Source organism: Luteipulveratus mongoliensis (genome assembly GCF_001190945.1).
Taxonomy (GTDB): domain Bacteria; phylum Actinomycetota; class Actinomycetes; order Actinomycetales; family Dermatophilaceae; genus Luteipulveratus; species Luteipulveratus mongoliensis.
Map to the genome: position 1 here is coordinate 4651061 of NZ_CP011112.1, position 111805 is coordinate 4762865.

The 111805-nt window shown below is 68.7% G+C and carries 116 protein-coding genes and 1 riboswitch (2 of these 117 cut by a window edge); of the genes, 45 read left to right on the forward strand and 71 right to left on the reverse strand.

What is annotated here, in order from left to right:
* Positions 1 to 599, forward strand: partial view of an N-acetylglucosamine-6-phosphate deacetylase gene (nagA, locus tag VV02_RS22085; protein WP_052595133.1) — the 3' portion only. It extends 559 nt beyond the left edge of the window; only the last 599 of its 1158 coding nucleotides appear in the window; its start codon lies off the left edge, out of view; its stop codon occupies positions 597 to 599.
* Between the two features lie 252 nt (positions 600 to 851).
* Positions 852 to 1409: a MarR family winged helix-turn-helix transcriptional regulator gene (locus tag VV02_RS22090; protein ID WP_052595135.1), complete on the forward strand. Its 558-nt coding sequence runs from the start codon at positions 852 to 854 to the stop codon at positions 1407 to 1409.
* Positions 1410 to 1419: 10 nt separating this feature from the next.
* Here the strand turns inward: VV02_RS22090 and VV02_RS22095 are convergent, their stop codons facing one another.
* The 9 genes from VV02_RS22095 to VV02_RS22135 form a co-directional block, all read right to left on the reverse strand.
* The gene (locus tag VV02_RS22095; protein WP_052595137.1) at positions 1420 to 2175 is read right to left on the reverse strand and encodes an ABC transporter permease; all 756 of its coding nucleotides are present in this window, start codon (positions 2173 to 2175) and stop codon (positions 1420 to 1422) included.
* A complete protein-coding gene (locus VV02_RS22100; RefSeq protein WP_052595139.1) occupies positions 2172 to 3218 on the reverse strand; it encodes an ATP-binding cassette domain-containing protein in 1047 nt (348 codons plus the stop codon). The genes VV02_RS22095 and VV02_RS22100 overlap by 4 nt, the downstream gene beginning before the upstream one ends.
* A 101-nt stretch (positions 3219 to 3319) precedes the next feature.
* Positions 3320 to 3961: a PadR family transcriptional regulator gene (locus VV02_RS22105; RefSeq protein ID WP_052595141.1), complete on the reverse strand. Its 642-nt coding sequence runs from the start codon at positions 3959 to 3961 to the stop codon at positions 3320 to 3322.
* Positions 3962 to 3970: 9 nt separating this feature from the next.
* Complete coding sequence (locus tag VV02_RS22110) at positions 3971 to 4990, reverse strand: aldose 1-epimerase family protein (RefSeq protein WP_052595142.1); 1020 nt, start codon at positions 4988 to 4990, stop codon at positions 3971 to 3973.
* A 21-nt stretch (positions 4991 to 5011) separates the two neighbouring features.
* Positions 5012 to 6652 (reverse strand): AMP-binding protein, encoded by a 1641-nt coding sequence (locus VV02_RS22115; RefSeq protein WP_052595143.1) that lies wholly within the window; start codon positions 6650 to 6652, stop codon positions 5012 to 5014.
* A gap of 42 nt (positions 6653 to 6694) precedes the next feature.
* Positions 6695 to 8023, reverse strand: coding sequence for a hypothetical protein (locus VV02_RS22120; RefSeq protein ID WP_157063503.1), 1329 nt, complete (start codon positions 8021 to 8023; stop codon positions 6695 to 6697).
* A gap of 74 nt (positions 8024 to 8097) precedes the next feature.
* A complete protein-coding gene (locus VV02_RS22125; protein WP_052597411.1) occupies positions 8098 to 8598 on the reverse strand; it encodes a DinB family protein in 501 nt (166 codons plus the stop codon).
* 63 nt (positions 8599 to 8661) lie between these two features.
* Positions 8662 to 9936 carry an MFS transporter gene (locus VV02_RS22130; protein ID WP_052595147.1) on the reverse strand — a complete coding sequence of 425 codons (1275 nt, stop codon included), beginning with the start codon at positions 9934 to 9936 and terminating at the stop codon, positions 8662 to 8664.
* Positions 9933 to 10541 carry an ArsR/SmtB family transcription factor gene (locus VV02_RS22135; protein ID WP_052595149.1) on the reverse strand — a complete coding sequence of 203 codons (609 nt, stop codon included), beginning with the start codon at positions 10539 to 10541 and terminating at the stop codon, positions 9933 to 9935. The genes VV02_RS22130 and VV02_RS22135 overlap by 4 nt, the downstream gene beginning before the upstream one ends.
* An 80-nt stretch (positions 10542 to 10621) precedes the next feature.
* On the opposite strand from VV02_RS22135, the gene VV02_RS22140 reads away from it, so the two are divergent.
* Entirely contained in the window at positions 10622 to 12835 is a 2214-nt protein-coding gene (locus tag VV02_RS22140; protein ID WP_052595151.1) for a helicase-associated domain-containing protein, read from the forward strand.
* Positions 12836 to 12851: 16 nt separating this feature from the next.
* Here VV02_RS22140 and VV02_RS22145 read toward each other — a convergent pair whose 3' ends face one another.
* The 3 genes from VV02_RS22145 to VV02_RS22155 all read right to left on the reverse strand — a co-directional run bounded on the left by VV02_RS22145 (position 12852) and on the right by VV02_RS22155 (position 16532).
* Positions 12852 to 13433, reverse strand: coding sequence for a DinB family protein (locus VV02_RS22145; protein ID WP_052595155.1), 582 nt, complete (start codon positions 13431 to 13433; stop codon positions 12852 to 12854).
* A 202-nt stretch (positions 13434 to 13635) separates the two neighbouring features.
* On the reverse strand, positions 13636 to 15585 hold the full coding sequence (locus VV02_RS22150; RefSeq protein WP_052595157.1) for a M13 family metallopeptidase: 1950 nt from the start codon (positions 15583 to 15585) through the stop codon (positions 13636 to 13638).
* Entirely contained in the window at positions 15582 to 16532 is a 951-nt protein-coding gene (locus VV02_RS22155; protein WP_052595161.1) for a hydroxymethylglutaryl-CoA lyase, read from the reverse strand. The genes VV02_RS22150 and VV02_RS22155 overlap by 4 nt, the downstream gene beginning before the upstream one ends.
* Positions 16533 to 16656: 124 nt before the next feature.
* Here VV02_RS22155 and VV02_RS22160 point away from each other — a divergent pair, with 124 nt between their 5' ends.
* Entirely contained in the window at positions 16657 to 18300 is a 1644-nt protein-coding gene (locus VV02_RS22160; RefSeq protein WP_052595163.1) for a DNA repair helicase XPB, read from the forward strand.
* A gap of 4 nt (positions 18301 to 18304) precedes the next feature.
* Here VV02_RS22160 and VV02_RS22165 read toward each other — a convergent pair whose 3' ends face one another.
* Entirely contained in the window at positions 18305 to 19762 is a 1458-nt protein-coding gene (locus VV02_RS22165; protein ID WP_052597413.1) for an MFS transporter, read from the reverse strand.
* 71 nt (positions 19763 to 19833) lie between these two features.
* On the opposite strand from VV02_RS22165, the gene VV02_RS22170 reads away from it, so the two are divergent.
* The 3 genes from VV02_RS22170 to VV02_RS22180 all read left to right on the forward strand — a co-directional run bounded on the left by VV02_RS22170 (position 19834) and on the right by VV02_RS22180 (position 20818).
* Positions 19834 to 20187 carry an ArsR/SmtB family transcription factor gene (locus tag VV02_RS22170; protein WP_245633164.1) on the forward strand — a complete coding sequence of 118 codons (354 nt, stop codon included), beginning with the start codon at positions 19834 to 19836 and terminating at the stop codon, positions 20185 to 20187.
* A 69-nt stretch (positions 20188 to 20256) separates the two neighbouring features.
* Positions 20257 to 20484 (forward strand): ribbon-helix-helix domain-containing protein, encoded by a 228-nt coding sequence (locus VV02_RS22175; protein ID WP_052595166.1) that lies wholly within the window; start codon positions 20257 to 20259, stop codon positions 20482 to 20484.
* A complete protein-coding gene (locus VV02_RS22180; RefSeq protein WP_052595168.1) occupies positions 20468 to 20818 on the forward strand; it encodes a type II toxin-antitoxin system PemK/MazF family toxin in 351 nt (116 codons plus the stop codon). The genes VV02_RS22175 and VV02_RS22180 overlap by 17 nt, the downstream gene beginning before the upstream one ends.
* An 11-nt stretch (positions 20819 to 20829) precedes the next feature.
* Here the strand turns inward: VV02_RS22180 and VV02_RS22185 are convergent, their stop codons facing one another.
* From VV02_RS22185 to VV02_RS22210, 6 genes are all read right to left on the reverse strand, one after another.
* Positions 20830 to 21474, reverse strand: coding sequence for a response regulator (locus VV02_RS22185; protein ID WP_052595170.1), 645 nt, complete (start codon positions 21472 to 21474; stop codon positions 20830 to 20832).
* A gap of 31 nt (positions 21475 to 21505) precedes the next feature.
* The gene (locus VV02_RS22190) at positions 21506 to 22858 is read right to left on the reverse strand and encodes a sensor histidine kinase (protein ID WP_169787736.1); all 1353 of its coding nucleotides are present in this window, start codon (positions 22856 to 22858) and stop codon (positions 21506 to 21508) included.
* A gap of 80 nt (positions 22859 to 22938) precedes the next feature.
* Positions 22939 to 23502: a dihydrofolate reductase family protein gene (locus tag VV02_RS22195; protein ID WP_052595175.1), complete on the reverse strand. Its 564-nt coding sequence runs from the start codon at positions 23500 to 23502 to the stop codon at positions 22939 to 22941.
* Positions 23499 to 23861 (reverse strand): hypothetical protein, encoded by a 363-nt coding sequence (locus VV02_RS22200; RefSeq protein ID WP_052595178.1) that lies wholly within the window; start codon positions 23859 to 23861, stop codon positions 23499 to 23501. Before VV02_RS22200 ends, VV02_RS22195 begins: the two co-directional genes overlap by 4 nt.
* A gap of 61 nt (positions 23862 to 23922) precedes the next feature.
* Positions 23923 to 24318 (reverse strand): response regulator transcription factor, encoded by a 396-nt coding sequence (locus VV02_RS22205; protein ID WP_425412285.1) that lies wholly within the window; start codon positions 24316 to 24318, stop codon positions 23923 to 23925.
* Between the two features lie 137 nt (positions 24319 to 24455).
* Positions 24456 to 24926, reverse strand: a complete 471-nt coding sequence (locus VV02_RS22210; RefSeq protein ID WP_052595182.1) for a hypothetical protein — start codon at positions 24924 to 24926, stop codon at positions 24456 to 24458.
* 124 nt (positions 24927 to 25050) lie between these two features.
* On the opposite strand from VV02_RS22210, the gene VV02_RS22215 reads away from it, so the two are divergent.
* Positions 25051 to 26280 (forward strand): NsdA family TPR-like regulatory protein, encoded by a 1230-nt coding sequence (locus VV02_RS22215; RefSeq protein ID WP_483807002.1) that lies wholly within the window; start codon positions 25051 to 25053, stop codon positions 26278 to 26280.
* A gap of 55 nt (positions 26281 to 26335) precedes the next feature.
* Complete coding sequence (locus VV02_RS22220) at positions 26336 to 26935, forward strand: NUDIX hydrolase (RefSeq protein WP_083450357.1); 600 nt, start codon at positions 26336 to 26338, stop codon at positions 26933 to 26935.
* An 82-nt stretch (positions 26936 to 27017) separates the two neighbouring features.
* Here VV02_RS22220 and VV02_RS22225 read toward each other — a convergent pair whose 3' ends face one another.
* Together VV02_RS22225 and VV02_RS22230 are read right to left on the reverse strand one after the other, a co-directional pair.
* Positions 27018 to 27779, reverse strand: coding sequence for a hypothetical protein (locus tag VV02_RS22225; RefSeq protein ID WP_052595186.1), 762 nt, complete (start codon positions 27777 to 27779; stop codon positions 27018 to 27020).
* 147 nt (positions 27780 to 27926) lie between these two features.
* Positions 27927 to 29402: an NCS2 family permease gene (locus VV02_RS22230; RefSeq protein WP_052595187.1), complete on the reverse strand. Its 1476-nt coding sequence runs from the start codon at positions 29400 to 29402 to the stop codon at positions 27927 to 27929.
* 52 nt (positions 29403 to 29454) lie between these two features.
* Between VV02_RS22230 and VV02_RS22235 the strand changes: the two genes are divergently transcribed.
* A complete protein-coding gene (locus VV02_RS22235) occupies positions 29455 to 29703 on the forward strand; it encodes a DUF2530 domain-containing protein (RefSeq protein ID WP_052595189.1) in 249 nt (82 codons plus the stop codon).
* Positions 29704 to 29822: 119 nt separating this feature from the next.
* Here VV02_RS22235 and VV02_RS22240 read toward each other — a convergent pair whose 3' ends face one another.
* The 5 genes from VV02_RS22240 to VV02_RS22260 form a co-directional block, all read right to left on the reverse strand.
* Positions 29823 to 30254 carry a hypothetical protein gene (locus VV02_RS22240; protein WP_052595191.1) on the reverse strand — a complete coding sequence of 144 codons (432 nt, stop codon included), beginning with the start codon at positions 30252 to 30254 and terminating at the stop codon, positions 29823 to 29825.
* 55 nt (positions 30255 to 30309) lie between these two features.
* Complete coding sequence (locus tag VV02_RS22245) at positions 30310 to 30963, reverse strand: hypothetical protein (RefSeq protein ID WP_052595193.1); 654 nt, start codon at positions 30961 to 30963, stop codon at positions 30310 to 30312.
* Between the two features lie 122 nt (positions 30964 to 31085).
* Complete coding sequence (locus tag VV02_RS22250; RefSeq protein ID WP_052595195.1) at positions 31086 to 31337, reverse strand: hypothetical protein; 252 nt, start codon at positions 31335 to 31337, stop codon at positions 31086 to 31088.
* Positions 31337 to 32089 carry a DUF3027 domain-containing protein gene (locus tag VV02_RS22255; RefSeq protein ID WP_052595197.1) on the reverse strand — a complete coding sequence of 251 codons (753 nt, stop codon included), beginning with the start codon at positions 32087 to 32089 and terminating at the stop codon, positions 31337 to 31339. The genes VV02_RS22250 and VV02_RS22255 overlap by 1 nt, the downstream gene beginning before the upstream one ends.
* Positions 32090 to 32096: 7 nt before the next feature.
* A complete protein-coding gene (locus VV02_RS22260; RefSeq protein ID WP_052595199.1) occupies positions 32097 to 32480 on the reverse strand; it encodes a cold-shock protein in 384 nt (127 codons plus the stop codon).
* A 183-nt stretch (positions 32481 to 32663) separates the two neighbouring features.
* On the opposite strand from VV02_RS22260, the gene VV02_RS22265 reads away from it, so the two are divergent.
* A complete protein-coding gene (locus VV02_RS22265; protein ID WP_052595201.1) occupies positions 32664 to 33476 on the forward strand; it encodes a metallophosphoesterase in 813 nt (270 codons plus the stop codon).
* An 11-nt stretch (positions 33477 to 33487) separates the two neighbouring features.
* On the opposite strand, the gene VV02_RS22270 is transcribed toward VV02_RS22265, so the two are convergent.
* The 5 genes from VV02_RS22270 to VV02_RS22290 are packed head-to-tail and all read right to left on the reverse strand — an operon-like array spanning position 33488 to position 37505.
* On the reverse strand, positions 33488 to 34090 hold the full coding sequence (locus VV02_RS22270; RefSeq protein WP_052595203.1) for an HAD family hydrolase: 603 nt from the start codon (positions 34088 to 34090) through the stop codon (positions 33488 to 33490).
* A complete protein-coding gene (locus VV02_RS22275; protein ID WP_052595205.1) occupies positions 34083 to 34763 on the reverse strand; it encodes a hypothetical protein in 681 nt (226 codons plus the stop codon). Before VV02_RS22275 ends, VV02_RS22270 begins: the two co-directional genes overlap by 8 nt.
* A 12-nt stretch (positions 34764 to 34775) precedes the next feature.
* On the reverse strand, positions 34776 to 35390 hold the full coding sequence (locus tag VV02_RS22280; protein WP_052595207.1) for a histidine phosphatase family protein: 615 nt from the start codon (positions 35388 to 35390) through the stop codon (positions 34776 to 34778).
* Between the two features lie 4 nt (positions 35391 to 35394).
* Positions 35395 to 36537, reverse strand: coding sequence for a DNA glycosylase AlkZ-like family protein (locus VV02_RS22285; RefSeq protein WP_052595209.1), 1143 nt, complete (start codon positions 36535 to 36537; stop codon positions 35395 to 35397).
* A 32-nt stretch (positions 36538 to 36569) separates the two neighbouring features.
* Entirely contained in the window at positions 36570 to 37505 is a 936-nt protein-coding gene (locus VV02_RS22290; RefSeq protein ID WP_052595211.1) for a helix-turn-helix transcriptional regulator, read from the reverse strand.
* A 102-nt stretch (positions 37506 to 37607) separates the two neighbouring features.
* Here VV02_RS22290 and VV02_RS22295 point away from each other — a divergent pair, with 102 nt between their 5' ends.
* The 5 genes from VV02_RS22295 to VV02_RS22315 all read left to right on the forward strand — a co-directional run bounded on the left by VV02_RS22295 (position 37608) and on the right by VV02_RS22315 (position 42949).
* Entirely contained in the window at positions 37608 to 39071 is a 1464-nt protein-coding gene (locus VV02_RS22295; protein ID WP_083450358.1) for an MFS transporter, read from the forward strand.
* A gap of 93 nt (positions 39072 to 39164) precedes the next feature.
* Positions 39165 to 40652, forward strand: coding sequence for a carotenoid oxygenase family protein (locus VV02_RS22300; RefSeq protein WP_052595213.1), 1488 nt, complete (start codon positions 39165 to 39167; stop codon positions 40650 to 40652).
* 10 nt (positions 40653 to 40662) lie between these two features.
* Positions 40663 to 41844, forward strand: a complete 1182-nt coding sequence (locus VV02_RS22305; RefSeq protein ID WP_052595216.1) for a sensor histidine kinase — start codon at positions 40663 to 40665, stop codon at positions 41842 to 41844.
* Complete coding sequence (locus VV02_RS22310; protein WP_052595219.1) at positions 41841 to 42461, forward strand: response regulator; 621 nt, start codon at positions 41841 to 41843, stop codon at positions 42459 to 42461. Before VV02_RS22305 ends, VV02_RS22310 begins: the two co-directional genes overlap by 4 nt.
* A gap of 53 nt (positions 42462 to 42514) precedes the next feature.
* Positions 42515 to 42949, forward strand: a complete 435-nt coding sequence (locus VV02_RS22315) for a VOC family protein (protein ID WP_052595221.1) — start codon at positions 42515 to 42517, stop codon at positions 42947 to 42949.
* On the opposite strand, the gene VV02_RS22320 is transcribed toward VV02_RS22315, so the two are convergent.
* The gene (locus tag VV02_RS22320) at positions 42942 to 44819 is read right to left on the reverse strand and encodes an ABC transporter ATP-binding protein (protein WP_083450360.1); all 1878 of its coding nucleotides are present in this window, start codon (positions 44817 to 44819) and stop codon (positions 42942 to 42944) included. The two genes, VV02_RS22315 and VV02_RS22320, sit on opposite strands and share 8 nt — an antisense overlap.
* A gap of 80 nt (positions 44820 to 44899) precedes the next feature.
* On the opposite strand from VV02_RS22320, the gene VV02_RS22325 reads away from it, so the two are divergent.
* From VV02_RS22325 to VV02_RS22335, 3 genes are read left to right on the forward strand one after another with little or no spacing between them, the layout of a single operon-like run.
* Complete coding sequence (locus VV02_RS22325) at positions 44900 to 45361, forward strand: MarR family winged helix-turn-helix transcriptional regulator (protein WP_052595223.1); 462 nt, start codon at positions 44900 to 44902, stop codon at positions 45359 to 45361.
* A 25-nt stretch (positions 45362 to 45386) separates the two neighbouring features.
* Complete coding sequence (locus VV02_RS22330) at positions 45387 to 46568, forward strand: thiolase family protein (protein ID WP_052595224.1); 1182 nt, start codon at positions 45387 to 45389, stop codon at positions 46566 to 46568.
* A gap of 49 nt (positions 46569 to 46617) precedes the next feature.
* Entirely contained in the window at positions 46618 to 47385 is a 768-nt protein-coding gene (locus tag VV02_RS22335) for an inositol monophosphatase family protein (RefSeq protein ID WP_052595226.1), read from the forward strand.
* Between the two features lie 10 nt (positions 47386 to 47395).
* Here the strand turns inward: VV02_RS22335 and VV02_RS22340 are convergent, their stop codons facing one another.
* Both VV02_RS22340 and VV02_RS22345 read right to left on the reverse strand, forming a co-directional pair.
* Entirely contained in the window at positions 47396 to 48382 is a 987-nt protein-coding gene (locus VV02_RS22340; protein ID WP_052595228.1) for an o-succinylbenzoate synthase, read from the reverse strand.
* Complete coding sequence (locus VV02_RS22345) at positions 48379 to 48873, reverse strand: NUDIX hydrolase (protein ID WP_052595230.1); 495 nt, start codon at positions 48871 to 48873, stop codon at positions 48379 to 48381. Before VV02_RS22345 ends, VV02_RS22340 begins: the two co-directional genes overlap by 4 nt.
* 771 nt (positions 48874 to 49644) lie before the next feature.
* On the opposite strand from VV02_RS22345, the gene VV02_RS22355 reads away from it, so the two are divergent.
* Complete coding sequence (locus tag VV02_RS22355; protein ID WP_157063504.1) at positions 49645 to 50079, forward strand: hypothetical protein; 435 nt, start codon at positions 49645 to 49647, stop codon at positions 50077 to 50079.
* A gap of 56 nt (positions 50080 to 50135) precedes the next feature.
* A complete protein-coding gene (locus VV02_RS22360; RefSeq protein WP_052595235.1) occupies positions 50136 to 51074 on the forward strand; it encodes a 1,4-dihydroxy-2-naphthoyl-CoA synthase in 939 nt (312 codons plus the stop codon).
* Here VV02_RS22360 and VV02_RS22365 read toward each other — a convergent pair.
* Complete coding sequence (locus tag VV02_RS22365; protein ID WP_083450361.1) at positions 51071 to 53854, reverse strand: family 20 glycosylhydrolase; 2784 nt, start codon at positions 53852 to 53854, stop codon at positions 51071 to 51073. The genes VV02_RS22360 and VV02_RS22365 overlap by 4 nt on opposite strands.
* Positions 53855 to 54003: 149 nt before the next feature.
* On the opposite strand from VV02_RS22365, the gene VV02_RS22370 reads away from it, so the two are divergent.
* Positions 54004 to 55035 (forward strand): LacI family DNA-binding transcriptional regulator, encoded by a 1032-nt coding sequence (locus tag VV02_RS22370; RefSeq protein WP_052595240.1) that lies wholly within the window; start codon positions 54004 to 54006, stop codon positions 55033 to 55035.
* A gap of 9 nt (positions 55036 to 55044) precedes the next feature.
* Here VV02_RS22370 and VV02_RS22375 read toward each other — a convergent pair whose 3' ends face one another.
* Together VV02_RS22375 and VV02_RS22380 are read right to left on the reverse strand one after the other, a co-directional pair.
* A complete protein-coding gene (locus VV02_RS22375) occupies positions 55045 to 55995 on the reverse strand; it encodes an ArsR/SmtB family transcription factor (protein WP_157063505.1) in 951 nt (316 codons plus the stop codon).
* 223 nt (positions 55996 to 56218) lie between these two features.
* Complete coding sequence (locus VV02_RS22380; protein WP_052597420.1) at positions 56219 to 56956, reverse strand: SDR family NAD(P)-dependent oxidoreductase; 738 nt, start codon at positions 56954 to 56956, stop codon at positions 56219 to 56221.
* A 59-nt stretch (positions 56957 to 57015) separates the two neighbouring features.
* Between VV02_RS22380 and menE the strand changes: the two genes are divergently transcribed.
* From menE to VV02_RS22395, 3 genes are read left to right on the forward strand one after another with little or no spacing between them, the layout of a single operon-like run.
* Positions 57016 to 58203, forward strand: a complete 1188-nt coding sequence (gene menE, locus VV02_RS22385; RefSeq protein ID WP_052595244.1) for an o-succinylbenzoate--CoA ligase — start codon at positions 57016 to 57018, stop codon at positions 58201 to 58203.
* Positions 58203 to 58454 (forward strand): PLDc N-terminal domain-containing protein, encoded by a 252-nt coding sequence (locus tag VV02_RS22390; protein WP_052597422.1) that lies wholly within the window; start codon positions 58203 to 58205, stop codon positions 58452 to 58454. The genes menE and VV02_RS22390 overlap by 1 nt, the downstream gene beginning before the upstream one ends.
* Positions 58455 to 58499: 45 nt before the next feature.
* Positions 58500 to 59384, forward strand: coding sequence for a 1,4-dihydroxy-2-naphthoate polyprenyltransferase (locus VV02_RS22395; protein WP_052595246.1), 885 nt, complete (start codon positions 58500 to 58502; stop codon positions 59382 to 59384).
* 174 nt (positions 59385 to 59558) lie between these two features.
* On the opposite strand, the gene VV02_RS22400 is transcribed toward VV02_RS22395, so the two are convergent.
* The 8 genes from VV02_RS22400 to VV02_RS22435 are packed head-to-tail and all read right to left on the reverse strand — an operon-like array spanning position 59559 to position 66473.
* Entirely contained in the window at positions 59559 to 59801 is a 243-nt protein-coding gene (locus VV02_RS22400; protein ID WP_052595247.1) for a DUF4229 domain-containing protein, read from the reverse strand.
* Positions 59801 to 60805 (reverse strand): c-type cytochrome biogenesis protein CcsB, encoded by a 1005-nt coding sequence (ccsB, locus tag VV02_RS22405; RefSeq protein ID WP_052595249.1) that lies wholly within the window; start codon positions 60803 to 60805, stop codon positions 59801 to 59803. Before ccsB ends, VV02_RS22400 begins: the two co-directional genes overlap by 1 nt.
* A complete protein-coding gene (gene resB, locus VV02_RS22410; protein ID WP_245633165.1) occupies positions 60802 to 62481 on the reverse strand; it encodes a cytochrome c biogenesis protein ResB in 1680 nt (559 codons plus the stop codon). The genes ccsB and resB overlap by 4 nt, the downstream gene beginning before the upstream one ends.
* Positions 62482 to 62499: 18 nt before the next feature.
* A complete protein-coding gene (locus VV02_RS22415; protein ID WP_052595251.1) occupies positions 62500 to 63249 on the reverse strand; it encodes a cytochrome c biogenesis CcdA family protein in 750 nt (249 codons plus the stop codon).
* Between the two features lie 3 nt (positions 63250 to 63252).
* A complete protein-coding gene (locus VV02_RS22420; protein WP_342667856.1) occupies positions 63253 to 63936 on the reverse strand; it encodes a TlpA family protein disulfide reductase in 684 nt (227 codons plus the stop codon).
* Positions 63933 to 64574: a histidine phosphatase family protein gene (locus VV02_RS22425; protein WP_052595253.1), complete on the reverse strand. Its 642-nt coding sequence runs from the start codon at positions 64572 to 64574 to the stop codon at positions 63933 to 63935. The genes VV02_RS22420 and VV02_RS22425 overlap by 4 nt, the downstream gene beginning before the upstream one ends.
* 2 nt (positions 64575 to 64576) lie before the next feature.
* A complete protein-coding gene (hemL, locus tag VV02_RS22430) occupies positions 64577 to 65938 on the reverse strand; it encodes a glutamate-1-semialdehyde 2,1-aminomutase (protein WP_052597429.1) in 1362 nt (453 codons plus the stop codon).
* Positions 65939 to 65972: 34 nt separating this feature from the next.
* Entirely contained in the window at positions 65973 to 66473 is a 501-nt protein-coding gene (locus VV02_RS22435) for a MarR family winged helix-turn-helix transcriptional regulator (protein ID WP_052595254.1), read from the reverse strand.
* A 106-nt stretch (positions 66474 to 66579) separates the two neighbouring features.
* Here VV02_RS22435 and VV02_RS22440 point away from each other — a divergent pair, with 106 nt between their 5' ends.
* Entirely contained in the window at positions 66580 to 67110 is a 531-nt protein-coding gene (locus VV02_RS22440; RefSeq protein ID WP_052595256.1) for a YceI family protein, read from the forward strand.
* Between the two features lie 101 nt (positions 67111 to 67211).
* On the opposite strand, the gene VV02_RS22445 is transcribed toward VV02_RS22440, so the two are convergent.
* The 18 genes from VV02_RS22445 to VV02_RS22525 all read right to left on the reverse strand — a co-directional run bounded on the left by VV02_RS22445 (position 67212) and on the right by VV02_RS22525 (position 84828).
* Complete coding sequence (locus VV02_RS22445; RefSeq protein ID WP_052595258.1) at positions 67212 to 68144, reverse strand: M15 family metallopeptidase; 933 nt, start codon at positions 68142 to 68144, stop codon at positions 67212 to 67214.
* A gap of 162 nt (positions 68145 to 68306) precedes the next feature.
* Positions 68307 to 69326, reverse strand: a complete 1020-nt coding sequence (hemB, locus tag VV02_RS22450) for a porphobilinogen synthase (RefSeq protein ID WP_281177319.1) — start codon at positions 69324 to 69326, stop codon at positions 68307 to 68309.
* A complete protein-coding gene (locus tag VV02_RS22455; RefSeq protein ID WP_245633229.1) occupies positions 69323 to 70873 on the reverse strand; it encodes a bifunctional uroporphyrinogen-III C-methyltransferase/uroporphyrinogen-III synthase in 1551 nt (516 codons plus the stop codon). The genes hemB and VV02_RS22455 overlap by 4 nt, the downstream gene beginning before the upstream one ends.
* Before the next feature lie 89 nt (positions 70874 to 70962).
* A complete protein-coding gene (hemC, locus tag VV02_RS22460; RefSeq protein ID WP_083450362.1) occupies positions 70963 to 72027 on the reverse strand; it encodes a hydroxymethylbilane synthase in 1065 nt (354 codons plus the stop codon).
* Positions 72024 to 73316, reverse strand: a complete 1293-nt coding sequence (locus tag VV02_RS22465) for a glutamyl-tRNA reductase (RefSeq protein WP_052595261.1) — start codon at positions 73314 to 73316, stop codon at positions 72024 to 72026. Before VV02_RS22465 ends, hemC begins: the two co-directional genes overlap by 4 nt.
* Complete coding sequence (locus VV02_RS22470) at positions 73313 to 73996, reverse strand: redox-sensing transcriptional repressor Rex (protein WP_052595262.1); 684 nt, start codon at positions 73994 to 73996, stop codon at positions 73313 to 73315. Before VV02_RS22470 ends, VV02_RS22465 begins: the two co-directional genes overlap by 4 nt.
* A 181-nt stretch (positions 73997 to 74177) precedes the next feature.
* Entirely contained in the window at positions 74178 to 74432 is a 255-nt protein-coding gene (locus VV02_RS22475; RefSeq protein WP_052595264.1) for a glutaredoxin family protein, read from the reverse strand.
* Entirely contained in the window at positions 74429 to 75649 is a 1221-nt protein-coding gene (locus VV02_RS22480) for a lysophospholipid acyltransferase family protein (protein WP_245633166.1), read from the reverse strand. The genes VV02_RS22475 and VV02_RS22480 overlap by 4 nt, the downstream gene beginning before the upstream one ends.
* Positions 75646 to 76647 carry an NAD-dependent epimerase/dehydratase family protein gene (locus VV02_RS22485; RefSeq protein ID WP_052595266.1) on the reverse strand — a complete coding sequence of 334 codons (1002 nt, stop codon included), beginning with the start codon at positions 76645 to 76647 and terminating at the stop codon, positions 75646 to 75648. Before VV02_RS22485 ends, VV02_RS22480 begins: the two co-directional genes overlap by 4 nt.
* A 163-nt stretch (positions 76648 to 76810) precedes the next feature.
* Complete coding sequence (locus tag VV02_RS26165) at positions 76811 to 76909, reverse strand: 30S ribosomal protein bS22 (protein WP_003792170.1); 99 nt, start codon at positions 76907 to 76909, stop codon at positions 76811 to 76813.
* Between the two features lie 136 nt (positions 76910 to 77045).
* Positions 77046 to 77246: a helix-turn-helix domain-containing protein gene (locus VV02_RS22490; RefSeq protein ID WP_052595268.1), complete on the reverse strand. Its 201-nt coding sequence runs from the start codon at positions 77244 to 77246 to the stop codon at positions 77046 to 77048.
* A 171-nt stretch (positions 77247 to 77417) separates the two neighbouring features.
* Positions 77418 to 78638 carry an acetoin utilization protein AcuC gene (locus VV02_RS22495; protein ID WP_052595269.1) on the reverse strand — a complete coding sequence of 407 codons (1221 nt, stop codon included), beginning with the start codon at positions 78636 to 78638 and terminating at the stop codon, positions 77418 to 77420.
* Positions 78639 to 78717: 79 nt separating this feature from the next.
* Positions 78718 to 79293: a GNAT family N-acetyltransferase gene (locus VV02_RS22500; RefSeq protein ID WP_052595271.1), complete on the reverse strand. Its 576-nt coding sequence runs from the start codon at positions 79291 to 79293 to the stop codon at positions 78718 to 78720.
* A 230-nt stretch (positions 79294 to 79523) separates the two neighbouring features.
* Positions 79524 to 80366, reverse strand: coding sequence for a pyrroline-5-carboxylate reductase (proC, locus tag VV02_RS22505; protein WP_052595273.1), 843 nt, complete (start codon positions 80364 to 80366; stop codon positions 79524 to 79526).
* A gap of 3 nt (positions 80367 to 80369) precedes the next feature.
* Positions 80370 to 81323, reverse strand: a complete 954-nt coding sequence (locus VV02_RS22510) for a proline dehydrogenase family protein (protein ID WP_218917458.1) — start codon at positions 81321 to 81323, stop codon at positions 80370 to 80372.
* A gap of 141 nt (positions 81324 to 81464) precedes the next feature.
* The gene (locus VV02_RS22515) at positions 81465 to 82304 is read right to left on the reverse strand and encodes a transglutaminase family protein (protein WP_052595275.1); all 840 of its coding nucleotides are present in this window, start codon (positions 82302 to 82304) and stop codon (positions 81465 to 81467) included.
* 2 nt (positions 82305 to 82306) lie between these two features.
* Positions 82307 to 83233, reverse strand: a complete 927-nt coding sequence (locus VV02_RS22520) for an alpha-E domain-containing protein (protein WP_052595277.1) — start codon at positions 83231 to 83233, stop codon at positions 82307 to 82309.
* On the reverse strand, positions 83227 to 84828 hold the full coding sequence (locus tag VV02_RS22525; protein ID WP_425412286.1) for a circularly permuted type 2 ATP-grasp protein: 1602 nt from the start codon (positions 84826 to 84828) through the stop codon (positions 83227 to 83229). The genes VV02_RS22520 and VV02_RS22525 overlap by 7 nt, the downstream gene beginning before the upstream one ends.
* A 64-nt stretch (positions 84829 to 84892) precedes the next feature.
* Here VV02_RS22525 and VV02_RS22530 point away from each other — a divergent pair, with 64 nt between their 5' ends.
* From VV02_RS22530 to VV02_RS26735, 5 genes are all read left to right on the forward strand, one after another.
* Positions 84893 to 85894 (forward strand): sigma-70 family RNA polymerase sigma factor, encoded by a 1002-nt coding sequence (locus tag VV02_RS22530; RefSeq protein WP_052595279.1) that lies wholly within the window; start codon positions 84893 to 84895, stop codon positions 85892 to 85894.
* Positions 85895 to 85964: 70 nt separating this feature from the next.
* Positions 85965 to 86582, forward strand: a complete 618-nt coding sequence (locus VV02_RS22535) for a dihydrofolate reductase family protein (RefSeq protein WP_052595281.1) — start codon at positions 85965 to 85967, stop codon at positions 86580 to 86582.
* Positions 86583 to 86743: 161 nt separating this feature from the next.
* The gene (locus VV02_RS22540) at positions 86744 to 87109 is read left to right on the forward strand and encodes an ArsR/SmtB family transcription factor (protein WP_052595283.1); all 366 of its coding nucleotides are present in this window, start codon (positions 86744 to 86746) and stop codon (positions 87107 to 87109) included.
* Positions 87106 to 87597, forward strand: coding sequence for an SRPBCC family protein (locus tag VV02_RS26730; RefSeq protein WP_052595286.1), 492 nt, complete (start codon positions 87106 to 87108; stop codon positions 87595 to 87597). The genes VV02_RS22540 and VV02_RS26730 overlap by 4 nt, the downstream gene beginning before the upstream one ends.
* Positions 87594 to 88154 carry a TIGR03086 family metal-binding protein gene (locus VV02_RS26735; RefSeq protein WP_052595288.1) on the forward strand — a complete coding sequence of 187 codons (561 nt, stop codon included), beginning with the start codon at positions 87594 to 87596 and terminating at the stop codon, positions 88152 to 88154. The genes VV02_RS26730 and VV02_RS26735 overlap by 4 nt, the downstream gene beginning before the upstream one ends.
* Positions 88155 to 88254: 100 nt before the next feature.
* Here VV02_RS26735 and VV02_RS22555 read toward each other — a convergent pair whose 3' ends face one another.
* The 3 genes from VV02_RS22555 to VV02_RS22565 all read right to left on the reverse strand — a co-directional run bounded on the left by VV02_RS22555 (position 88255) and on the right by VV02_RS22565 (position 91075).
* Positions 88255 to 89034, reverse strand: a complete 780-nt coding sequence (locus tag VV02_RS22555) for a chitosanase (RefSeq protein ID WP_281177320.1) — start codon at positions 89032 to 89034, stop codon at positions 88255 to 88257.
* 140 nt (positions 89035 to 89174) lie between these two features.
* Positions 89175 to 90152 carry a TIM barrel protein gene (locus VV02_RS22560; RefSeq protein WP_083450363.1) on the reverse strand — a complete coding sequence of 326 codons (978 nt, stop codon included), beginning with the start codon at positions 90150 to 90152 and terminating at the stop codon, positions 89175 to 89177.
* On the reverse strand, positions 90149 to 91075 hold the full coding sequence (locus VV02_RS22565; RefSeq protein ID WP_052595292.1) for a Ppx/GppA phosphatase family protein: 927 nt from the start codon (positions 91073 to 91075) through the stop codon (positions 90149 to 90151). The genes VV02_RS22560 and VV02_RS22565 overlap by 4 nt, the downstream gene beginning before the upstream one ends.
* Positions 91076 to 91153: 78 nt before the next feature.
* Here VV02_RS22565 and VV02_RS22570 point away from each other — a divergent pair, with 78 nt between their 5' ends.
* From VV02_RS22570 to VV02_RS22590, 5 genes are all read left to right on the forward strand, one after another.
* Positions 91154 to 91945: a DUF3109 family protein gene (locus tag VV02_RS22570; RefSeq protein ID WP_052595294.1), complete on the forward strand. Its 792-nt coding sequence runs from the start codon at positions 91154 to 91156 to the stop codon at positions 91943 to 91945.
* The gene (locus VV02_RS22575; protein WP_245633167.1) at positions 91945 to 92715 is read left to right on the forward strand and encodes a class I SAM-dependent methyltransferase; all 771 of its coding nucleotides are present in this window, start codon (positions 91945 to 91947) and stop codon (positions 92713 to 92715) included. The genes VV02_RS22570 and VV02_RS22575 overlap by 1 nt, the downstream gene beginning before the upstream one ends.
* Positions 92716 to 92775: 60 nt before the next feature.
* Positions 92776 to 93273: a SigE family RNA polymerase sigma factor gene (locus VV02_RS22580; RefSeq protein ID WP_052595297.1), complete on the forward strand. Its 498-nt coding sequence runs from the start codon at positions 92776 to 92778 to the stop codon at positions 93271 to 93273.
* Positions 93273 to 94040, forward strand: coding sequence for a hypothetical protein (locus VV02_RS22585; protein ID WP_052595299.1), 768 nt, complete (start codon positions 93273 to 93275; stop codon positions 94038 to 94040). Before VV02_RS22580 ends, VV02_RS22585 begins: the two co-directional genes overlap by 1 nt.
* 92 nt (positions 94041 to 94132) lie before the next feature.
* Positions 94133 to 94852 (forward strand): hypothetical protein, encoded by a 720-nt coding sequence (locus VV02_RS22590; RefSeq protein ID WP_052595301.1) that lies wholly within the window; start codon positions 94133 to 94135, stop codon positions 94850 to 94852.
* A gap of 93 nt (positions 94853 to 94945) precedes the next feature.
* On the opposite strand, the gene VV02_RS22595 is transcribed toward VV02_RS22590, so the two are convergent.
* The gene (locus tag VV02_RS22595) at positions 94946 to 96592 is read right to left on the reverse strand and encodes an HNH endonuclease signature motif containing protein (protein ID WP_052595303.1); all 1647 of its coding nucleotides are present in this window, start codon (positions 96590 to 96592) and stop codon (positions 94946 to 94948) included.
* Positions 96593 to 96889: 297 nt separating this feature from the next.
* A riboswitch (SAM riboswitch) is annotated at positions 96890 to 97001 on the forward strand.
* A gap of 29 nt (positions 97002 to 97030) precedes the next feature.
* Between VV02_RS22595 and VV02_RS22600 the strand changes: the two genes are divergently transcribed.
* Together VV02_RS22600 and VV02_RS22605 are read left to right on the forward strand one after the other, a co-directional pair.
* On the forward strand, positions 97031 to 98212 hold the full coding sequence (locus tag VV02_RS22600) for an LLM class flavin-dependent oxidoreductase (protein WP_052595305.1): 1182 nt from the start codon (positions 97031 to 97033) through the stop codon (positions 98210 to 98212).
* A 21-nt stretch (positions 98213 to 98233) separates the two neighbouring features.
* The gene (locus tag VV02_RS22605; protein ID WP_052595307.1) at positions 98234 to 99607 is read left to right on the forward strand and encodes an NtaA/DmoA family FMN-dependent monooxygenase; all 1374 of its coding nucleotides are present in this window, start codon (positions 98234 to 98236) and stop codon (positions 99605 to 99607) included.
* A 9-nt stretch (positions 99608 to 99616) separates the two neighbouring features.
* Here VV02_RS22605 and VV02_RS22610 read toward each other — a convergent pair whose 3' ends face one another.
* The 3 genes from VV02_RS22610 to VV02_RS22620 are packed head-to-tail and all read right to left on the reverse strand — an operon-like array spanning position 99617 to position 102222.
* Positions 99617 to 100252, reverse strand: a complete 636-nt coding sequence (locus VV02_RS22610) for a LysE family translocator (protein WP_052595308.1) — start codon at positions 100250 to 100252, stop codon at positions 99617 to 99619.
* A gap of 54 nt (positions 100253 to 100306) precedes the next feature.
* Positions 100307 to 100954: a response regulator transcription factor gene (locus tag VV02_RS22615; RefSeq protein ID WP_052595310.1), complete on the reverse strand. Its 648-nt coding sequence runs from the start codon at positions 100952 to 100954 to the stop codon at positions 100307 to 100309.
* Positions 100942 to 102222 carry a sensor histidine kinase gene (locus tag VV02_RS22620; RefSeq protein WP_218917459.1) on the reverse strand — a complete coding sequence of 427 codons (1281 nt, stop codon included), beginning with the start codon at positions 102220 to 102222 and terminating at the stop codon, positions 100942 to 100944. Before VV02_RS22620 ends, VV02_RS22615 begins: the two co-directional genes overlap by 13 nt.
* A gap of 196 nt (positions 102223 to 102418) precedes the next feature.
* Here VV02_RS22620 and VV02_RS22625 point away from each other — a divergent pair, with 196 nt between their 5' ends.
* Genes VV02_RS22625 through VV02_RS22635 form a run of 3 tightly spaced genes read left to right on the forward strand, consistent with a single transcriptional unit; the run spans position 102419 to position 105938 of the window.
* On the forward strand, positions 102419 to 102673 hold the full coding sequence (locus tag VV02_RS22625) for a hypothetical protein (RefSeq protein ID WP_083450364.1): 255 nt from the start codon (positions 102419 to 102421) through the stop codon (positions 102671 to 102673).
* Complete coding sequence (locus VV02_RS22630) at positions 102670 to 103455, forward strand: ABC transporter ATP-binding protein (protein ID WP_052595314.1); 786 nt, start codon at positions 102670 to 102672, stop codon at positions 103453 to 103455. The genes VV02_RS22625 and VV02_RS22630 overlap by 4 nt, the downstream gene beginning before the upstream one ends.
* The gene (locus tag VV02_RS22635) at positions 103452 to 105938 is read left to right on the forward strand and encodes an FtsX-like permease family protein (RefSeq protein ID WP_052595316.1); all 2487 of its coding nucleotides are present in this window, start codon (positions 103452 to 103454) and stop codon (positions 105936 to 105938) included. The genes VV02_RS22630 and VV02_RS22635 overlap by 4 nt, the downstream gene beginning before the upstream one ends.
* A 4-nt stretch (positions 105939 to 105942) precedes the next feature.
* On the opposite strand, the gene VV02_RS22640 is transcribed toward VV02_RS22635, so the two are convergent.
* Positions 105943 to 106581: a flavin reductase family protein gene (locus VV02_RS22640; RefSeq protein ID WP_052595318.1), complete on the reverse strand. Its 639-nt coding sequence runs from the start codon at positions 106579 to 106581 to the stop codon at positions 105943 to 105945.
* Between the two features lie 141 nt (positions 106582 to 106722).
* On the opposite strand from VV02_RS22640, the gene radA reads away from it, so the two are divergent.
* The 4 genes from radA to mmsB form a co-directional block, all read left to right on the forward strand.
* Positions 106723 to 108249: a DNA repair protein RadA gene (radA, locus tag VV02_RS22645; RefSeq protein WP_083450365.1), complete on the forward strand. Its 1527-nt coding sequence runs from the start codon at positions 106723 to 106725 to the stop codon at positions 108247 to 108249.
* A gap of 115 nt (positions 108250 to 108364) precedes the next feature.
* Complete coding sequence (locus VV02_RS22650) at positions 108365 to 109603, forward strand: ROK family transcriptional regulator (RefSeq protein WP_052595320.1); 1239 nt, start codon at positions 108365 to 108367, stop codon at positions 109601 to 109603.
* A gap of 77 nt (positions 109604 to 109680) precedes the next feature.
* Positions 109681 to 111249 (forward strand): multiple monosaccharide ABC transporter ATP-binding protein, encoded by a 1569-nt coding sequence (gene mmsA, locus VV02_RS22655; protein WP_052595323.1) that lies wholly within the window; start codon positions 109681 to 109683, stop codon positions 111247 to 111249.
* A 26-nt stretch (positions 111250 to 111275) separates the two neighbouring features.
* Positions 111276 to 111805: the 5' end (the start) of a multiple monosaccharide ABC transporter permease gene (gene mmsB, locus VV02_RS22660; protein WP_281177321.1), read on the forward strand. The gene runs 796 nt beyond the window's last position; only the first 530 of its 1326 coding nucleotides appear in the window; its start codon is at positions 111276 to 111278; its stop codon lies off the right edge, out of view.

Sequence of the window (111805 nt, forward strand, 5' to 3'; positions counted from 1 at the left end):
CAGCAGCCCTGATCGACGCGGCGCAGGCGGCCGGCGTCACCGTCGCCGTGGGCCACACCGACGGCACGTACGACGAGTGCTCGGCTGCCTTCGCCGCCGGCGCCTCGGTCGCAACGCACCTCTTCAACGGGATGCGTCCGCTGCACCACCGCGAGCCGGGACCCATCGGCGCCAGCCTCGATGCGGGCGCCTGGGTCGAGCTGATCAACGACGGCATCCACCTGCACCCCGCGACACTGCGCGTCGTGCTGGAAGCCCGGCCGGAGCGTGCCGTGCTGATCACCGACGCCATCGCTGCTGCCGGTCTGCCCGACGGCGAGCACCGGCTCGGTGGGCTCGCCGTCACCGTGAAGGACGGCGCGGCACGGCTGACCGAGGGCGGCTCGCTCGCTGGGAGCACGCTCACCATGGACGACGCCGTACGCCGCGCCGTCGCCGCCGACGTGCCGCTCCCCCTCGCCGTCGCTGCCGCCACCTCGCACCCGGCCGCCGCAGTCGGCCTCACGGGCCGCGGGTCGATCGCCATCGGCCAGCCCGCCGATCTGCTCCAGCTGAGCGACGACCTCGCTGCCGCGCCCGTGCCCACGCCCGCGGACTGAGCCTCGCGAGCTGTCACGATGCCGCTCGGCGTGTCGCCGCGGAGGGGCGATGGGGGTTCGTAGAGAAGCTCAACTTGGTTGTACATCTGTACAACCAAGTTGAGCTTCTCTACGAACCCCTCCTGCCAGCCGAGCCCGACACGCCCGACACGCAGCCCCTGGCCCTCCACAGCCCCACGTGGATGACGGCCCAGATACACACGCCACACCATTTGGCTGTAGCCATGAGCCAGGGTCGAGCACGGTCGTGCCATGTCAGTCCCTGAGTCGCTGCGGCCGGTGCCGCAATACGAACTGCCCGAAGCACTTCGCCACCTCGATCCGATGCGTCGATACTTCCTCGACCTTCATGAGGTTCCCCCGTCGACCAACCTCGTGCTCCTCCTCAGGCGCGCACTGACGACACTCGAAGAGGCTGTCGTGAACTTTGTCCGGCTCCGAGGTGAGGAGGATGTCTCCAAGGGAGACATTGAGCTCGTTCGCTGCCTCAGCGCAGGCTCCATGCCAGTGGCCGCGGTCGCCGAACATCTGCGCCTCTCTCATCAGGCGGCAGCGCGACGTGTGTCAGATCTGGCAGACCGCGGCATCGTGATGAAGAACGCCAGCTACCACGATGCGCGAGTCGCGCTCATCTGCCTGACACGCGACGGACGTGCCCTGCACGAATCGGCCTCGAAGGCCCTCGAGGACGTGCTCGAGATCCTGTGCGCTGATCTGTTGCCCGAACATGTCGACAGCCTCCTGGTTGCGCTCGCCGTCCTCGGTCAGATCCGGCCGGATCTGACCGAGGGCGACGCAGCCAAGGGCTGACGGGTCAGGGTCAGGCGTCTTCCTTGCGGAACGTGGACGTGCCCCACCAGACCGCGAGGCCGCACAGCAGTACCGACCAGAAGGTGCCCGCCAGCAGTGTCGAGCCCGCGACGTCTCCGACGAAGGAGCCGCGCACCGCATCGACGATGTGCCTGATCGGCATGAAGTCACTGGCGTGGAGCAGCCACTTCGGGCCGAGCGTCATCGGCAGCAGGATCCCCGAGAGCAAGAGCACCGGCATCATCACCATGTTGATGACCGGCGCCATGACGTCCTCGCTCTTGGTCGCCATGGCCAGCGCGTTGGACGCCGCCGCGCACGCGCCACCGATCAGCAACGTCAGCAGCAGCCCGACGACGATGCCACCGAACGGCGCACGCATCCCCATGAAGTAGCCGAGCACCACCAGGATCAGCGCCTGCACGAACAGCTGCAGCAGATCCCTCCACAGGCGGCCCATCAGCAGGGCGGTACGGCTGGCCGGCGTGACCCGCTCAGCCTCGATGACGCCCTCACGCCACTCACCGATCAGGCTGAATCCGGCGAAGAATGCACCGAAGACACCGAGCTGGACGAGCAGGCCTGGCACCAAGAACGTGAACTCGTTGTCGTAGCCGAACTGCTTGGCCAGCGGCTTGAGCAGCGGACCGAACAGCAGCAGGTAGAGGATCGGTTGGAGCAGCCCGATGATGACCCACGCCGGGTTGCGCAGGTTCATCCGCAGCTGTCGCCAGAAGACGATGTAGCTCTCGCGCAAGAACCTCATGCCCGCGCTCCTTCCGTGGGACGACCGGCTTCCTCAGCGGCGTCCTCCCCCTCGGGTGGTGCCCCGGATGCGTCCGCATCTCGAAGCGACCGGCCGGTGAGGGTGAGGAACACATCATCGAGCGTGGGCCGGTGAACTTCGATGGACTCCAACGTGATTGACGATCCGTCGAGACTGCGCAGCAGCCCCGGCACCGCTCGTCCGGCTCGCTGCACCCGACCGCGGACGTGATTGCCCTCGACCTGGACGGCGTCCCGAGAACCTGAACCCGCGATGCTCGCGAGGTGCTCAGCCGCGCGCTGCAGGTCAGCCGGGTCGGACACCTCCAGGTCGACCAGGTCACCGGAGACCTGCGCTTTGAGGTTGTCGGCGGTGTCCGCCGCGACGATGCGCCCCTGGTCGATGATGAGGATCCGGTCGCTGAGCGCGTCCGCCTCGTCCAGGTAGTGGGTGGTGAGGAAGACCGTCGCGCCGCGTCGGGTGCGCAGGTCGGCGATGTGCTCCCACAGGTTGGCTCGCGCCTGCGGGTCCAGCCCGGTCGTCGGCTCGTCGAGGAAGACCAGCGTCGGCTCGTGGATGAGGCCCATCACGATGTCGAGGCGACGCTTCTGCCCGCCCGACATGTTCTTGGGCATCCGCTCCCACAGGCCATCGAGCTGGAGCTGGTCGAACAGCTCATGGCCACGCTTCTGCACCTCGGCCTTGGATCGGCCGTAGAGCATCCCGTGGTCCATGACCTCCTCCCCGGCGCGCGCACCGCTGAAGGTGCCACCAGCCTGGGAGACGTAGCCGATGCTGCGGCGCACCTGCTCGGACTCCTTGACGACGTCGTACCCAGCGACGGTGGCCGTGCCCGCGGTGGGCTTCAGCAGCGTCGTCAGCATCCGCAGGGTCGTGGTCTTGCCGGCTCCGTTGGGGCCGAGGAAGCCCACGACCTCGCCCTCCGCGATGTCGAGGTCGACGCCGTCAACCGCGCGGACCTCCTTCTTGTCCTTGCCCCGTCCGGTCTGGAACGTCTGCACCAGGCCGCGTGCGTGAATCATCGGGCTCTCCCTTGGCTCGTTGTCGTCGCAGAGTATTCAAATTTGAATACTCTGGTCAAGCCCATTCTCGGAACAGCACACCATGGGGTACCGACGCCCGGTCAGCGACCGAGCAGGCCGCGATAGCGCTTGCGGTCAGCGTCCATCTGCCAGCCCGGGTCGTCGGCCGGCGGCGCCCACGACGTCGGTGGGTCACCCTGCAGACCCAGCTCTCCGTCACGGGCCCGAGTGATGAGTCGGCCGATCCAGGCCAGCTCGCCCTCCGCCATGACCTGCCAGAGCTCGACCAGCTCGCCCACGTGCGGCGGCGCGGTGTCTCGCGCCGCGAGGGTCTGCTCGCCGTCCTGGATCTGGTCCTCGAGCATCTTGGTCCGGGCCATGAGACTGTCGAGCACTGCCTCACGTGGCATCAGCGGCATCAGACTCATCGCGGTGTAGAAGCCGAGCCGCGAGCCCGGGACCACTGTCTCGACCGCCACGACGAACAGACGTTGCAGCTCGGCCCGGCCGTCGTCGGTGATCGTGTAGACCGCGACGTCGCGGCCGTTGTCGACCAGATCGTGACGCTCCAGCCGGTGCTGTCCGGTCAGGGTCGACAGCGCCGAGTAGATCGAGCCTGGCTTGATGTTCGCCCAGTCCTCGACCCGCCAGGACAACAGCTCGCGGCGGATCTGGTAGCCGTTGACCGGCTCGAAAAGGGATACCGCGCCCAGCACCATCAGGCGGATCTCGGTCGCGGCCATGCGGTGAGTCTAGGAAGCCGTCGCCGGACTCACGCCCCACGACGCGCTCCAGGTGTGTCCCGGGTCAAGGCGTACGAGCGACTCGCCGGTCGCGAGCGCGTTGGCCGGGCAGGTCATCGGCTCCACGGCGACGCCGGTACGCCGGGCGCTTGCGTCCGGCAACGAGTCGCCGGTGAAGACCTGGACAAAGGGGTACGCCTCCGCGTCGGCCCACAAGGTCGTCGTCGCCCCTCCCTGGCTCACCGAGATCCGCCACACATCCCGCTGGTCGAGCCCGTCACCCCGCTGGTCGAGCCCGTCACCCCGCTGGTCGAGCCCGTCACCCCGCTGGTCGAGTAGGTCCGGAGCGCTAGCGGAGGACCGTATCGAGACCGAGGCGAGATCCGTGAACGCGTGGTCCAGCTGCGTCGCGCCCACCTGCCGCGGCTGGCGGAAGTCGAGAGCCTCCGGGACCGGCGACGTCCCCGTCGGGATCAGGTGGTCGTCCACGTCCAGCACGGTCGCGGCCGGCAGGGTCAGCGTGAGGTCGTCCACGTGCTCCTCACCCGTCGTGACGTAAGGGTGCGCGCCGAAGCCGAAGGGGGCGACGGTCGTACCGACATTGGTGGCCGAAGGGGTGACGGTGAGGCCGTCGTCCGCGAGGGCGTACGTCACCCGTAGCTCGAGTGGCCAGTCCCAACCCTGTTGGGGCAGAAGGGAGTACGAGACCGTGAGTGAGCTCTCGGACTGCTCGGCCAACGACCAGAGCGCCCATCGGACCAGGCCGTGCGACGCGTTGGACCGGGCCGGCTCAGAGAGCGCGAGCTGCTCGTCCCGGCCGTCGAAGGTGAACTTGCCGTCACGGACCCGGTTGGGCCACGGCATCAGCAGCTGGCCCCGGCCACCGTCGGCCTTGGCGTCCTCGGCATAACCGCGCAGCACCGGCCGCCCGGAGACGGTGTAGCAGCGGATGCCACCGCCGACCTGCACGATCACGGCCTCGTGGTCGCCATGCCGGATCGTCCACTGCTCACCACTGGGAAGGGTCACGGGGCAACGCTACGACGCCGCCTACTCGGCCGGCGGGCCGGCGAGGATCTCTGCGGCACGTTCGCGCATCTCGACCTTGCGGACCTTGCCGGTGACGGTCATCGGGAAGGTGTCGGTGACGTGCACGTAGCGCGGGATCTTGTAGTGCGCCAGGCGACCCGAGGCGAACTCGCGGACCGCCTCCGCGGTGAGTGGCTCGGCCTCGGGCTTCATGACGACCCAGGCCATCAGCTCCTCGCCGTACTTCTCGTCCGGCACCCCGATCACCTGGACGTCCGCGATCGCCGGGTGCGTGTAGAGGAACTCCTCGACCTCGCGCGGGTAGACGTTCTCGCCGCCGCGGATCACGAGATCCTTGATGCGGCCGACGACGTTGAGGTAGCCGTCGTCGTCCATCGTGGCCAGGTCGCCGGTGTGCATCCAACGCGCCCGGTCGATCGCCTCGGCCGTCTTGTCCGGCTGCTCCCAGTAACCGAGCATCACGCTGTAGCCGCGGGTGCACAGCTCACCGGTCTCGCCGCGGCCGACGGGCAGCCCGCTGACCGGGTCGACCACCTTGATCTCGATGTGCGGCATCGCGCGGCCGGTCGTCTCCGTACGCCGCGCGAGGTCGTCATCGACGCGCGTCATTGTGGACACGGGCGAGGTCTCGGTCATGCCGTAGCAGATCGCCACCTCGGTCATGTTCATCTCCGCAACGACCCGCTTCATCACCTCGACCGGGCACGGGGAGCCGGCCATGATCCCCGTCCGGAGGCTGCCGAGGTCGTACGCCTTGAAGTCGTCGAGACCGAGCTCGGCGATGAACATCGTCGGGACACCGTAGAGAGACGTACAGCGTTCTGCTGCAACGGTTTTCAGTGTCGCCACCGGATCGAACGACGGTGCCGGAATCACCATGCAGGCACCGTGCGAGGTGGCCGCGAGGTTGCCCATCACCATGCCGAAGCAGTGGTAGAACGGCACCGGGATGCAGATCCGGTCCCGCTCCGTGTAGTCAACGAGCTCGCCCACGAAGTAGCCGTTGTTGAGGATGTTGTGGTGGCTGAGCGTCGCGCCCTTGGGGAAACCCGTGGTGCCCGAGGTGTACTGGATGTTGATCGGCTCATCGGGTGCCAGCTCGGTTGTACGCCGACTGAGCTCGTCGTCGGACGTGCGTCCTCCGGCCGCGACCAGGTCGTCCCACGAGCGCTCGCCGATGTAGACGACGTCGCGCAGATCGGGGCAGTCGCCGCGCACTTCCTCGACCATCGCGCGGTAGTCGGAGCCCTTGTGCTCGACCGCGCTCACCAGCAGCCGCATCCCCGACTGCTTCACGACGTAGGACAGCTCGTGCGACCGGTACGCGGGGTTGACGCAGACCAGCACCGCACCGACGCGCGCCGTGGCGTACTGCAGCAGCGACCACTCCGCGCAGTTGGGTGACCAGATGCCGACGCGATCACCCTTCGAGATCCCTTGCGCTACAAGGCCTTTGGCGAGCGTGTCCACGTCAGCCAGCAGCTCGGCGTACGTCCAGCGCCGGCCGGTCGGTACGTCAACGAGGGCTTCACGGTCGGCGTACCGCTCGACCGTGCGCGCGAGGTTGGCGCCGATGGTGTCGCCGAGAAGAGGCTTGTCCGAGACACCCGAGGCGTACGACGGCTGGCTGGGCTGGTTCATCGGGACCTCCTGCGAGAGCGCTGCGTTGCGTCCATGGTCAGACTAAGCGTCGCGGAACTCAGGACCCCTAGGACTCTTCGGACCGCGTGCGACCCACAACGAGATCAGGAAGATCACCGCGCAGATGACGGCCAGCGCTGGGCCGCTGCCCAGGTAGTCGATCTGCAGGAAAGTGAAGATCGCCAGGAGGATCCCCGTCGTGAACGCCCCGCCGAGCGCGATCGCGAGCCCACCGGCGCCACGCCACGGCTGCCGGCGCATGATCCCGATGACGAGCGGCACCAGTGAGAGCACAGCGAGCGCGAATGGGGCTGCCTGCAGGTAGATCAGTTGGCTCGGCCCGGTCAGCGATGTCGGCCGGCAACCCAGGACCGCTCGCCTGTGCCACTCCCCGGACGGGGTGCGCTCAAGGGCGCCCTCCGACCCCGCCGCGACGACGACGTGCTCGCCATCGGGTCTCGGCACGATGAGCAGCGTCCTTAGGTCGATCTGGACCGACTGGCCACTGCACACTCCGTGGTCCCGAGCCTTGAGCCGACGCTTCTGCTCGCGGGTGAAGGCGAACGCCGTAGACCACGCCGAGCTGGTCGGATCGCGGTGCTCGACTCGGTCGCGTCCCACGAGTCGGAAGCAGCCGAGCGCGTCTGAGCAGGCTGACCGCCCCGCGTCGGAACTCGTAGAGGGCTCACCGTTGGCGGACGTCCAGGTCCGTCCCCCGTCGATGCTTCGCGCCCATCTGGGACGGACCGCGAGCGTCGAGCTCGCCGAGCCGGCCGTCGAGTTGTGCACTGCAGAGGACACCTGGTGATCAAGGTCGCCATCAGTGCTGCCCACCTGCGCCCATACCGATCCCCCGTCGACGCGCACGTTGCTGACCTCCTGCTGCTCAGCGCAGCTGGTGGCTCCCACAGCGAGCGCGGCCAGCCCACACGTCACACCAGCGACGACGACTCGCGCGACCCGCGACCGAGACGCCCGCACCGCCGGTCGAGTAGCCCGGAGCGCTCGCGGAGGGCGTATCGAGACCCGCTGCAGATATACGACAACAGGTCCCAGCGCGACGAGCGCCACCAGGTCGGTCGGGTCGCGAAGGGTCACGCCGCCGAGGATCGGCGCTGCCGCCTCGGCCACTCCCGGCACGACTTTGAGAGCCACGAAGGCAAGGGCGACCATCAAAGCCGAGCGACCGGCGTACCCCGTGACGACGGCGAGCACCCAGGTGACCAGTACGACACCGGCGACATCGCTCAGCTTTCCGGTCCACCAGGTGCCGTACGCCGGTTTGAGGACTTGATCGTTGACTGCGAGCAGCGCGACCGCACCGGTGAGCACCGGATGCGCCAGCAGCATCCATCGGCTCCCGCTGTCCATGGCAGCAGTCTGTGGGGCAACGCGTCAGGACACAGGCCCTCACAGCGCATCGAAGCCGTCTTGGTACCGAGCCGTCATCGTCCGGTTTGCCCGTCGATCAGCTCGCGAAGGATGTCGGCGTGCCCGGCGTGGCGGCCGGTCTCCTCGATCATGTGGGTCAACGCCCACCGCAGCGTCGGGGCCTTGTCGCTCGCCTTCGGCCGCCAGGACGTGCCGCCGAGATCGGTCGCAGCGGCGATCACCGCGTTGGCCTCCTCGACCGCCTCGCGATAGCCGGCGACCACGACGTCGACGGAATCGGCGTCGACGGCCCGAAAGGTCGCCGGCCAGCTGCGGACGTGCTCGCCCAGGAACAGGGACCGTTCGACGTGGGTGAGGTGGTTGACCAGCCCGAGCAGGTTGGTCCCTGACGGGACGCCGGCCCGACGCACCTGCGGCTCCGGCACGCCGTCGACCTTCGCCGCCACCGAGGCGCGGAGGTAGTCGAGGAACCCGAGCAGCACGTCCTGCTCGGAGCTCCCCGTCCTCGGCGGAGGCTGGTCGCGTCGTCGAGTGGAGGTCGTTGGTCGGGTCATGTGCTGACCCTGACTCGAGGCGACCACCGAACGCACGCCCGCTTGCGGGTTCGGCAACATGCGTCAGGCGCCGACCGGCTCCAGGTCGTCGATCGTCCGGGTGCTGATGTTGGGTGAGCCGAGGAGCCACAGGAACGACAGCGAGCCGCCGATCCCTGCCGCGATCATGGTCGGGCCGATGCCGAGCAGCTCGCCGCCGAGGCCGCCGACGACCGCGCCGAGTGGCCGGATCCCGTAGTTGACCGTGGAGTACGCGCCGGACACCCGGCTGCGCATGAAGTCCGGCGTGACTGCAGCCTGGAGCGCGTTGTTGTTGATGTCGTAGAGCATCACGCCGCCCGCGCTGATGAACTCGACAAGGGCCAGCGTGCCGGCCCTGGCCCACACCGGTCCGCCCGCGATCGGCACGAGCGCGAACGGCGCACAGAAGAGCACCGCACCGAGCGCGATCGTCGGACCGACGCCGAGCCGCCGCGCCACACGAGCCGCGAGCAGGGCGCCCAGCAGACCACCGGTGGCGCCGATTCCGAACGCCAGGCCGATCACGCCGGCTGACAGGTGCAGGTTCCGGCTGGCGAACAGGATGATCAGCGCGCTCGCGACGAAGCTGAAGAAGTTGATCGTGGTCGAGCAGCGCAGGGAGGCCTTGAGGTAGGGGTGCCTGAGGACGAACCGCATCCCTTCGCGCGACTTGTGCAGCAAGCTCTCATCCGAGGTCTCGCGCTCGCGCATGCTCTCGTCGACCTTGACGCGTCGCGTCAGGAAGGCCGCGACGAAGAACGACACGGCGTCCACGAGGATCGCGATCGGTGCGGTCAGTAGTTGGATCAGCCCACCGGCGAGTGCCGGTCCAACGATGAAGGAACCCGAACGCGTCGTACTGACAAGGGAATTCGCCTCGAGGTACTGGTCACGCCGCACCAGGGAGACGAAGAACGAGGAGTACGACGTCTGGTAGAAGACACTCGCCGCGCCCGCAATCAGAGCCACCGCGAACAGCTGCCCGAGCGTGATCGCTCCCACGTAGTGGGCGATGGGCAGGCTGAGCATGGTCAGACCCTGGAGGGCATCGGCCCACACCATGACGCGCTGCTTGCGCGCCTGACTGTCGACCCAGGCCCCGACGAACAGCGACATCAGGTTGGGCAACCAAACCGCCGCAGTCAGGAGGCCGACCGCGGTCGGGCCGGCGTGCAGCATCGTCACGGCGATCAGCGGGAGCGCCAGCTCGGTGACGCGGTCGCCCACCTCGGAGATGGTCTGCCCGCCCCAGTAGGTCGCGAACTGACGGTTGCGCCAGAGCGCGACCTTGGGCTTCGCGGCTGTGGTGTCAGTCATGGCGTTGTTCCTTCGGGATCGGACTCGGACTCCTCCGGAGCCGTGGGAAGGACGTGCCGGATGAGCCGTACGATGCGCGCGCCCTCCGGGACCGCGCTGGCCTCGGCGTCCTTGCGCAGGACGTACGGCGTCAGCAGCTGCTCGATGGCCGACTCGATGCCCTTGAGCTCTTCGAGGGTGACGAGAACGGTCGTGTTGGCTCGCCCGGCGACGGCGCCCCAGTCGGGCTCGAGCAGCGGCTCGACGTCCCGCGTCCAGTCGCCGACCATGTCGCCCTCGACCTGCCGCATCACGGCCGACAGCGCCCGGTGGGCCTCCCGGCCTTCCTCATCGGTCGCCACGAACCGGAGGCCACGCGAAGCCGCCTCCCACCAGCGCTCTCGGCCGGTCCCCTCTCTCTGGGAGTCGCGGACCAGGCCGTGCTTGGCGAGGTGCCGGAGGTGCCAGCTGGTCACCGATGGGGAAGCCCCGACCTCCTCGGACAGGCCGGTCGCGGTGTTGGGGCCGTGCCGTTGCAGACGGGTCAGGATCGCGAGGCGCACCGGATGGGCGAGCGCCCGCATGCCCTGAGCGTCCAGCTCGATGTCGCCGTACGGATTCGCCATCAGATGTCCAAACGTGAGAGAACTGTATCGAGAGGACTCTCTCATAATTCGAGTGGCCCGACAACGTCTAGGCTGATCCGGTGCCTGAGCCTGTACGCAGCTACGCGGATGACCTCCGCGGCCGCGCTGACCACCAGCTGCAAGAGCTGGTCCGTCGGCGCCCTGACCTGGCTCGTCCGGCTCCCGTCGACCTGACCGCCCTGGCCGCCCGGGCGGCGACTCGTCCCAGCACCCAGCGCGCGCTCGAGCAGATCGACGCGGATCTGCTGCACGTCATCGAGGCCGTCCTGGTGGCCGGCCACTCCGGTCCGGCCGCAGCCGCACTCCTGTCCGTCGACGAGTCCGCGCTCGCCGAGCCACTCCATGAGCTGTGGCGCCTCGGCATCCTGTGGCAGTCGGCCGAAGGCATGCGCCCCGCACGCGCCATCGGCGAGATCCTCACTCACCCGGCGCATCTCGGCCCACCGGCCGCGGAGCTCGGGGTGCGGCCTCCTGCCGACGTGACGGCGGTCGTACGCACTCTCGGTGAGCCCGCGACCAAGGTCCTGGACCGCCTGCGCTGGAGCGCGCCGCGAGCCACCTTCGAAGGTCCGGCCCTGACGGCCGCGCGCGACGAGCTGGTGGCAGCCGGCCTGATGGTTCAGGTGGACGACACCGATGGCGTACTCCCCCGCGAGGTACAGCTCGCGCTGCGGGACGGGCGGCTCTACGAGCATGGCCTTCAGGCCCCGACCGGCTCGGTCGCCACGCGTCCGATGCCGGACGTCGACGCCGCTGCGGGCGCTGAAGTGCTCGAGCTGCTCTGGCGCGTCGAGGAGCTCGCCCGCGCCTGGGAAATCAACCCACCGCGGGTGCTCCGCGCCGGCGGCCTGTCCGTACGCGACCACAAGACTGCGTCCCAGGTCATGGAGACCACGCTCGAGCAGTCCGCGTTCATCATCGAAATGGCTTGCGCTGCAGGGCTTTTCGCGCAGGACAACGGACTCGAACCCGCCTGGGCACCGACGTCGGCGTACGACGAGTGGTCCCTTCGCGAGGCATCGCGCCGTTGGGCTCTGCTCGCCCAGACGTGGTGGCAGACCACGCGCGCTCCGTCGGTGATCACGCAGGGCAGCGCAGGCGGGCCGGTCAACGTGCTGAGCGACATCGTCACCTGGCCGCTCATGCGAGGTCGCCGACACGACGTCCTGCGGGTCCTCGCTGACCTGCCCGAGGGCTCGGCCCCCGAGCTGCACGACGTGGACGCCTACCTGCACTGGCGTCGCCCGCTGCGGCTCCCGGAGGGCGCACCGACGCGCGCGGACGTGGTGCTCCAGGAGGCCGCGTGGCTCGGTGTCACTGGTCGCGGGGCGCTCTCCTCGGCCGGTCACGCCCTCATCGCCGGTGACGAGGTCGCCGCAGTGATGGCCAAGCACCTGCCGACTCCGGTTGACCACATCCTGCTCCAGGCCGACCTGACGGCCATCGCTCCCGGACCGCTCGAGGACGACCTCGGACGCTTCATGCGAGTCGCCGCAGACGTCGAGTCACGTGGTGGCGCAACGGTTTTCCGCTTCACCCCGTCGAGTGTGCGGCGCGCGCTCGACACCGGGTTGTCGGCCGCGGACGTGATCGCGCACATCACCGCTGCCAGTCGTACGCCGGTGCCTCAGCCGCTGGACTATCTCGTCGGTGACGTCGCTCGCCGTCACGGCCAGGCGCGCGTCGGGTCAGTCGGGTCCTACGTCCGCAGCGACGACGAGACCGCGCTGGGCGCGATGCTGGCCGACCGTGAGCTCGCTCCGCTTCAGCTGCGACGGATCGCCCCGACGGTGCTCGTCTCGCCCGTGCCGGCCGGCACGGTGCTGGACCTGTTGCGCGATCACGAGCACACCCCCGTCGCCGAGACGTCCGACGGCGGACTGGTGCTCACCGCACGCGAGGCGCGCAGGGCGCCCGCCCGGCGTACGAATGCCCGGCCCGTCGCCGTCGAGCAGGTGGACGAGCAGGCGGCCGAGACCTTGATCGCGGCCCTGCGACGACGGGAGGCCAGTGAGGCGGAGCGGACCCTCACCCAGCAAGGGCCGCGCATTCCCGAGACCGATCCGACCTCGACCGTGACGATGCTGCAGGACGCCTCGGCCGAGCACGTCGCCGTCTGGATCGGCTACGTCGACGAGACGGGTGCGACGCGGCGCGCGCTGTTCCGGCCCGAGCGGGTCGACGGCGGACGCGCCGTGGGCACGATCGACGGCTCACCGGCGCGGCGGACCTTCGTGGTCCACCGCATCACCGGCGTCGCGCCGGCCGTCTGACCTCATCGACTCCGCGTCAGCTGCGTGCGCGGTAGAGGTCGCGCAGCACGCTGATCTCCGCGCCGTGGGCGATCAGCTCGCGGTTCATGTGCAGCACCAGGTGGCCGAACGGCGCGGCCTGGTCGATCTCGGTCGCCTGCGACAGCCCGACCGTGAACACCTGCTCCTCGTCGAGGTCCGCGATCGCCTGCTGCCACGCGTCGATCTGTCGGGTCAGCGCGGCGACCGCGTCCTGCGCGTTGCTGGCGAAGTCGACGCTGTCGCGACGCTTCTCGTGGCCACCGAAGGTGTGCTCGTAGCGCTCGAAGAACGCCTCGGTCAGGTGCGCGATGAGCCAAGCGATGGTGCGCGTACGACCGTCCGAGCCGTCGTCCGGCGGCCACTCCATGACCCACTCGCCCGCTCCGACCAGATGGTCAGCGGGCTGGGCCCCGTCACGCCGGCGCACGCTCCAGGCCCCGGGCGCCGGCTCCCAGGCCCATTCCTCGTCGGACAGGTCGTCCAGGGCGCCGCTCAGCACCAGCCACGAGAAGCCGAGCTGACTGCGCACCATGGCCATCGCAGTCGGCCGCTGCAGCATCGTCCAGTCGAAGTCCATGCGCTCACCCTGGCAGGAAGGACGGACACTGGGCCGGCGATCGCCCCACCCAGTGGGGCCCGTCGATCAGAAGAGGGCTTTCGCGCACTGTGCACTGCCCCGTCAGGTGGGGCAGTGCACAGTGCGCGAATAGGGGCCCTCGTCGAGCTCCGCCCCACGTGATGAGGCGCATGTCTCGACGAGCGCGGCGACAAAGGGCCGGCTAGAAGATGCGGACCTGGTCGGCCTCGGCGAGGTGCATCGCGTCGCCGGGCTGCACATCGAACGTCTCGTGGAACTCGGTCAGGTTGCGGGCGACGTTGGCGCGCTGGTCGGTCGGGCTGTGCGGGTCGATCGTCAGCAGCCGCTTGGCCTCGGCCTCGCGCGCCTTGCCGCACCACACCTGCGCCCAGCCCATGAAGAACCGCTGGTTGCCGGTGAAGCCGTCCAGCTCGGGCGACGGCGTCTGCTCCTGGGCGATCTGGAACGCCTTGTAGCCGATCGTCAGGCCGCCGAGGTCGCCGATGTTCTCGCCGACGGTCAGCTCGCCGTTGACCTTGTTGCCCGGCGCGTCCAGCGGCTCCAGCTCGTTGAACTGCTCGATGAGCTTCTGGGCGAGCGCGTCGAAGGCGGAGCGGTCGTCTTCGGTCCACCAGTCCGTCAGGCTGCCGTCGCCGTCGTAGCGCGAGCCCTGGTCGTCGAACCCGTGGCCCACCTCGTGGCCGATGACCGCGCCGATCCCGCCGTAGTTGACCGCGTCGTCGGCGTCGACGTCGAAGAACGGCGGCTGCAGGATCGCGGCCGGGAAGACGATCTCGTTCATGACGGGCATGTAGTACGCGTTGACCGTCTGCGGCGTCATGAACCACTCCTGAGAGTCGACCTCCTCGCCGACACGGTTGAGCATCCGGTCGACCTCCCAGGCGGCCGCGCGAGCAACGTTGCCGACCAGGTCGTCGGCGCGAATCTCGATGGCGGAGTAGTCCTTCCACTCATCGGGGTAGCCGATCTTGGGCGTGAACTTCGACAGCTTGTCCAGCGCCTTCGCCTGGGTCTGCTCGCCCATCCAGGGCAGCCCGCCCTCGAAGTCGCGTCGGAACGCCTCGAGCAGGTTGGCGACCAGCGTCACCATCCGCTCCTTGGCGTGTGGCGGGAAGTGCTTCTCGACGTAGAGCTGGCCGGCCGCCTCGCCAATGAGCGACTCGACGAGCTCGACGCCGCGCTTCCACCGCTCCTTGAGCTCGGGGATGCCGGACAGGGTGCGGCCGGCGAAGTCGAACTGCTCCTCGACCATCGCCTTCGTCAGGTAGGACGCACGGTCCGAGACCAGGCGCCAGGTCAGCCACGCGCGCCAGGTCTCGATCGGCTCGTCGCGCAGCGCCTCGGCGAAACCCGTGAGGTACGAGGGCTGCTCGACGTTGGCGGGGTCCAGCACTGTGGCGTCCGCACCGATGCCGTCGAGCCAAGCGTCCCAGTCGACACCCGGGGTGAGCGCCTCGATCTCGGCGCGCGACAGCTTGTTGTACGTCTTCACCGCGTCCCGGGACTTCACCCGGTCCCAGTGCGACTTCGCGAGCCGGGTCTCGAGTGCCATCACGGTGTCTGCGAGGCCGGCGTCCAGACCCGCGAGCCCGAGCAGCCGACCGATGTGCGCGACGTACTGCTCACGCACCTCGGCGTGGGCGTCCTCGCGGTAGTAGGACTCGTCGGGCAGGCCGATGCCGTCCTGCACGACGTAGAGGACGTTGCGCTGCGGGTCCTTGGCGTCAGCGATCGAGTAGAACCCGACGAAGCCGGACACCCCGGTGCGCTGCCACTGCCCGATCAGCCGGAGCACGTCGCTCGACGACTGCGCGGCCTCGACCTTGGCGAGGTCGTCGGCCAGCGGCTGGACACCCAGCTCCTCGGCGCGCGCCTCGTCCATGAAGGAGGTGTAGAGGTCACCGACCTTGCGGCGGGGCGTCCCCGCCTCGGCGTCGGACTGGGCAGCGTCCTGGATGATCTCGCGCATGGCGGCCTCGGAGGCCTCGCGGAGTCGGTCGAACGAGCCGAATCGTGCACGGTCAGAAGGGATCTCGGTCTGCTCACGCCACGTGCCGTTGACGAACCCGAACAGGTTGTCCTGCGGCCGCACCGAGCGGTCGAAGTTCTCGAGTGCGAGTCCGGACTTCATGCGTTCTCCTTGGAATCTGTCTGTGCCAGCGCACGTACGACGCGTGATGGCGATGGTCGCCCGAGCTGGGTGGCCATCCAGGTGCTCGTCTCCACGAGTGTGCTCAGGTTGACACCTGTCTCGATGCCTAGTCCTTCACAAGCCCATACGAGGTCCTCGGTCGCGAGGTTCCCCGTTGCGCTCTTGGCATAGGGGCAGCCGCCGAGGCCACCCGTCGAGGCGTCGACGACGGTGATGCCCTGCTGGAGCGCGGCGATCGTGTTAGAGAGGGCTTGACCGTAGGTGTCATGGAAGTGGACGGCAGTCGACTCCACACCAATTCCCTTGTCCTGCAACGCATCCAGCAGGCGCACGACGTGGCCGGCTGTGCCGACACCGATCGTGTCGCCGATGCTGAGCTGGTCACAACCCAGGTCCATCAGCCGCTTGCTCACGTCCACCACCTGCTCCACCGGGACTTCCCCCTCCCAGGGGTCACCGAAGCACATCGACACGTACGCCCGCACCCACATTCCGGCCTCGCGCGCACGCTCGACCACCGGCGTGAACATCGCGATGGACTCCTCGACGGACCGGTTGAGGTTCTTGCGCGCGAACGTCTCCGTCGCGGAGCCGAAGATCGCGATGGCACCGACCCCTGCAGCCAAGGCGTTGTCCAGCCCGCGCTCGTTGGGCACCAGAACCGGGCGGCGTACGCCGGTGCCCGCCTCTCCCAGCTGCTCCAGCAGGGCGGGCGCGTCGGCCAGCTGCGGGATCCAGGACGGTGGGACGAAGGAGGTGGTCTCGACGGTCTCCAGACCAGAGGCGAGGAGCCGGCGTACGAACTCGGCCTTGACCTCAGTGGGCACCACCGCCTTCTCGTTCTGCAGGCCGTCGCGCGCACCGACCTCGTAGATCGTGATGCGTTCGGGCAGACCATCCATCGACACCGTTGTCGGCAAGCTCATGCCGCCCATCGTCGCACCGTGCCCTCGGGCCGATGCCGCTGGTCGAGTAGGCGAGGGCCGTGCGGGAAGAGAAGGAGGGCGCTGGCGGTTACGCTCCTTGGCGTCGAGACCACAGGGAGCGTGCATGCCGGACGGACCACTGATCGTCCAGAGCGACAAGACGGTGCTGCTGGAGGTCGATCACCCGCAGGCTGAGGAAGCCCGTCGCGCGATCGCGCCGTTCGCCGAGCTGGAGCGTGCGCCCGAGCACGTGCACACCTACCGCGTCACTCCCCTGGGCCTGTGGAACGCCCGCGCCGCCGGCCATGACGCCGAGCAGTGTGTCGACGCGCTGATCCGCTACTCCCGCTACCCGGTGCCGCATGCGCTGCTGGTCGACGTGGCCGAGACGATGGACCGCTACGGCCGACTGCGCCTGGAGAAGGACGGCGACCGACTCACCCTCGTGACCACCGATAAGCCGGTGCTCGAGGAGATCCTGCGGCACAAGAAGATCCAGCCCCTCGTCGGCGACCGCCTGGACGACTACACGGTCGTCGTGCACAACTCCGAGCGCGGCGCCATCAAGCAGCAGCTCATCAAGGTCGGCTGGCCGGCCGAGGACATGGCCGGATACGTCGACGGCGAGGCGCACGAGATCGAGCTCGCCCAGGACAACTGGTCGCTGCGGCCCTACCAGCAGCAGGCCGTCGACGGCTTCTGGCACGGCGGCTCGGGCGTCGTCGTCCTCCCCTGCGGCGCGGGCAAGACACTCGTTGGCGCGGCCGCGATGGCCAAGGCGAGCGCCACCACGCTCATCCTCGTCACCAACACGGTCAGCGCCCGGCAGTGGCGCGACGAGCTCCTGGCGCGGACGAGCCTGACGGAGGAGGAGATCGGCGAGTACAGCGGTGCCCGCAAGGAGATCCGCCCGGTCACGATCGCGACCTACCAGGTGCTCACCGTGAAGCGGAAAGGCATCTATCCGCACCTCGACCTGCTCGATGCGCGCGACTGGGGTCTGGTCGTGTACGACGAGGTGCACCTGCTCCCCGCGCCAATCTTTCGCATGACGGCCGACCTCCAGGCGCGGCGTCGCCTGGGTCTCACCGCGACGCTGGTCCGCGAGGACGGCCGGGAGTCGGACGTCTTCAGCCTCATCGGGCCGAAGCGGTTCGACGCGCCGTGGAAGGACATCGAGGCGCAGGGTTACATCGCGCCCGCCGACTGTGTCGAGGTGCGCGTGACTCTCAACGAGACTGACCGAATGGCTTATGCCACAACGGAACCCGAGGAGCGCTACCGCTTCGCGTCCTGCGCGACGGTCAAGGATCCGGTCGTCGAGCAGCTCGTCGCCAAGCACCGCGGTGAGCCGACGCTCGTCATCGGTCAGTACCTCGATCAGCTGGAGACGTTGGCCAACCGCCTTGACGCCGACATCATCACGGGCGAGACATCCGTGACCGTGCGACAGAAGCTGTACCAGCAGTTCCGCGAGGGCGAGATCTCCACGCTCGTGGTGTCCAAGGTCGCGAACTTCTCGATCGACCTGCCCGAGGCGTCGGTCGCGATCCAGGTGTCCGGCACGTTCGGCTCACGCCAGGAAGAGGCTCAGCGTCTCGGTCGGGTGCTGCGGCCCAAGGGCGACGGACGGACCGCGCACTTCTACACCGTCGTCGCGCGCGACACCGTCGATGCGGACTTCGCCGCGCACCGGCAGCGCTTCCTCGCCGAGCAGGGTTACGCGTACCGCATCGTCGACGCGGACGATCTCCCGACGCTCGCCTGAACGTTCATCGCCTCGTCGAAAGGGCGGTCTCTCTAGCCGCAGCCGGAGCGCTCGGGTGGGAACCACGAGCCAGTACGCCCGTGAGTGCAGCCATCGCGATCACAAGGGCGACGCTGATCCAGGCTGCGATCTCGGCGGCCGACGCGTAGTCGGTGGCGCCCGACGGATGGTCGCCGAGCACGCTGAAGAACACGGATCCGACGACAGCCAGTCCCGCTGAGCCGGCGAACTGCTGAGTGGTGTTCAGCGTCCCGGAGGCGATCCCGGCCTGTCGGGGCTGCACACCTGAAAGAGTCGCGCCGATGAGCGCCGGAAGGATCAGGGTGTTGCCCAGCCCCATGAGCGCAAGTGCCGCAGCAAGCCACGGGACGCCGATGTCTCCGCCCTGCACCTGGAGCATCGCAGCCAGCAGAACGGTCGCGACGAGATCGACGGCGCAACCGAGCAGAATGACCCTCGTCGCGCCGTAGGAGACGATCAGACGCTTTCCGACGAGTGGTGCCACGACTCCCGCGAGCGCCATCGGCGCAAACGTCAGCCCAGCCCGCAGCGGCGTGAGCCCGAGTCCGTTCTGGAGCAGCAGACTGACCACGAAGATGCTGCTGGTGAAGTACGCCATGAAGGCGACGCTGATGGCCAGGCCCGCGCTGAACGTACGGACCCCGAACAGCGAGAGGTCCAGCAGCGGCGCACCACCACGCGCGAGCAACCGGCGCTCGTACGACAACGTGAGCAGGGCCGCAGGGACTGAGGCCACCAGCATGATCCAGCACCAGGTCGGCCAGCCTTCCCCACGGCCGAGCACGAGCGGTACCAGGGCGAGCGCCAGCGAGCCCGAGACACCCACGACACCGACAGGGTCCAAGGTGGCGTCCCGGACGATCGCCGCCGGCGGTAGCACCCGTGCGGCCAAGGACAGGACCGCAAGCCCGACCGGGAGGTTGAGCAGGAAGATCACCCGCCAGCCCAGGCCGAGCACATCAGCGTCCAGCAACAGCCCACCGAGGACTTGCCCGAACACGCCACTGACTGCGGCCGTGACCCCGAACCAGGCCAACGCCTTGGGTCGCTCCGCCGCCGTGAAGCTGCTCATGATGAGAGCCAAGATCTGCGGCACCATCATCGCCGCAGCCAGCCCTTGAACGAGCCGTGCGGCGACCAGCTCACTCGGAGTCTGCGCAATGCCGCACAAGACCGAGGCGGCCGTGAAGGCCGTCATGCCGAGCAGGAACATCCGGCGGTGGCTGAACAGGTCGCCCAGACGTCCCCCGGTGACCAGGCCAGCGGCATAGGCGAACGCATATCCACCGACAACCAGCTCCAGCGCCACCTGTCCGGCTCGCAGGTCGTGCTGCAGCGACGGGATGGCGACATTGACCACGTTGAGATCGAAGCCGTACATGAACATCGCAGCGAGGACGACCGGCAGCAGCAGCCGATGGCGGGTTTCCGAGGGCGACATGGATCTCTCCTGAAGTAGTTCGATGATCTTCGACATGTCGAAGATCATCGAACAATACAAGAAAGTTCGACATGGCGGAAGACTCGATCTACGATCGATCCGTGACAGTGATGACGGATGGGCTCCATCCCGACGTGAGCGAGCTGCAGCTGGCGAGGGTGCTGGCGGCACTCGGCGACCAAGGACGTTTGACGACTGTGCAAGCCCTGGCGCGGCTCGGAGAGTCCGACTGCACCAGGCTCCAGGCCGATGCCGGCCTCGACATGAGCCGGTCGACTTTCTCTCACCACCAGAAGGTGTTGCGCGAAGCAGGCATTCTGCATGCGCGGATTCATGGCTCTCAGCGAATGCTGACGCTGCGCCGTGACGACCTCAACGCCCGGTTCCCGGGCCTGCTCGACGCCGTGCTCGCCACCCCCGCCTGAGCCGGAGCCCTGCGTGGCGCCGTCGGGACAGCGGTAGGAAAGTGGTAGCACCGCCGGTAGCATGACGGTATGAAGCTGAGCGTGAGCCTCCCGGACCCTGACGTCGAGTTCCTCGACGCGTTCGCGCGAGAACGCGCTGAGACTCGCTCTGCCGCGCTACTCCAGGCCGTGCGCCTCCTGCGCGCCCGCGAGCTCGAGGGGGCGTACGAAGAGGCGTTCGGCGAGTGGCACGACTCGGGTGAGCGCGAGCTGTGGGCCGCAGCGACGGAGGACGGCCTGGATGATCCTGCGCGGTGAGGTCTGGCTCGCGGATCTGGATCCACACCGAGGATCTGACGCAGCCAAGCAGCGCCCCGTCGTGATCGTGAGCAACGACGGCGCGAATGCCGCCGCGAGCCGTCTTGAGACCGGGGTTGTCACGGTCGTACCAGTGACCTCCAACGTGGCCCGCGTCCTGCCCTTTCAGGTCGCGCTGACACCGCCGGACTCGGGTCTACGGCGCGAGTCCAAGGCGCAGGCCGAGCAGGTTCGCTCGATCGACGTCGGGCGACTCGGCAGTCGGCTCGGACGGCTCAGCCCCACAGCGCTGTGGCAGGTGGACGAGGCGTTGCGCCTCCACCTCGCGCTCTGATCAGCGAGGGCTCAGCCGCGCAGGAACGCCAGCACGGCGACCACGCGGCGGTGCTGGCTGCTGTCGCCGCCGAGGCCGAGCTTGGCGAAGATCCGCTGCGTGTGCTTCTCGACGGCGCCCTCGGTGACCACCAGCTGCGCCGCCACGGCCTGGTTGGTCAGCCCCTGCGCCATCAGCTCCATGACCTCTCGCTCGCGCGGCGTCAGCGTCGCCACGGGGTCAGGGCTGCGGCGACGGGTCATCAGCTGCGCCACGACCTGAGGGTCGAGCACGGTCCCGCCGGATGCGACGGACTCGACATTGGCGAGGAAGGCGTCGATCTCAGCGACGCGGTCCTTGAGGAGGTAGCCGACGCCACCGTTGCCGCTGGCCAGGAGCTCATCGGCGTAGGACTCCACGACGTACTGCGACAGCACCAGGATCGGTGCCTCCGGCCACGCCTTGCGGATCTCCACACAAGCGCGGAGCCCCTCGTCGGTCTGCGACGGCGGCATCCGCACGTCCGCGATGACGATGTCCGGCCGCTCACGCAGCGCGGCCTCGACCAGCGACGGACCGTCAGCGACGCCGGCCACGACCTCGTGACCGGCATCGCCCAGGATCAGCTGAAGGCCTTCACGCAGGAGGAGCGAGTCATCGGCGACCACCACGCGCATCGCCCTCGTGTCTCCCCACTGCGGCCGGCGATCACCCCGAGGCGGCTGCTCCAGGGCTCGCCGGGATCGTAGCCCCGAGCACGGTGGGACCACCGTCCGGGGAGTCGAGCGTCAACGTGCCATCGACCGAGCGCAGCCGCTGCTCCAGGCCGATGAGACCGTGCCCCTTCGCGAGGTGAGCGCCGCCGGTGCCGTCGTCGGTCACCAGGATCATCAGGTCGCCGTCCCGCTCGGTCAGCTCGACCGACGCGCTGGTCGCCCCGCTGTGCTTCGCGACGTTGGCGAGGGCCTCGCTGATGACGTAGTAGGCCGCCTGCTCGATGTGCGGCTCGTAGACACTCGCCCGCTCCGGGATACCCGCCCCCACGGTCACCGGCACCAGTCCCCGGGCGGCCGACTCGCGTACGGCCGCGACGAGCCCGCGGTCCACCAGGATCGGTGGCGCGATGCCACGGGACAGCGAGCGCAGCTCGTTGAGCGCCTCCTGCGTCTGCTCGACGGCGATCCGCAGCTGGGCGGCCTCCTCCGACCCGCCGTCGGTCTTCGCGATGCGGCGCTCCATACGGGCCAGGTCCATCTTGAGGCGTACGAGCCGCTGCTGCGGGCCGTCGTGGATGTCGCGCTCGAGCCGGCCCAGCTGCTGCGCCTCCGCGCTCCGCCCGGCCGTACGCCCCTGCTCGAGCTCGTCGATCTCCCGCTCGAGGTAGGCGCGGCCGGACAGCAGCGACTGCGAGATCCCGGCCTGCAGCTGGCTCAGCAGGGCGGTCACGAGCGGCAGCAGCAGGAGCGCGAGTACGCCGATGATGAGATAGAGGGTCACGGCGCCGGAGTAGGACTCGATCCCGATGATCTCGGGGAAGTCTTTGTTGTTGGGGATGTCGTAGAGGTAGTGACCCCACACCGGATAGCTGAGCCCGCCGAGGACCAGCGCCCACCAGCCGAGTGTGATCGCGAAGGTCGCGGTCGACACCGGGAAGATGACCACCGCCCACACCACGTTGAGCCAGCCCTGGGGGTCGCGCAGCGCCGAGATCGCCCGCCGCAGACCGGACTCGCCCTCGCGCCGCTCGATCGGGCGCGGCAGCGGCGCTTCCACGCCCATCCAGTGCCGCAGCGTGCGTCGCTCGGTGTGCGCAAGGCCGCGAGCGAGCGCCAGCACGCCGACGAGCACGAACAGGCCGCCCACGAGGATCAGCAGCGACACCCCGAGGGCCACGCCGATCACGACCAGCACGAAACCGATCAGGTGGGTGGGCCACGAGAACAGGAGGTACGCGCTCGAGGACAGAGTCCGGCGTACGACTGATCGCCCGGGCGTCCGACGGGAGGGCTCGGGCACGGCTGACGGCGGGAGAGTCTGCTGCATGGCGGGTGTCGTGGACATGTTCATGACGCTAGGCATCGGTCCACAGCGAACCTATCCCGCGAGCAGGCCACGTCGCTGTCGGGTTAGCCCGACAGTGCTCATCGCGCGTGGTCGACCTCGAGCACGATGCGGATCCGCTGCCCGATCTGCTCTGCCTGACGAAACCGCATGCGCGAGGACGTGATTCGCCGCGGCAGCAGGGGCGCTCCCGCACCCAGCGTCACCGGTGTCATGCCCAGGATGATCTCGTCGAGCAGGCCCGCGTCGTCGAGCTGACCGACGAGGTCTCCACCGCCGAGCACCCAGATGTTCTTGTCACCGGCCGCCGCCGCGATCTGGTCGTACGCCTCCCGCACGTCTCCCTCGACGAACGTCACGTCGACACCTGGGATTGCCGGCAGCTCGCGATGGGTGAAGACCCACGCAGGGCGGTCGTCGTAGAACTCGTGCCACTGCGCCGGATTGGCCACCATGTCGTGCCGGTCGAGCATCCACTCGTACGTCGTCGCACCCATCACGAGCGGCCCGACGTCGGCGATGAAGACGTCCCAGTAGCCGTCGTCGACGTCGTGCGGGACCTCGAAAAGCCAGTCGAGAGAGTTGTTTTCGTCGGCGATGAAGCCGTCGAGCGTGCACGCCGTGAAGTATTGGACCTTCGTCATGACAGCAACGCCTCCGTATCGACCGCGGCCAGGCGGCGCGCGCCGCCTCGACATCCGTAGGACTCCAGGATCAACTCGGTCAGCTCGCGGCTGTCCAGCTCGCCGAGGACTGCCCACAGCGACACCCGAAAGCGAAACGTGTGCACGACCGGGAACGTGTCACGCCGTCCGGACAGCACCTGCGCCGTGTCCATCTCACCGGTCCAGAGCTGCACCAGCTCGCGATCCTGCTCGTCCCACCGCAGCCGCGCGAACTGGTGGCGACCGGCGTACCAGGCGGGTGAGCCCTCGTGCGCCTGTCCCAGGACCGCGTCGGGCAGTCGCCTGCACAGCGCGTCGACATCGTTCCAGCTGGCCATGACCCGACGTTAGAACGCGGGTCCGACACCCCACTTGATCGATCTTGCGGTGCTCTCAGACTCAGTCGTGATGAACGTGCTTGCAGCGACGCAACAGCGCCCGCACCCGAGCCATGAGCTCGGGAAGCCGGAACGGCTTGGTCACGTAGTCGTCGGCTCCAGCATCGAGCCCGACGACGACGTCCATGCGGCCCGACCGAGCGGACAGGATCAGGATCGGCATCCGATGGCCCGCACGGCGCAGCTGTCGACAGAGGTCCAGTCCATCAGCATCGGGAAGCTTCAGGTCGAGGATGACCATGTGCGGGCCTTCATCGACCGCCTCCATCGCGGCGATGCCCGTATCAGCGACCCGAACAACAAGGCCCTCCCGGCGCAGCGCTCGCGACAGCGGCTCCGCGACCGACGGGTCGTCGTCCACCAGCAAGACATGCGTCCTGCTGTCGTCCTCCACCACGCCAGTTCCCCTGCGCTCCAATGTCATTGCGACGGACCCAACGCGGTCACCCATCACTGCCCCTCTTGAGCCCAACCAATGCGCAGACAGATCGCTGAGGTCTTCCAAGCCACCCGAGCCAACCTCGCAGAGCGTGCTCATCGCGCTTCGGCTAGAGCGAGATCGGAAGTGACCTGGCGGATCACGTCCGTCAGACGTCGACCGGCGACCTGCCGCATACTCAGCCTGCGCAGTCCGACTCGCTCTCGCACGTCATTGACGGCCTCGGTCAGTCGCAGTCCCAACGGGGAGTGGCTTCCCGATGGATGTGGGGTAGTCCGTTCGAGGTCTTGCCAGACCTGGACCTGGAACGCATCCAGGCAGAGGTAGGTCCGCACCTGCTCGACCAGCGCGGGGTCGTCGGCCACGGCGACCATGTCTCCCCGATGAGCGATCAGCAGACGCAGGAGAACGGGCTCATCGAACTCGTGAGCCCACGGCTCGTACTCCTCGATGATCGCCCTCGCCCGTCGGTACCGCTCTCTGTTCGCACCCAACGACGTCCCCTCGACACCAAGGCCGATCATGTCGCTCGGTGACCAGTCCGCAACCTGCTCAAACGTGCTCACGCCGCCGTCCCTCCCGGAGTTCGCTGCCTTGAAGTCCTTTCGCTTCAGAGTCGCGCCGGTCGTCTACGTTGTGGAGTAGGTACGCGTTGGCTGACAACGTTGGCTGACAGCGTCGAGCGAATGGATCGGGTCTGTGGACTTCGGACGTGAGTTGCGCCGGCTGCGTGAGGAACGCGGCTTGTCCTTGCGCGCGCTGGGCGCTCGAACGCACTACTCGTACGGCTATTTGCACGACGTTGAGCACGGCCGGAAACGGGCAACATTCGAGCTGGCCGCTCGGCTAGATGAAGCCCTCGCCGCAGAAGGGCGGCTAGTGGCATGCGCGACGTCTTCGAGTCCAATCGGAGAACTCGCCTCTGGTGCGCCACCGGTCAGCGACCTGCAGGTCATCGCCTCTGTCTGGGAGTGGGAGTTCCTCCCCGAGAACCCCGACGCGAGCCGAAGCCGTGGCCGACGCATCGGCGCGGCAGACGTTGAGATGCTTCGATCGGCCCGCACACGCTACGAGAACATGTACCGGCAGGTCGGCGGCGTAGCCACTATCGGCCGCGTCTCTAGCTTCCTCGATCAGCACGCGACCCCACTACTGCATGGCACCTTCACCGATAAGACGGGGCGCGGGCTGCATCAAGCCGCGGCGAGTCTTGCTGCCGTGGCTGGAATCTGCGCCTTCGATGCCGCCGACCACGATCTGGCGCGGCGCTACTTGCACGATGCCCTTGGGCTCGCCCGCACTGGCGGAGATCGCGGCCTCGGTTGCTACGTCATTGCTCTGCTCGCAAACCAGTCGTTTCTTCTTGGCGACTACCCGCAGAGCCTGGCGTTCGCCGGAGCGGGGCTGCGCGCGACTGGACCGCAGATCTCGCAGGCGCTACGAGCAGACCTCTCGCTCACGCTGGCGAAGGCGTACGCACGCTTGGGTGCCGCGACGGACTCTCATCAACAGATGACCGCCGCCGAGCGTGCTGCCTCAAACATTCGTCCCGAGAATGAGCCTCCCGAGACCAGTTATATCCAGCCCGGCTTGGTCGAACTCCAGCTAGCCGAGGCTCTTACCCACCTCAATGACTTGAAGCCAGCACGCCGATTTGCTGAGCAAGCAGCGCGGATGCCAGCTCACCCCCGTGGACGCGTTCAACGCCTCGCCACTCTCGCCAGGGTTGAGTTGAGCGAGGGCGACGCGGACAGCGCTTCGGCCCTTGCCCACACGATGGTCGATGCGGCGACCGGCATGGAGTCCCACCAGCTCAAGAAGAGATTCGCCGAGTTGCGAGACCGGCTCTCACGTGTCGACTCTCCCGCAGTCGAAGGCGCAGTACAGCGGATCGAGCAGTTCCTCGCCGTCCCTCTCTAGCCGTCCCTGTAGCGTGGCCCGCAGATCTGGGGGCGTAGCGGATGGAGACCCGACCATGCAGTGGATCAACCACGGTGAGACAACGGTCTACGAGAACCCGTGGCTGACCGTCAACATGGCCGACGTCGAGCTCCCTGACGGCCGCCACCTGAGCCACACGGTTCTCCGCGAGAAGCCGGTCGCTCTCTGTGCTGCCCTCAACGAACGTCGCGAAGTCCTGATGCTGTACCGCCACCGATTCATTCCCGACACCTGGGGCTGGGAGGTGCCGGGTGGAGGTGTTGACGACGGCGAGAGCCTCGACGAGGCCGCTGCGCGAGAGCTGTTGGAAGAGACGGGCTGGAAGGCGACCGGCACCCTGAAACACCTCCTCAGTGTGGAGCCCGCCAACGGCATCTCGGATGCGACTTACCACCTGTACTGGACGGACCAGGTCGAGCATGTCGGCGAACCTGAGGATGACTTCGAGTCCGCGCGCCGTGAATGGATTCCGCTCGTCAAGGTCCCCGAGATGATCGCAGCAGGAGAGATTCGAGGCGCTGACACCGTCGCCGGGCTCCTGCTCCTTCACCACCGAATGGTCGGGGCCAGCGAGCAGGCGGTCGACATGGCGAATCGCTTACCGAGCGGCCGCGGATCGCGGCCCCACATCTGACGAACAGTCCCGCGCTAGGCGGACTCATGCGAAAACGAATTGCGAACAACGATGTTCGCAATTCGCCAGATTCTCACCCTGCTTACCGGCCCGGAGTCCTTCCGCCCGACGAGGCGCGATTGAGACGCATCTTGCGACGCCGGGTGACGTTGTACCACCACGCACGTTTGAACCGGGCCGGAATCCAGATGCGCGCTCGCTGCGGAAACCACTCTGGATCGGTCAAAGGGTCGCCGCCGATCCTGTCCGGATGGCCGTCCGTGGACCACCGCGGATTGCGGCCGAGCCACAAAGGTCCACGGTTATCACTGTGATGCGGGTACACCGTGTAACCAAGTAGCGCCTGCACTCGACCATGCTTGCCAACATTCCAGCTCGAGGAGCTGTCCCACGTGCCGTTGCGCCATCGCTTTTCAAAGTTCCTTGGGTCCTCCCGCCAGTCGCGAATCTCGGTCAGTAGCCAGGCATAGTGATCTACCAACCACGTGCCGTCCGTACGTTCTTCGATCGTGCGGACGAGATGCTGGACGACACGTGCCAGCGCTGGTTCGTCGCGCGCCGACAAAGCGCGCACCCGGGTCAATGCCGACATGACGTCTGCCTTGTCGCCCAGATAGGCAGGCACATCTTCACCCTGGTATGCGCGCATGATGGGCGGCCAGAGCAAGTCCTCAAGCACGGTCACAGCAGCGCTCAAGTCCTTAGCACGGTCGTGCTTCTCGTTCGACTTGATGGCGCTACGTGCGACTGCGAAGGAGACCAATCCACCCGTGAGTGTGCCGAACGCTGCAAGCACAAACGGGTCAGCCATCGTCGCCACCGCCGCCGTGCCTGCATCGAACACCCGCACGCATCATCGACGGCTCCTATTCCGGGGCGCTAGAAGGCCGATGCTAGGCGAACCGACTCCGCGAGGACGCGAAAAGTCAGTCCACCGGCCCGCCCATCTGCCTGCACCCTGCCTCAGGGCCGAGGCACGCTTCTCGGCGAATCAGTCGACGCCGAAGATCTGCTTCAACGGGTCGATAGCGAAGTAGAGGACGAACAGCACTGCGATCAACCACATCAGCGGGTGCACCTGCGACGTCTTGCCGCGCACGACCTTGATCAGGACGTATGCGATGAAGCCGGCGCCGATGCCCGCGGTGATGGAGTACGAGAACGGCATCAGCACGATCGTCAGGAACGCCGGCAGCGCGATCTCGATGTCGGCCCAGTCGATGTCCTTCGCCTGCTGCATCATCAGGAACCCGACGATGACCAGGGCAGGCGTGGCGGCCTCGTACGGCACGATGTCGACCAGTGGTGCGAGGAACGTCGCGAGCAGGAACAGGACGCCGGTCACGATCGAGGCGAGGCCGGTGCGCGCGCCGTCGCCGACACCTGCGGCCGACTCGATGTACGACGTGTTGCTGCTGACCGAGGCCGCGCCACCGGCCGCCGCGGCGACCGAGTCGACGACCAGGATCTTCTGCGCGTTGGGCGGATTGCCTTCAGTATCAAGGAGTTTGCCCTCGGCGCCGACCGCGACCATCGTGCCCATCGTGTCGAAGAAGTCAGCCAGCAGCAGCGTGAAGATCGTCAGCAGCGCCGCGACCGCACCGAGCGACGAGAACGACCCGAGCAGTGAGAAGTCACCCAGCAGATCGAAATGCGGCGTGGCCACGACCTCGTCGGGCAGCTTCGGGACGTTGAGGCCCCACGCGCTGGGATTGACGACCTTGCCGGTGGCATCCGTCTGGCTGCCGATGTCGGCGATCGCCTCGACAATGATCGCGAGCACGGTGGCGCCGACGATCCCGTAGAGGATCGCGCCCTTCACCTTCTTGACCAGCAGTACGACCATCGCGATCAGCCCGAGGCAGAAGACCAGGGTCGGCCAGCCGCGCAGGTTGCCGCCCACACCGAGCTCCAGCGGTACGCCCGCAGCCGGCTTGCGGACGAATCCCGCGTCCACGAACGCGATCAGCGTCAAGAACATCCCGATACCGATGGTGATCGCCGTCTTGAGCGACGCCGGGATGGCGTAGAAGACGGCTTTCCGGAAACCGGTCAGCACCAGGACCAGGATGATGATGCCCTCGAGCACCACCAGACCCATCGCGTCCTGCCACGACACCTTGGGCTGCGCGGCGATGCTGAACGCGACGAAAGCATTGAGGCCGAGGCCGGTCGCGAGCGCCAACGGGTAGTTGGCGTACGCCCCCATCAGGATCGTCATCACGCCGGCGACCAACGCCGTACACGCAGCAACGAGAGCGAGATTGGGCGACGTACCGCCGCCGAGGTAGTGGCCGGTCCCGTCCTTGACGGTGCCGATGATGAGCGGGTTGAGCACCACGATGTAGGCCATCGTGAAGAACGTGACGAAGCCGCCACGGACCTCTCGGGTCAGCGTCGAGCCGCGCTCGCTGATGCGGAAGTACTTGTCCAGGCCGTTGCTCACCTGCGGCGTTGTCGTACTCATGCGCGCAGACTAGGGGGATCGGTGGGTGCGATGCGGCCTTACGCTTGGCCTTGTGACCAATCCGGCAACGCCTCCGCACTACGACTCGGAGCACCCGACCGCGCTGCCCTTCGACACCCTGCGGGTGGTCGAGATCGGGATCGCGCTGTGGGCGATCGCTCTGGTGGCCGCGCTGGCCATCCCCGCACTGCACGAAGGTGACCGCGACTGGTGGCCCTGGGTGCCTGTCGCCGGCATGGCCTTGGGCGCGCTCGGCTGGGTCTACCTGCGCCGCGGCCGCGGCAACGCCGCCGAAGCCTGATTGCGCACCGTCAGAAGAGGCTGGCCCGAGAGCTCGTCTACCTCGCCGGTGTCAACAGCCGCCTGCAGCGCCAGAAATGAGACCTGTCTTGGTCGCACGATCGTGCCAGTCGGGTCGGCTCAGGGCTCGTGTGTGCCGGCCAGGATCCGTAGCGAGATCTCTGCACGCGGCCGTAGGTTCGAGGGGATCGCGCCCCAGGCCGCGTGGGAGTCTGGCAGGTTGCGCGACAGTGCCGCGATCCTGCTGGTGTCCGAACCTGTCCACTGTGCGTCGTCGTCTCTGATCGCATCGGCGTCCTCGACGGTGGCTGCCAGCATCGCAGCGTCCTCGAGATGGCGGTCCTTGTCGCGCGAGTCTTGAAGGTACGCACCGCCTTTCAGCGTCATCGCGCCTAGGACGTTCGGCACGCTGATCGTGACCGGTGGGTCGGCGGTGATGGTGCAGTCGACGGTCTTGCGCAGTGCGCTGGTCCCGCCGGGTGCCCGAGTCCGCCGATGAGCGTCCAGGACGTTGCCGGCATTGCTCGAGCCAGCTCGAATGCCTGGGGCCAAGGTCGCCCGAACCCGCCGGGTGGCGGCTGGACCTCCCACTGGGTCCGGGCGCTGGTCACAGCACTGACTCGAGGTACCTCGTCGCGGCTGCCTTCTCACGCGTCAACCCGCGCTCGATCAGGTCCAGTGCGGTGGTCACCGATCCGATGACGAAGGGCACCTCCGTGGCGTGTACGAGTACGTCACCCTCGGCGTCGCCGATCAGCCCGAACCGCTGCTCGAGCTCGTTCACGGCCAGCGTGTACCCCTCGACCCGATCCCCCTCTGCTCTGGTCAGGTCCAGGTCCACCCCGAGCTCGTCCTCCCCCAGCCTCGACACACCGCTCAGCGCGAGCTCGGTGGCCAGCGCCGCTCGAGTGCGACGTGTCTGGGTGTACCGCCGCGTGAGCGCCCGGTCACTCGCCAGCCGCACGAGCTCCTCGACCGAGACTTCGCCCAGTCGCCGCTTCAGACGAGATCGGGCACTTCCGACCAGCCGTGTGGTCTCCCCCTGCTGGAGCAGCTCGATCGCGGCCCAGGCTGTGTTCGCGGTCCATCGCCGGCCGCGGCTGTGCTGCCCTCGAAGGATGGACGTGACGCTTTCGTCGTCCACCAGCACTGACCGCCCGACCCGCCGTACGACCTGCAGCCGGCCGGTCTGGGCAAGCCGCTGCGCCTGGCGCTGATTCACGCCAAGTCGGGTTGCCGCATCATCCAGCGTGATCTCCATAACTGAAATAGTCGCTTAACCGTCTATATCAGTCAATCCTTCCACTTTGGCGACCCAACTGGGCACACCAACGGCTCGTTCCAACAGGCCATGACTGGGACCTCGGCGTGGCGTCCTGATCGTCAGGTGGTCGAGTCTTCGTCGGACTCGTCGTAGACCGTCCGGTGGATCTCGTGGCCTTCGTCGTCCTCGTCGTACGTCTCGGTCACGGTGGTACGACGGCGGTGGCGGCCGTAGTAGTTGACCGCGATCACGGCACTGCCTGCGAGCATCAGGATCACGCCGGTCGTCTGGATGTCGAAGCCCTTAGGCTCCCACCTGACCGCGAAGGTCAGGATGGATCCGAAGACGAGCATGCCGATCCCGCCGCCCATTACTGCACCAGGTCTATGGCGAACTCGTCGAGCACCGGTGGGTCGATGTGCTCGGGCTTCGGCGGTGCCGCGTCGGCCTCGGAGTGCGCACCGCACCCGTGATCGAGCGAGACGACGGTGCCATCGGATGGTGACCAGGCGCTGGCGCAGACGCCGAACACCTGACGGAGCACACCGGACATCGGCACGAAGTAGCCACACGTGGAGCACGGAGCCGGGGCCTGCTCGGCCAGCTCGGTGTGCGGACCGTGGTCACCGTCGTACCAGCGCTGCGCGGCGTCGTCGCGACCCTCGCCCGACAGCACGCGCGGGCGGCCGAGGCCCAGCTCGAAGAACGCCATCTCGTCGACGTCCTCCTCGCCCGTGGCCTCGAAACCTGCCTCGAGCAGCGGGTCGGCCTCGACGAAGGCGGTGATGTCGCCAGGGCCGATGTCGCCGGGAGCCAGGCGATCGGCGTACGGGAGCCACTCGGGCGACAGCATCGCGGCGTCGCCCGGGACGAGGTTGGTCTCGCTGACCGTCGCGAACTTCTGGCGGGGCACCCGCGCGACGGTGACGGCCCAGAGCCAGCCCGGATAGGCGCGGCTGGTGCACTCGAAGTAGTGCGTCGCGACGCGCTCCCCGTCCATGGTGACGCGGACGTGCTCGCCGACGGTGCCGGGCGTGGCGATGCTCTCGGCCGCCTCGCGTGCCAGGTCCACGGCAGCAGCCAGGACCTTGTCCTGCTTGACGGTGCCGTTCTTGGGAGCCATCAGAAGATCACGCCTCGATGTCGTCGGCAACGGCGCGCAGCACCGCTGCCACCTTGGCGGCTTGCGCCTTGTCGGGGTAGCGCCCCTTGTGCAGGGAGGATGACACGCCATCGAGCAGCTTGATGACGTCTTCGACAATCACGCTCATGTCGTCGGCGGGCTTGCGGTGCCGCTCAGAGAGCGATGGAGCCGGGTCGAGCACCTTGACGCTGAGCGCCTGGGCACCGCGACGGCCGTCGGCCACGCTGTACTCCACACGGGTCCCGCCCTTGAGGGTCTCCACGCCGGCCGGGAGCGCGTTCACGTGCAGGAACACGTCCTGACCGTCATCGCCGGAAACGAAACCGAAACCCTTGTCGGCATCGAAGAACTTCACCTTGCCGGATGGCACTGTCCACCTACTTGATCGTTGTCGGGTGCTGCCCGGCCAGTCGCACCATGACTTCAACGAAGCAATTCGCGATCGTCAGCGGTGGCGGCAGCACGGCAGCCTCTCAAGGTTATCCGCTGGAGCGCTACCTCTGAAATCCATAACCGCAGGTAGGCGCCCCGGCGGCACGCCTAAGGTCATCGGGTGCGTGAACGACAGGATCGGCCCTTGTACGCCGTCGGAGACATCCATGGCCACCGCGACGAGCTCGTGGCGGCCCTGCGCGAGACCGGTCTCGTCGACGACGCCGGCGACTGGACGGGTCAGGACGTCGACCTGTGGTTCATGGGTGACTTCGTGGACCGCGGCCCGGACGGGATCGGTGTGATCGACCTCGTGATGCGGCTTGCGGAGCAGGCGCGCGAGTCCGCCGGGACCGTGGACTCCGTACTGGGCAACCACGAGGTCCTGATGCTGGGCTACCACCGCTTCGGCGACACCTCTGATGCCACCGGGCTGCACAGCTTCGGGCTGAGCTGGCTGCGCAACGGCGGCCAGGAGTCGGACCAGGCGGGCCTCACCGACGAGCACATCGAGTGGCTGCGCACCCGGCCGGCCGTCACGCGGCAGGGCGAGCACCTGCTGATGCATGCCGACACCACCGGCTATCTCGACTGGGGCGCCACGATCGATGAGATCAACGCGACCGTGGCCGGCCAGCTGACGGGCGACGACCTCGATCAGTGGTTCACGGTCTGGCGCACCATGACCGCCCGCCACGCCTTCCGCGACAACCACGGCCAGGCCGAGGCCGAGCGGATGCTCGGGGTGCTCGGCGGCGAGCAGATCGTGCACGGCCACAGCATCATCGCCGAGTGGCTGGGCGTGGATCCCAAGGCCATCACCGGACCGATGCCGTACGCCGGCGACCGGGTTCTCGGGATCGACGGCGGCCTGTACGACGGCGGGCCCTGCCTCGTGGTCGAGCTCCCCTACGCCGATCCCGCCGCGAGCTAGATCAGCGCGAGCTAGACCAGGGCGAGCACGTCGGCCAGGCCGTCGACAACGTACGTCGCGCCGGCCTCGCGCAACGTCGCCGCGTCGTGCGGACCGGTCGTGACGCCGATGCCGGGGACCTGAGCGGTGCGCGCGGCGCGCATGTCGCCCGCGTGATCACCGACGTACGCCGTCGCTCCGTGCTCCTGCAGGCCGCGCGCCTTCGCCTCGGCGAACAGGTCACCGACGACCTCGTCGGGTGACAGGCCGACGTGGTCGAGCACGGCGGTGATGGCGGTCTGGACCTTGGCGCTCACGACCACGACTCGGCCGCCACGCTCGTGGATGGCGGCGAGCAGGTCGTGCGAGCCCGGCATCGCGGTGGTCATGTCGACGGCGTCGATCAGGTAGGCGGCGCGGTAGTCCTGCGCTGCGGCCTCGACCTTCTCCTCCGGCAGGAAGAGCGCCAGGTTGTCGTAGAGCGGTGCGCCGATCAGGGGCCACAGCTCCTCGTCGGTGGCGCTGCCGCCGTGCTTGCCGAGTGCGTGGTGCATGCACGCGACGATGCCGGCGCGCGAGTCGACGAGCGTCATGTCCAGGTCGAAGCCGACGACCAGCTCCGCGGTGTCAGTCATCGTGAGGTCCTTCTCGGTGCTCGATCGGCGGCTGCGTCGGCTGCTGGGGCGGGTAGTAGCCGGACGGCGGCGGGTAGCCGCCCGTGGCATAGCCCGGCTGCACGGGCGGCGGCTTGTTGGAGGTGTATTTCACGATGCCCCAGATGAAGAGCCCGAGTCCGGTCATACCGACCAGGAAGGGCAGCACGATGGCCAGCAGCAGCGTGCCGCCGACCTTGGTGGCGAGGTTCTTGACGAAGTCGCTGTCCAGGACGAGCACCTCGGACGTGCCGCAGGTGACGCGGTAAGCACCAGCGGGACCAGCGGTGAGCTCATAGCTCTCCTGCCAGCGCTGCCCGTCGTTGGAGACCGACTTGCCCGAGGACGTACGCAGATCGACCGGCTGGCCGTCCGGCCCGGTTGCGGTGCACTGGACCGGTGACGGCGTCTGATCGGAGCCGGCGGTCGCTCCGTCGCCGCCCGTCGTGATGCCGTCAAAGATGAACAGCTTGACCTGCTCGCCGGCGTCGAGCTGGACCGACTCCCCAGGCTTCAGCCGTTGGGCGTCGTCGATCGTGTCCACGGTCCGGCTGATCCCGAACCACAGCGCCCCCACGAAGATCGCGGGCGCGAGCAGGAAGAACAGCAGCGCCCCGACCACCATCCGCTTGACGCCTTCGCGCTTTGTCGGCATGTCTCCCCCTCGTCAGACTGCGGACTTGTCAGTGCTGCCCGGCCACGAGATGACCTGCCAGCGGTCGCGCGCCACGTCCACCTCGGCGGGCACGCAGTTGGGCAGGAAACGCTTGGCGGCCAGATCGTTGCGGACGTTGTCCGACAGGCGCGGGATCACCAGTGACATCACGCCGCCGTGGCTCACCACGAGGACGGTCTCACCGGGATGCGCATCGGCGATGTCGTCCAGTGCGTCCCTGACGCGGTCCACCACCTCGTGCCCGGTCTCCCCGCCAGGGATGCCGACGTCCAGGTCATCGGCCAGCCAGGCGTTGAAGACCCGCTGGGCCCGCGGATCGTTGTAGGGCACGCCGGCCAGGTCACCCACGGCGTACTCCTGCAGACCGGCGATGACCCGCTCGCCCACACCGAGGACCCCAGCCGCGACCTGTCCGGTCTGCACCGCGCGGTCCATGCGGCTGGTGTAAACCGCCGTCACGCCTCGGTCCCGCAGAGTCGTGGCGAGCTCGGCGGCCTGCGAACGTCCCTTGTCGGTCAGCCAGCCGCCGTCGTCGGACAAGACTCCGTGGACGGCGTACTCGGCATCGCCGTGGCGGGCGACGAGGAGCCTGGTGGGTGTACGCACGCACTCACCCTATGAGGCGGTCCGGGCGCGTGGGCCGGGCCGCCGAGGACGGCAGCGAGACCTCGAGTCCGAGACACCCAGCGAGGTCCTTGATCTCACGTCGTACGGCGGCTCCGAGAGCCTTCGAGAACGTCACGTCCTCGTGGATCGCGTTGACCCGCAGCACTCCCTTTGCATGGTCCGCGGTCGCGTCGACCTTGCCCACGAGGCGGTCGCCGTGCAGGACGGGGAGGGCGTAGTAGCCCCAGCGACGCTTGGCCGCCGGCTTGAACATCTCCAGCTGGTAGTCGAACTCGAACAGGTCGACCATGCGCTTGCGGTCGTAGATGAGGCGGTCGAGCGGCGACAGCAGGGCCGTACGCCCGGCGAAGGGCTGGCCGAGCAGCGTCGGGTCGACGCGCCACGTGCCCCGGACGTCCTCGACCACCGCCTGCTCACCGACATCACCGACGTCGAGCGGCTCCTCAGGGCAGTCCGGCCCGGTCGCGCGGGCGATGCCGAGTGAGCGCAGCCGCCGCTCGTTGCGAACCCGCAGCGCCTCGTCCGCCGGCACGACCGGGTCGTCGGCGTAGACCCGAGAAGCCAAGTCCCACAACCGATCTCGGCCACGGCGTCCGACCACTGCGACGTCGCCGCGCTGCATCAGGCAGTCGAGCATCCGGCCGACGTTGCGGTTGTTGTTCCAGCCCGTCGACTGCCACGGCACCTCACAGATGTCGGGCAGCTCGCGGGACGTGAGCGGCCCGTCCGTCTCGAGCCGGACCAGGATCTCTCGACGGCAGGCTTCGTTGGTCCGCACCCACTCACCGGCGTACGCCTCCCACGGCTGCAGGTCGTGGACGCCGGGCCACTGCGCCATGTCGGCGCGGTAGAGCGCGAGGTCCTCACGGGGCCGCAGCATCGTGCGGAACTCGACCAGAGTCTGGTCACGCACCGCTCTCGCGAGCTGCTCCGGGTCGTACGCCGGACCGAGCCGGCTCCAGGCCACCAGGTCTGCACTCGGCGCGACCGCCTTGACCGCGTCGACCTGCAGCAAGGTCAGGTGACGCACCACGTCCATCAGGTCAGTGGGTCGCTGCCGGTCCAGCAGCTGGGCACGCACAGCCAGTCGCCGAGCATCAGCGCGCGAGAGCTCGTGGACGGTCACCCTTGGAGGCTAGGCGTGCGCACCGACGGCGACTACCCCGCGGCGGACCGCGCGATCTGTCGGTGGACCTCGACGTGGGCCCGCACGGGCGCCATCAGCTCCTCCTCCGACATGGTGGAGATCCGCTCCAGCTGCTCACGCGCGTGATCGGTGCTCGGGGTGACGATCTGCACCCATGCACCGGCCGGCGCCGGCAGGGTCATCCCGGTCATCTTGACCTCGACGTCGCCGACCGCCGGATGCCGCACGGTCCGGACGCGCAGCGGGGGCGCCGCCACGTCATTGCGCTCCCACATCCGCGCGAAGTCCGTGCTCGCGCCGCACATCCGCTCGATGTACGCCCGCCACTCCGGGTCATCGACGTATTTGCCGTACGCCGAACGCAGGTAGGCGACCATCCGCCCCACCTCGTCGGCGCGGGTGACGAACGGGTTGCAGCAGTCGGCCAGCGTGAAGATCTCCCACAGGAGATTGCGCGGCCGACCGTCAGAGGCGGTCTTGGTGCACCGCGGGAACAGCCGCTCGTAGGCCTCGTTGCAGGCCAGCAGGTCGTACTTCGCGCTGACCACGCTGGCCGGCAGCACTCCGAGGTGGTCCAGGATCGTCTGCAGCTCCTCGGGCAGCGTGCCGTCGACGGATGCGCTGGGGACGCTCGGCACGCCGGCCATCCGATAGAGGTGCGCCTTCTCGGTCTCATCGAGCGACAGGGTCCGGGCCACGGCGTCCAGCACCTGCACGCTGACGTTGATCGGCCGTCCCTGCTCCATCCAGGTGTACCAAGTAATCCCGATCCCGGAGAGCTGGGCGACCTCCTCGCGACGCAAGCCCGGCGTACGACGCCGAGAGCCGGCCGGCAGGCCGACGGACTCCGGGGTGACCCGCGCCCGTCGCGACTTCAAGAAGGCGGCCAGCTCAGCGCGGCGTACCTCCTTGACGACGCGAATGCCGTCCAGCTCAGAGATCGTCATGCAACCATCCTGACTCAGGACACCGACAACAACCAGGTGCTGTCAGTACCCGTATAAGCGGGCTCCTGTTACCGGTGTCAGAACGCGCGCACTCTCGTCGGCATGACCCAGACGACCACTGCGCCCGCCCGATCGGCGCCGCCCAACCCAGCCTCCGCCGTACGACCTGGCCTGCTGCTCGCCGTCCTGCTGACCGCCCAGTTCATGGTCGGCCTGGACCTGGCCATCGTCAACGTCGCGATCCCCTCGATCCAGTCCGACCTCGGCGCCACCGGCTCGGGACTGCAGCTCGTCCTGTCCGGCTACGTCATCTCGTACGCCGTCTTGCTGGTCACCGGCGCGCGGCTCGGCGACCGCGTCGGGCAACGGACCATGTTCACCACCGGCCTGATCGTGTTCACCGCGACCTCGCTGGCCTGCGGACTCGCGTGGTCGACCAGCTCGCTCATCGCGTTCCGGTTCCTGCAGGGCGCCGGCGCGGCGGCCATGGTCCCGCAGGTGATGACCCTCATCCAGGTCACCTTCACCGGCGCGGCACGGGGCAAGGCGCTCGCGCGGTACGCCGCCGTCATCTCGGGCGGTGCCGTCGTCGGTCAGGTGCTCGGAGGGTTGATCGTCACGGCGGACATCCTCGATACCGGATGGCGCGGCGTGTTCCTCGTCAACGTGCCAATCGGGTTGGCAGCGTTGATGATTGCGCCTCGAGTCATTCCCGGTGGCAGTGCTCGGCCCGGACATCGCCTCGATGTGAAGGGACTCCTGCTGCTGTCCCCCGCGGTGCTGCTGATCGTGCTGCCGCTCGTCCTCGGGCATGACCAGGACTGGCCGGCGTGGACGTGGGTCGCGCTGGCCGCCAGCGTCGTCGTGCTCGCCGGATTCGTCGTCGTAGAGCGGTCCGTCGCGGCGCCGCTGTTCCCCGGCCGGCTGATGAAGGCACCCGGTCTGGTGCCGGCGGTCGCGTGCAACACGCTGGTCATGGCGACGTTCGCCGGGACACTGTTCTCCACGGCGATCCACATGCAGGGTGCGCTCGGCTACTCGGCGTTGCACACAGGGCTGTTGTTCGTGCCGATGGCGGTCGCCTTCGCAATCGCGAGCATGAACTGGGGCAAGATCCCCGTGCGCCATCACCCGGGGATGATCCGACTCGGGCTGCTCCTCGCCGCCGCGACCCTCATCGCCATGGGCCTGCTGCTGCGCGACGGGCGCGACTTCGGCCCGGTCGAGATCGCAGTGTTCACCCTCAACGGGTTCGGCTACGGCTTCGCGATGAGTCCGTTGATGACGACCGCGCTGAGCAAGGTGCCGCTGGCCGAGGCCGCGGATGCCAGCGGCTTCATGACGACCTCCGTCCAGCTGGGCAACGTGATCGGTGTCGCGACGTTCGGCACGCTCTTCCTGACACATCTGGAGGAGCACGTGGTGCACGCGTCGGCGCAGGCGTTCGGTCTCACCCAGATCGTGGAAGGCGTGGTGATCGCGCTCGCTGCAGCACTCGCGATCGTGGCCACCCGTCCCCGCGCCGTGCCAGCCGTCGCCCAGGTGCAGCCCGAACCCGCCACCTGAGCCGCCCGACCTGCGTGTCCACCGATCGGTGGACACGCAGGTTCAGCCGATCGGGCGTCGCGGCGGACGACCGGCAGACGCCAGTCTCGATGTATGAGCACCGACACCCGCACGTTCGATCCGCAGACCGACCATCCGATGCTGCGCGGCAACTACGCGCCGGTGCCGGTAGAGACCACCGCTCTCGACCTCGACGTCACCGGCACCATCCCCGACTACCTCGACGGCCGCTACCTGCGCATCGGACCCAACCCGATCGGCGAGGCGGATCACCAACGCTACGAATGGTTCTCGGGCGCCGGGATGGTGCACGGACTGCGCATCCGGGACGGCAAGGCCGACTGGTACCGCAACCGCTGGGTACGTTCCGTGGACGTCTCCCAGCGCCTCGGCGAGGAGTGGAAGGGCGGCCCGCACGGCGGAGGCTTCGACTTCGCGGCCAACACCAATGTCATCGGTCACGACGGCCGTACCCTCGCGATCACCGAGTCGGGACCGACGCCGTACGAGCTGGACGACGTGCTCGACACCGTCGGCCCGTCGGACTTCTGCGGGACGCTGCGCAACGGCTACAGCGCGCACCCGCACCGCGACCCGTTGACCGGAGAGCTGCACGCGGTGTCGTACAGCCCCCTGCACGGCAACCGGGTGACGTACACGGTGACGGGCACTGACGGTCGCGTGCGGCGCAGCGTGGACATCCCCATGCAGGCGAACGTGATGATCCACGACTTCTCGCTGACCCAGGACTACGTCGTCATCTACGACCTGCCGGTCGTGCTCGACCTCGGCGCCGCACCGAGGTCGCGCCCGGCTCAGGTCGTCGCGTCGATGTTCACGCGATGGGCTCGCCAGCACCCGATGCCGGGGTTCCTGGAGAACCAGCTGATGCGTGGCTCACAGCGCTCTGCGACACCGGACCTCGGACTCCCTTACCGGTGGAATGACCGCCACCAGGCGCGGATCGGAATCCTGCCTCGCGTGGGTGGATCGAACCATGTGCGCTGGTTCGACATCCCGGAGGCGTTCGTTTATCACACGCTCAACGCGTACGACGACGGCAACCAGATCGTGCTCGAGCTGGTGCGCTATCCCAAGGCTTTCGAGGACGGCAGCGATCCGGTCTCCGGGCTGCCGACCCTGGAGCGCTGGACCATCGATCTCGTCACCGGCTCGGTGCAGCAGGTCGTGCTGGACGACCGACCGCAGGAGTTCCCGCGCGTCGACGAGCGCCTCGTCAGCCGTCAGCACCGCTTCGGCTACAGCGTCAGCCACACCCTCGACGAGTACGGACTCGCGGTCCCTGATGCAGTGCTGAAGCACGACATCGCGAAGGGGTCTGTGGAGGCCGTGTCCTTCGGACCGGACACCGAGCCGGGCGAGTTCGTCTTCCATCCGTCGTCTCCCGATGCCGCGGAGGACGACGGCGTGCTCATGGGATTCGTCTATCACCGCTCCACCGACCGCAGCGACCTCGCGCTCCTCGACGCGGCAACGCTGGAGACGATCGCGACCGTCCACGTGCCGGCACGCGTACCTCATGGCTTCCATGGCAACTGGGTACCGACCGAGGCGGGCTAGGGTCGCTCACGTGGACCGTACGACCGCAGTGCCGCATCGTTCGCAGGCCGGGTGGGGCCCGCTGTGGGAGCTGTACGTCGTCGTCGGGTGTGTGGCCGCCGTCGCCGTCGTCCTCGTCATGGATCACGACAAGCTCGGCCGGGCGCTGGTCGCCGTCGCCGCGATCGTGGTGCTCCTGATCTGGACGTTCACGTTCGGTCGGCGATTGCTCTACTCGCGCCAGTTCGGTTGGCAGTCAACACTTTTCGCAGGGGGCGTGCTCGCGATACTGGCGTTCGCGCTCTGGTTCTCGGCGCCTGCGACGTCGTTGCTTCCTGTGATCTTTCCCCTGGCATTCATGTCGCTGCCGCTGCGGTGGGCGGTCGTCGCCACACTTGTGGCCAACGTCCTGCCGCCGCTGATCGTGCTGCTCAGCCAAGGATCTGACTCGCCCGACCTCGGCTACTCCGTGGCCGTGTGCCTGATGACCTTCGTGGTGAGCCCGGTCATCGGCGTCGTGATCACGCGGACGGCCCTCCTGAGCGAAGAACGCGCGTCGCTGCTCCAGGATCTGGCAGCCAGTCGCGCCGAGTCGGCCCAGCACGCGCACGAGGCGGGGATCGCCGCCGAGCGGGCGCGGCTCGCCCGCGAGATCCACGACACCCTCGCGCAGGGCTTCACGAGTGTGGTGACGCTCGTACAGGCGGTCGAGTCCGAACTCGACACCGACGAGGACGCGGCGCGACGCCACCTGACCTTGATCGGGACGACCGCGAAGGAGAACCTCGCCGAGGCACGCGCCATGGTGTCCGAGCTGACTCCGACGTCGCTGGGAGACGGCGACCTGGTGGCGGCGCTGCATCGAGAGAGCGAACGGCTCGCCGCCGAGACCGGCATCGTCATGACCGTGACCGGAAGTCCCACGCTGCCGCCACTCGGTACGGCGAAGGACGTCGTCCTCCTGCGCGCGACGCAGGAAGCGTTCTCCAACATTCGCCAGCATGCCCGGGCCAGCAACGCATCGCTCGACATCGATGTCACCGATGGCGCGGCTCGAATCTCGGTGTCCGACAACGGAGTTGGTTTGGTGAGCGAGAAGGCCGGCTTCGGGCTGCGCGGTATGCGCGACCGAGCCGAGCAGGTGGGTGGCGCTGTCACGGTGGGGCCCAGGGAGGGCGGCGGCACCGTCGTACGGATCGAGGTCCCCACATGATCGAGGTGCTGCTCGTCGACGACCACCCGGTCGTGAGGGAAGGTCTGCGCGGCATGCTCGACGCCGAGCCGGACCTCACGGTGGTGGGTCTGGCGGACTCGGGCGAGGAAGCCGTGACGCTCGCAGCCACGCTCACGCCCGACGTGATCTTGATGGACCTGCGCATGCCCGGCATCGACGGCGTCGAGGCGACCCGCCGCATCCTCGCGGTGGACCGGGACGTCGCGGTCGTGGTGGTCACGACCTACGAAACGGACGCGGACATCCTGCGCGCGGTGGAGGCGGGCGCCGCTGGCTATCTGCTGAAGGACGCCTCACGGACCGAGCTCGCCGAGGCCGTACGCGGAGCCGCGCGGGGCGAGACCGTGCTCGCTCCTTCGGTCGCTGGGCGACTGGTCCATCAGGTCCGTCGGCCAACCCGTGCCGGCCTGTCCGCCCGCGAGATCGAGGTGCTCGAGCGCGTCGCGCGCGGCCGGACCAACGCCGAGATCGGGCGGGATCTGCACGTGAGCGAGGCGACCGTGAAAACCCATCTGCTGCGGGCGTTCGCCAAGCTCGAGGTCTCGGACCGTACGTCGGCGGTCACCACCGCGATGTCCCTAGGCCTCCTGGACTGAACCTGTTCGTTCAGCGGACGGATTCTGTCCGCATCAGGGCGGATGCTGTCCGCATGAGCTACTTCATTCAGACCACCATCGACAGCGCGGACGCCCTGACCCAGGCGGACTGGTGGGCCGAGACCCTCGGCTGGCGGGTCGAGACGCCCGACGAGGACTTCGTCCGGTCGATGGTCGAGCAGGGCCGGGCCACGGAGGACCAGACGGTCCGCCACCAGGGCCGGCTCGTGTGGCGCGGCGCGGCCGCGATCTCGCCGACCGATCAGGCGGACGTCCCCGACCGGCCGCGGATGCTGTTCCAGGACGTGCCCGAGCCGAAGGCTGGCAAGAACCGCGTGCACTGGGACGTCCGGACCGGCGAGGACATCGACGAGGTGCGCGCTCGGCTCGAGAGCCGAGGCGCGGCGTACGTCGCCTCCCACAGCCAGGGCCCGTTCAGCTGGCACGTGATGACCGACCCCGAGGGCAACGAGTTCTGCGTCAGCTGAGTACGCCGACCGCATCCTTCGCGGACGACGTCACCTGCGCGCTCGCCGACTGGGCGTGGACGAGCGCGGCGTAGCGACCGTCGCGCTCCATCAGGTCTGCGTGGTTGCCGACCTCGACCGCCTGCCCGTGGTCGAGGACCACGATCAGGTCTGCGTCGCGCACCGTCGAGAGGCGGTGGGCGATCGTCAGCGTCGTGCGGCCGACGCTCAGGGCGTCCACGGCATCCTGGACCGCACGCTCGGTGCGGTTGTCCAGAGCGCTGGTCGCCTCGTCGAGGACGAGGACCTTGGGATCACGAAGGATGGTGCGCGCCAACGCAATTCGCTGCTTCTCGCCACCGGAGAACCGGTAGCCGCGCGCGCCCACCACAGTGTCGTAGCCGTCCGGCAGATCCTGGATCAGCTCGTGCACCTGGGCAGCCTTGGCTGCAGTGACGATCTCGTCGTCGGTGGCGTCCGGACGGGCGTAGCGCAGGTTCTCGCGGATGGTGGTGTGCAGCAGGTAGGTCTCCTGGCTCACCACACCGACCAGCTCGGCGACGTTGGCCAGGGCCATGTCGCGCAGGTCGATGTCGTCCAGGCGGACGTGCCCGCCGGTCGGGTCCATCAGGCGTGACACCAGGCCCGCCAGGGTCGACTTGCCCGAGCCCGTCGCCCCGACCAGCGCCACGTGGCTGCCCGCGGGGATGTCGAGGGAGACGTGGGATATGGCGTCACGGTCGGAGTCGGCGTACCGGAACGACACGTCCCGCAGCGTGACGTGACCACGAGCGTCCTTGCGATCCAACGCAATTGGCGTCGTCGGGTCGTCGATCTCAATACGCATGTCGAGGTACTCGAAGATCCGGCTGAACAGCGCCATCGAGCTGGTGATCTGGACGCCGACGTTGAGCACGCCCATGAGCGGGCGGAACAGCGCAGCCTGCAGGCCCGTGAAGGCGACCAGGGTGCCGATGGTCATGCCACCGCTGGTGGCGGGCATACCGGCCGCGAGATAGATGAGTGCCGGGATCGCGGCGAAGATGATCGACATCGACGCCATCCGCCAGCGGCCGGCGAGCTGGGACTGCACCTCGAGCTCGGTCAGCTGGACGGACGTGTCCGTAAACCGTTGGGAGAGCTGCGGACCCGACGCGAGCGTCTTGCTCAGCTGGACGCCGCTGATCGACAGCGACTCCTCGATCTGGGTCTGCATGTCGGCGAGCGCGCGCTGCGCTCGAGCCGTGATGGTGCGGCGCAGCCGAGCGACGCGGCGAGTCAGATAGATCGCCGGCGGGAGCACGATGAGGCTCAGCAGCGACAGGCGCCAGGAGAGCGCGGCCATGGCCACAGCCGTACCGACAGCCGTGGTGACGTTGGAGGCGATCGAGGTGGCCGAGCTGGTGACCACGGACTGCATGCCGTTGATGTCGTTGGTGAGGCGGGACTGGAGCTCGCCACCACGGGTCCGCGTGAAGAACGCGAGCGGCATGCGCTGCAGGTGTGCGAACACGTCAGTGCGCAGCCGGTGCATGATCTGCTGCCCGACGACGGTCGCGAGCCAGGTCTGGACGACGCCGAGCGCGGCGGTCAGCACGGCGATGCCGAGCATGAGGCCGACCAGGGTCAGCAGGAGGCCGACGTCCTGGTGCGGGATCGCGTCGTCGATGAGGTGCTTGGTGATGAAGGGGCTCGCGAGGCCGACGAGCGACGTCGCGACGATGAGACCGGTGACGACGGTCAGGCGGCCCTTGTAGGGGCGAAAGAGTGCGCCGATGCGGCGCATGCTGACGGGGTGCTCCTGCAGCTGCTGCAGGTCCTGGGGATCCTTGCGTGCGCCGGTCCCGTCGCCTCGGCGGCCGCGCATTCCCTCGTTCATGGGGCTGGTCATACACATCCCTTCCTTTCGTGAAGGTCATTGCTGAGGTTACCTCATTATTACTCAACCTCCGAATCGTTAAGATCATTCCCATGACGACGAGCGGGCCTGAGCGCGACCTCGGTTCGCTGATGGTCGAGCTCACCAAGCTCATCCGGCGCCGCTCCCTCACCGCCCTCGAACCCTTCGGCCTCTCCCCCGCCCAGGGCCGCGCCTTCCGCGTGATTGCGCACCACGACCGGGCCGAGCACGACGACACGGACGAGCTGCGGCTCTCCGGACTCGCCGAGCGCCTGCGCATCGCACCTCGATCCACCACTGAGGTGGTGGACCGCCTCGAGGAGCTCGGTCTCGTACGCCGCTCCCCCAGTCCCAGCGACCGTCGCGCCATCAGCCTCACTCTGACCGACAAGGGGCGCCAGGTGCGCAAGTCGATGGACCAGGCGCGCGTCGAGGGGACGGGTGACCTGTTCGGCGCCCTCACCACTGCCGAGCGCGGCACCCTCGCGCACCTGCTGACCAAGGCCCTCGACGACGCCGACGACCGCCGCTGAGAGGTCGCCAGCGATACTGACCCGCATGGGTGATGTGTGGGTCGTCGACGCTGTCCGTACGCCGATCGGTCGCTACGGCGGGGCACTCGCCGGCGTACGCCCGGATGACCTCGCGGCGAGCGCGATCGGCTCCTTGGTCGCCCGCCACTCCGACCTCGACCCGGCCCGCATCGATGACGTACTCCTCGGCGATGCCAACGCCGCCGGCGAGGACAACCGCAACGTGGCCCGGATGGCCACACTGCTCGCGGGCCTGCCGACCTCGGTGCCCGGCGCGACCCTCAACCGCCTCTGCGGCTCGGGCATGGAGGCCGTGATCAACGGCTCCCGCGCGATCGCGTCCGGCGACGCCTCACTCGTCCTGGCCGGCGGCGTCGAGTCGATGTCGCGCGCGCCCTGGGTAATACTCAAGCCGGACCGCCCCTACGCCCGCGGCCACGAGACGCTGCACTCCACGACCCTGGGCTGGCGGATGGTCAACCCGGAGATGCCGGACGAGCACACCATCGCTCTCGGCGAGAGCGCCGAGCTGCTGGCCGACCAGATGTCGATCAGTCGCGAGGAGCAGGACGAGTTCGCCGTCCGCTCCCACCAGCTCGCGGCGAAGGCCTGGGACAACGGGCTGTACGACGGTCAGGTCGCCTCCGTCGACGGCACCGACCTCGTGCGGGACGAGGGCATCCGCCCGGACACCTCGGTCGAGGCGTTGGGACGGCTCAAGCCGGCCTTCCGCAAGGACGGCACCGTCACCGCGGGCAACAGCTCGTCACTCAACGACGGCGCGGCAGCGATGTTCCTGGCGGACGACGACGGACTCGCCGCGCTCGGCGGTCCCGAGCCCTTGGCACGCGTGGTGTCCCGCGCCGTCCACGCGGTCGACCCACGCGTCTTCGGGATCGGCCCGGTCGAGGCGGCCAACAAGGCGCTCGCGCGTGCTGGCATCGCGTGGTCCGACCTGGCCGTGGTCGAGCTCAACGAGGCCTTCGCCGCCCAGTCACTCGCCTGCCTGCGGTCCTGGCCGGACCTCGACCCCGAGATCGTCAACGTCAACGGCGGCGCCATCGCGATCGGGCATCCGCTCGGCTGCTCCGGCGCCCGCATCGTCGGCTCGCTCGCTCACGAGCTGCGCCGTCGCGGCGGCGGGTGGGGCCTGGCGACCCTGTGCATCGGCGTCGGACAAGGACTCGCCGTCGTCCTTCACACCTGATCGTCAGGGCGCCGGGCTGGGAGGACCGGTCGTCCGGCACACTTGCCGCGTGGACTCCGATGCCGTCTTGGCGATGCTCCAAGAAGTTGCTGCCGAAGTCATCACCCCTCGCTTCCGGGCGCTGGCTGACGGCGAAGTGATGGAGAAGAACCCGGGCGACTTCGTCACGGTGGCCGACCACGAGGCGGAGGAAATCATCACCCGACGCCTGCAGGCCGCCTACCCGGACGCCCTGATCTTCGGCGAGGAGGCGGCGTCGGCCCACCCGCAGCTGTTCGACAGCCTGACCACGGTCGATCACTGGTTCACGGTCGACCCGGTCGACGGGACCAAGAACTTCGTGCACGGCTCACCCGACCACGCCGTCATGGTCAGCGAGATCCAGGGACAGGACATCGTCCGCGCCTGGATCTGGCAGCCCGAGCTGCAGCACGCCTTCGTTGCCGAGCACGGTGCCGGCGCGTACGACAACGGCAACCGTCTCCCCGACCTCACCCCGGACCTGGCCGCCCTGCGTGGCGTGACCTCGCGCCGTTCGATGGTCGGCACATCGCTGGGTTCCCTTGCGCCACTTGACCTTTCGTGGGTCTGCTGCGGCGTGGACTACCCCCAGCTGTGCACCGGCGGCACGGACTACATCCTCTACGGACGCACCAAGCCCTGGGACCACGTACCCGGTGCGCTGCTGGTGCGCGAGGTCGGCGGCTACGTCGCCCGCACGGACGGCACGCCCTACCTCCCGACGGATGTGGAGGGTGCGCTGCTGGTCGCCGCCAGCAAGGACGTCTTCGACACGGTCCAGGCCCTCGTCGGCTGAGCGGCTCCGCCTAGCTCAAGTGCGTGTAGCACTCCGCCACACGTCGAGCCCAGTGCTGGCGGCGTTCGACCGGCGCCTCCCACCGGTGGAGCAGCGCAGTCTCCACGTCGACATCGCGCACATCGACCGAACCCCGTTGGGGCACAAGGCTTTTCGCGGTGACGTCAGCGCTGAAGAGCTCAAGCGTGCCGAGCCCGCACGCATAGGGCAGCTCCGGAAGCGCAGCGGCCAGAGCCACTCCTGCAGCCATCCCGACTGAGCTGTCGAGCGCACTCGACACCACCACAGGGATGCCACACGCGGACGCGACCTCCAGAGCAGCAGCAACGCCTCCAAGGGGAGCCACCTTGATCACCGCCACGTCAGCGGCCTCGAGCTCCACCACCCTCAACGGATCGTCGGCCTTGCGGATCGACTCGTCGGCAGCCACGAGCACGTCAATCCCTTGATGCGCCAACGCAACTCGCAGGTCACGCAGTTCCTCGACCGTCTCGCACGGCTGCTCGGCATACTCCAGCCCGTACGACGACAGCCGGCTCAGCGCATCCCTCGCCTGCTCGACGTCCCAGCCGCCGTTGGCGTCGACGCGGATCGCCGCGTCCGGCCCCATCACGTCGCGGACCGCGGCCACCCGGTCGAGGTCGTCCTGAAGGCTCTGCCCCGGTGCGGCGACCTTGACCTTGGCCGTCCGGCAGCCGTCGTACCGACCGAGGACGTCTGCCACCTGGTCAGCCGGCACAGCGGGAACCGTCGCGTTGACCGGCACGCTCGACCGCACCGCGGCCGGCCAGCCCACCCACGCCGCCTCGATCGCGGAGGCGAGCCAACGGGAGGCCTCCGCGGCGTCGTACTCCAGGAACGGCGCGAACTCGCCGTAGCCCAATGGGCCTCGTACATAAGCGATCTCGCGCTCGAGGACCCCCCGAAAGCGGGTGTTGAGCGGCAGCTGGACAACCCGGAGACCGTCGAGCAGGTCATCGAGCGCCGGGCGGGTCACGCCTGACGCCCTTCACGGCCGAACAGGACTCCAGGTCCGGGGTCGAGGACGAGCTTCAGATGGCTCAGGAACCGATCCTGCAGGTCCGGCAGCCGGTCGAGCGCGAACCATCCGACGTCCGTCGACTCCTCGTCACCGACGCCGGCGTCACCACTGACGTAGCGGCACCGGAACGCGTGGTCGAGATACTGCACCTGGTCACCGTTGGGATAGGTCGTGATGGCGAGCGCCTGCACGCTGACCAGCCGTTCGACCTCGATGTGCACCTTGGATTCCTCGAGCGCCTCGCGCACCGCGGTCACGTCGGGCTCCTCGCCGGGGTCGGTCATGCCACAGATCGGCGTCCAGCGACCGTTGTCGGCGCGCCGCACAAGGAGCAGCTCGGTCTCGCCCTCGTGCTCGCGCAGGACGTACGCCGTCGCGCCGGGCAGCCACAGCAGTCGGGTGCCGATGTGCTCGCGCAAGTCGGCGATGTACCGCGGTCGAGACATGCCCCGACCCTACGGGCCGGTCGTCACCCGCTCGTGCAAGTCCGCAGGGATGGCGCGTAGGACTACGCATCCGCTGGTCCGCGGATCGTCGGAGGCTGGAGCCATGGCCGAGCGCTCCGCTTCCGACAGACCTGTCCGGACTCTTGGCCGCGCCTTTGGGTTCCTGTATGTCATCGGGTTCGCCGAGCTTTGGACCGCGATGATCCAACGCGACTTCCCATCGCGAGATCGTTCGGTCTCAGAGGTTGTCAACGTCGCCTATTGGTCCGTCTTCGCGACGTATGCCGGAGCAACGGTCTTGATCCTCGTCATGTCTGCGCTAGTGGCGTCGTGCAAGCTTGGGTTATCTCTCGCCCTACTGGTCGGAGCAGCACAGATACCTACGCTCGTTGTTCTTGTCTGGGCCGCATATTTTGCTTCGTGGGGGTCCGCATTATTTCGCGTCCCCGACCTTCTCCCGGCCTATCTCGTGTTCAGCACTATCAATGTGGCGACGATCGTGTGCGTGCTGCACTCGGCGCGCCTCGAGAGGCTCGCGTCGCGCGGCAGAGGAGGACTGAGCACATGAACGTTTTCAGGTTGAGCGGCTGGGCTCTATCGGGACTCCTCGCCATCGGCTTGTCGGCCTGCGACTCGGCGAGCACCTCAGGTCACACCGCCGAAGTGCCTGACGGAGGCGCCTCAGTTTCGGCCGACCGCATTCCGACAGCGAGTGCTCCATCTTCGTACGTGGTCCCATCGACGCCTCCACCGTTCCCCATGGACACATCGATGCCCGGCCGACCGGCGAGATTGCCGGCAGCGGCTCGCCAGAAGTCTCAAGCGGCTGCGCGCTCTTTCGTTCTCAGCTACTTCGCCGCATACAACGAAGCGATCAAGAACCCGAACAAGGCGCAGCTGATCGGTTATGGCTCAGGGCGGTGCGCAGCCTGCTACAGCCACGGCGGCAAGATTGAGGTGCTACTTCAGAACAAGTGGCACGGGAAGAGTGACTTCCTGGACCTCAGCGAGTTGAAGGTCACCCAGACCGGAGATTCGTCTGTTGTCGTTCAAGGCATCGGCCATGAACTCCCAGCAAGAATCGCGGACAAGCGAGGGCGAACGGTGCTTGTCGGACCGGACTCTCGTCGTCACTACCGGTTCACGCTTTCGTGGACTCACGATCGATGGTTCCTCGACGCGATCAAGACGAGCGCCACGATCTGAACCTTCGGCCCGAGCCCGGCCGTTGTCGTACGACCCGTCGTCATACAGTCGGCTGCGTGACTGACGCAGCAACCACCGCGAACCCGTTCGACCCCTCCGCCTGGGAGGAGGTGCCCGGCTTCGAGCTCACCGATCTGACCTATCACCGCGCCAAGGACGTCGGCTGCGTCCGCATCGCGTTCAACCGTCCCGAGGTGCTCAACGCCTTCCGCCCGCACACGGTGGACGAGCTCTACCGCGTGCTGGACCACGCGCGGATGACCCCGGACGTCGGCTGCGTCCTGCTGACGGGCAACGGCCCCGGGCCCGAGGGCACCGGCAGCGCGGGCAAGTGGGCGTTCTGCTCAGGTGGCGACCAGCGCATCCGTGGGCGCAGCGGCTACCAGTACGCCGACGGCGAGACCGCGGACACCGTGGACCAGGCGCGGGTCAAGGCTGCGGGCGGGCGCCTGCACATCCTCGAGGTGCAGCGACTGATCCGGACGATGCCCAAGGTCGTCATTGCTGTGGTCAACGGCTGGGCGGCCGGCGGCGGGCACTCGCTGCACGTCGTCTGCGACCTGACCATCGCCTCGCGTGAGCACGCCCGGTTCAAGCAGACCGACGCCGACGTGGGCTCCTTCGACGGCGGCTACGGGTCGGCCTACCTCGCCAAGCAGGTCGGCCAGAAGTTCGCCCGGGAGATCTTCTTCCTCGGCCGCACCTACTCCGCCGAGGACATGCACCGGATGGGCGCTGTCAACATCGTGGCCGACCACGCCGAACTCGAGGCCGAGGCGCTGCAGGCCGCGCGCGAGATCATGGGCAAGTCGCCACAGGCCCAGCGGATGCTGAAGTTCGCGTTCAACCTCACGGACGACGGGCTGATGGGTCAGCAGGTCTTCGCGGGAGAGGCGACCCGGCTGGCGTACATGACCGACGAGGCCGTCGAGGGCCGCGACCAGTTCCTGGAGAAGCGCGACCCGGACTGGTCCGCCTTCCCCTGGTACTTCTAGGAGTGCGCGTCGACAGTCAGCTCCGCGACTGAGGTCCACGGTTTGCCGCTCTGCTCCGAGAGCGCTCGCAGCATGACGTATCGCCCGGGCACGGCGGCCTTCAAGTCGACGGCCTGGACCAGGCTGCCGGCCGAGAACCGCCCCTTGGCGACAGGCTCGCCCCAGGCCGCCAGGTCCGTACCCGCCGCAACTGCCGGGTCGTCCGTGGCATAGACGGCGTAGTCAGCGATCCGGCCGTTCGGGGAGTCCTGACGAGGAAGCACTCCCACACTGCAGACCGAGCGGGAGGACCCCAGGTCGACCACGATCTCGTGCGGCAACGGCGCGTCACTAGGCGACCACTGCGTGCCCCAGAACGTCGCTGGGTCACCGTCGATCGCGTTGGTGCCCGGCGTGCGCTCCTCGGTCATCTCGGCGCTGTCCACTCGTACGACGCTCGCCGGCTTGCTGGGTGCGGCGGCGCAGCTGAAGCGCACCGGCGTGGTCGTCGTACTGCTCTTCGTCGTCCCCTGCGAGCGGTAGCTCGTGGTCGCCGTGAGGTCAGCCGAGCCGGCGCCGGAGGTCGAAGCGGTGACCGTGACCTTGCCTGACCAAGTCGCACCCGGGGCGAGTGAGCCCACCTGGAGCAAGGACGGCGTCACCGACCAACCCTTCGGACCCGTCACCCGGACCGCGACCGACGTCAGCCTCGATCCGGTGGTGTTGACGACGGAGACGGTGGCTGTCGTCGCCTGACCGCTGACCAGCGTCGCGGCCTTGACGGAGACCGTCGGAGCGCCGGACTCGATCCGCAGCACGGCCGGCGAATGCTGATCCGGCGCCTCCTGCGTGACGGTCGCGGCACCGCGCGCCCCGATCGCCAACGGCTGCAGGACAATCGCGTTCTGCAGCGTGAAGCCGCCACCCGCTGCTGGACGGATCCACCACTTCTGGAGGTTGCGCGACGCATCGCACGGAGTGGCCTGCGGTGCGATCCCCGACTCGGTCGGTACACCCAGCCAGAGCTTGGTGCCGGCGCCGACGACATCCAGGCAACGTCCTGCACGGTTGTCGATCGTGTAGTAGCCGTCCGCCGTCGGGGTCAACCTCCACTGCTGCGGCGTCCCGCCGGTGCTCATCGTGACCGGGGCCTCAACGGTCGCGCCCGCAGTCATCGACGCTCGTCCTTGCGTGATCGAGAACGAGCCCTCGGGAAGGGGGCTGTAGTCGACGTTTTGCCAGTGGGGGCCGTTGCCGAGGGTGGTGCCGAGCGATGCGAAGTCGGCGTACGCACTCACCGGGCGCGGGCTGCCCCAGGTGGCCTGCGCGACGAACCGCAGAGTCGGGTGCATCTTCTGCTCCATGCGGTTCTCGGTGTCGCCGGCGCCGTTGTCGGGCCACGCGGTCAGCTTGGCGCCCAGCACCTTGCCCGGCCCCGCTGTCGGCGAAACCTTCGAGCCGTCGAAGTCCAGCGGCGTCCAGTTGTCCGCCCATAGCTTCGGGACGTTCGGAGAGTACGAGCCGCGGACGAAGTACAGCGACTGGGACGCGTTCAGCACGTCATGGCCGTCGGCCAGGAGATTGGACGGTGTCCGGCCCTTCCCGTACCAGTGCTCGACGACGATGCTCGGGTCGAGCTTCGCCTTGCCGGGCGTCGTAGGGATGCCGTCGTTCCACACACGCAGGGTCTTGCCCTTGGACCGGACGTAGGTGTTGACCTGGTTGATGAAGTCGATGAACGCGTCGCTCGGAGTCGCGTCCGGGCCGAACTTCGCCCGCGCCGCTGCGAGGATCTGCGGGTACTGGTCGTAGTCCGAGCCGAGCATGTACTCGTCCGCGCCCATGTGCCAGGTCGTGGTGCCGAACGCGGCGAGGTTCTCATCGATCAGCCGCTTGACGAAGGTCAAGGCTTCGGGACGCGTGATGTCGAGCCGGTCCGGCTGCTTCTCACCGGCGGAGCTCGTGAGCTGTAGCTCGGGGTACTTGTACAGCCAGGTGCCCATGTGACCCGGCGAGTTCACCTCGACGACGAGGTCGACATGGTGCAGCCTCGCGAAGTCGCGCAGCTCGGTCGCCTGCGCAGGTGTGAAGTACGCCCAGAAGTTCGCCATGGGGTAGGCCTTCGACGCCAGCTTGGTCTCGATCCACAGCTGGTTCAGCTTGTAGTACGACGCCTCGGTGATCAGCCGTTTGACGGCCTCCACCGAGACCTGGATCTGGCAGGCGCAGACGCCCGCACCGCGTTCTGGGTACGTCGGCCGGTCGACACTGGAGCCGGCCGGAACGGATGCCAGCGCCGAGGGTGCGCTACCCGGGGCAGCCGCCAGCGTCGCCCACTGCAGGACCGTGCGGGTCCCGAGGAAGAGTCCGTTCTCGGTCGCGGCGGTGAGAGTGATCGTGTCTCCGACCGTGACGGCGTAGCCCTCGTCACCCAGGTCACGCCGCTGCGGGTCCAGGGCCAGCGCCACATCGTGCGCACGTGCAGCGCCCTCGCTCACGGGCACCGAGTGACCCACGATGCCGGACAGGTCATTGCTCGTCTGCTTGAGCAGCGGGCGCAGCGATCGCGGGCCGACCAGGCGGGTCCTGGTCTCGAAGGTGAAGCGTCCCGAGGCCGGCGTCCAGGTGGCCAGGGCCGGGATCGACTGCGGGGCTCCCGACGTCGTGGTCGGAATGCTGGAGGCCGTGGCCACCGGCCCCACGGGCGGACTGGCGGCACGCGCCGGCGACGCAGCCGCGCCAGATGTGGCGAGCAAGGACAGGGCCAGCGCCGTCGCGCCCACAAGCTGGAGAGTCCGCATGTCGGGGGATGCTAGCCCGTTTGTGTTAGCGCTAACAGGGCTTTGCCAAATCTTCTCCTCGATTGCCCGGAATGGCAGATGAAGAGGCGGCCGAGTTGGACAGGCAACGACCTGTTAGCGTCTCTCAAGAGTTGAACGAGGGAGATGTCATGTCCCGCACGCGTGCCGGTGCCGGCCGGCTGTCGATGGCCGATGTCGCAGCCAAGGCCGGTGTATCGAGTCAGACCGTCTCTCGCGTTCTGTCGGGTCGACCCCACGTCAACGCCGAGACACGGTCCAGGGTCCTGTGGGCCGCCGAACAGCTCGGGTACGAACCCAACGCCGCGGCCCGCGCCCTCGCCTCAGGTCGTACCCGCGTCATCGGACTGGTCACGATCGAGGGCGACACCGTGACCAGAGGAATGGTGACCAAGGCGGTGGAGGGCGCGGCCCGCACGGCCGGCTACCGGGTCAGCGATGTCGGCGTCCGGACCCCGACGGCAACCGCCGTGGCCCAGGCGCTCACCCAGCTCCGCCGCCAGAACGTGGACGGGATCGTGCTCGCCGCGCCGCTGATCGACCCTGACGCCACGATCGAACGGCTCACGGCCGAGACGCCAACCGTGGCGATCGACGGCTCACGCACGTCCTCGACCGAGATCGTCGCGGTCGACCAGATCGCCGTGGGCCGCATCGCCACCGAGCACCTCCTCTCCCTCGGCCACCAGACCGTCCACTACGTCTCAGGTCCGACCACCTGGGTCGACACGGTGGGACGTACAGAAGGATGGCGCTCGGCCCTCAAGGCAGCCGGACGCGACGAGCCGCCGATTCTGATCGGGGACTGGTCCCCGGAGTCCGGCCATCACGCCGGGCGAGTCCTCGCAGACAATCCGCGCGTCACCGCAGTGTTCGTCGCGTCCGACGAGATGGCGTTCGGGGTGCTGCATGCGTTCGTCAGAGCAGGTCGACGGGTCCCGGACGACATCTCGGTCGTCGGCGTCGACGACGTCCCACTCGCGGCGTACGCCCATCCTCCGCTGACCACCGTGCGCCAGCCTTTTGCCGACGTCGGGGCGCGCGCGGTGCGCCGACTGGTCGAGCTGATGGACTCGAGCGACGACCGCGCCCCCACCCTCATCGCACCGACCCTCGTTCGGCGGGAGAGCGTCGGCCCGCCACCGGCACCCGCGAGCCAATAGGCGGTCCGGTCAGATCGAGGAGCGAAGGACGTCATCGCCCAGGTTGGTGCGCTCGTACAGCACCTGCTTGCCCTGCCGCCGAGCGCGCACCAACCCACCGTCAGCCAGCACTCGCAGGTGTCCGTTGACCGTCGGCTTGGACAGACCGACCGCGTCCGCCAGCGCCGTCGTGCTCATCGGGAGGTCCGTACGCCGCAGGACCTCCGCGCGCGTCCGGCCAAGGAGCCGGTCGAGTCGAGCCGTCGGACGACGGGGGTGCTCCCACAGCAGGCCCGAACCTCGCGCGGGGTAGCACAGCACGGGCATCTCGCTGGAGTACTGCACAGCGACGGTCGGCCATTGGAACACCGAGGGCACCAGCCAGAGCCCACCTCGGCTCCGCACCCGACGCTCGGTCGGAGCTTGCACGCGAATCGTGTTGTGCTCCAACTTGATTCGCTCATGCAGGCCACCAACGGTCGCGGCCAGACCCTCCGTTGCCAGCTGAGATGAGCGGTAGGCGATATCCGCGTCGGCGAGTGCCTCGAGGCGGCCCCACAGCGGCGCCATGACCGCGGTCCAGTAGACGTGCATCGCGGCCGCCGCAGCCCTCCTCAGCTCCTGCGGTGAGAGGTCGAGGAGTGGTGACTGCGGGAGATAGCGGCGTACGACGTCTAGGTCGCCCCGCACGATCTCGAGATCGGCGTCGGCCACCTGGGCGACCCGGGCTTCGGGGTCCCGGCGCCCACTGATCGGCTCGGGCCCCAGGAAGTCGGGGAACCACCGAGGGTCACCGCACAGCTCGTTCAGCAACCACATCGACGAGCGGTCGATCAGCCCGAAGTGCTCACGCAGCCGACCGTGCACCGCCTCCGCCCGCGGGCGCTGCATGACCGAGAGGCTGGCGATCGCCTCCCACAGCGGATCCGCGGCGAAGCGCGCCCTTCCGAGGTCGACGCCGTCCAGCTCGATCTCGATCACGTTCACAGACTGCCGGAATCTGCTCCATTCGGCTATACCCGAAACGTTGCCTGCGGCCGTTCCGTGGCGGAACCTAGGCGAGGGTCACACTGGGGAGGCGCCACGGGTGACGCGTTTGTCGCGTCCACGAAGGCCCACCCGCTGGCCGAGGACATCAGTCCCGGTCATGCAGGTGGGCCTTTGCCGTGGGCCGAAGCATCCAGGCATCCGAACTCCCGCCGGCTCAGCGGCGATGGACCTTGTGCTGGGCGGCCTGCGCTCGTGGCCGGACGACCAGTGAGTCGATGTTGACGTGCTTGGGACGAGTCGCGACGAACGCCACACAGTCGGCGATGTCCTCCTGCTGCAGCGGATCGACCACCCCGGCGTAGACCGCGGCCGCCTTCTCCGCGTCGCCGTGAAAACGCACCAGCGCGAATTCGTCGGACTCGACCATGCCGGGGTCGATCTCACAGATCCGGACCGGCTGGTCGTACGCCTCCAGGCGTAGCGAGCCGATCGCCGCCCGCACCGCGTGCTTGGCCGCGACGTAGCCGCCACCACCTTCGTACGACACGTGCGCCGCCACCGACCCCATCACGATGACCTCGCCCTCAGCAGCGATCAGGGCAGGCATCAACGCCTGCACTGAGCGGACGACGCCAATCACGTTGGTCTCGAACATCGTTCGCCATTCGTCCAGGTTGGCGTCAACGACCGGCTCGGTGCCGATTGCTCCGCCGGCGTTGGCCACGAGGACGTCGAGCCGCGGGCCGACCTCGGTCGCGAGCGCGGCGATGTCGTCGGCCGATGTCACGTCGCAGGTCACCGCTCGCCCCTCGATCTCCGCAGCGAGCGCCTCGATCCGGTCCGTCCGCCGCGCCGCGCAGATCACCTCGAAACCCTCGGCCGCCAGACGGCGTGCGCTGGCCCGGCCGATCCCGCTGCTCGCCCCGGTCACCACTGCCACAGGTCGCGTCATGGCGGCCATTCAACACCTGGGCGTCGAGCGGCCGGCGCACGGCTCGTACTGTGAGAGCCGTGCCAGCCCTCGAACCGTTCGCCGTCGACCCGGCCCGTCTGCCGGCGTACGTCGAGGCGCTCACGAAGGTGTTCGACGGCACCGGCCCGGCCCTCCTGCCGTACGCCGCAGGCACTCCCAGGCCCGAGCTGGCGTACGACGACGCAGCCCTGCCAGACGATCTCGCCCTCGTGGCCAGCACCTCCGGGTCCACTGGTCCGCCCAAGCGAGCCCTGCTCACGCGAGGCAACCTCGAGGCCAGCGCGACCGCCACCCATGCGCGACTCGGCGGGCGCGGACAATGGTTACTGACGATGCCGGCACACCACATCGCAGGCACTCAGGTCCTGGTCCGATCCCTGGTCGGCGGGACCATCCCGATCCTGCTCAACCTCGAAAGTGGTTTTGTACCAACCGATTTCGTCGATGCCACCGCGTGGATGTCGCCGAGCCGGCGCTACACCGCGCTCGTCCCGACCCAGCTGACCCGGCTGCTCGACCATCCGGACGGTCCTGCCGCGCTCGCCACGTTCGACGCGATCCTGCTCGGTGGTGCCGCGTCGCCGCCAGCGCTGCTCGACCGTGCGGCCGAGGCCGGGCTGACGGTCCTGCCGACCTACGGCATGAGCGAGACCGCCGGTGGCTGCGTCTACGCCGGGCTTCCGCTGGACGGCACCACCGTCACGGTCGGCGACGAGGGGCGGCTCGGGCTGAGCGGCCCGACCGTCGCGGCCGGTTATCTCGCCGATCCGGCACGAACCGGGGCGGCGTTCGACACCGCAGCGGACGGGCAACGGCGGTTCTGGACCGACGACATCGGTGCCATCGAGGACGGCGTGCTGCAGGTCCTCGGCCGGCGCGACGACCTGATCAGTAGCGGTGGGGTCAAGGTCGCACCGCGCGTCGTCGAGGAAGCGGCGGCCCACCTTCCAGGCGTCTCCGAAGCCGTCGCCGTCGGCACACCCGACGAGGAGTGGGGGCAGCTCGTGAGCCTCGCGGTCGTCGTACGACCCGGCCCGGCCCCGGCCCTCGCGGAGGTGCGAGATCTGCTGCGTGACGCGCTCCCGGCGTACGCCCTGCCCCGTCGCCTGCTCGCGCTCGAGGCGATCCCGGCGCGCGGTCCCGGCAAGCCCGACCGGGCTGCGATCGCCGCGCTGCCGGGATGGGAGACTTGGCCGACACGGTCGGCAAAGACGAGAGGTGAGTGATGATCCGCGTGATCCTCCCCCTGATGATCTTCGGCGTCGTCGTCTATGCCCTCGTCGACTGCATCCAGACCGACGAGGGCGAGCTGCAGCACCTGCCCAAGCTGGTCTGGATCGCGCTCATCGTCCTGGCCCCGCCCTTCGGCGCCATCGCGTGGATCGCGATCGGTCGCCGACGGCGTCCCAGCCAGCGCCCGCGCACCCTCGGCCCGCGCGGGCCGGACGACGACCCGGACTTCCTGCGCGGCCTCTGAGGCCCGACCCACCTGACTCACCCTGAACGAAACCGGAGTACACCTATGGCCACCCTGCAGGAATGGGTGCAAGGGGCTCGTCCCCGCACCCTGCCCGCCGCCGTCGCGCCCGTCCTCGTGGGCACCGGCGCCGCGTACGCCCTGGAGGAGGCCAACCCCGGCTACGCCCTGCTGGCCCTCCTCGTCTCGGTCGCCCTGCAGGTCGGCGTCAACTACGCCAACGACTACTCCGACGGGATCCGCGGCACCGACGACGTCCGGGTCGGGCCGGTGCGGCTCGTGGGGCAACGACTGGCCCAGCCCAGCAACGTCAAGATGGCGGCGTTCATCGCCTTCGGCGTCGCTGCCCTGACCGGCCTGACCCTCATCACGCTGGCCAACACGCCCTGGTTCCTGCTCATCGGCGCGCTCGCGATCGTGGCCGCGTGGAAGTACACCGGCGGCAAGAAGCCGTACGGCTACCTCGGCCTCGGCGAGCTCTTCGTCTTCATCTTCTTCGGCCTCGTCGCCGTGCTCGGCACGACGTTCACCCAGGCCAAGGAGCTCGACGCCGCCGCGTGGGCGGGTGCCTGTGGTGTCGGCGCCGTCGCCTGTGCAGTGCTGGTCGTCAACAACCTGCGCGACATACCCGGCGACACCGAGTCGGGCAAGCGCACACTGGCCGTCCGCATCGGCGACCCAGCGACGCGCACGCTGTACGCCGTCCTGATCGTGGCCGCGTTGGCGTGCGTAATCGTGGCGAGCCTCAGTCACACGTGGGCGCTGCTCGGACTCGTCTCAGGCGTCCTCGCGGTCCCGCCGCTGCGCACGGTGCTGAGCGGTCGCAAGGGCCGCGACCTCATCCCGGCGCTGGCCGGCACCGGCCTGTTCCTGCTGGCGTACGGCGTACTGCTCGGCTTGGGTCTCTACCTCGCCCACCGCGTCGGCTGAGCGCCGCCTCGCAGACGCCGGGCCCTCGCCTCACCGGGCCGCCGACTCGCCCTTCGCACACGCAAAGTGACTCTCTACTTCGAAGGTGCCTCTCCTCTATGGGAGCCACGTTCGAAGTAGAGAGTCACTTTGCGGACGGGAAGCCGGACCCGCAGGCTCCGCGGGGTCGCCCGACTACTGGTCCTCGTCGTCGTCCTCGGCGGTGCGGTGTGCCTCGGCGCGCGCCTGACGCTCCCTGACCTTGGTGTCGATCTGCGTGGCGAACCGCTCCCGCGGTCCTTGCAGCGCGATGAGCGAGATGACCGCCGACACGACCGCGGACACGACGAGCAGGAGCGGACCACGCATCCCGAACATCGCGAGGATCAGCAGGATCCCGAAGAAGATGAAGATGCGCAGCAGGGAGTACCGAACCATCACATTCCTGAGTACGAGTGCTGGCCGACGAAGAACACGTTGACCACGCAGTAGTTGACGATGATGCAGGCGAAGCCGACGAGGGCGATGTACGACGCCCGGCGGCTGTTCCAGCCCGCGGTGACGCGCGCGTGCAGGTAGGCGGCGTAGACCACCCAGATGACGAAGGTCCACACCTCCTTGGGGTCCCAGTTCCAGTAGTGGCCCCAGGCCTCCTGCGCCCAGATCGCGCCGGCGATCAGCGTGAAGGTCCACAGCGGGAACGCGATGATGTGCACCGAGTAGCCCAGTCGGTCCAGCCGCTGCGACGACGGCAGCGCCTTCATGAACTGGACCGCGCGGTGGTCGGACGGCTTCTCCTCGAGGCGCTGCTGGATCAGGTGCAGGATCGTGAGGCTGAACCCGATGGTGAACAGGCCGATCGACAGCGTCGCGACGGTGACGTGGATGGACAACCAGTAGCTCTTCAGCGACGGCAGCAGCTGGGTCGCGTCGGTGTAGAACACGATCGCGGCCAGCATCTCGACCAGCAGCACCGGCCCGGTGATGAAGACCCCGAGCCAGCGCACGTCGCGCCGCAGGCTCCAGATCAGGTAGGCGACCATCGTGAAGGACGCACCCACCGTGGCGAACTCGTACATGTTGCCCAGCGGCGGACGGTGCACCGCGCCACCGCGCAGCGCCACGCAGGCGATCAGCAGCAGCGTGCCCAGCCAGGACAGCGACATCCCGATGCCGGCCCACTGACGCTTCTCCGGCGCCTCGTCGTCCGGCTCGGCGCGGGTCAGTACGGCGGTCGCACCCTCACCGGTGACCTCGCCCTCGGACTCGGCGGCGGACGTACGACGGGCTGCCGCGCGCGCCTCGCGCCCCGGCGCCTGCGCCAGATCGAACCCGAAGGCCAGCATCGCCAGGGTCAGCACGACGGCCGAGGCGTACAGGCTGTTGGTCGAGGCGTCGGCAAGGCCGGTGTTGGTCTCGCGAGCGAGCAGCTGGGTGATCATGCGGGTTTGCCTGTCCTTGTGACGATGGACTCGAGGAGCTCCTCGAGAGCGGCGGCGAGCCGGGGGTCCTCGCCCTTGGCGAGGCCTCCGACGCTGACCAGGGTACGTCGCCCGGCACCGTCCGCAGCGCCCGACGGCTGACCGTGACCTGGGCCTTCTGGACGAGATTCCTCCTCCGGTGCTGGGGTGACGCGGACGAAGACGCGGCGACGACGCAGCGTCAGTGACATGACGAGTCCGATCAGACCCGCGACGGCGCCGGCCAGGGCAGGCATCTTGCCCGGGTCGGTGCGCACCGAGAGACCGGCCCAGCGCGGGATCGACTCGAGCGTGATGGAGCCCTGACCGCCGGGGAGAGTCACGGTCTGCCCCGGTGTGACGAGCAGACGCAGTGGCTGGCCCTTGGCGTCTTTGAGCTGGGTCATCTTGGCGGTGTCGAGCGTGTAGACCGACTGCGGTCGAGCGGTCGGGAACAGATCACCCTCGAACGCCGTCAGCACCAGCGCCGGCTGACGCAGCCCCGGGAACGTGGAGATCGGGCCCATCTTGTCGTCGAAGTCGAGACTCGGGATGAAGAAGCCTGCGAAGCCGAGCTGCTTCGGGCTCGCACCAGTGACCTTGACCGCGCCGACCGACTTGTAGGTGTTGTCCTGCGGCAGGAACGGCGTGGCCTGGCGATAGATCACCTTGCCGGCCTTGTCGCGCACCGTGATGACGGGCGCGTAGCCGTTGCCGAGCAGGTAGACCGAGGCGCCACCCATGCGGATCGGGTGGTTGACCGCGATGTGCTGCTTCTTGGTCTTGCCGTCCTCGTCACCCGTGGTGACGTCGGCGGTGAAGCTGCGCGGCTGGCCGTACTGCGGGCTGTCGGTCGGGACCTGGTCCTCGAAGGACACGTTGAGCTTGTTGAGGTCGAGGCTCCACGGCGAGAAGTGCTCGACGTCGACCCAAGGGCCGGGATCGATCGTGTCGTAGCGCGAAGCCGTACTCGCGAAGGTGCTCCCCTCGGGCACGATCACATCACCACGCCAGCCGAGCACGTGGCCGGCCGCGACCGCGACGATGACGACCACGAGCGACACGTGGAACAGCAGGTTGCCGGTCTCACGGAGCGCACCAATCTCACCGGACACGGCGTCGCCTTGATCGTCACGTAGCCGGAAACGCTTGCTGCGCAACGCTTCTCGCGCAGCAATGAGTACGTCCTCGGGCGCCGCATCGACGACACGCTCAGTGTGCGCGGGGAGACGTTCCAGGCGCTTCGGAGCCTTGGGCGGCGGCGTACGCATGGCCTGCCAGTGCACCTTGGTACGCGGCAGGATGCAGCCGAGCAGCGACACGACCAGCAGCAGGTAGATCGCGGAGAACCACGGCGAGGAGTAGACGTCGAAGAACCCGAACCGGTCCAGCCACGGCCCGATTGTCTGGTGCTGCGCGAGATAGTCCGAGACCCGCACGGCGTCGATGCCACGCTGCGGCCAGATCGACCCGGGCACCGCGCCGATTGCGAGCAGCAGCAACAGGAACAGCGCAGTGCGCATGCTTGTCAGCTGCCGCCAGAACCACCGCAGTCCACCGACGAGCCCGAGCTTGGGCAGGGTGGGCTTGCTGCTGGCCGGAGACTCGTCGACGTCCTCCGTGGAGGCGTACGCACTCGTCAGGTCATCGGGCGCCAAGGCCGGGTCCTTCCTGCATCAGATCGCCGGCTTGAAGCCATCGACGCCCACGAGGGACGTCTGAATCCAAGAGATGAAGTGCTCCCACACACCGCTGACCATGAGGACGCCGACGGCGAGCATCAGGCAACCGCCGATCAGCTGGATGGGGCGGTGATGGTTGCGCAACCATCGTGATGCTTTCTCGGCCCGCGACCAGCCAGCAGCGATGAGTACGAACGGGATTCCCATGCCGAGCGAGTAGCACGCCGCGAGCGCGACGCCCCTCGGCACGGTGTCGCTGCTGTCGCTGAGCGGTGAGGCCAGCGCCAGGATGCTGCCGTAGACCGGTCCGATGCACGGGCTCATCCCGATCCCGAACGCGACGCCGAGCAACGGTGCACCCGCGAGGCCGGCGGCCGGACGCCACCGGATGCCGACACCGCGCTGGCCGATGAAGCCGAGGTAGACCATGGCCAGCAGGATCACCACGACACCGCCGACGCGCAGCATCGCGCCACGGTGCTCCTGGGTGAGGGAGGTCGCCCAGTCGAAGGCCGCAGCGATCCCGACGAACACGACCGAGAAGCCAAGGACGAAGAGCAGCGCGCCGCTCACCAGCCGGGTCCGACGTTTTTCGTCGGTCAGCCCGGTCACGTAGCCGAGAAAGCCTGGCACCAAAGGGAGTACGCACGGTGAGGCGAACGACACGACGCCCGCGAGCACGGCCAGCAGGATCGCCAGTGGCAGGCTGCCAGTGGCGACCACCTCGGCCGCGTCGGTCGTCATGGGTCAGCTCTTCTCGCCGAGGACGTCGTCGACCAGGTTGCGAACGGTCGTGGCCGTCGTCTGGCCCGACACCCGCGCCGCGATCCGGCCCTCCTGATCGATGACCAGCGTGGTCGGCGTCGTCACGACCTTGCCCTGCAGCCCGAGCAGCGACTTCCCGCCGTCGTCCTGCAGCGAGGGGTAGGTGACCTTGAACTTCGACAGCGTCGCCTGCGCGGACACCGTGGAGTCGCGCTGCAGCACCCCGACGAACTGCACTGGCTTCTTTGCGGATTCGTACGATGCCCACGCGTCCTGCAGGTGCGGCAGCTCCTGCTGGCACGGCGCGCACCACGAACCCCACACGTTGAGCACGATGACCTTGCCCTTGGCGTCGGCGAGCGACCACGGCTTGCCTGCGAGGGTCGTACCCGTCAGCCGCACCGGCTTCTTGCGATGGCTCGCGTTGAGGGTCTCGATCTGGCCGTCACCGGCGACGTAGCCCTTGTTGTCGCCGTCCTTGGCCTGGCCCGAGATGGAGTTCGGGTCGTCGCTGCACGCCGCCAGGCCGCCGACAAGAACGACCGCGAGCATCGCCACCTTGATCTCGATACGCCAGGTCTCGATACGCCCTCCGCTAGCGCTCCGGGCTACTCGACCAGCACCACGGGGGCTCCGGGCTACTCGATCAGCGGTTCGTCGCATCATGCGCCGCCGACCTTTGCGGCCTGGGGCAGCAGGGAGGCGGCCGGCTCGGCGTACGACAGGAAGAGGAGCTCGTCGCCGACAAAGGTGAGTGAGGTGACCGAGGCGAGCGTGCACTCGCGACGACGCGGGTCGTGCCACAACCGCATGCCCTCGTAGTGGCGGCGGGCCGTCCAGACCGGCAGCTGGTGGGACACGATGACGGCTTCGTGGCCGAGAGCCGCGGCCCGCGCGTCCTCGACGGCAGCGGTCATCCGAGTGACGATCTCGGCATACGGCTCGCCCCACGACGGCTTGGCCGGGTTGAGCAGCTTGGGCCAGAAGCGCGGGTGGAGGAGCTGCTTGGGGTTGGACCCCACGGTCAGACCCTCGAAGTCGTTGCCGGCCTCGATGACCCGCTCGTCGAGCGTGACGCCCTGGCCGAGCGCCTCGGCCAACGGCGCCATGGTCTCCTGCGCGCGCTCGAGCGGCGAGGACACCAGATGGGTGATGTCGCGCTCACGCAGGGAGGCTGCGGTCAGCTGCGCCATCTCGCGGCCCAGCGGCGACAGGTGGAAGTCGGGCATGCGGCCGTAGAGGACCTTGTCGGGGTTGTCGACCTCGCCGTGACGGACAAGATGGACGGTCGTGCGGTCGGGCATTGTCAGAGACTCCCATGCGTTTCTGAGGCCGCCCTGGCAGCAGCGGGGAGCGCCTGCAGGACCGCCTCGACTGCATCATCGTTGTGTGACGCGCTCACGAACCACGCCTCGTACGCGCTCGGCGGCAGGTGCACACCCTGGTCCAGCATCGCGTTGAAGAACCGCGAGAAGGCGGCGGTGTCCTGGGACTTGGCGTCGTCGTACGTCCGCACCGCGCCCTCGCGGAAGAACACGCTGAACATCGAGCCGGCCCACTGGATCGTGTGGGGTACGCCGGCCGCGCTCAGCTCGGTGTGCGCGGCGTCGGCGATGCTGTGAGCGACGGTGTCGAGGCGGGCGTAGACCTCGGGGGTGCAGCCCTTGAGCGTGGCCAGTCCGGCGGCCGTGGCGACGGGGTTCCCGGACAGCGTGCCGGCCTGGTAGACCGGGCCGTCCGGCGCGAGGTGGCCCATCAGGTCCGCACGTCCGCCGAACGCGGCGGCCGGGAAGCCGCCGCCCATGACCTTGCCGAAGGTGAAGAGGTCAGGTGCCCCACCGTCGTACGGACCCTCGAGGCCGTACCAGCCCGAGGCCGAGCAGCGGAAGCCCGTCATGACCTCGTCGCTGATCAGCAGCGCACCGTGCGCGCGGGTGATGCGACGCAGCGCCTCGGTGAGACCTGGCTCCGGCGGGACGACGCCCATGTTGCCGGGCGAGGCCTCGGTGATCACGCACGCGATCTCGTCACCGTGCTCGGCAAACGCGGCTTCCACCGCGGCGACGTCGTTGTACGGGAGCACGATCGTCTCCCCGGCGCTGGAGTCGGGTACGCCGGCCGAGTCCGGCAGGGCGAACGTCGCCAGGCCGCTGCCCGCGCTGGCGAGCAGCGCGTCGACGTGACCGTGGTAGCAACCGGCGAACTTCACGACCTTGGACCGTCCGGTCGCCCCGCGAGCCAGACGCAGGGCGCTCATCGTCGCCTCGGTCCCGCTGCTGACCAGGCGCACCTGCTCGAGCGGCTCGACGCGGTCGACGATCTCGGAGGCCAGCGCGACCTCGTTCTCACTCGGCGTCCCGAACGAGAAGCCCTTGCCGGCCGCCTCTGTGACTGCGGAGAGGACCGACGGATGGCGGTGGCCGAGGATCATCGGGCCCCAGGAGCAGATGAGATCGACGTAACGGTTGCCGTCCACATCGGTCAGCCACGGGCCTTCGGCGGAGGCGATGAATCGCGGGGTGCCGCCCACGGCGCGGAAGGCACGGACGGGGCTGTTGACGCCCCCAGGAGTGACGCTGCGCGCCCGCTCGATCAGTGCGGCAGAGCGGGCGGTCGATGAGCTCGACCCAGCAGAAGTACTACGAGACGTAGTGGAGGAGGACGCCATGCCTTCCATTGTCTCAAGAAGGGGTGCGTGCTCGTCAGGCCGGGGCCCACAGGCCGGCCTTCGGCCCGCCGGGCGGTGTGCCGAGACCTTCGCTCACACGCCTCATCGCCTCACCGAGCGCCATGAACTCCTCGGGCGACAGGGCAGACACGAGGTGCTCACGGACGCCTTCGATGTGCACACGGGAAGCCTTGTCGAGCGCCTCCCAACCCTCGTCGGTGAGCACCAGATCCACCCCGCGACGGTCATCGAGCACCGGCACCCGCTCCACCCAGCCGCGCGCCTCGAGGCGCTTGGCCGTGTGCGTCATCCGGCTGCGCGACTGCACGACCATGTCGGCCAGCGCACTCATCCGAAGTCGACGCTCCGGAGCCTCGGACACCATCGAAATGATCTCGTACTCTGCGAGGGAGAGTCCGTGCACCTGCAGGTCGCGGTCGAGGGCCACCTCGAGCTGGCGGCTGGCGCGCAAATACGCCCGCCAAGCCAGTTGTTCCTGCGGGCTGAGCCAGTCGGGCTCGGGCTGGGTAGTCATCAAGGTTGAGCATAGCGATCGGGAATGACTCTCTGCTGTTGAATGTTCAACCAACGACGGCCTATCGTCACACCGGACGCAAACCCTCTCGAAGGAGTTACCACCGATGACCACATTCAAGGACCTCACCCCCGGGACCTGGACGGTCGACGCTGCGCACAGCCAGTTCGGCTTCGTGGCCCGGCACCTCATGGTTTCCAAGGTGCGAGGCAAGTTCAACGACTTCGATGCCGACGTCAAGGTGGGTGAGGACCTCGAGTCCTCCTCGATCAGCGCCACCGTGCAGATGGTCTCGGTCGACACGCTCCAGGAGCAGCGCGACGGCCACCTGCGCACCAACGACTTCTTCGACGTCGAGAACTACCCGACGATGACGTTCAGCTCTACCAAGATCACCGAGGACTCCATCGAGGGCGACCTCACCATCAAGGACGTCACCAAGCCGGTGACCTTCGACCTTGAGTTCGGTGGCGTGATCAGCGACCCGACGATGGGGACGCGCGCGGGCTTCGAGGCCACCACGGTCATCAACCGCAAGGACTTCAACGTCAAGTTCAACGCCCCGGTCGAGGGCGGCGGCGCGGTCGTCAGCGACAAGATCACCATTGTGGTCGAGATCGAGCTCGTGAAGGCCTGACCCGCTCTCGCCGAGAGGCCCACTAAACGCCGAGAGGCCCATCTGTTCATCGCGAACAGATGGGCCTCTCGGCGTTGTCTGGGCCTTTCGGCGAGGACGCTTTAGTAGCTGGGCGCGGCCGGCATCTTGAAGGCCTGCTCCAGCGACGGCAGCTTGGTCTCGTTGAGGTAGCCGGTCAGCCAGGTGCCGACGTAACGCAGGTGCCAGGGCTCCGGCTCGTAACCGGTGACCTTGGAGTTCTGCGGCGTGTAGCGCACGACGAAGCCGTACGCCGCCGCGTGCTTGGCCAGCCACTGGCCCGACTTGGTGCCGGCGAAGCAGGACTCGAGTGAGCACCGGCCGTCAGCTGCCTTGGCATCAAAGGCAAACCCGGTCTGATGCTCGCTGTAACCCGGTCGCGCGGAGAAGGTGTCCGCGGCCGCCCGACCGTCACGGTTGACGTACGACTGATAGAGGCTGCGCTGCCAGCCCCACGATCGGTAGCCGTTGGAGCCGTAGATCTTGACGCCGTCGCGAGCCGCGTCCTTGAGGAGGCGCTGGAGCGGTGCCCCGGCGCGCTTGTCGATCGGTACGCCCGCCATCTGGGTCAGGACGCGTGGCGTGTAGGCGTTGTTGACTCCGTTGACCTTGTTGATGATTCGCCAGGACGAGGTCGCCATGTAGCGGGCCGTCGTCGAGACCGGCACGGTCAGCCGAGCCCTGGTGTGTCGGAAGGTGACGTAGACCTGAGTCGCGGTGCCAGGGCGTACGGACACGGGGACCAGTGCCTTACCGCCGCGCGTCAGGACACCCTGGGCGATGATCTTGCCCTGCAGGTTGCTGACGTAGACCATGCGCGAGGGCAGCTTTGCGTGCTGGACGGTGACGGCGACCATCACCTTGTTGGCTGCGACCGGCATCGACCGGGCCTGCAGCCACCGCTCACCGGCGTCGGCCTGGCTGGGCACGAGGCTGACGCTCGCGGCGGCAGCCAGCAGTGCACCGGTCGTGATCCGCGCCAGAGGGCGTCGGTAGAACGGCATGGCGGTCGGCATGACTCTCCTTGGGGTCCCGGTCGGTGCGCAGCTCTGCTTCTCACTGACCACGTTAACGGCCCGACCCGAATCCACCCACCCCGCAACGGCATGGGCGCGGCGAACTCCAGGTCAACGCCCGGTGCGACGAGGCGTACGGGCTGGGCGTTCCCGCCCGCGAGGTCAGTCCTGCAGGCGGCGCGCGACCTCGACGGCGTAGTAGGTGAGCACGATCTGCGCACCTGCCCGCCTGATCGAGGTCAGGGCCTCCATGATCATCCGCTCGCGGTCGATCCAGCCGTTGGCAGCAGCCGCCTCGATCATCGCCATCTCGCCCGAGATCTGGTACGCCGCCACCGGCACCTCGGACTCCGCCGCCACGGCGGAGACGATGTCGAGGTAGGGCAGCGCGGGCTTGACCATGACGATGTCGGCGCCCTCGGCCACGTCCAGACGCAGCTCGCGCAGCGCCTCCACGGCGTTGGCCGGATCCTGCTGGTAGGTCGACCGGTCACCCTCGAGGGTGGACTCGACCGCCTCGCGGAAGGGGCCGTACAGAGCTGAGGAGTACTTCACCGCATAGGCCAGGATCACCGTGTCCGTGTGGCCGGCCGCGTCGAGCGCCTCGCGGCACGCGGCGACCTGACCGTCCATCATCCCGGACAGCCCGACGACGTGCGCGCCGGCGCCGGCCTGGACCACGGCCATCTCGGCATAACGGTCGAGGGTCGCGTCGTTGTCGACCCGGCCCTCGCTGTCCAGGACGCCGCAGTGACCGTGCGAGGTGAACTCGTCCAGGCACAGGTCGGCCATGATCACGACCGAGTCGCCGACCGCATCACGCACGCGACGGAGCGCGACGTTGAGGATCCCATCGGGATCCGTTGCGCCAGAACCGATCTCGTCCTTCTGAGTCGGCACACCGAACAGCATGATGCCGCCGACACCGGCTTCGACAGCCTCCTTGGCAGCGACCTCGAGCGAGTGCAGCGTGTGCTGGACGACGCCCGGCATCGACTGCAGCGCCACCGGCTCGTCAATGCCTTCCTTGACGAACATCGGCAGCACCAGCTCGGCCGGGTGCAGCCGCGTCTCGCCGACCAGCCGCCGCATCGACGCGGACTGCCGAAGGCGACGGGGCCGCTGCGTCAGCACCCGTTCCGGCCGACCAGCGCTGTGGCGAGGCCCGGCCACGGTGCTCACGCCTTGACCTTGCGGCGCGAGGTGGACTTCTTCTTCTCGCTCGGGCGACGGACGGGCTCACCACTCTCGGCGGCAGCCATCATCAGGCCGCGGCCGAAGTCGGCGAGAGCGTCCACGAGCGACTCGGCGGATGCCTCGCTGGCCAGGACGTCGACCCGCAGGCCGTGCTCCTCAGCTGTCTTGGCGGTCGCCGGGCCGATGCAGGCCACCACGGTCGAGGCGTGCGGTTTGCCGGCGATGCCGACCAGGTTGCGCACCGTCGAGGAGGAGGTGAAGCAGACCGCGTCGAACTTGCCGGACTTGATGGCCTCACGCACCTCCGGCGCCGGCGGGGCCGCGCGTACGGTCCGGTAGGCGGTCACGTCGTCGACCTCCCAGCCCATCTCCTGCAGACCGGCGACCAGGGTGTCGGTCGCGATGTCGGCGCGCGGCAGGAAGACGCGGTTGATCGGGTCGACCAGCTCATCGAAGTCGGGCCAGTCCTCCAGCAGCCCGCGAGCGGACTGCTCACCGCTCGGCACCAGATCCGGCTCCAGGCCCCAGTCGCGCAGCGAGTCGGCCGTCACGCCGCCGACGGCAGCGATCTTCAGACCGGCGAACGCGCGGACGTCGAGGCCGTACTCGACGAACTTCTCGCGGACCGCACGCACCGCGTTGGCGGAGGTGAAGCCGATCCACTCGTAGCGGCCGGTGACCAGACCCTTGACCGCACGCTCCATCTGCTGCGGCGTGCGCGGCGGCTCGACGCTGATGGTCGGTACGACGTCGCTCGAGGCGCCGTAGGAACCCAGACGCCGGGTCATCGAGCCGGCCTGGTCCTTGGTGCGCGGGACGAGGATGTTCCAGCCGTAGAGCGGCTTGGTCTCCCACCAGGACAGCTGCTCGCGCAGCTCGACCGTGCTGCCCACGATGGCCAGCGTCGGGAACGGCACCGTCGCCTTGCGCAGCGTGGCGCTCGCCTCGGCGAGCGTGGTGGTGCGGGTCGACTGGCGGATGGTGGTGCCCTGCGCGGTCAGCGCGACGGGCGTCTCCGGGTGGCGGCCCGCGTCGAGCAGGTTGGCCAGCGCGGGTGCGAGCGTGTCGGGCGCACCAAGGATGACAACGGTGATGTCAGCGTCGACCGAGCGGCTCCAGTCGACCTTCGACTCGCGCGCCGGGATGACGTGCACGGCCCGGGACGAGGCGCTGGTCAGCGGCACACCGGCGTACGCGGGGACCGCGGCCACGGCGCTCACGCCGGGGACGATCTCGAAGGAGATCCCCGCCTTGTGGCAGGCCAGGGCCTCCTCGGCCAGACCGTTGAAGGTCGCCGGGTCACCGTCCATGAGGCGTACGACGAGGGCCTCGCCCGTGTCGTCGGCGGCGGCCTTGGCGGTACGGACGACGAGCTTCGCGCGCGAGGCGGTCGTCAGCGGCTGCCCGGTCTCGCCGTGGCCGGCGTCGACCACCTGGACGTCCTCACGGACGTGTCCGGCGAGGAACTCCTCGCGAGCCACCTGGTCGATGACGACGACATCGGCGGCCTGCAGCAGCTCGGCGGCGCGCATCGTCAGGAGACCCGGGTCGCCGGGGCCGGCGCCGACGAACGCGACACGCGCCGGAGCCTTGGACTTGGCTGCGGTCTTGATGCTGGTGCTCACTTCTCACGCTCCGTGGCCTTGTGACTATCTGTACTGAGGTCTGTGGTCGCCGTGCTGGGCGCATCGGGCGACGGGGGCTGGGCGGGTGCGGCCGGTAGTCGCTCCAGCGGGACGGCCACCTGGCCGTCCGGTTTTCGGATGGCATCGGCGGCGCCGTCCTCGAGCATGGTGCGGGCCAGCTGCCGGCCGATGTCTTCGGGCGCGCTGAGCGGACCGACCTGGGACCGGCGCAGCTCGAAGGAGCCGTCCGTCGTCCCGACGAAGCCGCGCAACGAGATGACGAGCGAGCCGTCCTCCTCCTCGGCGACCTCGGCCAAAGCACCGACGGGAGCCGAGCAGCCGGCCTCAAGGGCCTGGAGCAGGACGCGTTCGGCGGTGACTGCCGCGCGGGTCTCGGGGTCATCGATCGCGGCCAGGGCCTCGACCAGTGCAGTGTCGGTCTCCCGGCACTCGACCGCGAGCGCACCCTGTCCGGGGGCGGGCAGCATCTGCAGCGGGTCGAGTACCTCGGTCGCGTCGTCGAGCCTGCCGAGACGGGCCAGGCCAGCGCGCGCGAGCACGACGGCGTCGCACTCACCAGGCCGGACGAGACCGATGCGGGTGCCGACGTTGCCGCGGATCGCACGGACCTCAACGCCGAGCCCGAGGGCCGCGATCTGCGCTGCTCGTCGCGGTGAACCCGTGCCGATGATGCCGCCCTCGGGGATCTCGCCGAGCGTGAGGCCGTCGCGCGCGATCAGCACGTCACGGGGGTCCTCACGCTGCGGGATGGCGGCGATGACCAGGCCCGGCTCGGGAGCCACCGGAAGGTCCTTGAGCGAGTGCACCGCGATGTCGACCTCGCCGGACAGCAGGGCCTGTCGGATCGCGGCCGCGAAGACTCCGGTGCCACCGATGGTCGCCAGGGGCGCTCGGTTGGTGTCGCCCTCGGTGACGATCTCGACGAGCTCGACCTCGTGGCCGAGCGCGCGAAGGCGATCGGCCACCCACGTGGACTGAGTGGTCGCCAGCTCGCTGCGTCGGGTCCCGAGGCGCAGAGTCGTCGTGGTGGTCGTGGTCATGTCTGAAGACCCTTCGGCGCGGGCGGCGTCGACACGGTGGCCGTGTCGCGGGGGTCGAGGTCGAACAGCTCGCGCAGAGCCGTGGTGTAGTCCTGGCCCTCCCCAGCGAGCTGCTTCACCCGGACGGTCGGTGTGTGCAGCAGCTTTTCGACGACGCGGTGCACCGTGAGCTGCACCTGCGCCTGGTCGGCTTCGGTCAGACCGGGCACGCGCTGCTGCAGGCGGCTCAGCTCGGCGGCGACGACATCCGCGGCGCGCGAGCGCAGCAGGGCGACGGTCGGCGCGACGGATGCAGCCCGGCGAGCGATCAGGAAGTCGGCGACCTCACCGGTCACCAGGTCCTGGACCGCACGCACCTGGTCGACTGCCGAGCCCTCGACGGAGCTGCCGAGGTGGGCCAGCGACATCACCTCGACGGCGACTCGCTCGGCCACCTCGGGAGCGACGTCGCGTGGCAGGGCGAGATCGACGTACGCCTGCCGGTGCTGGACCTGCGGCCCTGGCAGGTGGTGTGCGTCGATGACATGCCCGACCGAGCCCGTGCAGGAGATGACGAGGTCCGCCTGGGCGATGGCTGCGGCGAGCGCGTCGAAGGGCAGGGCCTGCCCGCCGGTGGCGTCAGCAAGCCGGCGGGCGGTCTCGTAGGTCCGGTTGATGATGGTCAGCGAGGCCACGCCGGTCCGCGAAACCGTATGTGCCGCAAGGCTGCTCATCGCTCCGGCGCCGACGACGAGAACGCGCTGGCTGCTGAGCGGTCCGAGGTGGACCTCGGCCTGCTGGATGCCGCGCTCGACCAGGGACCGGCTCACGCTGTCGATGTCGGTCTCGGAGTGTGCGCGCTTGCCGACCCGCAGGGCCTGCTGCACGAGACCGTCGAGGACGGAGCCGATGCGGCCGGTCTCGCGGCCCGTCCGCAACGACTCGCGCAGCTGACCCAGGATCTGACTCTCGCCCACGGCCATCGAGTCCAGCCCGGCGGCGACTGAGAACAGGTGCGCGACGGCTCGGTCCTCGTAGTGGACGTAGAGGTGCTCGCGCAGCTGACGCAGCGGCAGCTCGGTGGCCTTGGCGAGGCTCTCGCCGATCTCGGTGACGGCACCGTGGAAGGTGTGTGCGTCCGCGTAGACCTCGACACGGTTGCAGGTATCGATCAGCAGCGCCTCGCCGACGTGCTCCCCGGCATCCAGGCTGGCCAGCAAGGTCTCCCGACGCTCCTGGTCGAGAGCGGCCTGCTCCAGGGTGTCGATCGAGGCAGTCTTGTGCGACAGCCCGATCACGATGACGCTCACGACGTCGCCTCCTGTAGTCCGCCGTCGATCGGGTCGGCGTCCTCCCGAGCGTGCTGCTCGTGGAAGGCGAGGATCTGCAGCTCTGTCGCCAGGTCGACCTTGCGGATCTCGACGCCCTCCGGGACGTTGAGCACGCAGGGTGCGAAGTTGAGGATCGAGTGGACGCCCATCGTCACGAGCCGGTCCGCCACGGCCTGCGCCGCGGTCGGCGGGGTCGCGATGACTCCGATCAGGCCCCCGGGGGGCTCAGCAGCGAGCTCGTCGAAGCTGATGACGGTGAGGCCGGCGATGGTCTGGCCGACGATGGCCGGGTCCTCATCGACCAGCCAGGTGACTCGGAAGCCACGGGTGGCGAAGCCGGAGTAAGCCGCGAGCGCGTGACCCAGGTTGCCCATCCCGATGATCGCGACGGACCAGTCGTGCTGCAGACCCAGCTCGCGGGCGATCTCCTCGCGCAGGCGTACGACGTCGTAACCGACACCGCGGACGCCATAGGAACCGAGGTAGGAGAGGTCCTTGCGCAGCTTGGCGGAGCGGACTCCCGCGGACTCGGCCAGCTCTTCGGACGAGACGGTGTCGACGCCCTTCGCGGCTAGTCCGGCGAGGGCTCGGAGGTACACCGGCAGCCGCGCCACTGTCGCACCGGGAATCCCCCGGCGTGCTGCTGGGGCGGCTGTCACGAGCGCCTTCGCTCCTCTCTTGCGGGCAGGCGTATATCAAACGCCAACACCAGAGGTTTTGGGACCCCCTCACCTTAAGCGCTTGTGAAGGCAGGCACAAAGTCGCGTAAGACCGCTCCACGTGCTAGTAGAGGCGTGTGCTAGGCGCAACGCCGCGGACGGCGCGATATTCCGTGCGTGGTCAGCGCAGCGCGCGGCGCAGCCGCTTCTCGTCCACGTGGAAGTAGTCGTGCTGGCGCCCGTCGACGAGCGTGACCGGGATCTGCTCGGCGTACTGCTGGCGCAGCTGGTCGTCGTCCAGGATCGATCGCTCGTCCCACGTCACGCCGAGATCGGCGCACACCCGCTCGATGACCGTGCGGGCGTCATCACACAGGTGACAGCCGGGTTTGCCGACCAACGTCACGGTGTGCGGCTTGGCGCGGCGACCGATCACCAAAAGACTGAGCGCCGCTGCAGCAGCAGGGAGTAGAGCGTCTGCTGGATCGTCTCGCGCACCTGATCGGTGAGGTCGAAGACGAGCATCGGGTCGTCAGCGGCCTCCGGGCCAAGACTCGCGGTGTCGACCGGCGCACCGAACTCGATGATCCACTTCGACGGCAGCGGAATGGCCCCCAGCGGGCCGAGCCACGGGAACGTCGCTGTGAGCGGGAAGTAGGGGAAGCCGAGCATGCGCGCGAGACTCTTGGCGTTGCCGATCATCGGGTAGATCTCCTCGGCGCCCACGATCGAGCACGGGATGATCGGTGCGCCGGTGTGCAGCGCGGCCGAGACGAACCCGCCCCGCCCGAAGCGCTGCAACCGGTAACGCTCGCTGAACGGCTTGCCGACGCCCTTGAACCCCTCCGGGAACACCGCAGTCAGCTGTCCGGTGCCGAGCAGCCGCTCGGCGTCCGCGTTGGCCGCCAGGGTCGTACCGGCCTTGCGCGCCAGCTCGCCCACGAGCGGCGACTGGAACACGAGGTCGGCGCCGAGCATCCGTACGTGCCGGTGCGCGGGGTGCTGGTCGTGCAGGGCGACCTGCAGCATGAGGCCGTCGACGGGCACCGTGCCGGAGTGATTGGCGACCACGAGTGCCGAACCGTCGGCCGGGACGTTCTCGATCCCGCGCACCTCGACGCGGAACCACCGCTTGTAGATCGGCCGCAGCAACGGCAGCCAGACCTCCTCGGTGAACTCGGGATCGAAGCCGAACTCGTCGATGTCGTAGTCGCCGGTGACGCGCCGCCGGAGGTAGGCGAGGGCCTGGGCGATCCGCGCCTCGAGGTCTTCGCCCTGCAGTCCCGCGGCCGACCCGGCCACCCGCAGCGCGCTCACCAACGTGGAGACGGCCGTCTCCAGACCTGGCAGGGGGTACGACGACCCACCGGTCGGCGTCGGCGTCGCCTGCGCGTCGCCCAGCTCGGGCAGGTCGGGCACCGCCCGCAGCGGACGCTCGGTCGCGTCGTCGGTCGTCGCCGCAGTCGTCCGCTTGCGCATGCTCGGGTGTGCGGCGGCCGCACGAATATCCTTGCGCGCCGGACGCTTTCGAGCTTTTGCGGCCGCCGCGATCTCGGCGGGCTGCGTGGTGATCGAGGCACTCTTGGGCGCGGAGGCGATCTTCTTGGCAGTGGTCTTCTTGGCAGCGCCCTTGCCGGGCTCCCCTTTGGTCACGATCCCCCTCCGATCATCGACGCGAGTACGGCACCCGGTGACGGGGGCCAGCTGTGGTGATCGCCGAACACCTCGACGATGGCCTCGCGAGTCGTGTGCTCCGGCTCGAACTTCAGCAGCTCGCGCATCCGCGTGGTGTCCATGCCGCGGCCGTAGCAGAGCCAGTCCATCTGCTGGGCGTCGAAGGTGCCGAGGCCGCCACGGCTGCTGGCGAGCGACACCGCGCCCGCAGCGAAGGGCAGCACCGGCACCATGGGCCGCTTGATCAGCCGGGCGGCCTGCTTGACCGTGACCACGCCCTCGCCGGCCACGTTGATGATGCCGCTTGCCTCGCCGGTGACCGCGGCCACCGTCGCCCGGACCGCATCGTCCAGGTGCAGCACCTGGACGCGGCCGTCGAATCCGAACGGCACCGGCAGGGCGCGCATGCTGAGGTAGTCGGTCAGCGGCGTCCGCAGACCCGCGCCCACGACGTTGGCCATCCGCAGCATGCAGACCGCGACGTCGGGGCGTCGACGTGCGAACCCGCGTACGTAGGTCTCCACCTCGACCGAGTCCTTGGCGAAACCGGTCGTCGGCACCTTGCGTGCCGTCATGTCCTCGGTAAACATCGCGGGGTCACGCGGCGAGGAGCCGTAGACCGAGCTGGAGGACTTGACCACGAGTCGGGTGAGGCTGTCGGCCTTCTGGCACGCAGCGAGCAGCTGCATGGTGCCGATGACGTTGATCTCCTTCTGGGAGGCCCGCCCGCCGGCCTGCCGGGGCGTCGTGATGACGCCGAGGTGGACGACCGTGTCGACCTGCTCCTGCCGGATGATCTTGCCGATGATCGGGTTGCGGATGTCCGCGCGGACGAACTGCGCCTCACCCAGATCGTGGCTGGGCGGCACCGCATCGACCGCGATCACTCGTTTGACCTGACCGCTGAGGCTGAGCTGCTGCGCGGTCCGGCCGCCGACGAGTCGGGACACACCGGTCACCAGAACAACGTCAGCCATGCGCCGATCTTAGGCGCCACGACTGGGCACTCGGGTGCCTCCGCAGATCCGGGACCAGCGCATGAGACGTGAGACCGATCACCTTCGGGCACGACGAAGGCCCCCGCCCGTCGTACGGGACCCGGGGGCCTTGACGTTGAACCGGTCAGGGACCGGTCAGCCGCTACTTCTTGTTGCGGCGCTGGTGACGCGTCTTGCGAAGCAACTTGCGGTGCTTCTTCTTCGCCATGCGCTTGCGGCGCTTCTTGATGACGGAACCCATAGGTCAACGTCCTTCGATGCTCGAGGAATGGTTTTACGTGCGATGGCGTCGCGCCAAGCACGCACAGCCAATCCGCCCCAGGGTATCCCCCGAGCCCGATCTGGCCCAATCCGGGAGCAGCGGACGTGAGGAGCGACTACGCGGTCTCGATGTAAGAGGTCCGCAGGTACTCGTGCACGGCCTGCTCGGGCACCCGGAAGGAGCGGCCGACGCGGACGGCAGGCAGCTCCCCGTTGTGGACGAGCCGGTAGACGGTCATCTTGGACACCCGCATCAGCGCGGCGACCTCGGCGACCGTCATGAACTGCACCTCACCGACCTGGCGGTCCTCAGTCATTGGGATCCACCCCGACCTCTCCACTGGTCCGATGCGACATGGACTGCCGTGACGGGTGTGACTACTGGGTCACAGGCAGCTCTTGAGGTAGCACGATAGAGCCGAAAGGCCCCTCCGCGATAGTCCTGACGGTGACTCGTCCAGTCGACACGCCGAAAACGCTCGACAAAATCAGTCGAGCCAGATGTCCAGTCCATGGAGGGGGAAGACCGCCTCACGGGTCGCCATCACGCTCTGGTCGACCCGGTCGTCCGGGTCGAAGCCGGTCTCCCAGGACCGGAACCAGACCATGCCGTCCTCGGCGACGCCGTCGCCCATCCGGGGCGGTCCGGGGCGGCCGACGAGCCGGGTCACGTGGTCGCGCCAGGCCGCAGGCACGGGCGTACGCAGGTCGATCGGACGGTGCGCGGCGATCGCGGTCAGGTGGGTCCAGGATCGCGGTACGACGTCGATGATCTCGTAGCCACCGCCACCCAGCGCGATCCACCGCCCGCCCGCGACCTCGTGCGCGAGGCGGTGCAGCAGGGCGTACGACGTCTGCTGGGCATCCACGGACAGCGCCAGGTGCGCGAGCGGGTCGGAGTAGTGGGAGTCGCAACCCTGCTGGGTCACCATGACCTGGGGGTCGAAGGCGCGTACGAGCGGCGGGACCACCGCATGCAGCGCGCGCAGCCAGGGAGCGTCGCCGGTGCCGGGCGGTAGGGCCACGTTGACCGCCCCGCCCATCGCACGAGCACCACCGATCTCACCCGGGAAGCCGGTGCCCGGGAACAGCACCCGGCCGCTCTCGTGGAGGGAGATGGTCAGCACCCGCGGGTCGTCCCAGAAGACGCGTTCGACGCCGTCACCGTGGTGGACGTCGACATCGACGTAGACGACACGTTCGGCACCGTGGTCCAGCATCCACTGGATGCCCAGGGCCGCGTCGTTGTAGATGCAGAAGCCGGACGCCGAGCCCGGCATCGCGTGGTGCAGGCCGCCACAGAAGTTGACCCCGTGGTCGATCTCGCCCTCCCAGACCGCCCTGCACAGGTCGACCGTCCCGGCGGCGATCAGTGCGGACGACTCGTGCATCCCGGCGAACGCCGGGTCGTCCTCGGTGCCCAGGCCGTACGCCGGGTCCGCGCTCGCAGGATCAGCCGAGGCACGGCGTACGGCATCGATGTAGTCGCGGTCGTGGACCTGCTCCAGGAACGCGTCGCCCTCAGGCGGCAGCGCGGGGGGTACGACCTCCACGCCGGGCGCATCGAGCACGCCGAGCTCCCGCGCCAGACGGGCGGTGAGGTCGAGACGGAGCGGGTTCATCGGGTGCTCGGGCCCGAAGTTGTACGCCGTCAGGCTGGGGTCCCACACGACCCGCGTGCGGAGGGGCTGATCTGCGCCCGCCGGCATGGACGTCACCTGTTCTTGTGGACGGGACTTCTCCTCCGGCCGAGGTCGCAGGCTCCCTCGGTCCGGCATCGTCGTCCCGTCACGACAGCACCGAGCTCGGGACCGCCCCGGGGTCGCTGCCGAGGGGGTAGATCATCGCCATCTCGAGGTTGTCGTCGTCCTCGTCGTCGGAGGCGTCCTGCGGTCGCATCGAGCGACGGGAGTCGGTCGGCCGGAAACCGAAGCTGCTGGCGAACGCCACCGCCCGGCCGTTGTCCGTGCCGACCCAGTAGACCGCGAACGAGCGCTTCTCCTCGCGGGCCTCGTCGACGCCGGCCTGCACGAGCTTCCAGGCCACGCCCTTGCCGCGCAGCTCCGGCGCAACCCAGAGCCCGAACAGCTCGGCCACGATCTCGCTGGTGTCGCCGTCCTTGTCGATGTCGTCCTCGTCGACGACGTCACCGACCGAGACCACGCCGACGGGTTCGCCTTCCTGCTCGGCCACCAGCCGCCGGGACCGCGCCATGCGGGTCCGCCAGAACTCTTCGTCGAACTTCTGCTCCTGATCGATGGAGGCGGCGAACGCCGACGGAGATTCCTTCAGCGCTGCCAGCCTGATGTCGCGGTAGACCTGCCAGTCCTCATCCCCGAGGGCACGCACCGAGATTGCTGTCATGTGGTCCACTCTCGCACGCGATCCAGCGCCTTCGGGTGGCACCCTCGGCAAATCCTCAGCACCTCCACAGGCGCCTCACACCCTTCCCCGCCCGGCAGAAGTTGATAGCCGGCACAGGTATGCGTGTGCCCCTCGCCAACTTTCGCCGGGGAGTCTCGGTCTACCGGCAGAAGTTGATCGGCCGCACAGGCATGCGTGTGCCGGGCACCAACTTTTGCCGGGAGTGGTGGTCAGTTGTGTCCGGAGGCCAGCTCGGCCGACCGCTTGGCGGCCGCTTCCATCGCGGACAGGAAGGCTGCACGCACCTTGTGGTCCTCCAGCTCGCGCAGGGCCGCCATCGTGGTGCCGCCCGGGCTCGAGACCCGCTCGCGCAGCACGGTCGGGTGCTCGCCGGTCTCCTTGAGCATGGTGGCGGCGCCGTAGAGCGTCTGGACGACGAGCTCGGTCGCGGTCGCACGCGGCAGCCCGAGGAGCACGCCCGCCTCGATCATCGCCTCGACGACGAAGAAGATGTACGCCGGTCCGCTGCCGCTGATCGCGGTCACCGCGTCCTGGTACTCCTCGGGGATCGACAGCACCTTGCCGCACGACCGCATGAGGTCCTGCGCCTCCCACAGGTGGTGGGCGTCGCAGTGCTCGCCAGGGCTGACCGCGGCCATGCCCTCATCGACCAGGGCAGGGGTGTTGGGCATGACGCGGGCGACCGGAGTGCCCTCCGGGAGGTGGTTCTCGAGGTAGGCCGTCGTGATGCCGGCCGCGATCGACACCACCAGCGTGCCCGGCGCCAGGTGGTCGCGGATGGTGTCGAGGACCTTGCCCATGTCCTGCGGCTTCACCGCGAGCACGACGGTGCTGACACTCGCTGCCGCGTCAGCGGCCGAGGCGACCTCGACGCCGTAGGTGTCCTTGATGACGGCAAGCCGCTCGGGACTGCGGTCGCTGACGATGAGCTGCTCAGTCGTACGGCCCGCGCGCAAGAGCCCGGACACCAGTGTCTCGCCCATCACTCCCGCACCGATGATGGCGACCTTGCGGCCGGACACCTCGTGGGAACGCTCCGCCGTCTCTGACATCGCTCAGCCCTTCGTCGCCAGTGCTCGCAGGAAGAACATCGTGTTGGCCGGGCGCTCGGCCATGCGGCGCATGAGGTAGCCGTACCACTCCTGGCCGTAGGGCACGTAGACCCGCATCTGGTGCCCCTCGGCAGCGATCCGCTGCTGCTCGTGCGGCCGGATGCCGTAGAGCATCTGGAACTCGTAGGAGTCGGCCGGTCGCAGCTCCTTGGCCGCGAGCGCGCCGATGATGTCGATCAGCTGCGGGTCGTGGCTGGCCAGCATCGGGTAGCCCTGGCCCTCGAGCAGCACCTTGGCGCACCGGACATAGGACGCCGACACGTCCGCGCCGTCCTGGAACGCGACCGACTCCGGCTCCTTGTAGGCGCCCTTGCACAACCGGACCCGGCTGCCAGCGGTCGCAAGATCGCGGCAGTCACCCTCCGTACGGCGCAGGTAGGACTGGAGCACTGCGCCCACCCAAGGAAAGTCCTGGCGCAGGTCGCGCAGCACCGACAGGGTCGAGTCGGTCGTGGTGTGGTCCTCCATGTCGAGGGTCACCGTGGTGCCGGCGTTGCGGGCGGCCTGGCAGATCTCGCGAGCGTGCTCGAGCGCGATCTTCTCGCCGTCGCCGGGCAGCGCCTGACCGACGGCGCTGAGCTTGACGCTGACCTCGACCGCGCCGGCGGTCGACAGCTCCTGCTCGGCCAGCGCGTGCAACAGCTCGAGGTAGGCGTCCCGGGTCGTCTGAGCCTGAGCGATGTCGAGCGTGTCCTCGCCGAGGAAGTCGATGGTGACCAGCCGGCCGCTGTCGGTCAGGTCGGCGGCCGCGCGGACGGCGTCCTCAGTGGTCTCGCCGGCGACGAACCGACGTACGACATCGCGGCTCACCGGGGCCTTCTCGAGAACGCCGCGTACCTGGCTGCTCCGACTCAGTCCGAGGAGTCCTTGGCGCAGCACGGCACTGGGGTCGAACATCGAGGCTCCTTGGGTCTGTACGGCGGTGATCGGCCTCAGGCTAACCGCGGCCCCTGGCCGTCCGCCGAGAGGCATACCCATGCACCGAGGGGCACACCCCGCGGGTACGCCTCTCGAGCGATCGGTATGCCTCTCGGCAGGTCAGGACAGGCGGGTGATCTCAACGCTGACGAACATCGTGGAGCCCGGCGAGCCGGTGAAGATGCCCGACAGGGGCACGACGTCCTTGTAGTCGCGGCCGACGCCGACCTCGACGTAGTTGTCGTCGGGCGGTGTGCCGTTGGTCGGGTCGAACGGCACCCACGCGTCGTCCCACCACTGGATCCAGGCGTGCGACTCCCCCACATAAGGCTGGCCGATCTCGGGCTCGGCATCGGGGAGCATGTAGCCCGACACGTAACGCGCCGGGATGCCCTGCGAGCGCAGCGCCCCGATCGTCAGGTGCGCCATGTCCTGGCAGACCCCGGCCCGCGCGGCCCAGGCGTCGGCCGCCCGGGTGTGCACCGTCGTACGGCCCTGGATGTATTCGACCTCCTCGCGCAGCCGAGCGACAACAGACTCGACGAATTCCTTTGGCGTCGCTGATGATTCACGGATCTGGCGTACGACGGAGCCGAGCTCTCGTCCGGGCGCCACGCGCGGCGTGACGACGAGGACCTCGAGCCAGCGGTCGGTCACGTCGGACCCGGTGATCTCGTCCCAGCTCAGCCCGGCGCTCTCCGTGGGACGCCGGTCGACGGTCACCGTGCTGGTCGCCTGGACCAGCAGCTCAGGGTGCCGCTCGTGGACCTCGAACGAGGTGACGAGCGTGCCCCAGTAGTCAGTCCAGGACATCGTCCAGGGGTTGGGGCTGACGTCGACCTTGGTGTGCAGCACGGTCTGGTCGGTGTTGGTCTGAGGCTGCATGCGGGCCTCGTTGTAGGACGCGCTCGCGCCGCCCTTGTAGGTGTAGCCCGTCTGGTGATGCAGACGCAGGGTCATCGTCACTGGGTGCCTCCCAACCACTCCGGCGCCACAGCGCCCTCGAAGTACCTCTTGGAGACCGCGTCGGTCGCCTCGACACACACGAGCTGCAGGGCCTCCATCTCGCGCGGCAGCTCCGACATCAGGTCGCTCAGCGAGCGCACGTCCAGCGAGGCGCGTGCCTGGCCGATGATGCGTGCGGCGTCGCCGCCGAAGCCCAGCCGACGCTGACGCGGGTCGAGGACCTCGAGACACGCGGCGGCCTGGGTCAGCCCGAACACGATCGACCGCGGGAACAGCCGGTCCAGCAGCAGGAACTCGGCCGCGGCCCGCGGCGACTCGATGGCGCGGTAGGTGCGGGTGAATGCATGGTGCGCACCGCAGGCCCGCAGCGTCGTCTGCCAGCTCGAGGCACTGCCCGGGCTGTACGTCGTCGACAGCACCAGGCGTGCCGTCATGTCCACCCGCTCGATCGAGCGACCGAGCACGAGGAACTGCCAGCCGGTGTCGTGGCTCAGCGTCCCGTCCGCCATGGAAGCGATCATGCTGGACCGCTCGCGCACCAGCCGGAACGCGTCCGCGGGACGCATCCGGGTCAGCTGGCCCGAGCTGAGCTGGTTGAACGTGGTGTTGATGGCCTCCCACATCTCGGTGGAGACGACCTCACGCGACCGGCGGGCGCTCTCGCGAGCGGCCTCGATGGCCGACACGACCGAGGCCGTCGACGACCGGTCGTGCAGCAGCAGCCGAAGCACCGCGGCCTGGTCGAACTCACCGTCATAGCGCACGCCCATTGCCGCGAGCAGCGACCGGCAGGTGGCCTCGCGGTCGATGGTCGGGTCCTCGATGAGGACCTGTAGGTGGACGTCGAGGATGCGCGAGGTGCACTCAGCACGCTCGATGTAGCGGCCGATCCAGAACAACGCCTCGGCGATGCGGCTCAGCATGAGGGGTCCCCCTGCGGCTGAGGCGAACGGGACAGCTGCTGCTGTTCTTGCTGCGCGTGGGAGGTGGGCGGCGCAGGTTCTTGCTGGGGAGGTACGGCCGGTTTGATCGCGGGGTGGAACGGCCCGTCCTCGGCCGGCTCCGGCTCGACCTCCGGCATCGGGTTGTCGGCCGAAAGCACCCAGGTGTCCTTGGACCCGCCGCCCTGGCTGGAGTTGACGATCAGCTCACCCTCGGGCAGCGCCACGCGGGTCAGACCGCCCGGCAGCACCGAGACGCGCTCGCCGTCGTGCACCGCGAACGGGCGCAGGTCGACGTGGCGCGGGGCCATCGTGCCGCCGATGAACGTCGGCACGGTCGACAGCTGCACCACGGGCTGAGCGATCCAGCCGCGCGGGTCCGCCAGCAGCCGGGTGCGCAGCTCCTCGATCTGCTCCTTGGTCGCGCGGGGCCCGATGACGATGCCCTTGCCACCGGCGCCGTCGACCGGCTTGAGCACCAGCTCGTGCAACCGGTCGAGGACCTCCTCGCGGTGCGTGGGGTCCTCCATCCGCCAGGTGTCGATGTTGCGCAGCACCGGCTCCTGGGCGAGGTAGTAGCGGATCAGGTCGGGCACGTAGGTGTAGACGAGCTTGTCGTCGGCCACCCCGTTGCCGACCGCGTTGGCGATCGTCACGTTGCCGACGCGCGCGGCGTTGAGCAGGCCGGGTACGCCGAGGACCGAGTCGCGCCGGAAGTGCACCGGGTCGAGGAAGTCGTCGTCCACCCGCCGGTAGATCACGTGCACGGGGTGGAGCCCGTGAGTCGTACGGACATAGACGTGGCCCGCCTGGGCGACGAGGTCGCCGCCCTCGACCAGACGTACGCCCATGAGCCGGGCGAGCAGCGCGTGCTCGAAGTAGGCCGGGTTGTAGACGCCCGGGGTGAGTACGACGACGGTCGGGTCCGCGACGCCGGTGGGCGCGCAGGCACGCAGCGCGGCGAGCAGCCGGTTGGGGTAGTGCGCGACCGGCCGGATGCGGTGGTGGGTGAAGACCTCCGGCAGCGCCGCCGACATCGCGCGGCGGTTGGTCATCACGTAGGAGACACCGGACGGGATGCGAACGTTGTCCTCGAGCACCCGGAAGGCGCCCTGCTCGTCCCGGACGAGGTCGATACCGGCCACGTGGACGCGGACGCCGCCCGGAGGTCGGATACCCATCGCCGGCCGCAGGAAGTGGGGCGAGCTGGTGACAACGCGGCGCGGGATGACGCCGTCGCGGAAGACCTGACCCTCGCCGTAGATGTCGGCGAGGAACGCCTCCAGCGCTTTCACCCGCTGCGCGACACCCAGCTCGACCGCCTGCCAGGAAGTCGAGTCGATCAGCCGCGGGACGATGTCGAGCGGGAACGGCCGCTCCTCGCCACCGATGTCGAAGGTGACGCCCTGGTCGAGATAGCTGCTCGAGAGATAGTCCGACCGGGCCCTCAGATCCTCGGGTGACAGCGCCTCGATCTGGGTCCGCACGGTGGTGTAGCTGCGTCTCACGTCGGAGCCGTCGAACATCTCGTCATAGGTCGCCGGGCGCGGGGTGTAGCCCTCGAAGTGTCCTGTCACCCTGGCAACCTAGTGGCCGCGTGTTTCCGTCGGGTTGCCGTGCCGCATCAAGGACACTGCAGTCATGGACGCAGTCCTCGACCCTGCCGTGCTGGCCCGCGCTCAGGGCGGCGACGAGACGGCGTACGAACAGCTCGTGACCCCGCACCGACGCGAGCTGCAGGCGCACTGCTACCGGATGCTCGGCTCATTGCACGACGCCGAGGACGCGCTGCAGGAGACGCTGCTCGCGGCGTGGAAGGCGCTGACCGGCTTCCAGCAGCGCAGCTCGTTGCGGACCTGGCTGTACCGGATCGCGACCCGTGTCTGCCTGCGTCTGGTCGAGCGGCGACCGCGCCGGATCCTGACCCCGGACTACTGCCCGTCCCGGCAGGCGAGCGATGACCTCGGCGCCCCGGTCACCGAACCCATCTGGCTTGAGCCCTGGCCGGACGACCTGGCCGGCGACGTGGCCGACCCGGAGACGACGTACGTCGAGCGTGAAGGCGTCGAGCTGGCGTACGTCGCCGCACTGCAGCATCTGCCCGGCACCCAGCGGGCGGTGCTGATCCTGCGCGAGGTGCTCCAGCTGCCGGCCGCCGAGGTGGCGTCGATGCTTGACAGCTCCGTCGCCTCGGTCAACAGCGCGCTCCAGCGTGCGCGGGCGGCGGTCGCCGAGCGGGTGCCCGAGCGCAGTCAGCAGGCCGAGCGTGAGGCGCTGGGCAGCGAGCGCGAGCGGGCCCTCGTGACCTCGTTCGTCGCCGCGTGGGAACAGGCCGACATCCCCGCCCTCCTCGATTTGCTGACCGAGGACGCACGGTTCACGATGCCTCCGCTGCCGGCGTGGTTCGACGGGCGGGACGCGGTGGCCGGATTCATGCGCGAGCGGCTGTTCGCGACGCCGTGGCGGCTGCGGCCGCTACGGCTCAACGGGCAGCTCGCGTTCGCCTGCTACCAGGGCCCGGACTTCCGGCTGGGCGCGGTCAATGTGCTCAGCGTGCGCGACGGGCAGATCCGCGCGATCAACGGCTTCGTCGACCCTGCGCTCTACCCGGCGCTGGGCCTTCCGAAGGTTTTTCCCGGCTGACCGATGAGTTCCGTGACCGGGCCGTCTCTATACGGGTGACCGCACAACATCACCCGAGAGGAACGCAGTCATGCGCAAGCTCATCGTCACCAACCTGGTCACTCTCGACGGCTTCTTCGAGGGGCCCGGCGGCAACTTCATGGTCATGCCGGCGGACGCCTCGTTCGACGCCTACAACCTCGAGCGCATCCGGACCGCATCGACCTTGCTCGTCGGACGGACGTCGTACGAGGGCTTCCGCGGCTTCTGGCCGGGCCTCGCCGCGAACGAGGAGATGCTCAGCATGCTGCGTCCCGACGACGAGGCCGGCCAAGAAGTCCTGCGCGAGATCTCGCGGCGCAACGACGACATCGAGAAGGTCGTGGTGTCCGACAGCCTGCAGGCCGACCCGAGCGGGACGTACGGCTCCACGACGCAGATCGTCCGCCGCGGCGACGCGCGTGAGGCCGTGCGAGCGCTGAAGGAGCAGCCCGGCGACGACATCATCGTGTTCGGCAGCCATGTGCTGTGGAACGACCTGCTCGAGGCCGGCCTCGTCGACGAGCTGCATCTGATGATCGGACCGGTGGCAACCGGAGGCGGCACGCCGGCGTTCACCGCGGCGTCCCCCGGGACGCTGGAGCTAATCGGCACCCGCCAGTTCGAGGGCTCCTCCAACGTCGTCATGCAGTACGCCGTCCGCTCCTGATCGCGTCTGCCCCACTCCTCTCGGCAAAAGTTGATCGGCCGCACACGCATTCCTGTGCGGCCGATCAACTTTTGCCGGTTTGCTCAACCGGATGGTTGACAACCCGCCCGCCGCGGCGTACGTTCCTCGTATTCAACCAATCAGTTGAGGAGGTGGGTGCGGTGGAGGACCAGCTGTCCAAGGTCTTCGCAGCTCTCGCAGACCCCACTCGCCGCGACATCGTGGCGCGGCTCGCCGTGAACGACGCGACCGTGGGAGACCTGGCGGAGCCGTACGACGTCTCGGTCCAGGCGGTCTCCAAGCACCTGAAGGTGCTGGAGGGCGCGGGCCTGGTCAGCCGTAGCCGCGACGCGCAGCGCCGACCGTGCCACCTGGAAGCGGAGGTGTTCGACCTCATGACCTCGTGGATCGAGCGGTACCAGAAGGAGGCCGAGGAGCGGTTCAGCCGCCTCGACGACCTCCTGGCACGCATGGACGACAACGGCAATGTGCAGCAACCAGAGCAGCAGGAGAGAGGCGCATCATGAGCACCGCAACCAAGAAGGAAGCCACCATCGTGGCCGACCCGGACGTGCCCACCATCACGATCACCCGCGAGTTCGACGCGCCGCCGGAGAAGGTCTTCCGCGCCTGGGCCGAGCCCGAGCTGGTCAAGCAGTGGCTGGGCCCGAAGTCGCTCGACATGGACATCAAGCAGTGGGACTGCCAGACAGGCGGGAGCTACCGGTACGCCGCGGTCAGGGGCGGCGAGGAGTTCGCCGGCTTCTTCGGGTCCTTCCATGACGTACGCCCGGGCGAGCGCATCGTGCAGACCTTCACCTATGAGGGCATGCCCGACGCCGTCAGCCTCGAGACGATGACCTTCGAGGCGCTCGAGGGTGGCCGCTGCCGGATCGTCGCGGTCTCGGTCGTGGAGTCCATGCAGGCGCAGGCCGGGATGATGGCCAGCGGCATGGAGGTCGGCATCAACGAGGGCTACGAGAAGCTCGACGAGCTGCTCGTAGGACTGTCGTGACCTCACCGGCCGACGAGCACCGCCGCATCGCGGCGACGTTCACCGAGCGGGTCCGGGGCACCCAGGACTGGGACGCCCCGGCCCCGCCGGAGGGCTGGCTGGCGCGCGATGTCGTACGCCACTTGGTCGAGTGGTTCCCGTCGTTCCTGGAGAGCGGCTCGGACGTACGACTGGCGAAGGGGCCCTCGGTCGATGACGACCCGGTGGCCGCATGGCAGATCCACAGTGCCGCCGTCCAGGAGCTGCTCGACGATCCCGCCACCGCGGGAAAGTCGTTGGAGAACAAGCATATTGGGACGATCCCGCTCGACAAGGCGGTCGACCAGTTCTACACGAGCGATGTCTTCCTGCACACCTGGGATCTGTCGCGGGCGACCGGTCAGGACGAGACGTTGGACCCGACGATGTGCGCGGCGATGCTCGAAGGCATGCCCGAGCACGAGGGCGCCATGCGGTCCAGCGGTCAGTTCGGGCCGCGGGTCGAGGTGCCCGAGGACGCGGACGTTCAGACCAGGCTGTTGGGCTTCATCGGCCGCGACCCATCGCCGGTCGAGTAGCCGGAGCGCCAGCGGAGGCGTGTCGAGACCAGGTGCACGCGCGCACCTGGTCTCGACACGGCTCGCCCTAGGGGGCTCGCCTACTCGACCGGCTCGGGAGCTAGTCGATGTGATAGCTGTCGCCGTAGACCTTCCAGTCCAGCGGCGGGTCCAGGTTCAGGTTGCCGTTGTTGAGGAAGACCCGCTGCTCGGTGTCCACCCGGCTGGTGTCGCCGTGCGCCTCCTCCTGCTTCATCGCCCAGACCCGGGCGTCGAGGAAGGCGTTCAGGTACGCGGTCTCGCCGCCGCCCTCGGCCGGGGTCTTCGCGTTGGCTCGCGCACGATCGCGGATCGCGCTGAAGCTGGTCGCGTCGTCACCGTCGCCGTGCATGACGATGGCGTCGTAGTAGATGAACTGGCCCAGCGTGCCCAGGCCGTCGGACTTGCCGCGGCTGACGGCGGGGTTGAAGTAGACCCGGTCCCGCTCGTCGTTCTGGGCCTGCTGGAACGCCGGGTCCTGCGCCGCTTGACGCCAGTCGTCCTGGAAGCCGGGGTCGAGGCCCTCGTGCGAGTCGGAGCCGTCCACGTTGCGCAGCGCCGGCAGGTACTTGGCGAGCACGTTGTCCGGATCGCGTTGCGTGTACAGCTCGACGAGGTCGAGCATGTCGCCGGTCCCGGAGCAGAACCCGATGATGCCCGCGGTGTAGCCGCGACCGTCGCCGATGTCCTCGATGTAGCCGTACTGCGCCTTCCAGTCCAGCGACGAGTTCTCCGCGCTGGACACCAGCTGCATGGCGATGTCCTTCTTGACCGGGTCGTCCAGGCCGGAGCCGGCACCCGACGCGGACGACGGCACCACCACCATCGCCAGCGCCGCGATCAGACCGAGCAAGATTCCCATTGACCTTCGGATACGCATTGCAGCCTCCCGAGATTTGATTGATAGGAACCTTTCCTATCGCATTCGAGAGTCACCGACGTGGCTACGGGGCAAGGGATTTCAACGCGGCCCGGCGAAAGCCCGGCTCAACGAGCGGTGGGCTAGGCAGGGGCGGCGAAGTAGAGCCGGGAGAACGCGAGCGCCTCCGCCAGGTCGAGCTCGCGCTGCTCGTCGTCGAGCCGACGCGTGCCGACCTCGACGACGACATCGCCCGAAAATCCTTGTCCTGCAAGCGATTCGAGCAGTTCAGCGCACGGTTGGCTGCCGCGTCCGGGCACGAGGTGCTCATCCTTGTAGGAGCCCGTGCCGTCAGCCAGATGGATGTGGGAGAGCCGGTCGCCCAGCTGTGCTGCCATCGCCATCGCGTCGGACCCGGCTGTGGCGGTGTGCGACAGGTCGAGCGTCACGTGGTCGTAGTCGACGTCCGTGGGGTCCCAGTCCGGCAGGTACGCCTGCATCTCGCGAGCCCGGGCCCGCCACGGGAACATGTTCTCGACGGCCAGCCGGACCTCCGTCCGTGCACCGCGCTCGGCGATGCCCTCGACGAACTCCGCGGCGTACTCACGCTGCCACCGGAACGGCGGGTGCAGCACGACCGTGCCGGCACCGACCTCCTCGGCCAGCTCGATGGACTTGTCGACCTTGACCCACGGATCAGTCCCCCACACCCGCTGCGTGAGCAGCAACGTCGGCGCGTGGATCGAGCACACCGGCACGCCGTAGTGCTCGGACAGCTGCACCAGCGCACCGGCCTCCTGGCTGATCGTCTCGGTCCAGACCATGACCTCGACCGCGTCGTACCCGAGCCGAGCTGCGATGTCGAACGCCGCCGTGGCTCCGCGCGGGTAGACCGACGCCGTGGACAGCCCGATCCGACCGTCGGGGATCCGCGCCGCGCCACCGGTGGGTGCGGGAGTCGTACGCCGCCCAAAGTCCTCGCCCGCCAGGGGGACCGGGGCGGTCGGTCGGGTGGCCGCGCGCTTGCGGGTCCGGCGTACAGGCGTACGTGCCGCCTTGGCGACCTTCTGCACGACGGTCTCGTCCTTCTTCGCGCCGGTCTCGTCGTCGTCGCGGCTCATGGTTCGAGCCAGTCCAGCCGGCGCAGGATCACACCCTCGCGCAGCGCCCACGGGCAGACATCGAGGCGCTCGACGCCGAGCAGGTCCATCGCCCCCTCGACGACGAGTGCGCCGGCCAGGAGCTGAGCGGCACGACTGGCCGACACACCGGGCAGGGCCGCGCGCTCGTCCGCCGTCATCGGGGCCAGCCGCTGAACCAGCGCCTGGAGCTCGGACCGTTTGAGAGTCCTGGAGACGTAGGGGCCGTCGCCGCTGGGCGCGGCTCCCGTCACCCGGGCCAGCGAGCGGACCGTCTTGCTGGTCCCGACCACCCGGTCGGGCGCGCCGAACCGGCTGAGGTCGCGCACCACGCGGCCGATGTCGGAGCGGATTCGCTTGCGCAGCGCACGGACGTCCTCGGGGCTCGGCGGATCACCGGTCAGGTCGCGGGTGAGCCGGCCCGCACCGAGCGGCAGGCTCAGGGCGGCGTCGGGCTCCTCGTCGAGACCCACGGCGAGCTCGAGCGATCCCCCACCGATGTCGACGCACAACAGACGCCCGCTCGACCAGCCGAACCACCGGCGTACGGCCAGGAACGTCAGCCGGGCCTCGTCGGCACCCGAGAGAACCTCAAGATCGGCGCCGGTCTGCTCGCGAACCTGCTGCAGCACCGTCTCGCCGTTGGGCGCCTCACGGATCGCGCTCGTCGCGAAGGCCAGCAGGTCCTCGATGCCCTGGTCCTCAGCAATGGTGAGGCACTCGGCCACGAAGGTCGACAGCTGTTCGACGCCGGCTTCCTTGATCTCACCGTCCGCGGTTGTGTGCTCCGAGAGCCGCAGCTCGATCTTGTGGGAGTACGCCGGGAGCGGCTGCGCGCCGCGGTGAGCGTCGACAACAAGCAGGTGGACCGTGTTGGAGCCCACGTCGATCACCCCGAGCCGCATGCGGCCAGGCTACCCACGTCCTTCGCCGCGCATGGTGGGACGTCCGCTCCTCGGCGCCGGGACGCCTAGAGTCGGCCTGTGCCCGAGACACCACTGGAGATCGCCCGCACCTGGGTGGAGTTCGACAACCCCGCCATCGCGAACGAGCGCTTCCGCTGCGACCTGACCTGGCTCACGTCGTCCTGGACGTGCATCTTCGGCAACGGCTGCCAGGGGATCTACGAGGACGCACCCGACACCGGCTGCTGCACGCTCGGCGCGCACTTCTCCGACAAGGACGACATCAAGAACGTCAAGCGCGTCGTCGAGCAGCTCGGGCCGGACGAGTGGCAGTTCTACGACGAAGGCCACTCCAAGAAGGGCTGGCGCGAGAAAGAGGACGGCGACACCAAGACCCGCGTGGTCGACGGCGCCTGCATCTTCCACAACCGGCCCGGTTTCCCCGCCGGCTCCGGCTGCGCACTGCACCAGCACGCGATGCTCGTCGGCGCCGAGCCGCACACCATGAAGCCCGACGTGTGCTGGCAGCTGCCGATCCGGCGTACCTATCGCACCGTCGAGCTGCCCGACGACACGTCCTACCTCGAGATCTCGATCGCCGAGTACGACCGTCGCGGCTGGGGCCCCGGGGGCCACGACCTCGACTGGTACTGCTCGAGCAATCCCGAGGCGCACGTCGGCAAGGACCCGGTCTACATCTCCAACGCCGGCGAGCTGCGTCACCTGATGGGCGATGCGGCGTACGACGAGCTCGTCCTCCGGTGCGAGGCTCACCTCGCGCTCGTCCGGGCTGCGCGCAAGGGTCCGGGCGGCCGCAAGCTGCTGCCACTCCTCGTGCACCCGGCGACGCTGGCTGCCGAGCAAGGTTGATGGACACCGACGGGACGACGATGCCGGACCGAGGGAGCCTGCGACCTCGGGCGGAGGAGGAGTCACGTCCAAAAGGATCAGGTGAGGATCAACCGATTCCGTCGCCCAACATCTGGGGCGACCAGGAGACGTACGAGATCGAGAACAACGGCGTCGACCCCGACGGCGCGATCTGGTCGGCCATGCGCACCATCCGCAGCTGGGCGGACCGCCGAGTGCTGGACATCGGGTGCGGGACGGGCTTCCACCTGCCTCTGCTCGCCGAGACCGCCGAGCAAGTCATCGGCGTCGAGCCGCACGTGCCCCTCTACAACCGTGCGGTGCAACGGATCTCGGGCATCGCCAACGCCGAGGTACGTCACGGGCTGGCCCAGCGACTGCCGGTCGAAGACCACTCGATCGACGTCGTACACAACCGTTGGGCGTACTTCTTCGGTCCGGGCTGCGAGCCGGGACTGCGGGAGCTGGCGAGGGTCATGGCACCAGGTGGCGTGGCGTTCCTGATCGACAACGACGCGACGCGCTCGACGTTCGGGCGGTGGTTCAGGGACGCCTGGCCGGATGCGGATCCCATTGCAGTGCAACGGTTCTGGAACCGTCAGGGCTTCACGACCAAGCCGGTCATGATGCGGTGGAAGTTCGACACCCGCGAGGACTTCGAGGCGGTCGTCCGCATCGAGTTCACGCCGGAGCTGTCCGACAAGATCCTGGCCTCGCACGACGGGACCGAGGTCGACTACGCCGTCGCGCTGCGCTGGCGCCACTACTGACGTAAACCTTTCGCGCCGCTCGCGGGTATTCACTTGTAGACAGCGGGTGAGAGGGGGGCCATGGGACACCCAGCATGGGAGCAGGAGTACATCGAGTACTTCACCGCGCGGGCACCTGCCCTGCGGCGGACGGCGTACGCGATGTGCGGCGACTGGCAGGCGGCCGAGGACCTGGTCCAGACCACCTTCGTGCGCCTGTACGTCCACTGGCACAAGGTGCGCCAGGAGACGATCGACGCCTACGCCCGACGCATCCTCACCAACCTGTTCCTCAACGGCCGGCGGACCGCAGTCCGCGAGCGCATCACCGACAGGGTCCCGGAACAGGTTGCCCCACCGCCGCGGACGGACGACCGTCTGGCCCTCGCGTCGGCGATGACGGGACTGACCGCCAGGCAGCGAGCGATCGTCGCCCTCCGCTTCATCGATGACATGCCGATCGCCGGCGTCGCGGATGTGCTCGGCCTCGCCGAGGGCACCGTCAAGAGCCACAGCGCACGCGCGCTGCAGACCATGCGAGTAGCGCTCGCCGACTCGTACGACACAGGAGGTGCGTGATGAACGAGGAGGACTGGGTGTCCAAGACCTTCGCCAATGACCTCGCGTCCGAGCCGCCGATGCAGCTGACGGCCGAGACGGTCGTGTACGCCGGTCGCCGGGCCCGCACGCGGCGTCGCGTCGTGGCGTCGGTCGGTGCCGCCGTTGCTGCCGCAGCCATCGCCGTCGGCACGGTCGGCTTCGTGAGCCATCGCGCCGCCGTGGAAGAGCCCGCGCCGGCCAAGACGACCAGCATCTACACCGGACGCGCAGCGCAGACGGAAGCGTCGCTCGAGCGTGTGATCGAGCAACGGCTGCCTCGAGCATCGCTGTGGGAGAAGTCGACGATCTATCCGAGCGACTGGAATCGTGACACCGCGCTTCCGCCGAATCAGGCTGACAACGCTACGGATTGGCAAGCCGTCTACACCTTCAGATCAGATCCTCGGCACACGCTGCGGGTGACAGTCGTGAGCCTGCCTTCGAACACATCGGCTCCGTCCTGCCCCGCCGAGCTGTCCTCGGGACAGTCGTGCACCGTACGCCCCGACCGAAGCACGTTCGAGGTGAATGAACGCGGATCGAAGGACGGGTGGGCTCGCTCGGTCTTCAGCGCTCGGCCCGGTCAGATGAGTGTGACCGTCACGGAGTGGGTCAAGGCCGGTACTCAGGCCGAAGCGCGCAACGGGTGGAAGTACACGCCCGCCGAGCTCGAACCCGTCGTCACCGCGCCGGACCTCGTCATCCCGCGCCCAGCGGTCGAGCCACCTCCACCGACCGGACCCTGACCCACTCCCCCAGATCGGATCGACGCCGTCGATCCGATATCGAGCCCTGCCCACTTGAGGCAGTGGATGTCCCCACCACACAAGGAGATGTCATGAAGATGCGCACGCGGTACGTGGTACCGACAGCAGTCCTGAGCCTCGCCCTCGCGGGGGGCGCCGGTGTCGCCGGCCTCACCTCGTCGGCCAGCGCCCAGGGGAAGGGCACCTTGGTCGACCCAGCTGGCACTCGAGTCACCAAGGTCGACTCGGCGAAGACGGCCAGTCCGGTCGCGCGGCTCATCGAGAAGCGAGTCCGTGCCGACCTTCCGGGCGGTCACGGTCTGGTGAAGGAGACGATCTATGCGAGCGACTGGAACCGCAACACGCCGCTGCCCGTGGATCAGGTGCAGAACGCGACGGACTGGCACGGCAAGTTCACCCTGCCAGGCGACCGGACGCACGTGATCTGGACGGCGGTGTTCATCGCGCCCAAGGGCACCAACCCGACACCGGAGCAGTCACGCGCGCAGTGCCCTGAGCAGCCGCTGCCGCCTGGTGAGGTGCCGTTCCGGTGCGAGGTCAAGGTGCTGCCGGACGGCTCACACGTCACCGTCAACGAGTTCGCAGTCCGGGGCGTGTACAACCTGGTCGTCGGGCATATCCGGGCGCACGACCGAGGCGTTTCGGTCGCGGAGAAGGTCAAGGCCGGTTCGCTGGCCGAGGCGCGTCACAAGTTCCGCTACAGCGCCGCACAGCTGCAGCGGCTCGCGACCGACGCGGCCCTGGTGATCCCTGAGCCCCAGGTGTACCCGCCGCTGCCGACGACGCCGTAGTCCGCGCCGGTCGACACAACACGGCGGGCGGGCGGGTCTGGATCAGGGGAGCAGACCCGCCCGCTCACTCGCGTCGTTGAGTCATTAGCCCGGCTAGAAGGGCGGCGGTTCGTGGGCGGGGTAGGTGATGTAAATCCGGCTGGATGCGCTGGTCCAGGTGGCGGTTCCGTCTGGAGTGATGGTGACGGTCCAGGCGCCGGAGTGCTTGGCACGGTGGTGGGCCCGACACAGGGACAGCAGCCCTGCGGGTTCGGTTCTGCCGCCACGACCGTGCGGGATGACGTGGTCGGTGTCGGTCATCTGTGCTGGTCGGGTGCAGCCGGGGAAGCGGCAGACCTGATCGCGGAGCTGGACGAACTGACGCATCCGGGTCGGTGGCCGGTAGGCGGTGCTGGTGTGCTCGCGCAGGGCACCGGTGGTCGGGCTGACCAGGGCACGACCGATCGTGTCACCGAGGGCATGGACCAGTCCGGTGACGGTCTCGGCCGAGATGACGCCGACACCGTCGACGACCACATCGCCCAGTGCGGCTGGCGGTTCGGAGTCCGTGCGCTGGTTGGCGATCGTGGTCAGCCGTTCGATCAGCTCTTCCACTGCCTCCGCGACCGGATCACTCCCACTCGTCGCGGCGGGTGCTGCCCGCTTGGTGCCGGGTGGGTGCCACGGCGGCAGGTCTGTGGTGGTCCATGGGTCGGGCACGTCCGGCACGCGACCGCCCTTCGCAGGGTGCAGTCCCCATGCGGACAGGTCGAGAGGTTCTCCCGGGCCGGTCTCGCCGCCAGCGACGAAACCCATGCGCAGGTTGGTCTGGTCGAGCAGGTCCGCGAGCCCGTCGGTGGCGACCGCGGCGGCTCGTGCGGCGCCTTCCTGGACGGGAACCAGGAACGTGCACGACGCCGACGCATCCGCGGAGGAGGTCAGCAGGTCCACCAACGCCTGTGCCCGGCACTCACCCATCAACGGTGCGCGCCGTGCATCACCAGCCGATGCCGGCAGCTCGGCGGCCCCGGTCTCAGCCTGTCCCGTAGCGGCCTTGTCGTCCGGTGCGTTGCGGTAGCGCCCGGCGAGGTCCTGGATCGCGGACTGCATCGCTGCCGCCTGCTCAGTCGGCAGGGTTGCGGTCATGGTGCTGGTACCGCGAATGCGGCCGGGTTCGAACCAGACTCCGAGGGCCTCACGCACGCTCCGTCGCCGGTGCCGCACCGGTGACTCGGCGTCCTGGTTGGCCACTGCGGCTCGGGCGCGCTTACGGGTGGCGGTCGCGGTCCACGAGCTGATGCCACCACGGGGTCCGGACAGCATCGCCGCTTCCACGTGTGGCGCGACCACAGCTCGGGTGCCCTCGGGGACGTCCTCCAACGCGTCAACGACCGCGGCGAGGCGTTCCCGGTCGATCGCTCCGTCGGCGAGGGCGTCGATCAGTAGTGGGGTGTGGCACACCGCTGCGACCGACTCGCGCACCCGCCGCGCCGCGGTGCGCGGCCCCCAGCACAGGGCGGCGCTGATGTCCGCGACCGCGGTGTCCCGAACATCACCGACCGCGCCGCGACCAAGTCGATGGCCGGCATCACCTGACGGGTCGTAGTGCGCCACCGAGCCCGCATGTTGCGCCAACCGATGCGCCTGCACAGCGTGGGCCAGGTCGACCAGGTGCTGGGTGACGCTGACCTGCTCGAGCACCACCGGTGCCGACACGACGTCCTCGGTGTCGTTGCGGATGAGCGCGTACGCCGACTCCAACGCCTCCCGAGCGATGACCAGCTGCGCCGCGCAGCGGTGTCCGTCTCGCGGCGCAGCGTGGTCATCTCGGGTGCGCTTGCCATGCCACCATCGTACGTACGTACGAACTTCGCCGCAAGTCCGCGATCGATGAATTTGATTGCTGTGTAAAGCCTTTCGACGATTCTGACGTTGTCGGTGGTGCGTGCTAGTGCGCCAGCAGACCGCTCCGGCTCACCGCCGAGCGAGTCGGGCCGCCCCGCTCACCACGTGGACGCTGGCATTTGCATATGAATAACTCTCAGTTATCTTGAATCTGGTCTTGAGTGGCAGCGTGAAGCCCTGGCTTGCTGTCCGGCAACCCTCCGTTCGTGGCGGGGTGCCCCAGGTGACGACCCGGCCGCATGAACCCGTGCGGCAAGCGCGACGACGCGGCGCCAGCCGCCCGGGAGGCACACGATGAGCCCCAGACCCCTGATCCATCTGGCCGTGGCCCTCGACGGCACCGGCTGGCACCCGGCCTCCTGGCGCGACCCGTCCGCTCGGGCGGACGAGGTGTTCACTGCTCGCTACTGGGCCGACCTGGTCCGGTTGGCGGAGAGCGGCGCCCTCGACCTGGTCACCCTCGAGGACGGACTCGCCCTCCAGGCCGATGACGCGCTGCACCACGACGACCGCACCGACCGGCTTCGTGGACGCCTCGACGCGGTCCTGGTCGCCAACCGAGTCGGCCCGCTCGTCCGACGAATCGGCTTGGTACCCATCGCGATCACCACGCACACCGAGCCGTTCCATCTCTCGAAGTCGATCGCGACGCTCGACTACGTGACCGGCGGCCGCGCCGGCGTACAGGTGCGGATCGGCGGCCGCCGCGACGAGGCCGACCACTTCGGCCGCCGAGAGCTGGGCGACTGGACCGACCTCGACGCCGACGGTCAGCGATCCCTGGCCAACGCACTCTTCGATGAGACCGATGACTACGTCGAGGTGCTGCGCCGGCTGTGGGACTCGTGGGAGGACGACGCCGAGATCCGCGACTCAGCCACCGGCCGGTTCGTCGACCGAGACAAGCTGCACTACATCGACTTCGAAGGCGACCACTTCTCAGTGCGCGGTCCGTCGATCACCCCTCGCCCTCCGCAGGGTCAGCCGCTGATAGCGGCCCTCGGGCACGACGTACGACCGTGGCAGCTGATCGGCAGGTCGGCCGACCTCGGCTTCATCACACCGAAGGACGACCCGGCCGAGGCGCTGACCGTCATCCGCGAGGCCCAGCAGGACGCCGGGCGCGACACAGTCCACGTCCTCGGGGACGTGCTGGTCGTCCTCGACGAGGACGCTGCACGGGCAGGTGAGCGCCTCGGCCGGCTCAACGATCTGGCCGGCAGCCCCCTGGTGTCGGACGCGCTGATCTATGTCGGTGGTGTGAAGGGCCTGGCCGATCTCATCGAGTCCTGGTCAACCGCAGGCCTTTCCGGGGCTCGTCTGCGTCCGGCCGTCAACACCGTCGACCTGCCACGAATCGTGGACGACCTCGTACCCGAGCTGCGACGCCGCGGACTGTTCCGGTCGGCGTACGACGACCGGACGTTGCGTGAGCGCTTCGGCCTAGCCCGCCCCGTCAGCCGCTACGCCGCCTGACCACCCGGAGAGGACAAACTGATGCCGCAGAAGCAGATTCACCTGGCCGCGCACTTCCCGGGGGTCAACAACACCACCGTCTGGAGCGACCCGGAGTCCGGCAGCCACATCGAGTTCGACTCGTTCCGCGAGTTCGCGCAGACCGCCGAGCGGGGCAAGTTCGACTTCCTGTTCCTGGCCGAAGGTCTGCGGCTGCGCGAGCAGCGTGGCCAGATCTACGACCTGGACGTCGTCGGCCGCCCTGACACCTTCGCGATCCTCAGCGCGCTGGCCGCTGTCACCGACCACCTCGGCCTGGCAGGCACGATCAACTCGACGTTCAACGAACCGTACGACGTGGCAAGGCAGTTCGCGTCCTTGGACCACCTCTCCGGTGGCCGCGCGGCGTGGAACGTCGTGACCAGCTGGGACGCGTTCACCGGTGAGAACTTCCGACGTGGCGGCTTCCTGCCGGCCGAGCAGCGCTACGAGCGGGCCAAGGTCTTCTTGCAGACGACACTCGAGCTGCTCGACTCGTGGCGTGAGGGCGATGTCCTCGCCGACCGCGAGTCCGGCGAGTTCCTCGCACGACCCGATGCGGGCGAGTTCGCCCACCAGGACTCGCATTTCGACATCCGCGGCAGGTTCAATGTCCCGCGCAGCCCACAAGGACGGCCGGTCATCTTCCAGGCCGGCGACTCCGACGAAGGTCGAGACTTCGCGGCTCGTCAGGCGGACGCGATCTTCTCGCGACACAGTGAGTACGACGCGGGCAGAGCCTTCTACGCCGATGTGAAGGGCCGGCTCCCGAAGTTCGGCCGCACCCGGGACGACCTGCTCATCCTGCCCGCCGCCACCTTCGTCCTCGGAGACAACGACGCCGACGCGCAGGAGCGAGCCCACGTCGTACGCCGGCAGCAGGTCAGCGGAGCCACAGCGATCAACTTCCTCGAACAGGTCTGGAACCGTGACCTTTCGGCGTATGACCCCGAAGGACCCCTGCCCGACATCGACCCGGACACCGGCGAGCACACCATCGCCCGCGGGCGGGCCAGCGTGCGCGGACACCGCGATCCCGTACAGACCGCACACGAGTGGCGGGAGCGCGCCCAGGCGGAGAACCTGTCGATCCGCGACCTCGTGATCGAGGTGTCGGGGCGGCAGTCGTTCGTCGGCTCGGCGCGCACGGTCGCCGACGAGATCAACCGCTACGTGCAGGACGACGCCAGCGATGGCTTCATTCTCGTCCCACACATCACACCGGGCGGGCTGGGCGGATTCGTCGATGCAGTGGTGCCTCTGCTGCAGGAGCAGGGCGTGTTCCGAGAGGACTACACGGGGTCGACGCTGCGCGAGAACCTTGGACTGCCAATGCTTTCCGACTCCCAGGACGCAGACACCGAGCGCGCCTCCTGAGGGGCGCGCTCAGCGGGAGTCGGCCACCAGGCGTACGGCCAGGCCACCGAAGATCGCGGCGGACACCCGGTCGAGCCAGCGCTGGACGGCCGGTCGGCGTTGCAGGAGCTCTGAGAGAGCACCCGACACGAACCCGACCGTGCCGTCCACGCAGAGCCCGACGCAGATGAGCACCGCTCCGAGCACGAGGAACTGCGCCCACGCCGGCCAGCCGCCCTCGGTCAGGAACTGAGGCAGGAACGCGAGGTAGAACAAGATCACCTTGGGGTTGGCGAGGTTGGTCAGCATGGCCATGACGTATGTCTTCCGCAGCGATCGAGGCGGCACGACCGCCGCGTCGTCGTCGGCAACGGATTGCGCCCGCGACGACCGCCAGGCCGAGACCGCGAGATAGATCAGGAAGATCGCACCAGCGATGCGCAATCCCTCCAGCACCGCTGGAGCAGCGAGCAACAGGGCCCCGAGACCGGCCGCCGTAAGCACCGTGTGCACGGCCAGGCCACTCGACATCCCGACTGCTGCCACGACTCCCGCTCGCCGTCCACGTCCGACACCGTGGGCGATGATGAACATCATGTCCGGCCCCGGCACGAGGCTGATGACGGCAGCGGCCAGCCCGAAGGCCAGCAAGGTCGAGAGGTCCATCTGTCCATCAGACCACTCGCCACCGACGCGGTCACCGAGTTTGCGTGCGGCGCCTCAGCGGGCCTCGAGGTAGCGCAGCACCGCCGCGACCCGACGGTCGGTGTCGTCACCGGGCTCGAGCCCGAGCTTGGCGAAGATATTGCGGATGTGCTTGTGCACAGCGTTGTCCGTCACGAAGAGCCGTTGCGCGATGGCCGCGTTGCCCAGTCCCTCGGCCATCACGGCCAGCACCTCGCGCTCACGTGTGCTCAGCAGCGCGAGACGATCGTCAGCACGCTGGCGCGAGAACAGCTGCGCCACCACGTCGGGGTCGATCGCGGTACCGCCGGCCGCGACCCGGTGCAACGCCTCCAGGAAGGTCGCGACCCGCCCGACGCGCTCCTTGAGCAGGTAGCCGATGCGGCTCGACCCGTCGGCCAGCAGCTCGGTCGCAAAGCTCTGCTCCACGTACGCCGACAGCACCAGCACAGCGAGCTCGGGGTGGGCACGCCGTGCCGCGACCGCTGCCTTGATGCCCTCGTCGGTGTGGGTGGGCGGCATCCGTACGTCGACCACCGCGATGTCGGGACGATGCTCGTCGACCGCGCGGAGCAGCTCGTCCGGACCTGAGACGGCCGCGAGAACGTCGATCCCCTCGCCACGCAGGAGGAGGACCAGGCCCTCGCGCAGTAGTGCGTCGTCCTCGGCGATCACGAGCCGCACGGCAGACTCACCTCCACCACGGTTGGACCGCCCACCGGGCTCGACACGCGCAACGTCCCGTCGTGCGCCTCGGCACGCCGCTGGATGCCCGACAAGCCCGAATCTTGTTGCAGCACAGCGCCTCCCACTCCGTCATCCTCGATCCGCACCACGAGCACACTGCCACGGCGCTCCACGAGCACGGTCGCACGGTCGGCCTTACTGTGCCGTGCGACGTTGGTGAGCCCTTCAGCGACAGCGAAGTACGCCGACGCCTCGACGGCCGCCGGGCAGCGCTGGCTGACGTCGACCGTGGCGCGCGTCGGCACCGGGCACTGAGCCGCGAGTGCGGACACGGCACCGGGTAGCCCGCTGCGCTCGAGCACCGGAGGCAAGATGCTGCGTACGACGGAGCGCAGCTCGGCGAGCGCGGTCTCGGCACTGGTCTGCGCGCGTTCGAGAATCGCCTCCGCCTCTGCAGGGTCGCGAGCCATCGCCTGCCGGGCCGCCCCGGTCAACACCGCGACGGTGACCAGGCGGTTCTGCGCGCCGTCGTGCAGTGCGCGCTCGATCCGCCGCAGCTCGACCGCATGGGCGTCGAGCGCCGCGGCGCGCGTCGCCGTCAGCTGAGCCACCCGCTCGGACAGGTCCAGGTCCGGGTGCGGCGGCAACCAGCGCCGACCGGCGGCCGTCTGCGCGCGCAGCAGCACAGGCGGCAGCGCCACCGTCAGCACGAGCCAGACCAGACCGATGACCAACGCCATCCACGCGCCGGGCCAGCTGGAGATGTGCACAAAGCCGTTGAGGACGGTCGCGTCATCCGCCGAAACTGCCTGCCACCAAACGGGAATGGTGATTCCTTGCACGGCGCTCAACGGCAGCTGAATCGCGAAGAGGCCGACCACCAGTCCGACCGTCGCGTGCGCTCCCAACCACCACAGGTCGCGGCGCGTCGTCTCGTCGGTGCGCACATACCGCCAGACCGCCATCGCACCGCGCGGCAGCCGGTCGTACGTCATGTCGACCGGGTGCCCGATCGCCCGCAGCCGCCGTCGTTCGAGCTGGGCAACGGGGCGGACCACCGAGAGTGTGGGCCCGATCAGCAGCAGTCCCACTCCGATCAGGCACAGCAGAGCAACCAGAACGACAAGGGCCAGCACGCCGAAGGCCAGGAGTGCCGTGCCCGTGCCGGCGAGGAGCCACTTCAGGGAGACGAGCGCCCGTCGTACGACGCGCCGCGCCTCGTCGAGGAGCGCGGGACGTGGCAGGTCGGTCGAGTTGTGAACCACGTGCTTCCCCTCTCCTGATCGCGTGTCCGGCTGGACCGACCGTAAGCGGTGAACGGTGCGTGCGGCGACGCGCGGGGCGAGGTCTGCTCGGAAGGTACAGGTGGCTGTACCTCGAGGCGGTAGCTCGCGGGATGGGCCCGGGAGCACGGCCTCCATAGCGTCGAAGACACCGCACTTCGAGGGGATGGAGCCCACCGTGAACGACCCGTATCGCATCGACCAGTCCACACCGCCTCACCCTGTTCCGACACAGGATCAGACCGAACGCCGGACACCCGGCGGTGGCCCGGTCAGCACGCTCCTGTGGGCACTGGTTGCCGCCAGCATCGGCCTCAACGCCGGCTTCTCGATCGCCGGCCAGGACGTCATCGGGTCCAGCATCGGCGGCGTCGCCGTGATCTGCCTCGGCATCCTGCTGGTTCGCTACCTGCAGCGTCGGAGGCAGCTGTGAGCCTCTCACTCGCGCGCCTTCGACCGCAGCGCCAGAGCGCGGCAGGTCCGGTCGACCCGGATGCTGCCGTACAGCTCGTCGACGTCACCAAGACCTACCGCTCAGGGGGCGGTAGCGTCGCGGCGCTCAGCTCGGTGTCGTTGCGGGTCCCGCGGGCGAAATTCCTTGCTGTCATGGGACGTTCGGGCTCGGGCAAGAGCACGCTGCTGCACTGCGCGGCCGGCCTCGACGTGCCCACCTCCGGGTCGGTCGCGATCGGCGGGACGGAGGTCTCGCGGCTGTCCGAGACCGAGCGCACCTTGGTCCGCCGAGCACGCGTCGGCTTCGTCTTCCAGTCCTACAACCTCGTCCCGTCGCTCACGATCGAGCACAACATCACGCTGCCGCTCCGTCTCGCGGGCAGCCCGGTCGACCACGCCTGGCTGGAGTCGGTCGTGGAGCACGTCGGCCTGAGCGACCACCTGCAACGCATGCCGTCCGAGCTGTCGGGTGGGCAGCAGCAACGTGCGGCGATCGCACGGGCGCTGGCCGCCGGACCGGACGTGATCTTCGCCGACGAGCCGACCGGAGCGCTGGACCTCCAGACCGCGACGGACGTGCTGTCGTTGCTGCGGGACCTCACGTCATCCCTTTCGCAGACGGTCGTGATGGTGACGCACGACCCTATGGCCGCTGCCTGGGCCGACGACACGGTCGTGATGGCCGACGGACGGATCGACCAGGTGCTACGCGAGCCCGACGCCGCGACGCTCGCGGCTGTGCTGGGCGGGTACCACTCATGATTCCCACTCTGAAAGCACGGCTCGGGGAGGTCGTCGCGATCTTCTGCGCCGTCGCCGTCGGGGCCGCGCTGGTCACGGCCTGCGCGGTGCTTGCCGAGACCGGGTTCAGGTCTCATCTTCCGGCGTCGCGCCTGGCCGGAGCCGATGTCGTGGTGAGCGGCGTCCAGCACGTCGCGCAGGACGAGGACCTCGACGTGCCGCTGCCGGACCGGGTGCCGGTCGATGAGCGACTGGTCGACCGGGTCCGGGCGGTGCCCGGCGTTGCGGAAGCAACAGGCGATGTGAGCTTCACGGCGGCGTTGATGGCTGCCGGTCAAGAACCTGGATCGGCCCGCTCGTCGCTAGGCGAGGGACACCCATGGTCACCGAACCTGTTGTTGGACAGTCACTTTCGCGGTCACGCCCCACAGGGTGACAACGATGTCGCGGTGACCGAGTCAACGGCCGAGCGCCTCGGCGTACGGCCCGGCGACCGCATCGACGCGGTGCTCGCCGGTCGTCGTACGTCCCTGACCATCACCGCTGTCGTCGCCGCCCCAGGGGGAGACGCCTACGTCACGCCGAGTATCGCGCACCGGCTCGCCCGGCCCGGCGTCGTCGACCTGATCGCGCTCCGAGCCACGCCCGGCACCGATGTCGCCCAGCTCGCGACGCGCGTACGGCAGGCCCTCGGGGGCGACCTCACCGTCTCCACCGGCGACCGGATCGGCGACGCCGAGAACCCCGCCGGCGCGGCCGGCCGCGGTGAGATGGTCACGTTCGCCATGTCACTCGGCGGCGTCGTGGTGCTGCTGGTGGCGTTCCTGGTCGCGGGCGCCGTCTCGATCTCGGTGACCAACCGCTCGCGCGAGCTCGCCCTCCTACGGGCAGTCGGCGCCACTCCCCGACAGGTTCGGAGCATGGTCGCGCGTCAGGCGACCCGGGTGGCGATCGGTGCTCTGCTGGTCGGAGCGGCCGGGGGCTACGCGCTGTCGGTCCCACTGCAGGGCGTGCTCGGCAGCTCTGGCCTGATGTCCACCGAGCTGCCCCTCGCGTGGAGCCCATTCCCCGTCCTGGCAGCCGGCGCCCTGCTGCTCATCACCACGCAGGTCGCATCGCGCGCGGCGTCCCGTGGCGTCTCACGGCGTCCTGCGACGGAGGCCGTGCGCGACACCCAGATCGAGCCCTCGGCCGGTGGGCGGTGGCGCACCCGCGTCGGACTGGGCTTGCTGGCTATCTCTGGCGGTGCGGCCGTGGTCCCCCTGATCGCGCACAGTGAGGCCGCACTCATCAGCGCCGCCTCCGGCACTCTCCTCGCGATCGTCGGCCTCTCTCTAGTGGGACCGGCTCTGGTGACCTGGACCGGCTCGCGGCTGCGGCGACGACTCGGGTCGTCGGCATCACCGAGCGGCTGGCTCGCGCTGAGCAACACGACCGCGTACGCCGTCCGCACCGGTGGCGCGTTGTCCGTGCTCGCGCTCGCGATCGCTCTCACCGTCACCCAGCTCTACACACAGACCACGTTGTCGGCCGTGAGCAGTCGCGATGTCGCGGCGGCCAACCATGCTTCGCTCACCGTCACGGCAGGGCCGGTCGGCGGGGTGACTCCCGAGGCCCTGGCCGACGTACGCCGTTCTCCCGGTGTCGGATTCGCCGTTCCTCTGGTGTCGAGCAGCGTGGTCTGGACATCTCTTGAGGATGGCAGTCCGAAGGCCGAGGCCTACCCGATGACCGCCCTCGGCCACGATGCGGAGAAGGTCCTCGACCTCGATGTGAGCGACGGAAACCTGCACAACCTGCGGGGCGACACGGTCGCGCTGGACTCCTCCACCGCCTGGTCCCATGGCATCGACATCGGCGAGCGAGTCACCTTGGTCCTGGCGGACGGGACACGGGTCCGGCCACTTCTCGTGGCGACCTATCGGCGCAGCTTCGGGTTCGGCAAAGTCGTCCTCTCGACCGACGTGCTGGGCGAAAGGCGTTCGTACGACACGGTTCTCGTCGCAGGGTCGAGCGATCGCCCGGCCGATGCGACTGCCGTACGACACTCACTCGCCGCCCACCCGGGCACGATGGTCGACCCAGGCGCAGGCGTACCAGGACTGTCCGGCTCGGGCGAGGACCCCGGGCGATGGGCAAGCCTGCTCGTCACGCTCACCCTGCTCGGCTACGTCCTGCTGGGCGTCGCGAACCGACTCGTCGCCACCACGGGCCGCCGTCGGTCGGAGTGGGCGACCCTGCGGGCGATCGGCGCCACACCGGCACAGGTGCTGAGCATGGTGCGCGCGGAGGTCGGTCTTGTCTGCTTTGGTGCCGCAGCTGCCGGCGCCCTGATCTCCCTCGGCCCGATGACGATGATCAGCGCCGGACTCGTGCATCAACCGTGGCCCCAGGGGCCGTTCTGGGCGGTCGTGCTGATCTGTGCTGGGGTCGGCGGATCGGCTTACGCCGCAACGTTGCTCCCCGCTCGACGCGTGCTGCGCTCGCTGGAGGCGACGCAATGAAGGGCTACTGCCCTGCTTGCTGGGCCTGCCGACGCAGCCGGACGTCGTACGGCTCTCGCGGGATGTCCCGCACCTCGCCCAGGCTGCCCCACTCATTGCGACCCAGCCGCGCCATCGGGCGCATCAGATCGATCCGCGGATGCGGATGGCCGTCGCTGTCATCGACGACAGCGGGGTCGAGGGCGATGTGCTGGACGCGTCCCATCACAACCGTTGAGTCGCCGAGCTCGATGGTGCGCTCCAGGACGCACTCGAGCGCCACGGGTGAGTCGGCGACCCGGCTGGGCGCGACCGTGCGCGACGGCTCGCGCTCGATGCCCACGGTGTCGAACTCGCTCTCATCCCGCGGGAAGTCGGTCGCCGACTCGTTGATCACGCGCGTCAACCACTCGGGCGCGAACGACACCACGAACTGGCCCGTCTCCTCGACGTTGCGCAATGAGTCCTTGCGCCCGACCGAGGTGAACTGGACGATCGGCGGGCGCACGCACGAGATCGTGAAGAACGAGTGGGGTGCGAGATTGTCGACACCGGCCGCCGAACGGGTCGACACCCAGGCGATCGGACGAGGTACGACGCTCGCCGTCAGCAGGCGGTAGGTCACATCCGGATCCAGCTCAGCCACGTCCAGCTCAGTCCGCATGCAGCTATCTTCCCGAGTCCTGACCGAGAGGCATACCTCTCGTCCGAGAGGCAGACGCCGGGCGTACGCCTGTCGATGTGAAGGTGTGCCTCTCGGCGGGTTGCGGGCTTGCTGTCGGTGGCCTCCCCTAGCGTGCGCGGCATGGCTTCGAAGACCGCGCGTGCCCGTTCGACCTTCCGTTGCGCCGAGTGCGGGTGGTCGACGGTCAAGTGGGTCGGCCGGTGCGGTGAGTGCCAGGCGTGGGGCACGGTGGCCGAGGCAGGCAATGCTCCTGCCCGTACGCCGCCCGCCTCCGTCGTCGAGCGCCCGGCGGTCCCGATCGGCCAGGTCGACGCCACACTCGCGCAGGCACGGTCGACCGGAGTCGGCGAGTTCGACCGGGTGCTCGGCGGTGGGCTGGTGCCCGGCGCCGTGGTCCTGGTCGCCGGCGAGCCCGGCATCGGCAAGTCGACGCTGCTGCTCGATGTCGCTGCCCGTGCCGCGAAGGAGTCACGCAGCGTCCTCTATGTCAGCGGTGAGGAGTCCGCAGCGCAGGTCCGCCTGCGGGCCGAGCGCATCGAGGCTCTCGCCCCGTCGCTCTTCCTCGCGAGCGAGACCGACCTCGGCACCGTGCTGGCGCAGATGGAGCAGGTCCAGCCGGACCTCGTGGTCGTCGACTCCGTGCAGACCATCGCGTCGACCGAGATCGAAGGCGCCGCAGGCAATGTCGCGCAGGTTCGCGAGGTCGCGGCCTCGGTCATCCAGTACGCCAAGGCCCGCAACATCGCAGTTCTGCTCGTCGGCCACGTCACCAAGGACGGCTCCATTGCCGGGCCGCGCGTGCTGGAGCACCTGGTCGACGTGGTCATCCAGTTCGAGGGCGACCGGCACTCCCGCCTGCGTCTGGTCCGCGCGGTGAAGAACCGCTACGGGCCGACCGACGAGGTGGGTTGCTTCGACCTGTCGGACGTCGGCATCGTCGAGCTGCCGGACCCGAGCGGGCTGTTCCTGAGCCAGCGCGACGAGCCCGTGCCCGGCACCTGCGTCACGGTGGCGCTGGAGGGGCGCAGGCCCCTGGTGACCGAGGTGCAGGCACTGCTGGTGCCGTCCAACGGAGGCTCGCCTCGTCGTACGACCAGCGGCGTGGACGGCTCGCGCACCGCGATGATCCTCGCCGTCCTCGACCGCCGCGTCGGCGTGCCGGTCCGCCAGTCCGACTGCTACGTCTCGACGGTCGGCGGCGCCCGACTCAGTGAGCCCGCAGCCGATCTCGCCGTCGCGCTCGCCCTGGTCAGCTCGGCGATCGAGCAGCCGCTGCCTCCGCGCACCATCGCCTTCGGTGAGGTCGGGCTCGCCGGCGAAGTGCGAGCCGTGGCCGGCGTCGCGCGCCGACTGGCCGAGGCCGCCCGCATCGGATTCACCCACGCGGTCATTCCCCGGGGAGCACTCGGCGACAAGCCCGGTCCCGAGTCGATGACCGTCCTCGAGGTGGCGGACCTGGCCGCGGCCGTCGCCGCCGTGCACCCTGCCGGCGACCGACCGCGCACCGATCCACCGCGCGACGACCGCCGCCCCGAGCTGGACGCCTTCCTGGCTGACATGCAGCGCCAGACCGCTCACCGGCAGGCGTACGCCGAGCAGGCACCCACGCGTACATCGGGTCCAGGGCCTGGACTGCACTCGGTCTGAGCCCGGACGCCGCTGCGCGAACCGCGCAGCTCACAGCACGGCAAATCGGCGTTCACGGAAATCGTTTGCGTTCACTTCTTGACGACAGACCATCCCCAGGGCAGGCTCACCTCCCGTGACGTCGCCACCGCCTTCAGGACCCGGCCGCCCCGGTTCTCAGACTGCGCTGCGCCGTCGCAACCGCCAGACCGTCGTGCATGCGCTGCTGGCCAACGGCCCCGCCACGCAAGCCGAGCTGGCCCGCCAGACCGGGCTCTCCAACGCCACGGTCTCCAACATCGTCAAGGAGCTGGCCCAAGAGGGTCTGGCGGTCACCGAACCCACCACGAGCTCTGGTCGGCGAGCCCTGTCCGTACGCCTTCAAGGCACTCGCGCGGTCGCGGCCGGCTTCGATGTCGGGCGGCGCCATCTGCGGGTTGTGCTGGCGACTGTCGGCTACGAGGTGCTGGCCGAGGACGCCATCGCGCTGCCCATCGGACACAGCGCCGAGGACGGTCTGGACGCGGCCGCCGCGATGCTCGACAAGCTGGTCGACAAGGCCGGTATCGAGCGGCGTGCGGTCATCGGTGCCGGGGTCGGACTGCCCGGTCCGATCGAGCGCGAGCGCGGGACCGTGCTGGACGGCGCGATCCTCCCGGCCTGGATCGGGACCAACGTGCCGAAGGCCTTCGGCGAACGTCTGGGACTTGAGGTTCTGGTCGACAATGACGCCAATCTCGGGGCGATGGCCGAGATCGCCTGGGGCGAGCGACAGGACGCGACGGAGCTGATCTTCGTCAAGGTCGGCACGGGCATCGGAGCGGGCCTGGTGATCGGCGGCAAGCTGCACTACGGCGCACTCGGGACGGCGGGCGAGATCGGCCATACGACCGTTGATCCGCAAGGTCCATTCTGTCGCTGTGGCAACCGCGGCTGCCTCGAGACACTGGCTTCCACCTCGACCATGATCGAGTCCCTCGCGCCCAGCACGACCGGTCCCGTCAGCACCGCTGACATCGTCCGTCGGGGGCTCGAGGGCGACTCCGCAACGTTGCGCGTGATCGACGACGCGGGCTTCGTGCTCGGTCGTGTCATGGCCAGCCTGGCCAACTTCGTCAACCCGCAGGTCATCGTGGTCGGCGGACCGCTCGCCGCCCTCGGAGATGCGTTCCTGGACCCAATTCGTCGGGGTCTCGTCCGTCACGCCGTGCCCGTCGTGGGCGAGACCACCCAGATCGTCGTCTCGTCCCTAGGGGACCGCGCCGAAGCGCTTGGGGCGGCCTCGCTCGTCCTCCAGCATGCGGGACTCAACTCGTCTTTGCGTTCATTGCTTGACGACAAGGCGGTTGACGGGTTAACTGCTCGCCACGTGTGATCTACCCCATAGCTCGTGACAAACCGTCGCCCCGCGCCGCCGCGCGACTCGGGGCCGCAGACCGAAGGACCCAAGAGATGCCGGACCCCCTGGACGCTACGCAGGCGAACCCGTCGGCGTACCTCTTGCGGATGCAGTCGATCACCAAGGAATTCCCGGGCGTCAAGGCGCTCGACGACGTCAACCTCGACGTCACCGAAGGTGAGATCCACGCGATCTGCGGCGAGAACGGCGCCGGCAAGTCAACGCTGATGAAGGTGCTGTCCGGCGTCTACCCGCACGGGTCGTACGACGGTCACATCACGTTTCGGGGTCAGCCGGCCGAGTTCAAGAACATCCGGGAGTCCGAGGCCGAGGGCATCGTGATCATCCACCAGGAGCTCGCGCTCATCCCCGAGCTGTCGATCACCGAGAACATCTTCCTCGGCAACGAGCCCTCCAAGCGCGGCGTCATCGACTGGCGGTTCGCCAAGGCGCGCGCGATCGAGCTGTTGGCCCGCGTCGGCCTGCGCGAGGACCCCGACACCGCGATCAAGAACATCGGCGTCGGCAAGCAGCAGCTGGTCGAGATCGCCAAGGCCCTCAGCAAGGACGTCCGGCTGCTGATCCTCGATGAGCCGACGGCCGCGCTCAACGAGACCGACTCCGCCCACCTGCTCGGCCTGATCAAGGACCTGCAGACCAAGGGCATCACCTCGATCATGATCAGCCACAAGCTCAACGAGCTCGAGGCGATCGCCGACTCGATCACCATCCTGCGCGACGGCCACACGATCGAGACGCTCGACGTCAGCGCTGGCGGCGTCGACGAGGACCGGATCATCAAGGGCATGGTCGGCCGGACGCTGGAGTCCCGCTTCCCCGACCACACCCCCAAGATCGGCGAGGTCTTCTTCGAGGTCCAGAACTGGACGGTCCGCCACCCGCAGATCGCCGAGCGGCTGGTCTGCAAGAACGCCAGCTTCACCGTTCGCCGCGGCGAGATCGTCGGCTTCGCCGGCCTCATGGGCGCAGGGCGCACCGAGCTGGCCCGGTCCGTCTTCGGGCGCTCATACGGCGTCTACCAGGCCGGCCGAATCATCAAGGACGGCAAGGAGATCCACCCGCGCAGCGTCTCCCAAGCCATTGATGCCGGCCTCGGATATGTCACCGAGGACCGGAAGTCCCTGGGCCTCAACCTCCTCGACGACATCAAGGCGACGACCGTCTCGGCGGGCCTGAAGAAGATCGCGCACAACACCATCGTCGACCGCAGCGAGGAACACACCGTCGCCGAGCGCTACCGCAAGTTGCTGCGCACCAAGGCACCGACCGTCGATGAGGGCGTGTCCAATCTCTCGGGCGGCAACCAGCAGAAGGTCGTGCTGTCCAAGTGGATGTTCACCGACCCCGACCTCCTGATCCTCGATGAGCCGACGCGCGGTATCGACGTCGGCGCCAAGTTCGAGATCTACGGGATCATCCAGGCCCTCGCCGACCAAGGCAAGGGCGTCATCGTCATCTCCTCCGAGCTGCCCGAGCTGCTCGGTCTGTCCGACCGCATCTACACGATCTTCGAGGGCGCCGTCACCGGCGAGCTCGCGCGCGACGAGGCCGACCAGGAAAACCTGATGCGCCTGATGACCACTCCCGCCAAATCCGCCTGACCGGCCGCAGACGAAGGAATCCCTCCATGGCCACTCCCACAGACACCATGAACCCCGCGGCCACCCCGCCTCCCGAGCCGGAGCCGGAGACCCGCGGTGGGTCGGTGTTCCACCAGCTCTTCGGCGACAACGTGCGCCAGTTCGGCATGCTCGGTGCGCTCGTCGTGATCGTGCTGTTCTTCCAATGGTGGACCCACAGCAAGATGCTGACGTCCGACAACATGATGAACCTGCTCAACGGCAACAGCTACATCCTGGTGCTGGCCATCGGCATGGTGATGGTGATCATCGCCGGTCACATCGACCTGTCGGTCGGCTCCGTCGCGGCGTTCGTCGGCATCATTGTCGCGAAGGCAACGTTCGACTGGTCATGGCCATGGTGGGCTGCCATCCTGCTCGGCCTCGCGGTCGGCCTCCTGGTCGGCGTGTGGCAGGGCTTCTGGGTCGCCGTCATCGGCATCCCAGCGTTCATCGTGACCCTCGCCGGCATGCTGATCTTCCGCGGCGCCAACCAGCTGGTCGGAGACTCCCAGAGCGTTCCCGTGCCGGAACGGAT

Coding starts and splice junctions, on each gene's coding strand:
- VV02_RS22090 (WP_052595135.1), top strand. CDS start 852: ATGTCAGTCCCTGAGTCGCTGCGGCCGGTGCCGCAATACGAACTGCCC.
- VV02_RS22095 (WP_052595137.1), bottom strand. CDS start 2,175: ATGAGGTTCTTGCGCGAGAGCTACATCGTCTTCTGGCGACAGCTGCGG.
- VV02_RS22100 (WP_052595139.1), bottom strand. CDS start 3,218: ATGATTCACGCACGCGGCCTGGTGCAGACGTTCCAGACCGGACGGGGC.
- VV02_RS22105 (WP_052595141.1), bottom strand. CDS start 3,961: ATGGCCGCGACCGAGATCCGCCTGATGGTGCTGGGCGCGGTATCCCTT.
- VV02_RS22115 (WP_052595143.1), bottom strand. CDS start 6,652: ATGAACCAGCCCAGCCAGCCGTCGTACGCCTCGGGTGTCTCGGACAAG.
- VV02_RS22120 (WP_157063503.1), bottom strand. CDS start 8,023: ATGGACAGCGGGAGCCGATGGATGCTGCTGGCGCATCCGGTGCTCACC.
- VV02_RS22125 (WP_052597411.1), bottom strand. CDS start 8,598: ATGACCCGACCAACGACCTCCACTCGACGACGCGACCAGCCTCCGCCG.
- VV02_RS22130 (WP_052595147.1), bottom strand. CDS start 9,936: ATGACTGACACCACAGCCGCGAAGCCCAAGGTCGCGCTCTGGCGCAAC.
- VV02_RS22135 (WP_052595149.1), bottom strand. CDS start 10,541: ATGGCGAATCCGTACGGCGACATCGAGCTGGACGCTCAGGGCATGCGG.
- VV02_RS22145 (WP_052595155.1), bottom strand. CDS start 13,433: ATGGACTTCGACTGGACGATGCTGCAGCGGCCGACTGCGATGGCCATG.
- VV02_RS22150 (WP_052595157.1), bottom strand. CDS start 15,585: ATGAAGTCCGGACTCGCACTCGAGAACTTCGACCGCTCGGTGCGGCCG.
- VV02_RS22155 (WP_052595161.1), bottom strand. CDS start 16,532: ATGAGCTTGCCGACAACGGTGTCGATGGATGGTCTGCCCGAACGCATC.
- VV02_RS22160 (WP_052595163.1), top strand. CDS start 16,657: ATGCCGGACGGACCACTGATCGTCCAGAGCGACAAGACGGTGCTGCTG.
- VV02_RS22165 (WP_052597413.1), bottom strand. CDS start 19,762: ATGTCGCCCTCGGAAACCCGCCATCGGCTGCTGCTGCCGGTCGTCCTC.
- VV02_RS22170 (WP_245633164.1), top strand. CDS start 19,834: ATGGCGGAAGACTCGATCTACGATCGATCCGTGACAGTGATGACGGAT.
- VV02_RS22175 (WP_052595166.1), top strand. CDS start 20,257: ATGAAGCTGAGCGTGAGCCTCCCGGACCCTGACGTCGAGTTCCTCGAC.
- VV02_RS22180 (WP_052595168.1), top strand. CDS start 20,468: ATGATCCTGCGCGGTGAGGTCTGGCTCGCGGATCTGGATCCACACCGA.
- VV02_RS22185 (WP_052595170.1), bottom strand. CDS start 21,474: ATGCGCGTGGTGGTCGCCGATGACTCGCTCCTCCTGCGTGAAGGCCTT.
- VV02_RS22190 (WP_169787736.1), bottom strand. CDS start 22,858: ATGTCCACGACACCCGCCATGCAGCAGACTCTCCCGCCGTCAGCCGTG.
- VV02_RS22195 (WP_052595175.1), bottom strand. CDS start 23,502: ATGACGAAGGTCCAATACTTCACGGCGTGCACGCTCGACGGCTTCATC.
- VV02_RS22200 (WP_052595178.1), bottom strand. CDS start 23,861: ATGGCCAGCTGGAACGATGTCGACGCGCTGTGCAGGCGACTGCCCGAC.
- VV02_RS22220 (WP_083450357.1), top strand. CDS start 26,336: ATGCAGTGGATCAACCACGGTGAGACAACGGTCTACGAGAACCCGTGG.
- VV02_RS22230 (WP_052595187.1), bottom strand. CDS start 29,402: ATGAGTACGACAACGCCGCAGGTGAGCAACGGCCTGGACAAGTACTTC.
- VV02_RS22245 (WP_052595193.1), bottom strand. CDS start 30,963: ATGGAGATCACGCTGGATGATGCGGCAACCCGACTTGGCGTGAATCAG.
- VV02_RS22250 (WP_052595195.1), bottom strand. CDS start 31,337: ATGGGCGGCGGGATCGGCATGCTCGTCTTCGGATCCATCCTGACCTTC.
- VV02_RS22255 (WP_052595197.1), bottom strand. CDS start 32,089: ATGGCTCCCAAGAACGGCACCGTCAAGCAGGACAAGGTCCTGGCTGCT.
- VV02_RS22270 (WP_052595203.1), bottom strand. CDS start 34,090: ATGACTGACACCGCGGAGCTGGTCGTCGGCTTCGACCTGGACATGACG.
- VV02_RS22275 (WP_052595205.1), bottom strand. CDS start 34,763: ATGCCGACAAAGCGCGAAGGCGTCAAGCGGATGGTGGTCGGGGCGCTG.
- VV02_RS22290 (WP_052595211.1), bottom strand. CDS start 37,505: ATGACGATCTCTGAGCTGGACGGCATTCGCGTCGTCAAGGAGGTACGC.
- VV02_RS22295 (WP_083450358.1), top strand. CDS start 37,608: ATGACCCAGACGACCACTGCGCCCGCCCGATCGGCGCCGCCCAACCCA.
- VV02_RS22300 (WP_052595213.1), top strand. CDS start 39,165: ATGAGCACCGACACCCGCACGTTCGATCCGCAGACCGACCATCCGATG.
- VV02_RS22310 (WP_052595219.1), top strand. CDS start 41,841: ATGATCGAGGTGCTGCTCGTCGACGACCACCCGGTCGTGAGGGAAGGT.
- VV02_RS22315 (WP_052595221.1), top strand. CDS start 42,515: ATGAGCTACTTCATTCAGACCACCATCGACAGCGCGGACGCCCTGACC.
- VV02_RS22320 (WP_083450360.1), bottom strand. CDS start 44,819: ATGACCAGCCCCATGAACGAGGGAATGCGCGGCCGCCGAGGCGACGGG.
- VV02_RS22325 (WP_052595223.1), top strand. CDS start 44,900: ATGACGACGAGCGGGCCTGAGCGCGACCTCGGTTCGCTGATGGTCGAG.
- VV02_RS22330 (WP_052595224.1), top strand. CDS start 45,387: ATGGGTGATGTGTGGGTCGTCGACGCTGTCCGTACGCCGATCGGTCGC.
- VV02_RS22345 (WP_052595230.1), bottom strand. CDS start 48,873: ATGTCTCGACCGCGGTACATCGCCGACTTGCGCGAGCACATCGGCACC.
- VV02_RS22355 (WP_157063504.1), top strand. CDS start 49,645: ATGCCCGGCCGACCGGCGAGATTGCCGGCAGCGGCTCGCCAGAAGTCT.
- VV02_RS22365 (WP_083450361.1), bottom strand. CDS start 53,854: ATGCGGACTCTCCAGCTTGTGGGCGCGACGGCGCTGGCCCTGTCCTTG.
- VV02_RS22370 (WP_052595240.1), top strand. CDS start 54,004: ATGTCCCGCACGCGTGCCGGTGCCGGCCGGCTGTCGATGGCCGATGTC.
- VV02_RS22380 (WP_052597420.1), bottom strand. CDS start 56,956: ATGACGCGACCTGTGGCAGTGGTGACCGGGGCGAGCAGCGGGATCGGC.
- VV02_RS22390 (WP_052597422.1), top strand. CDS start 58,203: ATGATCCGCGTGATCCTCCCCCTGATGATCTTCGGCGTCGTCGTCTAT.
- VV02_RS22395 (WP_052595246.1), top strand. CDS start 58,500: ATGGCCACCCTGCAGGAATGGGTGCAAGGGGCTCGTCCCCGCACCCTG.
- VV02_RS22400 (WP_052595247.1), bottom strand. CDS start 59,801: ATGGTTCGGTACTCCCTGCTGCGCATCTTCATCTTCTTCGGGATCCTG.
- ccsB (WP_052595249.1), bottom strand. CDS start 60,805: ATGATCACCCAGCTGCTCGCTCGCGAGACCAACACCGGCCTTGCCGAC.
- VV02_RS22415 (WP_052595251.1), bottom strand. CDS start 63,249: ATGACGACCGACGCGGCCGAGGTGGTCGCCACTGGCAGCCTGCCACTG.
- VV02_RS22420 (WP_342667856.1), bottom strand. CDS start 63,936: ATGATGCGACGAACCGCTGATCGAGTAGCCCGGAGCCCCCGTGGTGCT.
- VV02_RS22425 (WP_052595253.1), bottom strand. CDS start 64,574: ATGCCCGACCGCACGACCGTCCATCTTGTCCGTCACGGCGAGGTCGAC.
- hemL (WP_052597429.1), bottom strand. CDS start 65,938: ATGGCGTCCTCCTCCACTACGTCTCGTAGTACTTCTGCTGGGTCGAGC.
- VV02_RS22435 (WP_052595254.1), bottom strand. CDS start 66,473: ATGACTACCCAGCCCGAGCCCGACTGGCTCAGCCCGCAGGAACAACTG.
- VV02_RS22440 (WP_052595256.1), top strand. CDS start 66,580: ATGACCACATTCAAGGACCTCACCCCCGGGACCTGGACGGTCGACGCT.
- VV02_RS22445 (WP_052595258.1), bottom strand. CDS start 68,144: ATGCCGACCGCCATGCCGTTCTACCGACGCCCTCTGGCGCGGATCACG.
- VV02_RS22455 (WP_245633229.1), bottom strand. CDS start 70,873: ATGCGCGCCGCCGAGCTGCTGCAGGCCGCCGATGTCGTCGTCATCGAC.
- hemC (WP_083450362.1), bottom strand. CDS start 72,027: ATGACCACGACCACCACGACGACTCTGCGCCTCGGGACCCGACGCAGC.
- VV02_RS22485 (WP_052595266.1), bottom strand. CDS start 76,647: ATGGCTGACGTTGTTCTGGTGACCGGTGTGTCCCGACTCGTCGGCGGC.
- VV02_RS26165 (WP_003792170.1), bottom strand. CDS start 76,909: ATGGGTTCCGTCATCAAGAAGCGCCGCAAGCGCATGGCGAAGAAGAAG.
- VV02_RS22490 (WP_052595268.1), bottom strand. CDS start 77,246: ATGACTGAGGACCGCCAGGTCGGTGAGGTGCAGTTCATGACGGTCGCC.
- VV02_RS22495 (WP_052595269.1), bottom strand. CDS start 78,638: ATGCCGGCGGGCGCAGATCAGCCCCTCCGCACGCGGGTCGTGTGGGAC.
- VV02_RS22500 (WP_052595271.1), bottom strand. CDS start 79,293: ATGACAGCAATCTCGGTGCGTGCCCTCGGGGATGAGGACTGGCAGGTC.
- proC (WP_052595273.1), bottom strand. CDS start 80,366: ATGTCAGAGACGGCGGAGCGTTCCCACGAGGTGTCCGGCCGCAAGGTC.
- VV02_RS22510 (WP_218917458.1), bottom strand. CDS start 81,323: ATGTTCGACCCCAGTGCCGTGCTGCGCCAAGGACTCCTCGGACTGAGT.
- VV02_RS22515 (WP_052595275.1), bottom strand. CDS start 82,304: ATGACCCTGCGTCTGCATCACCAGACGGGCTACACCTACAAGGGCGGC.
- VV02_RS22520 (WP_052595277.1), bottom strand. CDS start 83,233: ATGCTGAGCCGCATCGCCGAGGCGTTGTTCTGGATCGGCCGCTACATC.
- VV02_RS22530 (WP_052595279.1), top strand. CDS start 84,893: ATGGACGCAGTCCTCGACCCTGCCGTGCTGGCCCGCGCTCAGGGCGGC.
- VV02_RS22535 (WP_052595281.1), top strand. CDS start 85,965: ATGCGCAAGCTCATCGTCACCAACCTGGTCACTCTCGACGGCTTCTTC.
- VV02_RS26730 (WP_052595286.1), top strand. CDS start 87,106: ATGAGCACCGCAACCAAGAAGGAAGCCACCATCGTGGCCGACCCGGAC.
- VV02_RS22555 (WP_281177320.1), bottom strand. CDS start 89,034: ATGGGAATCTTGCTCGGTCTGATCGCGGCGCTGGCGATGGTGGTGGTG.
- VV02_RS22560 (WP_083450363.1), bottom strand. CDS start 90,152: ATGAGCCGCGACGACGACGAGACCGGCGCGAAGAAGGACGAGACCGTC.
- VV02_RS22565 (WP_052595292.1), bottom strand. CDS start 91,075: ATGCGGCTCGGGGTGATCGACGTGGGCTCCAACACGGTCCACCTGCTT.
- VV02_RS22575 (WP_245633167.1), top strand. CDS start 91,945: ATGGACACCGACGGGACGACGATGCCGGACCGAGGGAGCCTGCGACCT.
- VV02_RS22580 (WP_052595297.1), top strand. CDS start 92,776: ATGGGACACCCAGCATGGGAGCAGGAGTACATCGAGTACTTCACCGCG.
- VV02_RS22585 (WP_052595299.1), top strand. CDS start 93,273: ATGAACGAGGAGGACTGGGTGTCCAAGACCTTCGCCAATGACCTCGCG.
- VV02_RS22590 (WP_052595301.1), top strand. CDS start 94,133: ATGAAGATGCGCACGCGGTACGTGGTACCGACAGCAGTCCTGAGCCTC.
- VV02_RS22600 (WP_052595305.1), top strand. CDS start 97,031: ATGAGCCCCAGACCCCTGATCCATCTGGCCGTGGCCCTCGACGGCACC.
- VV02_RS22605 (WP_052595307.1), top strand. CDS start 98,234: ATGCCGCAGAAGCAGATTCACCTGGCCGCGCACTTCCCGGGGGTCAAC.
- VV02_RS22610 (WP_052595308.1), bottom strand. CDS start 100,252: ATGGACCTCTCGACCTTGCTGGCCTTCGGGCTGGCCGCTGCCGTCATC.
- VV02_RS22635 (WP_052595316.1), top strand. CDS start 103,452: ATGATTCCCACTCTGAAAGCACGGCTCGGGGAGGTCGTCGCGATCTTC.
- VV02_RS22640 (WP_052595318.1), bottom strand. CDS start 106,581: ATGCGGACTGAGCTGGACGTGGCTGAGCTGGATCCGGATGTGACCTAC.
- radA (WP_083450365.1), top strand. CDS start 106,723: ATGGCTTCGAAGACCGCGCGTGCCCGTTCGACCTTCCGTTGCGCCGAG.
- mmsA (WP_052595323.1), top strand. CDS start 109,681: ATGCCGGACCCCCTGGACGCTACGCAGGCGAACCCGTCGGCGTACCTC.